The organism is Streptococcus sp. 2020WUSS089 (assembly GCF_044427405.1).
GTDB lineage: Bacteria > Bacillota > Bacilli > Lactobacillales > Streptococcaceae > Streptococcus > Streptococcus hashimotonensis.
In genome coordinates, this window is record NZ_JAOTGD010000001.1 from 416,746 (window position 1) to 509,697 (window position 92,952).

Genomic DNA, 92,952 nt, shown 5'->3' on the forward strand with positions numbered 1-92,952 from the left:
TTGAATCAACTTCCTGTTATTCATAACGAATCAAAATAGCCCAGGCATCCTCACCGGTATGAGTTTGAATAATGGAGCCTGTCTCTAAGACAGAAATTTCTTTTGAGACGTACTCTTGTAATTGACTCTTCATTTCATTTGCAAAATCTGCCGTTCCTGAATAGGAAATACCAATCTCGGCTACTTTTTTATCTGCTAGAGTTGCCGTGAACTCTTCCAGCCATTTTTTAAAGGTCTTATTGCCTCGTCCCTTGACAATCGGAGTTAGCTGATGGTCTTTCATTTCCATGATGACACGGATATTGAGTAGGCTACTCAACATCCCTTGAACACGTCCAATACGACCACCCTTGACTAGATTTTCTAGGGTTGATACACCGATGTATAATTCCGTTTTTTCTTTGACTGCTTCAATAGCTGCAAGGATTTCTTCTTTGCTGGCACCAGCTTGTGCCATGCGTGCTGCTTCTACAACTTGGAATTTTTCAGCCTGATCTGTAAAGCTTGAATCAAGTATTGTCACATCAGCACCAGAAAGGGTTGCACCTTGTCTAGCAGCTTCTACTGTCCCTGATAAGGCATGCGACAAGAGAATGGCAATAATCTGACTGCCGTCTTTAGCCAATTCAGCAAAAGTTTCCGCAAAGAGTCCTACTGGGGGCTGACTTGTTTTTGGCAAGTTTTTTGACCCACGCATGAGCTCCAAGAATTCTCCTTCTTTTAAATCGTTGTCAGAGTATACGACTCCGTCAACCATTACAGATAATGGAACAACTGTTATATTCAATTCTTCGACCAAACTGGGTTCGATAGTCGTACTTGAATCCGTAACAATCTTAATCTTTGACATATTTCATCCTACAATTCTCTTCAATTTTGCCATCTATTATAACAAATTTTGACTAAAAAATAAACTTTGGACATAAGCAAAAAGGCTAGTCACCTAACCTTTTTCTACTAATTCTTTTGCTTGATTACGGGCTGCATCTGTGATTTTGTCACCGGCTAACATCTTGGCAATTTCCTCAATACGCTCTTCTTTGGTCAAGAGACGGACACGAGAAACGGTTGAATGTTCGTCGGATATTTTCTCAATAAAGAACTGATAATCTGCAATAGCAATGACTTGTGGTAGATGGGAAATCGCCAATACTTGTCCATATTGTCCGATTTTGTAAATTTTCTGGGCAATTGCCTGGGCCACACGTCCAGATACCCCTGTATCCACCTCATCAAAGACAATAGAAGTTTTACCTTCTTTACGGGCAAAGGCTGACTTAATGGCCAACATCAACCGAGACAATTCTCCTCCAGAAGCCACCTTAACCAGAGGCTTGAAGTCTTCACCTGGGTTGGTGGAGATGTAAAATTCTACCGTTTCATTTCCTTCTCGATTAAATTTTCCTTTGGTAAATCGAACTTGGAAACGAGCTTTCTCCATATACAAGTCTTGCAATTCTTGGCGGATAATATCTTCTAAAACAACAGCCAATTCATGGCGTGATTGGCTGAGCTGACCTGCTCGTTCAACCAATTCTTTCTCTAAGTTTTTAAGCTGAACTTCCAAATCATCTCCAGATAAATCATTCCCTGTCAATAGATTGTATTCTTCGCTGATTTTACTAAAATAGTCCAAAACATCATCGACAGTTCCACCATATTTCTTCGTAATGGTATTGAGCAAATCCAGACGACTTTCCAATTGCAAGAGACGATTGCCATCAAAGTCTAGATTGTCCACCACATCACTGAGACGCTTGGTCACATCTTCAACGACATAATAAGCTTCTGTCAGGCTAGAAGAGAGCTGTTTGTAGTCTGGATCAAATTCTTCCAGACTTTGCAAGTCACTCATAGCTGAGCGTAGGTTGTTCAAGCTTGAAAAATCTTCATTGTCTAATAGTGCATAGGCATTGGTCAGTGTATCTGCAATTTGTTTGTGGTTGAGCAGTTTATCGCGTTCTTGATTGAGTTGAATATCTTCGCCAGACTTCAAATCTGCTGCTTCGATTTCAGCAATTTGGTATTCCAACATCTCAATCCGCGCCTTGTGTTCTTGCTCATTTTTTTGCTTTTCAAGAACTCGTTTACGAAGACTACGATAGGCATCAAAGGTTGTCTGATAACGGTCTTTAAGACTCCAAAATTCATCTTCTCCGAAACTGTCCAAAAGACGGATATGGTGCTGGGATTTCATCAATTCTTCCTGGTCATGTTGACCATGAATATCTACTAAATATTGCCCAATCTGTTTCAAGACAGATAAATTGACCATTTGTCCATTGACACGGCTGACCGAACGGCCATTTTGTAGGATTTCACGACGGATAATGAGTTCGTCAGCTACTTCAATCCCCTGTTCAAGTAAAATCTGCTCAAGAGCTCTGCTATTTTCAAAGGAAAAAAGCCCTTCAATCTCAGCCTTGGCGGCCCCATGTCTGATAACATCTGTCGTCGCACGCGCCCCTAGCATCAGGTTCATGGCATCAATGATAATGGATTTACCTGCACCTGTTTCACCAGATAGGATGGTCATCCCGTTTTCAAAATTCAGTGATACCTGCTCAATAATGGCGAAGTTTTTAATGGACACTTCTAGTAACATGGCTACCACCCTCTAACCGTCTGTTCGATTTGCGAAATAATACCTTCGTTTGTAACAATGAGCAGAATACTGTCATCATCAGCAATCACTGAAAAAACATGTTCTTGAAATTGTTCCAAAATCTGGCGTTTTACCACAGCAGAACTTCCGGGTACCAGACGGAGATTAATCATTTTATCCATCACTGAGACTTCAAAAACATTCTGCGATTTTACCTTAACAAGACCTGCCTTTGGTAAACCGTAAATATATCCCTTATCTGCTGATGGAACCTTAATAATGCCAAGTTCCTTGATATCACGTGAAACCGTTGCTTGTGTCGCATTGACACCCATTGCTTCTAGACGTTCAACAATTTCTTCCTGTGTATCAATAGGAAATCGGACTACCAAATCTTTAATGACTTCTAATCGTTCTCGTTTATTCATCCTTTTTAAATTCCTCATGTGCTTGATAGACTGTAGTTGTTATGACCTCTTTATCAATCTGGTTTGGTTGTGTTGATTTTTCTAAGTGCGCTAAAAATTCGATATTGCCATGACCGCCTTGAACAGGGGAAAAGCTAAGGGCTTTGACTGAGAATCCTGTTTCCACGGCCATTTTTGTCACATCTTCCAATACTTTCAAGTGAACAGATTTATCTTTGACAATGCCATTTTTCCCAATCTGTTCACGTCCAGCCTCGAATTGAGGTTTGACAAGGGCAACAACCTGGCCGCCCTCCGCTAAAATACGATGGAGTGCTGGTAAAATCAGACTCAATGAGATAAAGCTGACGTCAATGGACGCAAAACTTGGTTGACCAAGTTCGAAATCTCCCAACTCAGCATAGCGGAAATTGTACTGTTCCATGCTGATCACACGCTCATCCTGACGTAATTTCCAAGCGAGTTGATTGGTCCCTACATCCACTGCATAGACCTGCTTGGCACCAGCCTGCAACATAACATCCGTAAATCCGCCTGTCGAAGCCCCAATATCAATCGTTGTTTGCCCCTCAACTGATAATTGGAAAACCTGCAAGGCTTTCTCCAATTTGAGACCACCACGGCTGACATACTTGAGTTTTTCTCCCTTGAGTTTGAGTTCAATTCCCTCATCAATCTTCTCGCCGGGTTTATCATAGCGTTCGCCATTGATCACCGACACAACCAGTCCCGCCATAACACCGCGCTTGGCCTGCTCCCGCGTCTCGAAAAGCCCCTGTTTATAAGCTAGTACATCTACTCTTTCCTTAGCCATTGATTCGTAAACTTTCTATGATTTCTTTGATTTTTTCTGTTGAAAATGGGACTTGTTTAGCCACTTGATCTAGCTCGTTGATTGCTTGATTCAAGCTATCTTCTAGAAATACTTTTGAGGCTTCCAATCCCATCAGAGCAGGGTAGGTAGACTTCTCAGCCACTACATCTTTTTGGGGAGTTTTTCCGATTTCCTCAAAAGTGGCTGTCACATCTAAAATATCATCCCGAACTTGAAAGGCTAGACCAACTAATTGACCTGCTTGTCGCAAATGGTTGATTACCGCATTCGATTGTCCTGCAATCAAACCTGCTGCTACAAAGGGAAAGGTCAATAATTTCCCTGTCTTATTGGCATGAATGGCTTGTAATTGCTCTAAGGTCTGATTCTGCCCTTCACCAGCCATATCCAATACTTGACCAGCAACCATTCCAAAGGTCCCAGATGCCTGGGAAAGCTCTCTCACGAGAGCAAGGATGGTCTCAGCTGGTAAATCAACTTGGGCTAGGAAACCAAATGGATCTAGGAAAAGACTGTCTCCTGCTAAAATAGCTGTTGCTTCATCGTAGACCTTGTGGTTGGTCAAGCGACCACGACGGTAATCATCATTATCCATAGCAGGCAAATCGTCATGAATGAGACTGCCTGTATGAATGAACTCAAGACAGGCTGCCACTTGATAATGAGCTTGTTTTAATTCCACTCCAAAAGACTCCAAGAGAGTCAAGAGGAGCAAGGGGCGAATTCGTTTGCCACCAGCTTGGAGTGAATAGAGAACGGATTGGTTGAGGCGTTCTGCTACCTGAGGTTCATAAAAACCTGCCATGGTTTCCTCAAGTTGCTGCAATTTACTGGCTACCATTAGTCCATCTCCGCTTCACTGCCATCTGCCTGCATGACCTTGACCAAGGTCTTTTCAGCTTCTGTTAGTGTCTTTTGTAGGTCTTTCGATAGGACCATTCCCTTTTGAAACTCAGCAAGTGCTTCTTCCAGAGCCACATCGCCTCGCTCCAATTTGGTTACGATTCCTTCTAATTCAGCTAAGTTTTCTTCAAATGTTTTCGTCTGTTTGGACATGATTTACCTCCACATCAAGTTGACCATCTTTCATTTGAATGGTCAGTTGTTCTCCCTTTTGTATCTTTTCTACACTATCAATCACCCGACCATCTTGACGAATCATGGCGTAGCCACGGGCCACGATGCGACTGGTATCCAGCATAGTCAAGGCCTCAATCAGCTTATCTGCCTTGGCCATCTTATTATCATAGATATTGGCCATGTTGCTCTTCAAGAGTCGTTCCTGCTGGATAATTCTCTCTTGGAAACTCTCTACTTTACGACCTGGATGCACACCTTGTAATCGTTGCTGTAGTAGGAGACTAGCCTGTTTCTGCTGGCTATATAGTTCTTTCATCCGTGTCTGCAATTGATTGGTCAAGCGGTCTAATTTTTGTAAATAACCATCATACAGGCGTTCAGGCTGGCGGAACATGACTGACTGGCTAATCTTATCAAGCTGACCTCTCAGGAATTTCAAACGATTGGTCATGGCCTGATAGGCTCTATTTTCCTGCTGATTGAGGTAGCCCAGTAAGTCTGCCTTGGTCACAGGTGTTGCTAATTCTGCGGCAGCTGTTGGGGTAGCAGCTCGTTTATCTGCTACAAAATCAGCCAAGGTCGTATCGGTTTCATGCCCAACACTTGAGATAATAGGAATTCTGGATTCAAAAATTGCCCGAACCACAATTTCCTCATTGAATGCCCAAAGGTCTTCGATAGAACCACCACCACGACCAACAATCAGAACATCCAAGTCATCCCGTTCATTGGCTCTTTGAATATTGGCAACAACCTCCTGAGCAGCACCATCTCCTTGAACCTTGGTCGGATAGAGAATAATTTCTACCCCTGGAAAACGTCGGCTAACGGTTGTAATAATATCCTGAATAACAGCTCCACTCGGACTGGTAATGACACCGATTTTCTTGGTAAACCGTGGCAGTTCCTGCTTAAACTCCTGTTTAAATAAACCTTCCTGTGTCAGGGCTTGTTTGAGCTGTTCAAACTTGATAGCCAAGGCTCCAATACCATCTGGCTCAGCTTTTTCAATGACAATGGAATAAGAACCATTTGGTTCATAGAGCTGAATGCGCCCGATGACATTGATTTTCATTCCCTCTTCAAGCTCAAAGCCCAGATTCTTATAGACGCCTGCCCACATGGTGGCTTGGATGACAGCCTTGTCATCCTTAAGCGAAAAATATTGATGGCTAGGGCGTTTACGGAAGTTGGACACTTGACCTGTCAAATACACCTTTTCCAAATACGGATCGCGGTCAAACTTTAATTTTAAATACTTAGTTAGATGACTAACCGATAAATATTCAACCATGTCCACTCCTTCTATATTGTATCCCTACTATTATACCAAATTTTGCACTTTTATACAGAACTAGGCCTATTATTTCCGATAGCTTTCCTGTGTTTTTTTCAACAATTTGCTATATAATAGTTTGTAAGAATATAAGAACCTGGATTCACAGTCTAATGCGTAAAAACACTTTACTTGTGAATACGGGTTCTAAGAATCATTATGCAGATTCTAAGGAGATTTATATGAAAATTGATGATTTACGAAAAAGTTCTAATATTGAGGACCGCAGGGGACAATCCAGTTCTAACTCATCTTTCTCGTCTGGTTCATCTGGCGGAAATGTCCTATTGGGACTACTCTTTTCACGACTTGGTTGGAAAGGAAAACTACTTGTTCTTGTCCTTTTATTAGCCTTCGGAGGCATGTCAAACCTTGGTGGGTTGCTTTCCCCATCAACAGGGACTAATCCTTACCAATCGAGTCAAGTCACAACGACTGGTACAGATGTGTCTGATGCAGATGCTGAATTCATGAGTAAGGTGTTAGGATCGACAGAAGATTTTTGGGCCCAAGAATTTAAAGCCAATGGTTTAACCTACAATGCACCGACTATGGTTTTCTATACTAACCAGACCCAAACCGGGTGTGGAGTTGGTTCCGCCCAAGCCGGTCCATTCTATTGCTCTGCTGACCGCAAGATTTATATTGATACTTCTTTCTATCAAGAATTATCTAGCAAATATAAGGCTGCTGGTGACTTTGCCATGGCTTATGTCATCGCTCATGAAGTTGGTCACCATGTTCAAAATGAATTAGAAGTTCTTGGGGCTTACCATCAAAAACGGGCTCGACTATCCGATAAGGAAGGCAATGCGCTAAATGTTCGCCTAGAATTGCAAGCTGACTATTATGCAGGAGCCTGGGCCAAATATGTTGATGGACAAGGCATCTTGGATGCTGGTGATATTGACGAAGCTATGAATGCTGCCCATGCAGTTGGTGACGATACTCTTCAACAGGAAGCCTACGGCCGTACTGTTCCAGACAGTTTTACCCACGGCACTTCTGAGCAAAGGAAAAAATGGTTTAATCTCGGTTATACCTATGGTGACCTTGCTCACGCCGATACATTCTCCGTAGAGAACCCTTAACCTCTACGCTATCAATAAAAGCTCCTGTAAAATTGCAGGAGCTTTTATCAATACAGTCTACTCATACAGCCGAGATTGACTGCCGATCTATTTTTTACGTCCAGTTAATTCTCTGGTACGATGTTGTTTTTTATGCTCTTTGTGTGAGTGACGGTTCTTTTTCGAACGATCTTTCTTTCGTTCTTTGCCTTCTTTCTCTTTCTTCTCTTTAGGAACCTTATCTGTTCGTGGCGCTACTACTTCTAATCCCGCAGCAGAAGCAATTTGATCACCATAAATATAGTGAGTATACTTATTGAAATTCTTTATCACTGCGATGAGAGAGAAGGGCTTTTCTGATTGCTTTTCTATTTCTGTCTCTATTTTGTAAGTGACAGTCTGCACATCTCTGCGGTGGTCTCGAAAGAAAATTTTGGAGAAACGATTTTCGTCCTTCCATTTATTAAATATAGCATTACCCATAAGCCCTGCAGACCAGCCCCATTGTGCATCAAATTCTCCCTTTCCATTTTCAAATGCCCTATACTCATCCCCACCAGCACCTTCTGACTTATAGTGATTTAAAATATCCGCATTACTTTGATCCACTAACTTAGTTAGTTTTAAGCCATCTGGAAGGATAAAATAGTATCCGCCAATCGATTCATAGAATGCCCATTCTCCAGCTTTGAAAGTCACTTCCCACTCAATTTTTTTATCGGTTACGGAAGTTGTTTTTATCAAAACAGATTGCTGTAATTGAAATGGTTTACCTGGATAGTTCGTATCTTGAATATAGGCTGGTTGTTTCTCATTCGGCAATTCTGGAGTAACAGGAAGGGATTCCATATCCAAATTATGTTCAGCTGACCTTACAGCACGCGGTGTAAATTCAGAAAGGGTTGAATCCTCAGCCTTTGGTTCTGGGGTTGCTTCAGCCTTTGGCTCAGAAATGACATTCTCAACTTCCTCTAGGTTAGAAGACTGGTTTGGAACTTCATCATCTAGAATTTCTCCATTCTCAGCTTCTTTTGTGGCTTGCTCTTCAACCGTCAACGGCTGTTCTTCTAGCATTTGGTTAGAATCTATCGTCACAAGGCTTGCATCGGTTGATGCCTCCGTATCCGCCTTGATATGTGATACATTCGCAGTTATTGTAACACCTAATAGGGCACTGCTTACTAGTAATCCAGCTATCATTTTTGTTTTTTTCATAAAATACTTTAACCTCTCTTCATTAATTATTTTCGGCAATTTTCCTTCCAAAATCTATCCTGCTATTTGATACGACCGTTTCTTTTTCCAGCAGATTTTCTTCTCGTATTCGTCCATGCAGGATCCCCATATAGATTGGAAAGAGAAAAATTAAACTATACTTCGCATGGCATAGTAAGGCAAGCCCTACTAATTCTGGAATAATGATTAGAAAAATATTCGGATGTCTTACGGTTTGAAATAGCCAATGATGGATAGGATGGTAGGTTTCTCCGAATAGTTGCCCAACTGTCCACTTGTCTCCTAAAATTCTTCTCAGATAATATAAGGTTGCCATCGCAGAAAATAACATCACGAACCCCAATCCACTAAACCAGTCAAATAGGGGCTGTTTTATTAGTGCTTCACATAAGCATGAAAAGTAAAATACCATATGTGCAACTAACCGCCATTTGACATTGTGGATGCTGTCTTCTATTCCACCAGTAAGCACTGTTTTCTCTTCATTTTCAAGAGCTATTCGCAAACAATATAGCCTCAGCAAAACAACCAAACCGACTGAAAAAATAATCATGATAATCCCTCCTTCTACTATTGAATTACAGACTTAGTATATCAAGTCAATCCATTTTCACCCTGCCCATATTCTATTTTTTATTTATTTTTGTTGGTTGATTCGTGGAGTGACCCTAGCTGATGCCAAATCAAAAAAATTCCTGAGTCAGTACATTCAAACTCAGGAATTTTTTATGATTTTCATACTTGGTAGCTACGATTGCTAATTTAAAAGAAATTACTCTTCTTTCTTTTTGTTTTTAAATACATACACAAAAGTTGAAAGAGTGGCCAGGGCTGCTCCTAACCAAGTTAAGCTACCACCTGCTTCTCCAGTATTTGGCAAAGTCTCTTTGCTCTTCTGAGGTTTCTTACCATCTGACATTTCATCCATTGGCTGTTTGACCGCTGGTGATGTTGTTTTTGACCCTTGTGACTCGGGTTTCATCTTCTCAGAAGGATTATCCGTTTTTTGAGATTCTTTTGCCATCTGATCTTCTTGTTTTGGCTTAGCCATTTTCTGAATATCAGATTTTTCTTTTTCAGATTCTTTAGGAACCTCAATCTTAGGAGTTTCAGTTTGTGGAATCTCTTTTTTCGGAGCTTCTTCTTTCGGAGTCTCTACTTTTGGTTGTTCTAACTTTGGTGTATCCTGTTTTGGATTATCTACCTTAGGCATTTTCTCCTCAGGAATAACCATCTCTGGTTGTTCCTTCTTAGGAACTTCTGGCTGTGGCATGTCCATATGTGACTTCTCGTTAGTAACTTTAACATCTACCAGAGCAATATCATACGAATGATCATCATAGATGACCTTCACATTTACCCCATATTGCCCTTCTACTAGCGGAACTTCTCCAACAACTTCTTTTGTAATTGGACCAGCTTCTTGAGGAACTGTGACAGCATCTAAGATTTTTTTCTCCGCAACTTCTTTTGAGGTTCCTACTGGATACGCTACCCAGTCAACCATTGAAACAATCGGTTCATAAAGTTCATCCTTAGTCTTGTTGGGCACCATTTCTTCTTTCTTTGGACTTTCAGGTGCTGGACTTGGTGCTGGTGTGTCTGGCATTTCCGGTACACGTGGTTGCTCTGGTGCTGGAGTCGGTGGCACTACCTCTGGTGTTTCTGGTACACGAGGCATCTCTGGTCCCTCTGGAGATGAAGTCTCTGGTTTCATAGGAGCTTGCGGTTGCTCTGACTCTGACGTCGGTGGCACTACCTCTGGTTGTTCCATTTTAGGTGTTTCGCTCTTAGGAACTTCTGGCTGTGACATATCTGGTACTTCTGGAGTTTTAGGTTGTTCTGGTTCTGGAGCAGGAGATGGCATTTCTGGACTTTGTGGCATGACCTTCGGCTGCATTTCTTCTACTTTTGGTTCAACCTTTGGCATCTCAGACATACGAGGTTGCTCTGGACTTCGAGGCATATCTTCATTCGGTTTGTCAGTCTGGTTAGATGTCACATGAACATCAACTAAAGTGACATCGTACGACTTATCATCGTAAATGACCTTTACATTTACTCCGTATTGCCCTGCTGCCAATGGAACGTCCCCAACGATTTCTTTTTTAGTTTCTCCTGCTTCTTTAGGAACCATTACTGCATCAAGAATTTTCTTCTCTGCTTCTTCCTTCGAAGTTCCTACAGGATAAACCACCCATTTGTCTGTTTGGACAATTGGCTCATAGATCTCATCTTTGGTTTTATTTGGCGGCATGTCTTCTTTCTTAGGACTTTCAGGAGATGGACTTGGTGCTGGTACTTCTGGTTGTTCTGGTACAGAAGGCATCTTCGGTTGTTCTGGTGTTCCAGGCTTCTCTGTTTCCGATACCTTCGGATCAACCATCGGTTTTTCTGGAGTAGATGGTGATTTAGGTGTTTCGGGTTGTTGTTGTTTTGTCATAACCGGTACCAAAAGTAATGGCAGGTCATTGGAAATTTTTAACTCCAAATCAATGACTTCATCAGGATTTCTTGCAAAAGCCCAGCCAACAAAAGTATATCCTGGCGCTGGAATAACTCGTTCATTGGCTCCAACTCTCTTAAAAAATTCGCCAAATGTTTCTCCGGTAATGCCTTCTTCTGAAAATCTTCCTTTATCAATACGATGCGTAGCTCCTATATCAAGTGCACCATTTCCCCCCTCTTGAAAAATAAATTCAACTCTAGGCAACGCTGGCTTAGCTATAGTATTACTTTCAGACGTTTTTCCTGTTCCTTTAACATTGAATATCCGCCCTGCGGCAGTGACCGTATCGTATCTAAAACTTTTCATCACGGCAATAAAAGGAAAGGTTGATTGTGAATCTACAGTCACTTTAGCAGTAAACTGATAATTTATCTTACCAGTTCCTTTTATGTTATCAATAAAATAGATATCAGAAAAGTTTTCTTTCCATTTCTCCAATTCCATACTGCCTACTTTTCCAGCAGACCAGCCCCATTGAGAATTAAAACTACGCTCGAGATTCAAAGGTTCTTCTTTTTTACTAAATATACGAAAAGGGTTCCCCTCGCCGTTTTCTGGATAATTAACGTTCTTAGGAAATTGTTCCAATAAATTTTCACTCGGTTTCGTTCCCTCAACTATCTTTGTCAATTTTAAGCCTTGAGGTATAATAAAGTAAACCCCACCACTGTGATGATTAAAAGACCATTTCGCTGTATCAAACTCCACTTTCCATGTAATTTCAGCATTGTTAATTCCCTCAGAAACTTGATTTATCGATACAGATTTTTTGAAGTACTCCTGATCACCAAAAAAAGAACTTCTATTAGTTGCCTGAATCAACGGTCCATCTTCAACTTTTAAAGTAGAATCTTCCTTCTCCTCCCCCTCTACTACGTTTTTCGATTCTGATAATGAAACCAGCTCTTCATTTGAAACTAGTTCCAAATCTACATTTTCTTTTTTATCTTCCTCTTCTTTCAAAGAAGACTCAGCATTAGTTGAAGGATTATTATCTGCAACCATAACCGCTTCCTCCAATACTGGAGATGGACTATTTTCAGATGTCACGGAAATCTCTTCACTATTTGACTTTGGCGCTTCGGTCACAGCTACTTCTGTAAGCTCTGTCCCTTCTGCTTTGACCAATGATGTTGGATAAAGTAATAAACCACCCAATACCGTTGTACTTAATAATAAGCCTGATATTACTTTTTGCTTGCTCATAATTTGCTCCTTTTAAAAAAACGCATAATCTTTATAAAATACCTGTTTTCAAACTGGAAATTACCCTACTATTCTAAATGCACAGCCTTCCTTTGGTCAGTAGTAATTCCTAAAAAACGATATTTAAACTAAATTAATGTAACCACTAGAATGATTTCTCGTAAAGTTCTATCTTTGTCTCTCTCTGCACACTTCACTCCAACATTTCACCAGCAGACTCTACCTTACCATTAGGAATAATGACTTCCTTCAATAAGATATTTTCTTCATGGATACGTCTGTACAGTACAACCATATAGATTGGGAATAGGATGATAAAGCTGTACTTGGCGTGGCATAACAGAGATAAGCCTAGCAATTCGGGGATAATGTTTAAGAAATAATTTGGATGTTTTACTGTTCTAAAAAGCCAATGATCAATAAATCGATGGTTCTTTACCAACATCAATTTAACAGTCCAAATATCTCCTAAAATCCTTGTAACCCAGCATAGCATCATCATCGAAAAGAATAATACTGCTAGACCAAGTACACTCAAACCGTCAAAACTAGCTTGTTTTAACACTGCCTCACTCAAACATGATAAGTAAAAGACAATGTGGACGACTGTTAGTAATTTTGTATTTTGCACACCGTATTCAGAACCACCATTTGCTAAAATCTGCTGTTCATTTTTTAGCGAAATTTTCAAAAAATACAATCTCAGTACAAAAACACTAATAACCCAAAAGACAATCATAATGTCCTTCCCTTCTCTTTGCAAATTCACAGAGTTCTTACCCTGTGGCAAAAAAATTATATCAGCCCCAACTATTTTCACCCTGCCTTCGTTCTATCTTTTTTGTATTTTTTATATTTTTGCATGTCGTCTTTATCCATCGAACTTTCCGCTTCTCATCCCGTCTCATCCTCATCAAGATTCAAATAGAATATTCCAATATCCAATAAAAAAATTGCTCATGACTACTATCTCGTCACAAGCAATTGCTATCTATTTCTTACTGTCAAAATTTTTTTATATCATGGGATAAACTAGGAATCAAATTGAATAACAAAGCGCATTGTTTTTTCATCAGCAGCATAAAATGTATATCCAAATTGGTGTTTTTCAAGAATTTGTTGCACAATGAACAAACCAATCCCTGTTCCACCATCTTTTCTCTGCCGACTAAAATCTGGACGATAGAAAGGCTTGAAGATTTGCGACAATTCCTCCCCATCCAGTACAGCCTCGACTTCATTTTCAATAATTAATTGATGTTCAGTTAATTGTAGACGAATAGCACCTCCAATTTTTGTATAACGAAATGCATTGTCCAAAACATTTTTTATAGCCTTCAGTAGATAAACTGAATTTCCTTCAATAATAACTGGAGCTAAATCAACTGTAAACTGATAGGGACGAACTTCCGCTAAGCTAAAATAGCTCGTCAATGAATCCTTAATTAACTCATCTAATTGGATACTTCCCTTGCTATCTTTCAATGCCATATCGAGATTGGTTGCTTCTAAAATGGAATAAACCAAATTAGATTGTTCCTTCAGCAATTCTCTACATTTCTTCAAATAAGTATCATGATCCTGAAAGGGACCGACATTATGAATCATCCCCTCAATCAAACCTAGCGCACTAGCAATCGGAGTTTTTAATTCGTGAGATGTAATACGGAGAAAGTCAGATTTTTCCTTTTCACGGGCTAAAGTCCTCTCGTTCTCCGTTTTCAATTCCTTGATACTGGTCAAAAGTTTACTATAAAGACTATTGACATCTTGTGCTAGGGTTGCTACTTCATCCACACCAGATACAGAACAATTAATCCCTGGCTCCAAAGATTGCATTTTGCGGGTTGTTGCAGAAATGGCTGCGATTCTACGAGTGGCCAGTCGACTGTAGACAAAGGCCGAGGAAACTGCAAGCAAAATGATTAATACCAGAATGAAGGGATAGAAGGTAACCAGGATCTGACTGACATCCGAGAGAGAATGAAAACCGTAATTAAACAGCAAATAGTAGGTCGTCCCTTCAGCGGATTCAATGGCTACCGACCATGAGCCAAACTCATCAAAATTTCCTTTCTTTAAATACTCCTCCTCGTTCTTTTTAGCCTCTTCGTCATTGGGATCTGGATAGATAATTTTATTTGACTCGGAGAAGAGAGTAATGATGATATTCGGAGTTTTTTGATCATAATCATCAATTTCCTCTAGAATTTCAACTTCTGGCTTCCCGTCCAGCTGCATCGCAACTCTCATATAATCATCTTTGAGTTCTTGTTTCCGAACTTGATTATAATAGATCGGCATGGCATAATATAATAGTCCCAATAAGGTCAAAGAAATAAAGGTAATCATCACCGTAACAACGATGAAGTTTTTTCTAGCGATTCCCATTGTTAGAATTCCTCAACCTGATAACCTCGACCAATTACCGTTCGTAAAGGAAGAGATGGTAACTTCTTACGTAGATTCTTGATATGATTGTCCAAAACTCGGCTATCCAGTTCTGTATAGCCCCAAATTCCCAGCATTAGATGATCACGATTGACAATTTTTCCACGTCGTTTTGCCAAGTACAGTAAAATCTCGTATTCTTTTTTCGTTAATTGTACTTCTTCTTCTGCCATATAAACCGCTCCACTGGACGGATGGATTTGGATGTCGGCTGCTTCTATAATATCACCTTCACCACGCAAAATATTTTCAATGCGTTTCACAAGAATAATCGGCGAAAAAGGTTTTACAACGTAGTCACTAATCAGTTGATTGAAGCTAACCAATTGTGTGTATTCGTCATCCATTGCCGTTAACATAAGAATTGGAATTTTTGATGTCTTACGAATCTCCTGTAGGACTTCCAATCCTGTCATGGACGGTATCATAATGTCCAATACAATCAAATCAAATGATTCTTCTCGAAATGTTTCAAGTGCAATTTTTCCGTCGGAAATATGGGTCACTTCGTAGCCGTGATCCTTTAGAAATTCACAAACTACTTGACTGATAACAATATCATCTTCTACAACCATAATTTTCGCCATTATACTCTCCTTTAAAACATATAAATAAATTGGTATTCTTGTGTCTCTTGTTGTATATATCTACTATCTTGAAAAAACAGATAAAAAATACATCTCGAAGAGAACATGTATAGAATTGTTTGGTAGACTAAACTAAATTAAATTAATAAAGAAAGGACTACTAATGTTCAACTTGAATTCTGAAAAACTGACTGTTCTAAAGTGGTTTGATATTGTCATCCTGAGTCTGATTTTATTTGGTGAGGGAATTTTCAACTCCACACTCCAATACCTGGCACTACAAGATCAAACGAGAACCCTACAGGAAAATCTGACTTTTTCAGCATTAGATAACTGCAAGGCAGTGGCCATTCAAATTGTATGGTTAGCTCTTGCCCTCTTCTATTTACTACTGCGTAATTTTGACTTTTCACAGTGGAAAAAACAAATTCTCTTTACACCGTGGGTTCCACTACAAACCATCGTCATCTTCATTGTCGCAGCCCTCTGTATGGATGTTTTTCAGCTTGTGTCCCATCAAGTTATCGCACCTGCGACACCATCGATGTTCCACTTGGTACATAAAGCCAGCTATTCATTAATATTCTATGCCTTGCTAAATGGATTCTATGAAGAGATTTTCTTCCTTGGTATCTGTCTGATGGGCAATCCAAAACATGCTAAGTGGGCATTTCTCTACTCACTGATTATCCGTTGTAGCTTCCATACCTATCAGGGTCTAGTTGCTGGCATCGGACTAGGTTTAATCGTTGGAATTATTTTCCATCTACTCTACCAAAAAATAAAACCTCAAAACATGCTTCCGTTCTTCTTGGCTCATGCCATAGCAGATATTATCGGGCTAACAGTCCTGGGGCATATATACATATAATACGTACACATTGATGACTCACATAACCATCTAAAGGTGATGTGGGTTTTATTTATGCTTTCAGACTCGTTTGAAAGGCGGGGAATCAGAAGCCCTCCATTTCCTACCACTAAGATAGAACTCTATGGCATATCATGTCCTGTCAACAGCATATAAATAGTGGCTCAACACAGTCCTTATAGCAGACTTTTCTTTGAATCAATTATGTTTAGCTTATAAAAAGTTGCCCTCATAAAACAACTTCACATTACCTTCTCTGTAGATAACAACAATAGTATATCACAATAAAAAGATATATAGAAAAGTCACTCAAAAGAAACACAGAATACTTAGACAAAACATAGAACTATTTTAAATGAGCTAAAATCCTCCCGATTCAGCTGATGATTTTATCCAGTTTCTAAGCTTTCACAGTCCGTTTGTATCTATTCTGCATGGCAGTACAGACGCTCTTTAAATAAACAACAACCACCTCATCGTGCGCATTGAGGTGGTTGTTATCCAAATATAGTAATTGGATTCCTAAGGATGAGGATGAAAATTAGACATTGTATCATAATTCCTGTTAGGTAGTCCACGTATCTTCTTTATCATGTGACTACACCAACTACTATGTACCAACTTAGGTGCAAAACATACTATGGATGGCGATATGTTTGCATAATCTATTTTATCATGGAATCCTTGAATTCATTTATGTTTCATCTATTGTTTGTTTATGCTTACTCTATTATCGATAGAATTGTTCAAGCTTTCCCTAAAAATTGCTACAAACTGGACTTTATGCATTTTTTCCACTCTTTTTCCGTAGGAATGGGAAGACCAAAAGTAGCAGAAATCCTAGTAGGGTCGCGATTCCATTTTTCTCCCCAGTATTAGGCAGCATTTTTCTGTGATCCCGATTGTCTTTCTTCTCTGTTTTTTCAATAGTAGCAGAAGATTTTTTCGTATCCATCTTATTACTACTTGTTTCTTTACCTTTGTTGGAATCCATTTTTTCTGGCATGTTTTCCTTTTTACTGCTAGAATTTGGTTGAGTTTTTTCCCTGTCTGACAGAAATTTTTCCTTGATGAGGGCCTCTGTCTTTATCTGAGGTTTTTCCGCAGGTGATGGCTTGATAATTTCTTTGTTAGACAAGTAAATACTGCGTTCCATACCTGTCATGACTTCAGACATCACCTTACCATTGACCAGTACTGTATAGAAGGTACCATCAAGCAATCCCTCTTTAAAAATAGCCTTTCCATCTGCATTCGTCCGCTGCGTTCCAATTGAGCGACCTGTTTTGTCCACCAAGGTCACTTCTTGCCCGCTTACAGGATTAGCTCCTGCATTGCGAATAACCACTGTCAACGGTGTCATGCTGAATTCTGGATCAACAGTCCCCTCCCCCTCAGCAATAAAACTAGAGCCCAACTGACTCTCACTTCCATTAGCACGGAGGGTATAGCCCTGCGCAACCCCATCTACAACTACACTCAAATTAATATTTAAGGGAAGATGATTAAAAATAGCCTGTCCTTTGGCGTTTGTTCTATTGGTAGCGACTACCTTGTGTTCTCTTGTTGAGGTATCCACTATCTGGACTTCCTTATCTGCTAATACTTTTCCGTTTTTATTGATAATGGTTGCTGTAAAAGTAAATCCTTTTTCTTCAGTTTCTTCTTTCTTACTGCTATAAGATGAAGCCTCTTCCTTTACAATTTTATCTGAAGAAAGATAGGCAAAACGAGACTGTCCTGGGAATACCTCTCCAATTTTCTCTCCATTGACATAGTATTCATAGAAAGTACCTTCAACGATTTTGTCAGTAAAGCTGACCTTTCCGTTTTGATCAGATAAGCGACTTCCAAGGGATTCATTAGAAGAGATTTTTAATTCTACTAATTGAGAAGATAAGGGAGTTGCATCTTCATCCTGAACGGTAATCTCAATCGCCTTCCCACTCAAGTCCTCCTTATTAGTCGCAACATTGGTCTCCGATTCAGGCTTATTAGCTAAATCAGGCATGTTTCCTTCACCTGATGCCGTATTGTTTCCGTCAACTATGTTTGCTCTGAAATCCAATTCAGTCTTGTTGGTTGCTACATCTGTTTCCTCCGCTAAAATAGTAGGCATTGAGCCCAGTCCAGCAGTTAAAAGTGCTACAACAGATACAAATCGAATGGTGTGATGTTTTGAAAATAACATAATAGTCTCCTTCTAAAATATAAACTCTTTAATATACCCCCTCAAAAAAGAGCCTTTATTAGTTGTTCTAAATCAAGGCTCTCCTCATCAAAGGGATCTTTTCAGTGTAAAATGATTTTGTATTTTTTATACTCCTACCAGACCTTCAAACGCTCCTCAGGCTTAACATACATAGGATCGCCCTCTTTAACATTGAAGTCTGTATAGAATTGTTCAAGCTGATTCACAATATTATTCACACGGTATTTAGCAGGTGGATGTTCATCAGTAATATTGGCAATTGCAAATTCTTTCGTTGTCACTGCACGCCAAACTTTTCCGTAGGCTTCGAATACTTTCTTGGTATCATAGCCTTTTTTCTTGGCAATATCAATGGCAACTGTCATTCCTCCCAAATCAGCAATAATTTCTCCCGTTGAAATCTCCCCGTTGACATAGTATCCTGGGGCAACCTCCAATTTTGAATAAATATCTGCTGCTTGTTGAACCTTAGCCTTGAATTTTTCCAAGTCTTCTGGTTGCCACCAGTTCACTAAGTTCCCTTTTTCATCAAATTGTGAGCCCGCTCTATCAAAAGCATGGGAAATCTCATGTCCAATGACAGCACCAATTCCACCCAGATTTGCCTCTGGACTGGCAGATGGGTCATAGAAAGGTGCTTGTAAAATACCTGCTGGAAAAACAATCTCATTGTTTGATGGGCTGTAAAAAGCATTGACAGTGTGCGCAGGCATCCCAAAGTGAGTCTTATCAAAAGGCTTATTAAGCTCAGCAAACTCTTCTTTCAATTTGCTCATCCGAATCGTATCAATATTGGATAGCAAACTACCTCCATCCTCCTTGGCTTGGATGCTAAAATTAGTATAGTCTTTCCACTGATCTGGGTAACCAATTTTAACGCCCATACTGTCTATTTTTTTAAGGGCATGCGCTTTCGTCTCCTCAGACATCCACTGTACTGCTTGGATACGTTCGCGATAGGTTGACTTGATTTCTTCCACCATTTTGAGAACATCTGTTTTAGATTCTTCTGAAAAATGATTCTTCACATAAAGTTTGCCAATCAAGTCCGCAAAGTTTTCATCAACAGCAGATTCGACAACTTCATCATGACTTGGAATATTTACAGTCCCTTCCATTGCCCCCTCATAAGTTGCCTTAGCTTCAATAACATCTTCTGATAAATAATTGCTGTAGTGGGCAATCAAACGATATTGGAGCAGAGCTTTAAGAGCTGCAAGGTTCTTTTCTTGATACAATTCATTTAATTTCTTAAGAGCATCTGGTTCTGATACCACCATTGTTGCAGCATGCTCAAGCTCCAGTTCCGAAGCAAGTGCTGAAATTGGTAGATTGGGTGCTAATGCTTTCACCTCATCCCAGGTCTTTTGATTATACATCGCATCAAAATTATCTGCCTCTTTCTTTGGACGCTGCACTATAGCCATCTCTTTTTCCAAGTTAAATACAAGCTCTGCCTTTGCAGCGGCTTCCTTGGAATCATCCCCTATTAAATGAAAGATTTTTTGTAAATACTCTTTAAAAGCTTTCTGACTTTTCTGTGAAAAATCATCAGTCCCTTCATAGTTTTCTTTCGCAAAACTTAATTTATGAGGGTCAATATAGAGAGAATTTTTATTACTATCCTTTATATCCTGGGTGACACTCAAATTGATGAGTGTTCGGATATTTTTACCATACATAGAAACAAAAATCTTGCTCACTTCATCCATTGTAGAGGCTTTCTGTATCTCGTCTAGAAACGGTTTGAGCGGTTCAATTCCTAGTTTATTTCGCGTCTCAAAATCAGCCGCTAAACGATAAAAGTCAATCAGCTTTCTCTCCTCACTTCCGATTTTCAACTGCTGATAATTTTCATCCAACTGGTCAATCATTTCTCGGATTTTTTCTTGGGTTCTGTCTGTCATTTGAGCAAAGTTATCGATTTGAGCCTGACCTTCTCCCAGTTTTGTTTCCTTCAACCATTCAGCATTGATATAGGAATGAAAATCGGTTTGCGGTGTTGCTTGCGGAGTCGATTTCCCCACTCCACAGGCTACTAGAAATACCACAGAAAACATGGAAACTGCAGTTAACTTAAGCGTCTTATTCATCTTGATTACACATACCTTTCGTTAAATTTGAAATGAAGTCAATAATTTACTATTTCTTTAAAATAAATACTGTCTACTTATCTCCTCCTTATCAATAAATGCACAAATAAGTCAGACTATCCCTATTCGTCCATTTCGCCTCATCTCTAGATTTAGCTGAGCAGTCCCCATCCTGTAAGACACAAGATAAGTCTCGCGCATTTTCCAAAAGAGACCAATAGCCGTTTGTCCATGTCATCTTAGCAACTGCCGATAGGAGGTCTCAATCGAATCATGTGCTTGTTGCACAAAAATTCTCCTCAGCCTGATGTCAGCAGTCACTTCAGCATAGATTTCAGTGCCTGACTAAACCATCTAATGAGTCTCAATTTCCCTTAGAATCAGCCTCAGTATATCACACCAAACCCCTTCAAAACGGGAAAACTCAAAAGAAATACAAAAAGCTTATACAAATCTTATATTGCCTAAAAAAGAGATGGATTCATCCTTACTGACTCCCCTTTCCTTTCTTCTGCAACAGAAATACAGCCATATAAAAACCTGCCTCTAGGAAGGAAGAGACAGGTTTTTATATTATGAATTGAAAAAGATTTTAGAAGGCAATAGTAAATAAAGAAGTTTTTAGAGTTTATGCGAATCATTTACTGGACTACGATAGTTTAATGAATTAAAAAAGTTTGTGAAAGTTTTGTTTGATTATGAAATTTCAGTGTATAAGAAAGTTTTATTAAATTATGAAGGACAAAAATTATAAGATTGATAAGAATTACTCTCTAAGCTATGAGAAAGTTATTTCAATATTTCTTTCAACCAATGTCAGATTCATTAAAAGTCCTAGTCAATGTACTTTTTCTTGTATGCCGCATCTGAACGAGACTAGATTTGTACGGATGATTCCATTTGAGACTATCTCTAAAACTTCTTTTCGGTACTACGATCTATCTGATACATAGTACCTTTCCATTGTCATGGGCGCTAATTTAACCAAAGGTAAGCAAGAAATATTAAATTAGTTCCGACAATTATTTGAATAACTATGACGTATATGCAATATCACTTCAGATTACATTTCGCTTTGCTATGACTTATTCCATCATAACTCCTTTTCAATTTCATCATTCGCTATCTTAATCGATACCGTGAAGTTAGTATAGCATAAAAAAATGTCAAAAAAACAAAACATATACAAATATTACATAAAAACTAGGGCAGGGTTATATAACCTAAAAAACGGATATGTGTCATCTCTTACACAAACACCTTTGGCTATTCGGAAAAGATAATATGAACTTCGCTGAGTTTACTATTTATGGTAAAGTCATTTCTCAAACTTTTCTTCCCATCCAAATCAGATTGACATTTTTACAATATACTAGCCTACACTTATCATTCTATCCAGCTTTTTTGCATGATTATGTGGCTACTCTAATAACAGCCATTAACGTTAAACTTTGTAGACCTTCATTCTCCAGCTACATCGTACAACTATTGAATTTTTCGAATAAATCATCTTACAGATAAAGCGTATACAAATAATAGTCTGTCCCCACCTACGAATTTCTCGTTTATGATAAGATGAGTGTGTAGAGGAATGGCCATTCTTTTATATATTTTTTAGAAAGAGGTGCTTTATGAAGAATCAACTTAAAAGTAAAGCAGTAGCTATTTTACATGCACAAGCAATTCCTGCCCTAGCACTAATCACAATGATTGGAATGGCTGGGACAACTGCCACTATCCACGCCGACACCCAGGCAGCTAATATGCCTGTTGAATCGGCTCAATTTAATGGATATTACGATTTTCTCTTTCCACAAACAACAGAGACTCTAACATTGGCTCAGGAATTACGTGCCGATTTAGAAGACCGTATTAGCGAGGTGGAAAAACGAGCTTCTTACTCTCCCGAAATCACAAGCCAAGCTGATGAATTACGCGTAAAAGTCCAGCAGCTTGACTTTGTTTGGGGTTCCAAAGATGATTTGATTCAGATATACGAAATGATTCTTCAAGATATTGCGATTTGGAAGACACAAGTAGAGGACCACGGCTTAAATCCTATTGATGACTATCCATATCTAGACGATGACATCATTCCTCTTCGTCGCACTCCTGAGTTTTATGAATTACGAGACGAATTAAAAGCAGACTTGGAAAGCCGTATCACTGAAATCGAAAACTTGGAATCAAGAAAAGGCTATTGGACTCCAAAAGCTAATAATTTCCGCAACCAAGTTATGAAACTTGAATATCACCATATTGAGAAACCATTGATTCGCGAATATGAGAGAATCCTTCGCAATCTTGCAACCTGGCGAACACAGGTGAACGAATCCTAATCCTTTTACTACCATTTCACTTTTCATAGTTTATAAAATTACGTATAAATTCCTTTTATCATCAAACAATGTATAAACTAGAGAGAGCGACTGCTCTCTCTTTATTTCTTTATTTGAGACCAGTCTACAGTAACGCCAATCATTTCATACTCCACGCAATAAAACACTCCTGTGTCTAGTTTTATACTAGAATTCAACAGGAGTGTTTTTCTATATGTCATTTTAGGAAGTATTCAAACCAAGATGAGATTTCGGATGTAGATTACAGTTCAATCCTCCAACCGATTTCCCACTCGATAAAACTACCGTTGTTATAATCTACGCGTCCGTGCTCATATCCAAGTTCAACAAATGATGGCCAATCATCATTACTACTTTCGTCTGGGAGCTGGGTTTCACCACTTTCGCCGGGAAGTTGATGACCGCCATTATTACCGCTTAAGTTAGGCACGTGGCTTTCACCACTTTCGCCGGGAAGAGGACGATGACCATTGTTACCACTTAAGTTAGGCACTTGACTTTCACCACTTTCGCCGGGAAGTGGACGGTCGCCATTATTGCCGCTTAAGTTAGGCACGTGGCTTTCGCCACTAGCACCGGGAAGTTGATGGCCGCCATTATTACCACTTAAATTCGGCACGTGGCTTTCACCACTTTCGCCGGGAAGTTGATGACCGCCATTATTACCACTTAAATTTGGGAGCTGGCTTTCGCCACTAGCACCTGGAAGTTGACGATGACCATTGTTACCACTTAAATTCGGCAAGTGGTTTTCACCACTTTCGCCGGGAAGAGGACGATCGCCATTATTACCACTTAAATTCGGCACTTGACTTTCACCACTTTCGCCGGGAAGTTGATGGCCACCATTATTACCACTTAAATTCGGCAAGTGACTTTCACCGCTTTCGCCGGGAAGTTGAAGACCGCCATTATTGCCACTTAAATTTGGCACTTGGTTTTCACCACTTTCGCCGGGAAGTGGACGATGACTATTGTTACCGCTTAAGTTAGGCACGTGGCTTTCACCACTTTCACCTGGAAGTTGACGGTCACCATTATCACCGCTTAAGCCTGGGAGCTGGCTTTCACCACTTTCGCCTGGAAGTGGACGGTCACCATTATTACCGCTTAAGTTAGGCACGTGGCTTTCGCCGCTAGCACCTGGAAGTTGAAGACCGCCATTATTACCGCTTAAATTTGGCAAGTGGGTTTCATCACTTTCACCCGGAAGTGGACGGTCACCATTATTACCGCTTAAATTCGGCACTTGACTTTCACCACTTTCACTTGGAAGTTGATGGCCACCATTATTGCCACTTAAATTTGGCAAGTGACTTTCACCACTAGCACCTGGAAGTGGACGGTCACCATTATTACCACTTAAATTTGGCAAGTGGGTTTCACCACTAGCACCTGGAAGAGGACGATCGCCATTATTACCGCTTAAGTTAGGTACTTGGCTTTCGCCACTAGCACCTGGAAGTTGATGGTCCCCATTATTGCCACTTAAATTTGGCACTTGGTTTTCACCACTTTCACCCGGAAGTTGATGCTCGCCATTATTACCGCTTAAATTTGGCACTTGGCTTTCGCCACTTTCGCCGGGAAGTTGACGGTCCCCATTATCACCGCTTAAACCTGGGAGCTGGCTTTCGCCACTTTCGCCGGGAAGGTGATGACCGCCATTATTACCGATTAAGTCTGGGAGCTGGGATTCGCCACTAGCACCTGGAAGAGGACGATGACCATTATTACCGATTAAATTTGGCAAGTGACTTTCACCACTTTCGCCTGGAAGGGGACGGTCCCCATTATCACCGCTTAAGTTAGGCACTTGACTTTCGCCACTTTCACCGGGAAGTTGAATACCACCATTATTACCGATTAAGTCTGGGAGCTGGGATTCGCCACTAGCACCTGGAAGAGGACGTTGACCATTATTACCGCTTAAATTTGGCAAGTGACTTTCACCACTTTCGCCTGGAAGAGGACGTTGACCATTGTTACCACTTAAGTTAGGCACATGACTTTCACCACTTTCGCCTGGAAGTGGACGCTCCCAATTATTGCCACTTAAGTCTGGGAGCTGGCTTTCACCACTTTCGCCTGGAAGTTGAAGACCGCCATTATTACCACTTAAATTTGGCACTTGACTTTCACCACTTTCGCCTGGAAGAGGACGTTGACCATTATTGCCACTTAAGTTTGGCAAGTGGCTTTCACCACTAGCACCTGGAAGAGGACGGTCACCATTATCACCACTTAAGTTAGGCACTTGGCTTTCACCACTTTCGCCTGGAAGAGGACTTTGGTTGCGACCACCTAGACCAGAATCGCCGGGGACGACAGTCTCACCTTCCTTGCCGGGAAGTGGATGACTATTACGACCTTCTTGATGGGACTGTTTTCGTGCAAGTCGCCCTTCAAAGTAACCTCTCTCATAGTCCGGATCTGGAAGAGGAGCTTTTCCAAACCCTCTATAACCATCTAAATAACCTATTTCATAGCCTGTTTTCCATCCCTCTTCTGAACTAGAATCACTTAATTTTGGCCCACGATTGTCTCCCTCCGAACCTGGGAGAGGACGATCGCCATTATTGCCGCTTAAGTTAGGTACTTGGCTTTCGCCACTAGCACCTGGAAGTTGATGGTTCCCATTATTACCACTTAAATCTGGAAGCTGGCTTTCACCACTTTCGCCGGGAAGTTGAAGACCGCCATTATTACCACTTAAATTCGGCACTTGACTTTCACCACTAGCACCTGGAAGCGGCTTAGCTGTACGACCCCCTAAGCCAGAATCGCTGGAAAGTGGACCACTATTATCGCCACTACTACCTAATAAGCGATGCATTCCAGCATTGCCATTCTGTCCTAATTGCTGACTAGTTCCCCCTTCACCCGCTAATTGAGAATTTCTATTTTCACTTTCTTGATGATAAACGCTCGATTCTGAATTTTGAGGGCTTCGATTTCCTCCTTCTGAACCCGGTAATGTCCTAGTATTCCGACCACTTAATGCTGAATTTTCTCCCTCGGTTTGCTGCTCCATCCTGCTATTCTCAACAATAGACAATCGTTGCTCATTTGCATTTCCACCCGGTCTTAGGATTTTATTTCCGCCTACGATTAGACCCACCGAAGCTAACGTGACAATGGCACCTGCATATAGCCATCGTTTCCCTGATTTCCACATCCTAAAACGGCCTTGAAATTTGAAAAAATTATTTGACATCTGTGAATATACCTCTCTACTTATTTTTTCACATTCTTAAAAACGTACGTCATTCATTTGTACTGGATAATTTTATCAAAAAAAACATCCCGTAAAAATCCTCTTACAGCAAAAAATAGATAAAAAATATCCAAAAAATACGAACGTTTTACCTTGCGCCCTCAAACTTTGCACGATAAAAAAAGCCATCATTTTTGATGACTTTTCTCTTAATTGATCTGACTTAAATTATTATAAACCATACAAATAAAATAGAAGAACAGCCTCGTATCTTATTTGTAAATACTAAAATTTTACAGAATCTTAATTTGTCCGAATCCGTACTCATCTACTAAGCATGGATCTGACGTCTTAAATCCACTTGCTGGAGAGTGTTGCAATGTAAAATCTCCATTTTCAATCTGTTTTGCAAGCTCATTATTCACTTCACCTTCTGAGCCACGTCCACCTGGTCTATAGTGGTTGATAAATGTATAATTGCCCCAACTATTTTTTGTTTCTACTTCCTCACCTTCAAATCGATATGGATCTGATGTTTTAAAGCCAGTTGCTGGAGAGTGTTGCAATGTAAAATCTCCGTTTTCAATCTGTTTTGCGAGCTCATTATTCACTCGACCTTCTGAACCACGTCCACCTGGTCTATAGTGGTTAATAAACGTATAATTACCCCAGCTATTTTTGGTTTCTACTGCCTCCCCATCAAATCGACATGGATCTGATGTTTTAAATCCGGTTGCTTCAGATGATACAGCTGTAAATGTTTCTGCTTGAGCAGTAGCTCCTCCAAATAATGCAAGTCCTGCTAACAAGGTTACTGCTCCTAATTTTAATGTTGACATAAAAATACTCCTTTAAATTTTTCTTTTCCGTACCAATGTACGGTTTTATTATAACAAAAATACAATTTATGAAAATACGTTTTTTTCAAAAAATAGATAAAAAATAGCCTAAAAATACTAATAAGACGAACTCGATTTTAATACCTATTCGATAATCGAATTTAATCATTACGCTTCTTTAAGATGCTCATAATCAAAACTGTAAAGAATAAGCTGACAGCTCCCAGAATAGCTAAAAGCATCCCGTTTTTCTCACCTGTTTTTGGGAGGGAAACGCTCTGGCTTTGCTTAACAACAGCATGGAAATCCTCTTTTCTTTGCTTGTCTTCTTCCATGACTTCAGATTTTTTTGATGGAGCCACCTTCTCTTCCTTGGTCCCCATTTTTTCTTGATGCCCCTTTGACTCCAAGCTCACCTTCTCCTGAATAACATCCATTTGCTGTCCCATCTGCTGATTCTCTCGTGACAAACTCATTGATGGGGACTGAGAAGAATTTGCTTTCTTCATATCATTTGTCTTGACTTCATCTGTGATGGCATCATTTTTTCTGATAAGGGGCGCTGGTTTACTAATCCGCTTCCCTTTTCCTTTTTGCACTGTCACAACCTCCCAAGCCATCTGACTCCCATCTTGGTCAAAAGCCCTGAATGACAGAGTTTCTCCCTCTTTTAATACTCGATTTCCTAAATCAAATACAAACTGACCTGTAGCATCAGCGGTTGTCCGAGCAAGCATTTCTTCAGCCTTATGTGTCGATACCAGTTCTACTGTCACTCCTGGGGCAATTTTTCCACTAATATAGCCGTAATCAGTTGTCACTTCGTCCACTTGGAATGGCAAGTCACTCTCATCCTCATCTTCTAAATATTGACCAACAACTACCTCTTTTGAGGCCAACAAAATATTTGTCTTTGGATCTAAAATCTCAAAACGAATTTTCTCTCCTTTTTCAAAGGGGAGTTGTAAATCTTGAATTTGAAAACCGAAAAAACCTAATTCATCAACTTGGACAGGCGGGTATACCTTACCTTCAATTGATGAAACCATCCGAACATAGGCATGTGGAAACAGGGTTCTACCAACGATATAATCTTTCTTATTGTGCAAAGTAGGGACAACAATCGGATTTTCAAAAGTTGCCTCATCCATATCTACCTCTTGTAAATAAGTCACCAAGGGGGCAATAACAGCCTTATCTAATTGTTTGCTTGGACCATCTACCGTGTCAATATAAATTGATTCAACTTCTCCTTGCTGATTGTACACCAAGCGGTAATATTGCTCTCCTGGTTGCAATTTCGGTAAGGTAACCTTAAAGTTCCCTGTCTTATCAGCAATTGCTTCTTCCAAAAATTCAAAAGTAGCAACATTATATAATTGTACTTGACCAAACGGAACCGTCTGCCCCTCCAAAACGGAATTATCACTTGAAAGTGGCTTCACCATTATCTGTGAAGGGCTATCTGTTTTTTCCCACGGAATAACAATATGATTTGTAATAATTGGACGATTATCCTCAGAAATAAATGATAAAACCAGTTTGTCATTCGCCTTAAATTTCGAACCTGCTAAACTGTCAGAAAAAGTCACCTCAAATCGCCCATCTTCATTGATTGGCGTCTTATCCGATACAAAACTTCCATTTATAGACAGATAAACAAATCCCTTAACAGAGGTATGCCCAATGACCTTGTTGGCATGTTCCAAAATTGGTTCCACCAGAACTTGGTGCTGCCCATCTTCTGTCTTCTCTAGTCGTTCAGTCGGAATTTTATAGGCATCTGGATGACGCTCAGTTTTGACAGTCTCAATCAGTTCTTCACCTTCTCCTTCGTCCTCAGACTCTTCTTCAGATTCTTTCGGAAATGAACTAATCTCAACCACTTGGTTATAGCCCAATGGCTTCTCTAAAGAATGTTTAAACTTACCTTCTTCATCCGCTTCTAGACTATTATCAATGGAAGTAATCGCTTCACCATCCACAGAAATAAATACATATCCTCCAGGAATAGTCTGACCTGAAATTTGCTTGTCACCAGCATGAACAGGATCGATTTTCAAGATGCTCTCTTTAGCCTTTTTCTCGCTGTCAGGAAGACTAGCATCCGTCGGTTTCACTTCTACCTCAGTAGCTTCTTCCTTTTCTGTTTTTCTATCCGAATCTTCTACCAGCTCTTCCTCAATAGCAAGTGGCGTCTCCGTTACCTTGGCTTCGATTTCTGTACTCAGAATAGCTGTTTCATCAGCTTTTGCAACTGCTCCCACACCTGTTCCAAACCACATAAGCGCAATCATAACAGAAGCTAATCCAACCTTACTCTTTCTCAACGAAAAAATTTCAGTCTGTCTATTCATTTTTTCTCCTTGTTTTCTATCATTTAATACTCAACACACACAGTGCCTACTCTAATTATAGAAAACCAATCTCACATAGTATTATGTTTCGTTTGTTTTTTATCTAATCTGCACATGCTCATTCCCAAGAATAAACCTCAAAACTAAGCTTGGCTCAAGACCAGTACCACTTCTCTGATTTCGTCTTCCCACTCTCAAAATAAAAAATACCAGCTACACCACATAGCTGATATTTCAGATAATTATTTTGCACTTCTGACACAAGCTTCATAGGTCTGTTCCATCAACATGGTAATAGTCATCGGACCAACACCACCTGGAACTGGGGTAATATAACTTGCTACTTCTGATACTTCATCGTATTTGACATCACCGATTAGCTTGCCATTTTCATCACGATTCATACCAACATCAATCACCACGGCACCTGGCTTAACAAATTCCTTGGTCACAAAATGACCACGACCAATGGCAACAACAAGAATATCGGCCTGACGAGCAAGAACTGGCAAGTTTTTGGTACGAGAATGTGCAATCGTTACAGTAGCATTGGCATCCAATAGCAGCTGTGCCATCGGTTTACCAACAATATTAGAACGACCAATAACTAAAGCAGACTTCCCTTCCAGCTCAATCTGATATTCCTTGAACATTTCCATAATTCCTGCTGGAGTAGATGGAATCATGACAGGATGACCTGACCAGAATTTCCCCATGTTAGTCGGATGAAAACCATCCACATCCTTATCTGGGTCAATAGCCAACAAGACCTTCTCCTCGCTGATGTGGGCTGGTAAGGGCAATTGCACCAAAATACCATGCCATTCTTCATCCTGATTATAGCGCTCAATCAAATCCAACAAGTCTGACTCAGAAATCGTATCTGGAACACGAACAACCTCACTCTTGAATCCAGCAGCTAGAGCTGACCGCTCCTTATTCCGTACATAAACCTGACTAGCAGGATTTTCGCCAACTAAAATAACTACAAGACCTGGTACCAAACCCTTTTCTTCTTTTAATCGAGCAGTTTTCTCCGCCAAGGTAGCCTGCATTTTTACACCTAGTGCTTTCCCATCAATGACTGTCATACCTACACTCCTTTTGTTTTTTCTATTATACCCTAAAATTCTCCGACTGACTATACTTGTACAAAGTAGAATATAGCATATAGCAAAAAACTCCGAACAATATCGGAGTCGTACTTATTTGTTCATTTATAGTCTTTTAGTTTACTTTTAGTACTAGGCAACGAGCTGCAGACAGTACTGGAGTACGGCAAAGCGAGTTAACGAAGTAATAAAAGAAAAACTAAATGACTATATTACAAGACCTTAGACAAGAAATCCTTAGTCCGTTCTTCCTTGGTATGTTCAAAGACTTCTTCAGGCGTTCCATCCTCCACGATGACACCACCATCCATAAAGATAACCCTGTCAGCTACCTCACGTGCAAATCCCATCTCATGAGTCACGATAACCATGGTCATCCCTGACTTAGCCAAATCCTGCATAACAGCAAGAACTTCACCAACCATTTCAGGGTCTAGTGCAGAGGTCGGTTCATCAAAAAGTAGGACATCTGGGTCCATGGCCAGACCACGTGCAATAGCGATCCGCTGTTGCTGACCACCTGAAAGGCTTTGTGGATAGGCATTCGCCTTATCTGGCAATCCTACCTTTTCAAGTAATTCCTTAGCCTTCTTCTCAGCCTCATCCTTTGCAATTCCCTTTGTCTTAATAGGTGATAAAGTAATATTATCTAATACCGTCATATTCGGAAAAAGATTGAACTGTTGAAAAACCATTCCCATCTTTTCACGCATCTTGAAAATATCATTTGACTTGTCAGTAATATCAACACCTTCAAATGTAACAGTTCCCTTGGTCGGTACTTCTAAGAGGTTCATTGTACGTAAGAAAGTCGATTTCCCTGACCCTGATGGACCGATAATAACGACTACCTGACCTTGTTGAATATCTAAATCAATTCCTTTTAGAACCTCATTCTTTCCGAAGTATTTATGTAAATCCTTGATAGAAATAATCGCATTAGACATGGAACTGCCCTCCCTTGTTCAACTTTTTCTCAAACGACTGAATAATCACTGTTAGCACCGTTGTCATAATTAGATAATAGCTCGCTGCAAATACAAGTGGTGTTAAAGGAATATAAGAAGTGGATTGAACTGTCTGAGCACCGTTCCATAATTCCATCACACCGATGGTTGACAAAAGTGAACTATCCTTGACAATAGTCACAAATTCATTTCCCAAGGCTGGAAGGATATTCTTGATAGCCTGTGGCATGATAACGTAACGCATGGCCTGCTTTGGTCTAATACCAAGCGAATAAGCAGCTTCCAGCTGTCCTTTTGGCACAGCATTAATACCTGCACGAACAGTTTCAGATACATAGGCACCCGAGTTCATCGAAATAACAATGATACCTGGAATCAAGCGTGTCAAATCTACCGTCAAAATTCCTAGCTGAAAAGTGGGTGCTACAAAATGTGTCATCGCAAAAGCAATCATAATCTGAACAATCATCGGTGTCCCACGAAAAATCCAGACATAGATATTAGCAGTCCAAGCTAACACTTTATACTTACTACGCTGAGCAAAGGCAAGCAACACACCTAAAATACTACCAAAAAATACTGAGAAAAATGCAATAATGAGGGTAACAATTGCCCCATAATTAAAATAAGCCCAATACTCAGGCAAAAAAGAAAAATTCATTCATCTTACTCCAATTCTGTCATTTAGAGTCTATTATACCATTTTCGAATATTTATGCAATACTTTTGTTTATAATATTCATTTTACATAAGAAAAAAGCACCCTTAGGTGCCTCTCACTTCTTCTTAGTACAATAGCTCATAGATTTCCATTGCAATCAAGTCGATGCTATCAAACGCGTACGTTTCACGAGCAGCAACATCACGCAAGGTAAATACTGAACCATTTTCCTCGTCATAGCTATAAGCCACTTCTGCAACAACAATACCATCACGTTCGAAATTACGTTTCAACGTACCGCCGTCATTAGCCATAGCTTCCAGACGATTGATAATTCTCACCAAATGTGATTCCATATTCGTTCTCCTAATCCTTTTTATAGGAATATTTTACCACATATTGCCAAAAAAGTCTTATTTTTTCCCTATTTTCTTCCTATCGCCCTATTTTTCATAGAAAGTTTTTCCAAGCGTAGCAGTTTCTTGATTTTTCTATGAATCTTGTTATAATAAAGCTAGAACTGACCTTTTTTGACTATTCAACAATAGGTCATATTTTTCACAGAAAGAGGTAGAATTATGCTCTGCAAAAATTGTAATATCAACGACGCAACGATCCATCTCTACACCAACTTAAACGGTAAACAACAGCAGGTAGACCTCTGTCACAACTGCTACCAAATCATGAAAACAGACCCTAATAATGCTATCCTACGTGGGTTGGGAGATTTAACAAATCCTAACAATATGGATCCCTTTAGTGAATTCTTCAATCACCTAGGTGGCTATCCTGGCAATACCCCTGCTGGAAAAAATCGCGAACAGACTCCTCCCACTCAAGCCGGTGGTGGGCATAATGGACGTGGTGGACAGACCCCTCCTCCGCAACAACCCCAACAACCAAATGGGCTCCTTGAAGAATTTGGTATCAACGTTACCGAAATTGCCCGTCGTGGGGATATTGATCCAGTAATCGGTCGCGATCAAGAGATTACCCGTGTCATCGAAATTCTCAACCGTCGTACAAAAAATAACCCTGTTCTTATCGGTGAGCCTGGAGTAGGTAAAACAGCGGTTGTTGAAGGCTTGGCTCAAAAAATTGTCAATGGCGATGTCCCACAGAAATTACGAGACAAGGAAGTCATTCGTCTGGATGTTGTCAGCCTCGTACAAGGAACAGGTATCCGCGGACAATTTGAAGAACGTATGCAAAAACTCATGGAAGAAATCCGTAATCGTCGCGAAATCATTCTTTTTATTGACGAGATTCACGAAATTGTCGGTGCTGGTTCTGCAGGCGATGGCAACATGGATGCTGGCAATATCCTCAAACCAGCCCTCGCACGTGGTGAAATGCAACTAGTCGGTGCAACAACGCTCAACGAATACCGTATTATCGAAAAAGATGCCGCCCTAGAGCGCCGTATGCAACCTGTAAAAGTTGAAGAACCAAGTGTCGAAGAAACCATTACCATTCTCAAAGGTATCCAAAATAAATACCAGGATTACCATCATGTTAAATACTCCGATGCTGCTATCGAAGCTGCCGCAGTACTGTCCAACCGCTACATTCAAGACCGTTTCCTACCAGACAAGGCTATTGACCTTCTGGATGAAGCTGGTTCAAAAATGAATTTGACCCTCAACTTTATTGATCCAAAAGAAATTGACCAACGCCTGATTGATGCCGAAAAGCGTAAAGCACAAGCTACACGGGATGAGGACTATGAAAAAGCGGCCTATTTCCGTGACCAAATTGCTAAGTACAAGGAGATGCAAAAGGCAACTATCAGCGAGGAAGATATTCCACTCATTACTGAGAAAGAAATTGAGGCCATCGTTGAGCAAAAAACAAATATCCCAGTTGGCGATTTAAAAGAAAAGGAACAGTCCCAGCTTGTGAACCTCGCTAGTGACTTAAAAGCCCATGTTATCGGACAAGATGAAGCAGTTGACAAGATAGCTAAAGCCATCCGCCGTAATCGTGTCGGTCTCGGTGCTCCAAATCGTCCAATTGGATCCTTCCTCTTTGTCGGACCAACAGGTGTCGGTAAAACCGAATTGTCTAAGCAATTAGCTATCGAACTCTTCGGTTCGGCGGACAGCATGATCCGCTTCGACATGTCCGAATACATGGAAAAACACGCTGTCGCTAAACTCGTCGGAGCTCCTCCAGGCTATGTAGGCTATGAGGAGGCTGGACAATTGACTGAAAAAGTCCGTCGTAATCCTTATTCACTCATCCTCCTTGACGAAGTTGAAAAAGCCCACCCAGATGTCATGCACATGTTCCTTCAGGTCTTAGACGATGGGCGTCTGACAGATGGACAAGGTCGGACAGTCAGCTTCAAAGATACCATCATCATCATGACATCAAATGCTGGTACTGGAAAAGTTGAAGCAAGTGTCGGTTTTGGTGCGGCTATGGAAGGGCGGACTCAATCAGTCCTTGGCCAACTTAGCAATTTCTTCACACCTGAATTTATGAACCGATTTGACGGCATTATTGAGTTCCAACCACTGAGCAAGGAAAACCTACTTGAAATCGTCAGCCTCATGCTAGACGATGTAAACAAACGCCTTTCTCACAATGGCATCAGCCTCCATGTAACAGATAAAGTTAAGGAGAAATTAGTGGACCTTGGCTACGATCCAAAGATGGGAGCTCGTCCACTACGCAGAACCATCCAAGATCAGATTGAAGACGCTATCACCGACTTCTACTTAGAACATCCAGCAGAAAAAGACCTACGTGCTGTCATGTCAAGTAAAGGTACAATTCAAATCAAGGCACAAACAAAGACAAAATAAGAAAATAGAGCTGCTCCCTACGAGTAGCCTATTTTACTGTTTTGATATTCTATTTTTCTAAATTTTTCCCCATCTCCATCCTATAAAAAAACTTTACTTTGTAAAGCCTATCACAAGGAAAAATAATAAAAAAGTGGTATAATGTATACAACTCATTCCAATTATGAAAGAGGATAGAATTGCCTATGGAGAAAATCGCTGTATTTGGAGAAAAGAAGGCTGGCGTCAGCTACCAGAGTCGCTTTGGTGTTTACGCAGTTATCCCAGATGAAAAGAAAGAACAGATTATACTCGTTCAAGCACCAAACGGAGCTTGGTTTCTTCCTGGTGGAGAAATTGAAAAGGGAGAAAATCACCTCATTGCCTTGGAGCGCGAATTGATGGAAGAGCTTGGATTCACCGCTGAAATCGGAAAATACTTTGGTCAGGCTGACGAATACTTCTACTCTAGCCACCGCGATACCCATTTCTATAATCCAGCCTACATCTATGAAGTAACTAGCTACCATCAAATAGGGCAACCACTAGAAGATTTCAACCATATTGCCTGGTTCCCAGTCAATGAAGCCATCGATAAACTCAAACGTGGTAGTCACAAATGGGGCATTGAACAATGGAAATTGCAAGAAAATTCATTCAATAACTAGTAAAAACACTCTAATCGTGCTATAATGTAGCCAAAGAGATAGAGGAGGTTCCACATGAAAATCATTAACACGACAAATAGTCATCCCAATCTTGTCCAAAGCCAGTTGGCTAATACTGATGCTTTCCTAGTAGAGACTTATTCTGCAGGGAATACAGACGTTATTTTCACACAGGCACCCCGTCATTATGAACTCTTGATCAGTAATAAATACCGTGCAGTACAACAAAATGAAATCGAGCAAATTCGTGATTTCTTCCTTCATCGAAAAATTGATGAACGAACTATTAACAAGGCTGCCATTCAAACGATTCACACAGACCGTTTGATTGAAATGTCTATTCCCATTATCGCAGAAGTGTAGGAAGACATTTGGCTTCTTTCAGATTGAAGAAAAAGTCCATTTTGGACAATTTTCTTCAATCTTTTTTCTTTATGTTGAAAATAAAAAACTCTCAGATACGCCGAAATATCAATGTTTCTAAGAGTTTAATGACTTGCTATCTTTCGCAAACTTCTTCAATTTTTATATTTTTAGGAGTTTGTCTACGTTCTGAAGAGGCTGGGAAAAAAGTCCTGCCACACTTCTCAGAGTTCGTGTCAACATCACAGCGCAGTGGTTGATTGGTAGATTTGTTCGTGTTTTACACTCCAAATCTGACCTAATCAACTGTGCGGGGGTGGGAAGACGAACTCTTTTTTAGACCAGTCGAGTTCTTTCCCACTCCCTTTTCACTCATCAAGGCTCTTGACAACGGATAATTTTGATTTTCGAAGAGTATTACAAAAAAGCCTATCGCTAGATAGACTTTAACAAATGTATTGTGATTACTTAAGCTTCAAAACCTTGAGCTACTGCTTCAGCAAAGTTTTCTTCCACTACGCTTGCACAGTGGTCACAGATGGTTGCACCATAACTACGTTCTACAACGCTGGTATCAATACGGCGGCAACGGTCACATACTTCACCGCTTGCACGCTCTACAGTAAAGGCAACTTCTTCTACCAGAACAGCACTTTCAGGAGCTGCTTCCGTGGTTACTGTAAGGTTAGAAACGATGAGCAACTGAGCAAGGTCTGCATTCAAGCTCTCCAAGAAGGACTTGGTTTCAGCTGAGACATAGGCAGTCAAATGAGCTTCAAGTGATTTACCGATGACTTTGGCATTACGTGCTTCTTCCAAGGCTTTTTGTGCCTGAGTACGGAAGACCATAAAGTTTTCCCAATCAGCCAAAAGCTGCGCTTCATTGGCAAAGGTTTCCACCTCTGGCATTTCCGCCAATTGTACAAACTCTTCTGCTTCGTGTTCCAAGTATGACCAAATTTCTTCTGCTGTGTGTGGCAAGATTGGGGTCAAGAGCTTGGTAATTTTCACCAAGATGTCATAGAAAACTGTCTGCATCTGACGACGAGAGAGTGATTTAGCACCATCAATGTAGACAACATCTTTGGCAAAATCGAGGTAGAAGGCTGACAAATCAAGGGTTACAAAGTTTACTACAGATTTGTAGATGCCCATGAAATCATAATTGTCGTAGGCTTCACGGATTTGTGCAACCAATTTGTTAAATTTCACCAAGAGATATTGGTCAACAGAACGAAGCTCTTCGTAAGCCACTGCATCACTTGCAGGATTGAAATCAGAAGTGTTGGCAATCAAGAAGCGAAGGGTATTACGGATTTTACGATAGGTTTCAGAAACCTGTCCAAGAATATCCATAGACACACGTACGTCGTTTGAAGTATCAACGGATGTCACCCACAGACGCAAGATTTCTGCACCAAATTGTTTCTCAACATCACTTGGTAGAATGGTATTGCCTAGAGATTTAGACATCTTCATACCTTTGCCATCTAAGACAAAACCTTGTGACAAGACAGCCTTGTATGGTGCATGACCATTTACGGCTACAGAGGTAATCAAGGAGGAGTTAAACCAACCACGGTATTGGTCAGAACCTTCTAGGTAGAGGTCTGCTGGGTAGGCAAGATTTTCACGGGCATTCATGACACCATTCCAAGATGAACCAGAGTCAAACCATACGTCCATGATGTCTGTTTCTTTGGTAAATTCGCCATTTGGTGAACCTGGATGAGTGAAACCAGCTGGCAAAAGATCTTTTGCTTCTGATTTCCACCAGATGATAGAACCATGCTCTTCAAAAAGGGCAGCAACGTGGTCTGTCACTTCCTTGGTCATAATCGCTGTACCATCTTCTGCATAGAAGATTGGAAGCGGCACACCCCAAGCACGCTGACGAGAGATGACCCAGTCACCGCGGTCACGGATCATGTTGTAAAGACGTGTTTTACCCCAAGCAGGAATAAAGGTCGTTGCTTCGATTTGGTCCAAGATTTCCTGACGGAATTTAGAAACAGAGGCAAACCATTGCGGTACTGCACGCCAGATGATTGGCTTCTTGGTTCTCCAGTCAAATGGATAAGAGTGATTAATCACTTCACTAGCAAGGAGCAAGTCGCCCAATTTTTCCTTAACCGTTGGTACAACCTTATCATAGAATTGCCCTTCAAAATCAGGACCCGCAGCTTCATTCATCAAGCCGCGTTCGTTGACAGTTACCGCAACCTCCAAGTCATATTTGACACCGACATTATAGTCATCCTCACCAAAACCTGGAGCCGTATGGACGATACCAGTACCCGAGTCCGTTGTGACATGGTCACCTAAGATAACCAATTCATCAACTTCTCTATCCCATGGGTGTTCGGTCACGATGTATTCAAACTCAGCACCCTTGTGTTTTGAAATCACTTCGAAGGATTCCCAACCGAATTTGGCTGCCAAGTTGTCAACCAAGGCTTCTGCCAAGACATACTTACGGTCAGAACCAGCTGGTTGAACCAAGACATAGTCAATGTCTGCTCCCATTGTCAAACCGCGAGAAGCCGTTACTGTAAATGGAGTTGTTGTCCAGACAACGATGTAGCTGTCTGTATCCAAGAGCCCCTTGCCATCTTTGACCTTGTTAGCATAATAAAGAGATGTTGAGTCAATGTCGTGGTATTCAATTTCAGCTTCTGCAAGGGCAGATTCAGATGACCATGACCAGTAGACAGGCTTGGCACCACGGTAAATATAGCCCTTGTCTGCCATAGCACCGAAGACACGGATTTGAGCTGCTTCATAGTCTTTCGTCAAGGTGATGTATGGATTTTCCCAGTCTGCAGAAACACCCAAGCGTTTGAAATCATCACGTTGCTTGTCAACTTGGCTAAGAGCGTAATCACGACACATTTCAAGGTATTCTACCAAGTCCATTTCCTTGCGCTTAACACCTTGTTTTGCCAAGACTTGCTCAATAGGAAGACCATGCGTATCCCAACCCGGTACAAATGGTGCACGGAAGCCAGACATTGACTTAGAGCGAACGATAATATCTTTAGAAATCTTGTTCAAAGCATGTCCAACGTGGATATTTCCGTTAGCGTAGGGAGGGCCATCGTGGAGGTGGAAGGCAGGTTTGCCTTCATTGAGTTCTTGGCGACGAGCATACAAGTTTGCTTCATCCCAAGCCTTTTGCCATTCTGGTTCGCGAGTTGGTAAGCCTGCACGCATAGGAAATGCTGTCTTACCTAAATTGAGTGTTTCTTTTAATTTCATCATAACTCCTTTATCTTATAATTAGTTCCATTTTCATTTCTTGGCCTTCTAAACCAACGGATTGAAAACCAAGTTTTTCTAAAATGTACCTCATTTTATGATTACCAATGACATAATTTATAGAAATTTTATGACAAAGCGGATCCGCCTTCGCCTTTCCAATCATTTGCTGGATGACTTCTTTTCCAAATCCACGATTTTGAAAATCCTTATCAATTAACAAGCGCCATAAATAATAACTATTATCTTTGGGTTCAATAGATAACATTGCAAAACCGACAACTTTTCTGCCAGATAGCACAGCATATGGTAGAATCATTCCCAAATCTTTATATAGCCAAGCTTGGGCTAAAGAATATTCAACCGATGCCACTCGGCGCTGGTCCTCAGGTGCAAGTTGAACTTGTAACACTGCTTCAAAGTTGTCCTTGTTTACTAATTCTAATCGTATCATAAAAATAAAAAAAACTCCCGCCAAATAAGGACGAAAGTTCGTGGTACCACCTTAGTTTAGATAGAGTTTCCCCTATCCCTCTATGTTCGTAACGTGAACGGGCCGTCTTTCCTTACTATTTTCAGGAAAAATCAAACAAAGTGATGATCCATAGAAAGAGATTGTAGGGCTTCCACCATCTCCTACTCGCTATAAATATTTCTACCGACCGTGTCTCTGCTTATGATCTTTATTATTCTTCTGTTGAAATTTCTACAGACTCTCCACTCTCAAAAGCTGCTGCCTGACGTGTTAATTCTGCAATTTCTTCTGGTGTCAATTGACGTGTATAATCCAAACTTTCTTCTTCAACAGGTAATTCTTCATCCAAAGCCTTATGAAGAACATCACGGAAAGCCTCGTCACTTGTTTGAATGTAACTTGCTGTTGGGCGAAGGATTTCCTCCCATTCAGATGAATTAACCAATGATAATTGGCTTTCTACTGTTGATTTCAGACGCTGATGGAAAATACGTGTCTTGTTTTTTAATTCTTCAGTCTCAATGACAACTTTTTTCGCGTTGTCAGTCGCATTACGAAGAATTTCATTTGCCTTATCTTTAGCTTCATGTAACAATGTTGCCGCATCATAGTCAGCTTGTTTAATAATATTTGCCGCTTGATCTTCGGCCGCAACCTTTACTTTCTCAGCTGTATCTTGAGCTAAAAGAACTGATTTACTCAATGATTCTTTCATCTCATCAAAATAAGCCAAACGTTCCCGCAAATTTTTCAATTCTAACTCTTGGTCATGGTTTTTACGAATTAAATCCTCATAATCACGCGTTACAATGTCCAAAAAGTCATCAACTTCATCTGCGTCGTATCCTCTAAATTTTGTAGCAAAGGTTTTATCTTTTAATTCTAATGCTGTAAGTGCCATCTTTCCTCCTAAGTTTTAACAATGTCTAACTTTAATTTTATCTTCCCTTGCTTAGAAAAACCTAAAAATTCATTTAGGCGAACTCTACCATATCTCCTAACACTAATTAATTGCCCTATTTCAACTAATTTACTGGTTTGTTCTGTCAGAACATAATCCAATTTCACATGTCCAGCCTCAATCAACTTATTTGCAGTTGCCCTTGAAAGATTAAATGCGACCGAAATCACTTTATCCAATCTCATACTGGAAACCAACACATCCTTTGAACGCCATTCCTGTCCAATCGGTAGTCGAACAGTCATCCATTCTTCTTCCTTTCCCTTAACAGGGACACGAGCAACTTTAGTGATAGATTGTAAGGCAATCTGCCCAAATTTCTGATCGATAAAGACAATCAATCGTTCCTCATCAATCAAAATATCACCCAAATACTCCCTTTTAATCCCTAGTTGATTGAGAAAAGTTCCAAGAACTTGTGAATGGGATAAGGTATGAAATTTTCTAGCATAGGACAAATGAAGAGCGGTTAACTCAAAGTCCTTGATGTCCAACTCATAATAAGCCGGGGCAATAATAACCCGCGAATGTTCAGTCGAAACAAAGTCCCGACTAGAAAACGTTTGTAACTGGTAGTAGTTAGCAATTTTGCATACAATTTCATCTTGTCTAGGATGTAAAAAGTGAGTTAATCTATATGAATACGTATCTTCAACTTGCTGACACATATCCATTATTTTCTCTACAAACTCTCTTTCTTCCCTAGAAAAATGTTGCAATAAGTTTTTGTCATTTTTCATAACTATGCTAACAGTAGCAATAATTGAACCAAGAAGCGAGTTCCCATATTAAGCGCAATCATGGCTGCCATTACGGTCCAATCCAACCCCATAAATTGCAGATTAAATCGCCTAAAGGGTTTTAAAATGGGTGCTACCAGCCATTGAATCAAACGTCCAATCGAGCTTGTATATAGGCTAGGAAACCAACTTAGCAAAGCGTATGCCAATAAGAGATAGGAATAAATTTCTACAATTTTTAATAGTAAAAAAATCAAAATTTGCATAGCGTTACCGTTTTATATCAAAGTCAAAATTTGAATCAGCCGCACCAGTAGTTGTACCAGCATTGCGCAATTCTTCAATATTGACTGTGACATTTACTGGAGTTAACAGCCACATGGTATTTGAGACCTTTTTCAAATTTCCAGATAATACTGAACGAGCACCATCCAAGTAGTCTAAGCAACGTCTTGCTTGTTGCTCCGACATATATTGAAAATCAATGAGAATACTCGCATTGTCTAATAAAAGATTTACCATCTCTGGTGCATCTTCATAACGTTTTGGAAACTTAATATCAATTGTAGTTTTGACAATCTCTTTTTCGTTATTATTCGTCATCAATTCTTGCTGCCTTTCATGTAGGCGTTGAAGTTGACTTTCTGAACGTGCTTCCCGACGCGTCTCTACTTTTGGCTGCTGTTCGCGCACAGGTGCAGCTGTAGTAGTATTGGCAACACGCATTTTAGGACGATCATTAGGCATTGAATAGGCATCTGCCTGTTCTTCAACTTCATTGACTTCGTCAACTTCAAAGTAATTAAATAAGTTCTTAAATGTATCTTTTAATGCCATATTTTCCTCCTCTCCATTATTCAAAGAATGCTGAGCCAATTCTCACATATGTAGCTCCGTGAGCAATGGCGCGTTCAAAGTCCCCACTCATTCCCATACTTAACTCTGTAAAGGGCATACGTGGTAAGTTCCTTGTAGCTAGTTCTTCTTGGATTTCCTGCATTTTAGAAAAAATCTCGTCTAATTCATCAGCTGTAGCATCAATCGGTGCCATCGTCATCAATCCAACAAGTTCAATGTTCTCCAATAAACTAATTTCAGCAAGTGCCGCATCAATCTCAGATACTGCAAAGCCATGCTTACTCTCCTCACCGGAAACGTTGACTTGGAGGAAACACTTGACTATTTTAGTCGCACGTTTATCTATTTCCTGAGCTAGTTTGACAGAGTCTAGGGCGTGGAAATAATCAACAAATGGAATAATGTCCTTGACCTTTCTTCTCTGTAAAGTCCCTATCAAATGCCATGTCAATTGTTTGTCTGCTAGGGCATTATACTTTTCCAAGAACTGATCGACTCGATTTTCTCCAATATGAGTAATTCCAGTATTCACTAGCTGATTAGCAATAGAGCTGTCAACATATTTGGTGACAGCTATTACCTTTACTGATTCACTCGGACGACCTGCCTTCTCAGCAGCTTTTGCAACTGCTGAAAAGATAGCATCCTTATTCTTTTGAAAATTCATTTTAGTTTAGCGATTACGGAAGAATGGTGGTGTATCCAATTCATCCTCATCTTGATCCATTGTAAATTTTTCGACGGAAACAGTGGATGTTGGTTCTGCGTCAGTTGGACGAATCAAGTTTTCACGACGCAAATCCCACTCTCCGAAGGCAGAAGCTTTCGGCGCTTCAGTTTGTTGTACAGCTCCACGAGTTGGTGCTGATGCTACTGAATGATCAAAGCGTTGAGAAGGGCGTGGTGAAACAGCTTCCGTGCGATGGCGGGCTGGTTTATCAGTAGTATCTTGACGAACACCTGTAGCCACAACAGTCACACGAATCTCATCTTTCATTGTTTCATCAATAGATGTACCCAACCAAATGTTAACACCTTGACCCGCAGCCTGATTAACGATTTCTGAAGCATCTTCTGCTTCTGTCAGAGTCATGTCATAACCACCTGTAACATTGACAATGACATCCTCTGCACCATCAATTGTTGTTTCAAGAAGAGGAGAATAAATCGCTTTACGAGCCGCCTCAATCACTCGGTCCTCACCAGTACCGATACCGATACCCATCAAGGCGTTTCCTTTGTTTTCCATAACTGTCTTCACATCTGCAAAGTCCAAGTTAATCAAACCAGGATTTGTAATCAAGTCTGTAATTCCTTGAACACCTTGACGAAGAACATTATCAGCTTCGCTTAGTGCTTCTAAAAGCGGTGTTTTCTTATCAACAATTTCAAGAAGGTTGTTGTTTGAAATAATTAAAAGTGTATCTACTTGTTCGCGAAGACCTTCAATTCCCTCAATCGCAAAGTTTCCACGTTTATTTCCTTCAAAACCAAACGGACGAGTCACAACTGCGACAGTCAAGGCACCCAAGTTTTTAGCAATACGTGCAATAACAGGAGCCGCACCAGTCCCTGAACCACCGCCCATACCAGCAGTGATGAAGACCATATCTGCACCAGTTAATACATTAGTCAATGCTTCTTCGCTTTCCTCAGCAGCTTTACGACCAACCTCAGGTTGACCTCCTGCACCCAAACCACGAGTCAATTTAGGACCTAGTTGGATAACTGTTTCAGCTTTAGAGCTACTTAGCGCTTGTACATCTGTGTTTGCTGCAATGAACTCAACCCCAGCAACACCTTCTTCAATCATACGGTTAATCGCGTTTCCGCCACCACCGCCGACACCGATTACTTTAATGACAGCACCATGACTAGCTGCTGCTTCAAATGAAAATGCCATAGTTTAAATCACCTTTTCTTTTCTCTTATTCAAACATGCTGCCAAACAAACCACGAATGCGATCTGTGATGTTTCCCTTAGCAGCTGGACGAACTTCTTCTTCCTCATCATGGTAAGTAGGAGCAACTTGTTCCTCTACCTGATCGACTGTGTTCAATTCGTTCACGATTTCTCTTTGAATTGGCTGACTAATTCGAGGACGAGCAACAGGAATTTCAACTGGCTTATGTCTCAAGGTAGTCTCGCCATTTACTGCATGTTGGGCAATATTTTCAACATCTTCTAACTCACCAACATACTCAACAAAGCTAATCACACTTGCAAATGCTGGATTGCGGATACCAATTTGATTTGGAACAAAAAGTTTAGTATTAACACCAAACACTTCTTGGGCCAATTCTGTAATTCCTGGTAAGATAGCACCACCACCTACAAGAACAATGCCACCTGGTAAATCTAGAGCACGTGTACGCTCCAAATCTTGTTTTACACGGTCAAAAATCTGACGCAAACGTGCCGCAATCACTTCTGAAAGGTAGCGCTCGGTCACTTCAACTGGAGCGTTTTCTCCAATCACTTCGACAGTGAACTTTTCCTTATCACTTGCATCTTGCGGATAGGCAATGCCGTAGTTGTATTTCAAGTTTTCAGCAATACTCTTTGAAGTTGTCAATACTTTTGAAATATCGTTTGTGATATAATCTCCACCTTCTTGGTAGATGTTTGTGTATTGCAACTCTTGACCACGCATAACAGCCACAGTCGTTTGACCGCCACCAAGATCAATGACAGTCGCACCAAACTCACGTTCACCTTCATTCAATACAGAGCGAGTTAGTGCCAACGGAGAAATTACAATATTTTCAACTTGGACACCTACACGCTCCACCGTTTTACGAAGATTGTGAAGAATGGTACGTGGTCCTGTGTACAGCATACCACGCATTTCCAAGCGAATTCCCATCATTCCACGAGGGTCCTTAATGCCTTGGAATCCATCGACAGTGAACTCTTCTGGAATAAATGAAATCACTTCGCGTTCCGGAGTCATACTCTTCGTCAATGCTGATTTTACAACATTCTCAACATCCAAGTCTGTAATTTCTTGTGAATCTGTTGTAACAGGAATCATCCCTTGAGTCGGTTCAATCTGAAGAAGGTTGGCAGGTAATCCAACATTTACCTTTTCAATGCGGATACCTGACTTTTCTTCTGCCTGCTCGATCGCTTTTTTAATCGCTCCAGCAGCCACCTCAATATTTACAATAATTCCATCTTTGACGCCAGCACTTTTTACATTGCTGACCCCAATCACATTCATTTCGTTATCAATATATTCTGCAACCAAGACTTTAACGGAGCTTGTACCAATATCTAATCCCGTAAAAAAGCCGTTTCTAGCCATTCTATCAGTCCTCTCTTACTTCCAACTTTAACAAATCATCTTCCATTTTGAAAAATAGTATAATTAGTCATCATTCATTATACCATATTATATCGAATTATGGTGTTTTTAAAGGATTTTTTTATTACTTTTTCTTTACAAAATTATCTATTTTAGCTTGCATATCTATAAATACCAACTTCCATATCAATTGTCGTTGGAACTGTCACTTCTGCCGCTATTTTTGCATAGTAAGGCAACTTCTGACCAATCTCACTCAATGGAACTAAAACCGTGTTCCCATCTGCCATATTGAGTGTCAGCAAATCCGCGGTCACTTTACTTGGCGTTAAATTTATTGTCTGAATAGCAGAACGAATTCCTGTATCTATTTTCCCTAATTCAATGGCCAGTTCCTTGATTAATTCCTTGTCGGATAAATTAATCGTTGGGTAGCCTTCTGGCAAGGAATCCTGTGAAATCGACTCTCCACCAACCTCTCCACTAGACAATACTGGATACCACTGACTTTGTTGCTGAATGTAGCCTATTATAGCGTATTCTTTAATTTGAATCGTAAAGGTAGCTGGAAACTGGAACTTGATTGTTGCTGTCTCTACAGACGAACTATTCTTCTTAATATTCTTTGCGTAAGCATCTGCATGCAAAGCTATGGTTACAATGTAATCATCTGGAGAGATAAGGCTATAATTTTCTACTTGCTCAGCAGTTAGTCGCTCATTTCCAACGACCTCTATCTGTTTTTTCTTGCTGGTTGGAGAAATAAAATACAGAGCCAAGGCTGCCAATAACAAGCTCGCCACAAGAACTGGAACGGCTTTCCACACTACCTTGGAAGGAATAGCAGTTTGTAAAGGGTGAATCTTTTTCTCTGTTTCCTTTTTGGATTCCCGACTCTCTTGTCTTCTGTTTATTCCCTGAAAAAGGACTCTTTTACTCTTTCTAGCTTTTGGGCTCTTCTGTTCTGTCTGCCCTTCGTCATCTGCCTGAACATCTGCATCATCTTTATGAGCAAGGTAGGCTTGGTGGCGTGCTTTCCATTGTTCGAAAAAGGCACTTTTTTCATCATCCGGAGCAGTCATCTCAGGTATGTCTACATCCGTAGAAAGTCCTTTTTCTTCGGCTAATACAGATCCTTTCTCCGCTGGTGAAATTTGTTCTGAATCCAATTCTACTTGGGACGCCTGTTCCACTTCTAGCACTGATTCTTCTACATTTGAATCTTTTTCCGTCATAGAACCTACCTTCCCATATCTTCTCTAAGCAAATTGTAAAAACTATCTACTGACTGAATTTCATTAGAATTTGCCATGTTTTGGATATAAAATTCCTTATTTTTCAATAGCTCATCAACTTCTACTAACAGACTGGCAAATGTCAATTGACTTTCATCAATCTGCTTAGAATATCCCTTTTTCTCTGCATAGAGAGCATTTTCAATCTGGTCCCCTCGACTGGCCTGCCGTCCCAGTGGCACAATCAAATGGAGTTGTTGCATGGCAATCAACTCAAACAGAGTATTGGAACCACCACGGGTAATAACGACATCCGCTAAATCCATCAAGGGTTGATAAAGTTCTGTCACATAGTCAACTCTATATAGGTTTTTATCTAATTGGTTGAGACTACTGTCCCCTGTCAAGTTGATAATATTGAATCGTTCAGTCAGAGCAGCACTATTCTGACTGATTAAATCATTAAAGACCTTAGCACCGCCCGAACCACCTACAAACAGTAGGGTCGGCAGACTTTTATCGAAGTGACTGAGAATTTCTGGCAACTGAATTGGTGTAACTTTGTCATTCGTTTGCCCCACTTTTGTAACCGCACCAACATGTTTTACTTTAGTCAAGCTGGCAGGTTGCTCAAAAGTACTATACATGGTTGTCGCAAATTTATAGGCTATTTTATTGGCCAGTCCCATTGTTAAGTCTGATTCATGGATAAAGACCGGAACCCGCAGCAAATTAGCCGCAATAACTGGCGGAACCGATACAAACCCACCTTTTGAAAAAAGAGCTTGCGGACGAATTTTAGCAATAATGGCCAAGGATTGAAGAACACCAAAACCAACTTTAAACACGTCCAACATATTTTGGAAAGAGAAATAACGGCGCAATTTCCCAGTCGAAATAGAATGAAAATGGACATCTAAACCTGATTTCACAACCTGCTCATGTTCAATACCGTTCCCATCACCAATATAGTGGACTTCCCAGCCTTCTTCCAAAAATCGCGGAATCAAAAGGAGATTGAGCGTCACGTGCCCAACAGTCCCTCCGCCTGTAAAAACAATTTTTTTCATGATTATTTCAACTCCTCAAAGGTCTGTAAGAAGACGTCACCACGCACTTCAAAATTGGCATACATATCCCAGCTTGCATTGGCTGGACTCAAAAGGACGATATCTCCTTTTTCTGCAATGGCAAAGGCTTTTCTAGTCGCATCCGCAATATCAAGAGCTTCTATCGTTTCCACTTCTGCCTTATCTGCTGCACGGTGAACACGGGGAGCTGATTGACCAAGGATCACCATTTTCTTTAGTCCGACTAAATCAGGGACTAATTCATCAAATTCATTGCCACGGTCCAAGCCTCCTGCAATCAAAATGACCTTGCTATTGTCAAACCCTGAAAGAGCTTTTTGAGTCGCCAAAATATTGGTAGACTTGCTATCATTATAGAAGGAAACCCCATTGATCTCGCCTACAAATTGCAAGCGGTGTTTGACACCTCCAAAGGCAGACAAACTTTCCTGAATCGCTTGGTGGTCTACTCCCAACAATTTTGCAACCACAATGGTTGCCAAGGCATTTTCAACATTGTGTGAACCTGGAACACCAATTTGGTCCGCATCCATGATGTATTCACCCTTGAAATAGAGTTTTCCATCTGCCAAATAAGCTCCATCAACCACTTCCAGCGTAGAAAAAGGAACTACAGTTGCTTTGGTCTGTCCAGCCAGTTCCTTGGCTTCTTTCTGGTTGAAGTTGAGCACTACAAAATCCTCAGCCGTCATCTGACGCTGAATCATCCATTTTGCTGCTACATAGTCTTCAAAAGTCCCATGATAATCAATATGACTGGCAATAAGATTAGTCACAACGGCGATATGCGGGCGGAAAGATTCTGTCCCCATTAACTGGAAAGACGATAATTCCATGACCAAGGTATCCTCTGCAGTCGCAGTTTGAGCGACCGAAGATGCTGGGTAACCAATATTTCCACATAATTTTGCAGGTTTATTTCCAGCATTCAAGACTTCTGCAATCATGGTCGTTGTCGTTGTCTTACCGTTCGAACCTGTAATCCCCACAATTGGAGCATCTGATACCAAGTAGGCCAACTCAACCTCTGTCCATACTGGAATTCCTCTTCCAATTGCTTTTTCAACCATCGGATTATCATAACGAATTCCTGGATTTTTTACCATCAAAGCGAAATCTTCATCCAACAATTCCAAGGGATGGCTCCCGCAAATAACACGGATACCATCTTCCAACAAAGATTGAGCAGTCGGATTTTCTTCAAAAGGCTTCCCATCGTTAACAGTGACGATAGCACCCAATTTATCCAGGAGACGGGCTGCGGATTCCCCTGATTTAGCTAAACCTAGCACTAACACTTTCTTATTTTTTACAATATCAATCATCTTCATCTCAATTACCTTTACTTTCTAACACCTTATTTTACCCTTTACGAAGACCTTTTTCAAGCCAGAGGACAGAAAAACCGACGCAAAGCGTCGGTTAATTTCATCTATATCTATAAGGATCAGGTCGCTCTGTTCTCCTCTGCCTGTCTTTAGGTTCTTTATCGAGATAATAAATATCCCGCATCGCCCAAAAACCAATCAGAATCATTAGTAGACCAACCCAAATTTCCTTTGGAAATTGCATGATTCTTAAAAATCCAAGTACCAAGGCAATCGCTAATGCTACCAGTAAAAATACTGCCGCAATCAAATTCATAGTCCCCTTAATATTGCGAGGTGCAATAAAAATATAAAAAAGTACTAACATGATGGCGAGGATTAAATAAAACATGCTTCTTCTCCTAGAAATTATTCCTCAGTCGCTAATTTTTTCTTTTTCGCAGCCTTATCACGCTCTGCCTTGTTCAAGATTTGCTTACGAAGACGGATAGATTCTGGCGTTACTTCCATGTATTCATCATCGTTCAAGAATTCTAGTGATTCTTCAAGAGTCAAGATACGTGGTGTCTTAATTACAGACGTTTGGTCTTTGGTAGCTGAACGAACGTTGGTCATTTGTTTTGCAGTTGTGATGTTAACTGTCAAGTCATTTTCACGTGAGTTTTCACCGATAATCATTCCTTCGTACACTTCAGTACCTGGGTTTACAAAGATGGTACCACGCTCTTCAATACGCATGATAGAGTATGTCGTTGCCTTACCTTGGTCGATAGAGACAAGGGCACCACGGTGACGACCACCGATTTCACCTTGAACAACAGGCAAGTATTGGTCGAAAGTATGGTTCATGATACCATAACCACGAGTCATTGAAAGGAATTCTGTTGAATAACCAATCAAACCACGCGCAGGCACTAGGAAAACAAGACGAGTTTGACCATTACCTGTCGCAACCATATCCAACATATCACCCTTACGCTCAGATAGGGATTGGATAACAGAACCTTGGTATTCTTCTGGAGTATCGATTTGCACGCGCTCGAATGGCTCCATTTTCACGCCGTCAATTTCCTTGATGATAACTTCTGGACGTGATACTTGAAGCTCATATCCCTCACGACGCATGGTTTCAATCAAGATAGACAAGTGCAATTCACCACGACCTGAAACAGTCCATTTATCTGGAGAGTCAGTAGGGTCAACACGGAGAGAAACGTCTGTTTGCAACTCAGCCAAAAGGCGCTCTTCAATCTTACGAGATGTCACCCATTTACCTTCACGACCTGCAAACGGTGAGTTGTTCACCAAGAAAGTCATTTGAAGGGTTGGTTCATCGATACGAAGAACTGGAAGTGCCTCAACTGCATCTGTCGGAGTCACAGTTTCACCAACGAAGATGTCTTCCATACCAGAAACGGCAATCAAATCACCAGCTTTTGCTTCTTGGATTTCTTTACGCTCAAGACCGAAGAAACCAAAGAGTTTTGTAACGCGGAAGTTTTTCGTTGTGCCATCTAGTTTAGAAAGGGTAACTTGGTCTCCTACTTTAACAGTACCACGGAAGACACGACCGATACCGATACGACCTACGAAGTCGTTATAGTCCAAAAGGGATACTTGGAACTGCAAAGGCTCATCTGAGTTATCCACTGGTGCAGGGATATGTTCGATGATGGTATCAAATATTGGTGCCATTGTTTCTTCTTGGTCTGCTGGATTGTCAGACAAAGATGAAGTACCGTTGATAGCTGATGCATAAACCACGGGGAACTCCAACTGGTCATCATCTGCACCCAATTCGATGAAGAGTTCAAGCACTTCATCTACAACTTCTTCTGGACGAGCAGATGGTTTGTCAATCTTGTTAACAACGACGATTGGTGTCAAGTTTTGCTCAAGGGCTTTTTTCAATACGAAACGAGTCTGTGGCATAGTCCCTTCGTAAGCATCCACGACAAGCACAACACCGTCAACCATTTTCATAATACGCTCAACCTCACCACCGAAGTCTGCATGTCCTGGTGTGTCCATGATGTTGATACGAGTACCGTTATAAGCTACGGCAGTGTTCTTAGCAAGAATAGTGATACCACGCTCTTTTTCGATATCGTTTGAGTCCATGGCACGCTCATCCAATTGCGTACGCTCATCAAGCGTTTGGGATTGTTTCAATAATTCATCAACGAGGGTTGTTTTTCCGTGGTCAACGTGGGCAATAATGGCTACGTTACGGATGTCTTCTCTAAGTTTTGTCATAATATCCTCTGTATATTTTAATTTAACTAAAAAAGTATATCATAGATTGGCGTAAAAATCACAGATAATCTTGTTGTAAATGTTTTCAGATAGCAGATTGAAAGCAGAAGAAAAGAGATTGAAGCCAATCTCTTATAAAATGTTCTCAAAATTATCACGCACTTCTTGTGGCCAAACGCTTGACTGCACTTCACCGATATGTTTCTTACGAAGCAAGAACATGGCCAAACGGGATTGACCAATACCACCACCGATAGACAGCGGGAAGAGTCCATTCAAAAGGGCACGATGCCAATCAAATTCTAAACGGTCCTCGTCACCTGTAATAGCAACCTGGCGCTTCAGCGCTTCTTCATCCACACGAATCCCCATTGAGGACAACTCAAATGCTGAACCAAGTGCTTCGTTCCAAACCAAGATGTCTCCATTGAGTCCTTTATAGCCTGCTTCTGATGGGCTTGTCCAGTCATCATAGTCTGGGGCGCGTCCATCATGTGGTTTACCGTCTGCCAGTTCACCACCAATACCGATTAGGAAAACTGCGCCGTATTCTTTGGCAACCACATTCTCACGCTCTTTTGGTGTCAAGTCTGGGAAGTTCTTGACCAAATCCTCCGTGTGGATAAAGGTGATTTTCTTAGGCAAAACAGACTCAATATCATAACGAGCTTCAACTGCAAGCTCAGTCAATCGAATGGCCTTATAGATTTGTTCGACCGTTTCCTTCAAATAAGCCAAGTTGCGACGGCCATCAGGAATAACCTTCTCCCAGTCCCATTGATCCACATATACTGAGTGAATAGGGTCCAAGGAATCCTCGTCAGGACGAAGAGCCTTCATGTGAACAAAGAGCCCTTCTCCCTCATTAAAACCGAAACGAGCCAAGGTATGACGCTTCCACTTAGCAAGTGAGTGAACCACTTCATAGGTCGCATCTGGGATCAACTTCACATTAACAGTGACCGCATTCTCCACACCGGACAAATTATCCTGCATACCATCCCCGACACGACTCAAAATCGGTCCTTGCACTTCTACGATTTCTAGCTTGTCTTTCAAATACTGGGTGAATGTATTTTTGACGAAAGAAATCTCCTCTTGCTGATGAATGAAGCTTTTCTTCATACCTTACCTCCTTAAATTTATACACCCTATTATACTCTTTTTTACCTACTTGTAAAGTCTTTTTATTAAATATTCTGATAATTTAATGGAGGTTTTTCACTTCGGATGTCAGTACTTCTATCACGCCCTCTGTCAAGCGTCTTGGCCCACGCACCGCCTTGACTCCCAAGTCCATCATGCGCGCTCTAGGAAGTACATCATCGGACAGCTGAGCGAGCAATTCGACCTGCATGACTTTCTTTTCTGTAGGAATGTCTGATTGTCCATGATTTTCCAAGTTCGCCCCCAAGACACGGCAGACATAGCGAATAGCCTGTACAGGTGCCGTCACGTAGATGGCTACGAAGTCCCCAGCTTGAATGGTTGATTTTTGCGGCCAATAGACTACCTTATTTTCCGCAAACTCGGTATCAATATCATAGACCTTTGGATTGGCTGGAATAACCCAGTAATCAGGCCCTTGCTCCGCCTTGTAGGATTTTGGTCCTACCAGATAGCGGCTCTTCTCAAGAAGGGCAAAAACCATCTGGTCCTCCACAGTCTCATCCAGCAAGACCGACACCCAGGCCTTCTTTGACATATGATAAGCTGGGAAGATGCCCGACTGGCTCAGCAGCTCTGCTATTTCCCGACCATCGACCTTTAGATTGACAATCTCCACCAGCTCTTGGTCAGCGCTCCCATCCAGCTGTCCCCGCTTGACCTGAGTCACCAAAGCGTACCACTTATTATTGGCAGGATGACGAAAAGCCCCCGTCTCTAGCGACTTGGCAAAGGGATAATCAGGTAGGTCACCCCACTGCTCCTTGATGAGCTGGGCTATGCGGTTACTTTGGTCTTTGGAAAATGGCAGAGCGACACAACAAGCCTCCTCTACCCGATCCAAAATAGACTGATAAGCCTCACGCACCTGCCCCACAAAAGCCCCAGCTGGCGCAGTCACCAGATGGGCAGTATAGACCTCCTCCATCTCACAATCCCAGACATAGGACGACAGCTGACCAGCCTCATCAACCTCTACCACCGCCTCAAACTGCCCCTCCATGAACACCTCACGGTAGGTGTACCGATTGTCGGAGAGGATAAAACCGAAAGGGATGAGGGAGGGGAGGTGTGCAATTAGTCTAGACATTTTGAATCCTTTAAAGTAATATATATACAAAGTATAACAAAATCTGTTAAAGAGTTTATCGTGGAGGTCAAATCTTGTCAAAAAAAATTATTAATGTCGTAGCAGCGGCAATCGAAAAAGATGGAAAAATCTTTTGTGCCCAGCGTCCTGAAGGAAAGAACCTAGGGGGCTATTGGGAATTTCCTGGAGGAAAGCTTGAGCAAGGTGAGACTCCTGAAGAGGCTTTAGTTCGCGAAATCAAAGAAGAATTTGATTCTGAAATCGAAATCATTTCTTTCCTAAATGAAGCATCCTACGAATATGAATTTGGCATTGTTACAATGAAAACATACCGTTCAAAATTAGTAGCTGGAAATTTAACATTGTTAGAACACCAGGATTCTAAATGGCTTCCAATCGAACAATTAGATGACTTAGAATGGGCACCAGTAGATATTCCAGCTGTTAACTGTTTACAAAAAAGATAGAGATTCGCAAGAATCTCTATCTTTTTATTTATCCGTCAGGTATTTATACAAGTTCGTCTCCACTGGTGAATCCAGCTTAAATAACATTTGAACGACGGAGTCTCCATTTTTCATCATTTCACTTGCACTATTTTCAATGTATCTTAGTGGACCAAGATAATAAAATTCTCCACCTTCTGAATCATCTTTTATGACAAAAAGTTCTAACCTCAATTCATTTTCATTAGATTGAGTAATCGTCGATACATCATTAGAATCTAATGTACGTTTGTTCTTTGAAAACCACTTCAAAGTCGACTCATTCAGAAGTTCGTCCTCGTATTTTATGGTGTCACTAATATCTTCACTTTTATGGTAAGTGATGAAAATCGGGCAAGAATTGGTTTCCTTGTCTATTTTATATCCACCAATATTTAAAGGCGGCTCGTCTTTTGAGACATTCATTAATTTAAGTACATCACGTCGGGTATACTTTTGACCAAGTGTGAAAATTTCAGGGTAATCTTTCGATTTTAGAATCCCTGTTTCAATAACATCCAAAAATAATTGAATGAATTTGGTATTATTCACCAAAGATTCTTGGATTTCTTCATTTAACCGATACAGTTCACCGCCAAAAGTAACCAGTGCATCCGTATCATATTTCTTCTGCTCTTGTGCTTTTAAAAACGATAAATTCAACACCCTTGTTACAGAGTCCAGAACTTCTGTTCTGAAATCCAAGTCGTGCTCAATAATCGTTTCAAACCATTTATCTGATGAAACTATGCCATCATTTTCGACAAGTAATTTCAACAAATACAGTTCATGTTTTCGTTTTCCATTCAAAATTTCAAAGGTAATAAAATTCAAAAATCGCTTTTCAACTTCTGATAGAAGAATTGTTTCTTCTGAAAATTTATTGATGACATCTCCATAATTTTGAAAACTGGAATTTTCAAAAAAGACAAGCGGATCAATGCTTTTCAATTTTACAAAATCTGATAGATATGGAATTCTACCCAACTTGTTCTCTAAGTCTTTAAAAGCATCTCGTAAAATTTTAATTGATGAAAGTGTCGTGTTTGTGATAGATGAAAAAATTTGTTCTTTGGCAACCTTCTCAAAGTTAATTGTCGTCAATCCTTTTAATATATTGGGCTCTCTGACTTCACGACGATAATTGTCCTTGTTCATAGACTGGTCGCCAAAAAGTGCCACTGGAATTAGATAGTTGTTTTGATAGTTTCCAATAAAATCAATAATCGTAACATATTCTTTGGAATCGTGCTTTCGTAAACCTCGACCTAATTGTTGAATAAAAATGATACTCGATTGGGTATTACGAAGCATAACAACCTGGTTGACACTCGGAATATCAATTCCCTCATTAAAAATATCAACCGTTAAAATATAGTCCAGATACCCATTTTCTAAGTCTTGAACAACTCGCTGTCGCTCTTCTTGACTATTTTCTCCAGAAAGAGCGCGTGTACGAAGTCCTCTATTATTGAACTGGCTTTCAAATTCCTTCGCCTCTTTAACAGACGAACAGAAAATCAATCCTTTTACCGCCTCACCACTTACTCCATAATAAGAAACTTTTTCTAAAATATGATTGACACGTTGTTCTGAGACTAGATTAGAAAAGCTAGCTTTCTCATCTATTAACTGGCCATCAACCTTAATGTCTGAAACGCCGTAGTATATAAATGGACAGAGCATATCGTTATCAAGTGCCTCTTGTAAACGAATCTCATAGGCAATGTTATAGTCAAAAAGCTCATAAATATTTTGTCCATCTGTTCGCTCCGGTGTTGCTGTCATCCCTAAATAAAAATCTGGCTGAAAATAACTCATCACTTTTTTATAGGTGTCTGCACCAGCTTTATGAACCTCATCAATCAAAATATAGTTAAAGAAAGTTGGGTCAAATGCTTGAAGGTTATCTGCTCTCGAAATGGTCTGAATGGTCGCAAAGATATACCTCTTCTGTGATATATCCGTCCCACTCTTATAAATGCACCCTTCATCATCTTCAAATCCTAACACTTTTTGAAAATCTTTTAATGATTTTTGAAGAATTTGTTCTCGATGGACAATAAACAACATTTTCTCTGGATTATATTGTTTGACATCAAAGGCAGAAAGATAGGTTTTACCTGTTCCAGTTGCACTAATGACCAGAGCTTTTTGTGCACCATTTTTCCTTACGGTTGCGAGACCTTCCAAAGCCTGCTCTTGCATCTTGTTGGGACGTATGGATTCTTGGTAAGATGCTATCGTCTCATCCTGAATCGTTGCTGTACGTATCACTGTACTACGACGAGATGCATAAGCATTGATTGCTTCTATATCTAAAACGATTGATTTTTCCCAAATACGCTCAAACTCTTCTTTTGCGTTCTGAATAAAATCACCATTATGTGTAGATGTTAACTTCACATTCCACTCATAGTTCACTTTTAAAGCCGTATGCGTTAAATTGGAACTACCAGAAATGATAACTTGTTTATCTTTTTGCTCAAACAGATAAAACTTAGCATGCATTTGCATATTGACTGGTGTTATCCGTACTTGGACATTTTTCAGTTTAAGCAATTCTTTCATCACTATGGGATCGTTGAAATCCAGATACGGAGAAATTAAAATTCTCCCCCGAACTCCCTCATCTGCCAAATCTGATAATTGACTTTTAATCAGGGCTAGTCCAGACTGAGTAATAAAAGCCACACTGAAAGCAAAGGATTTAGCCTTGCTTAATTCTTCTTGAATATCATTTAAAACATAACGATGAGTTTCTGTATCATTAATTAAAATTTTAGGCGAATAGCCTCCTTCTTGAAAAATCTCTCTATCGATAAAACCATATTGCAAAGAGTGAAGAAGATGGTCTTGGAATAAGTTGTTGTTGGGCATTATAGATTTCCTTTTTTAAACATGTTTATTTTCTAAGTGTTACAAACATCCCAAGTAAGCGCTGCTAACACTCTATCCAGAATTATCCTCCACATTGTCAAATCGTTCAAGAAGGGTACTTATAATTAGATTCGACTTTTCCTTATCCGCTTGAATTAGTTTTAAACAGTTAACGATATTTCTAGATAGTTGGTTCGTTAGAAACTCACAATCAATCTTAAATTGGTTTTGAACTTCTCTATTTTTACATATCTCTTTTAATAACAGTAAACTTAAGGCATTGATAATTATACTTGCAACTAATGACTGATTTAACTCATCATAAGGATCATTACATTTAAAGTAACTCTTAGCACTCAAAATATCAACATGTACAAATTGGCATGCTGTTTGATAAAAAATATAATAAAGTTCTCTATCTCGTGGATCTTTCAATTTATTTTTTAGATCACTTAACAAAACTTTTGTATTATGAATCTCACCAGTTTTTAAATTAATTACTCTATTATAATTAGTTCTCCCATCTGAGTATTTTTCAAATTCAAAAGCATTGCTATCGATTTTAGGATACATTTTTTCTTTAAAAAAATCCTTATCTTGATGAATGGCACATAAATATAAATAGTTTTCAAATATACTTCGACCTAAAGCATAAATTGATTCTGCAACGAACTCTGACTTTAATACAGAAACACTCTCGAGAGTTTTTATAGTTTTTAAAGCAGAAAACATACAATAGTCCAGTTCGTTTTCTAATTGAAAATCGGTAATCACTTCACCATAGGTGTGTCTATAAATAAAATCCGTCAAACACATAATGATTTGATTGCTTACCAGATTCAATGTTGCTTCCATGACTTCATTCACGATAGCAACATACTGTATTGCATTGATACTATCTTCTGACTCCGACGACATCGCTTCCTCATATTCAGAAACAAAATCGTTAAATTCCTGCAAATAACCATCAGGTATTTTTTCAACATTAAGCTCCTCTATTGGTAACAGACCATCTGTTTTAAAATATGCATAAATAATTTCCTCTGAAATATTTGCCATACGCATTGTTTCCATAATACGCAAAATTGACTCATTCCTAAAATTAGGAACAAAATTAAAAATATAGTCTTCACCTTTTACCTCACGACCATATAGCTCTTTAAAGTTCCTTTGTATCTCATCTAAGATTTCTATTGAATCTGAATCAAGCAGTTGCGTTCGTGTTATGGTTGTGTCCGAAATCGTCCATTTAATATTCTTTAATTTACAACACCTCTCATAACTCTTACCACTTCTACAAGGACAGTAATCTGTAAAGCCTATCTCTTTTTCCATTTTTCCCTCACATACTTACTTCACTATTTCATTTAGCCAAAACAAGTTCGTCTAACAATGGTACTATATTATTTATTCTCTAGCCGTAATTTTTCATACATCTTCTCACTCGATAAATCATTCTGACCATTCAAGAGGAGATTTTCAAAGAAGGCGGTTAAAAAGTCTGAGCGTTTATTGACTAACTTAGCATTGTCAAGTACAAGGGCATCTCGAAAGTATTTGGCATGTTTTTGAAAAGGCTCGTTGTCAATGTCGAATCCAAGTGAGCGAAGGTATTTGATAAGAAATACGGTGATTGTTCGAGTGTTTCCTTCACGGAATGGGTGGATTTGCCAAACACCTGAAATAAAGGATTGGGTATGAGCAACAATGGTTTGTTTATCTAACCCAATATAAGAAAAATCTCTTTCTTGCTGGAAATCATAATCCAAAGTGGCGGCGATCAATGGAAAATCCGAATAAATCACAGTGTCCCCCTTTAAAACTGGCTCATTTTTTGTAATGTTAACCGTTCGATACTCACCTACTGGAATACTGCTGTCAAAAATATCCTGAAAGAGTTCTTTGTGGATATGTAAGAGAGTGGTTGGTCGGAGGCTAAAACCGTTTTGAGAAAGCATTTCAACAATTCGGAGAGAGACAATATCTGCCTCTTGCGTACTGGCGTCAGTTGACTGGTGGTATTTCGTAATTTCCTCGTACACCTGCTCATAGGTGTACTCTCCTCGAGCCTGCCTATCAGCCAACTTTTTCATATAAACAGACGGAGTCAACCCATCCACTTTTTGAAGACCAAAACCCGTTTCCCAGAGTTCTTGCTTGGCTTCGTAGGAAAGATTGGGATTATCAATGTTGTAAGTTGGTTGCATAGACTCCTCCTGTTTGAATTTCTAGCCTTATTATACCACAAAACCCAGCCTTTTTAGGCTGGGGATTTGTTTATATAGCATTTCATCAAGTACGGCTACTTCAACTAATCAATAGGTCTGGCATAGTTATCAAATTCATTGCATACACCACTCTGAACTCGTTGGTCTGCTCATCAATTCACCATGAGAAGAATTCTGCAATGGCAAACTTCCCCTGCTGGCGTGAACTTACAGAATTTGTCATGTAAACACCTGTTTTCTAGAAGATATCTAATCAGCATAATCTAAATATATTTATAACCCCAAATCAACCGATATAATATTGTTGTAACAATATTCGGACAGTTCTTTTGCTCTCTCTTTAATCGTTTCTTTATCAAAGGTATCTGGATATTTTTCTAACAACTCTTCAACTAATATATTTTTCGCTTTTTTGTAAGTATCCCTCTTAATTAAATATTCACTGTCTCCGGCTTCATTATTAAGTTTTTGTGTCAATAAAATTAAGTTACCTATGTTAAGTGTATAATCCTTATCTAGATCTTCTCCCATAATATGCTCGATTGTCATCCCCTGTTCAAAAATTGGAACGTCTTCTTTAGTTTGATTAATACGCTTAATAATATATTTAGTTGCTAAATTTGTAGAAATATTCCTTTTAGCTGAATATTCAAGATTTAAAAAAGCACTTTCAAATTCATCATATTTTGGTACTTTTTTCCTAAAGTTCGTGTATAATTGGTTCTCAAGAACATCGTGTACCTCTTCCTTAGTTTTACATTTTCTAAGAGATATAGCTAATTTAGAAAAATTACTTTCAAACATATTAGCTTGTTTTTTCAACAAAATTGAGTATGTAAAAATAAAACTTTCAACAAACTTGATCGCTTTAATAAGCTGCTCCAACTTTATTAAATTTCGGGACTTAACATCCAATAAAGCTAAAAATACTATTCTACTCTGAACATTACCAAACGTTTGACTTATTTCTGAAAGTGACTGAACCAAGGGAATATACTCTTGTCTATTTGAATAATCTTCAAGTCTTGGCGAAATTATTTTAGAATAGCTTTTCGCTTCATCTCTTAATTCTTTTATAAAAGCTAAATAATTTTCTGATGTTTTCGGTTTAAATTCCGTCTTAAATGAATCATAAAGCTTAATATTTGTTACTTTTTTATATTTGGAAATCCAAAAATGTCTATAAAAAGTAGCTAAGCCAATACCATTCCTTCTATCCCTCAAAGCAACCTTCATTTCTTCCCAATATTTTTCAGCAGTATCTCGCATAGAATTTTCGTTATTGTGAAAAGATTCAAATATAATATTCTTAACAAGATCAATGCTTTCTAAACTCTTACCTTTGGCGTTTAAGATTTCAAAAATCATATACGCACTCTCTTTTTCGTCAGTTGTTATAGCAATCAGCTTAGATTTTAAAATTTGATCCCTAATCGCAATCAATATATCCTTGTATGCAATGTCGTTAAATATATTAAAAGATTTCCTAAGATTTTCTTCAACTAAATAGTCACTAAAAAAATCATAAGTTTTCTTTATTGTTTCTTCTTCTTCATTGGAAACTTCAGGAGCATGAGATTTGTCTAAAGATTGTACATATGCATCAAAGTAAGGAAAAGAGCTAGCGCTTGTTAATCGAGTAATAGACTCCCCATAATCATCCTTACTCTTAATATAGTTAAAAGTTGCACCAACTAGGCTATCTTCAGAGATCTCTTTGAATTTTTGAGAAATTGCAGATAGTAATATTGTTATGACTGTGAGCCTCTGTTGACCATCTACAACATCTAATGTATTATCAGTAAGTTGACCAGTGAAAACCATTGTTCCAATAAAATAATCATCAATATTCAGTACACTACTATCATTTTTTATATTAGTTATCAGATCATCTATGAATTTTTTATAAAAATTCTTATCCCAAGAATAATCTCTTTGAAAGGGTGGAATAACAAATCTCGGATACGAATTCAATAGTCTCCTAACATCAATATCTTCAGGTACAAATTTCATATTTATCTCCTATTCCTAAATTTTTCTTCATTATACCAAAAAACGTTAGCATTTGCTAACGTTTTCATAATTATTAAAACCTCACCCCACCAACTTCTTCATCTCTTCAATCCGCGTTACTGTCGCATCATATTTTGCTTGGTAGTCGGCTTGTTTTTCTTTTTCTTTTTCAACGACTTCTGGTTTGGCGTTGGCGACGAAGCGTTCGTTGCTGAGTTTTTTGCCGACCATGTCTAGTTCTTTTTGCCATTTGGCTAGTTCTTTGTCTAGTCGAGCCAACTCTTCTTCGACGTTGAGTAGGTCGGCTAGTGGCAAGAAGATTTCAGCACCGGTGATAACAGCTGACATGGCTAATTCTGGTGCAACGATACCTGAGCTGATTTCCAGATGTTCTGGGTTTGTAAAGCGTCGGATGTAGTTTTCGTTAGCCTTGAAGAAGGTTTCAAGCTCAGCATCCGCCGTCTTAATCAAAATGGTAATCGGCTTAGAAGGAGCGACATTCACTTCTGCTCTGCTATTTCGCACCGAACGAATCAAATCCTTGAGGCTTTCCACTCCCTTATGTGCTTCCGCATTTTCAAATGCTGGGTTGACAACAGGGTAGGCCGCCACCACGATAGAGCCCTCTGCGTACTGGGCGAAGATCTCTTCCGTCACAAATGGCATGATTGGGTGGAGGAGGCGAAGGATTTGGTCCAGCGTGTAGAGAAGGACAGAGCGGGTCATGACTTTTTCAGCCTCGTTATCGCTGTAGAGCACCTCCTTGGTCAGCTCGACATACCAGTTGGCGAACTCTTCCCAGATGAAGTTGTAGAGGATGTGACCAGCCACACCAAACTCGAACTTGTCGAAGTTTTCAGTGACCTTGGCAATGGTTTCATTGAGGTTGTGGAGAATCCAGCGGTCCGTCACGTTACCAGCCTCGCCAGCTGCAACTTTTGCAACATTCTCACGCGCTGCATCCAAGGTCAAACCTTCATTGTTCATAAGGATATAGCGGGAAATGTTCCAAATCTTGTTGATGAAGTTCCAAGACGCGTCCATCTTCTCGTAAGAGAAGCGAACATCTTGACCAGGGGCAGAGCCGTTTGACAGGAACCAACGCAAAGCGTCCGCACCGTATTTCTCGATGACATCCATTGGGTCAATCCCGTTTCCGAGCGACTTGGACATCTTGCGACCTTCTTCGTCACGGATCAAACCGTGGATTAGCACGTTCTTGAATGGCTGACGGCCTGTGAACTCAAGCGATTGGAAAATCATCCGCGACACCCAGAAGAAGATGATGTCGTAGCCCGTTACCAAGGTTGAAGTTGGGAAGTAACGCTGGAAGTCCGCCGCATTTTCGTCAGGCCAGCCCATGGTTGAGAATGGCCAAAGGGCAGAGCTGAACCAGGTATCTAGGACATCCTCATCCTGTACCCAACCGTCACCTGCTGGAGCCTCTTCTCCGACGTACATTTCGCCAGATTCGTTATACCATGCTGGAATCTGATGCCCCCACCAAAGCTGACGCGAGATAACCCAGTCATGTACATTTTCCATCCATTGTAGGAAGGTATCGTTGAAACGTGGTGGGTAAAATTCTACCTTGTCAGCGGTGTCTTGGTTGGCAATGGCATTCTTAGCCAGTTGGTCCATTTTAACAAACCACTGGGTTGACAAGCGTGGCTCAACTACCACACCTGTACGCTCAGAGTGTCCAACGGAATGCACTCGGTTTTCGATTTCAACAAGGGCACCCAGTTCTTGCAACTTCGCAACTGTTGCCTTCCGGGCTTCAAAGCGGTCCATACCAGCAAATTCGCCTGCCAACTCGTTCATAGTACCGTCGTCGTTCATAACGTTGACTTGTGGCAGATTGTGGCGTTGACCTACGAGGAAGTCATTTGGATCGTGGGCAGGAGTGATTTTCACAACCCCCGTACCGAATTCTGGGTCTGCGTGTTCATCCGCAACGATTGGGATTGGCTTGTTAACGATTGGCAGGATAACGTTTTTGCCACTCAAGTCCTTGTAACGTGGGTCTTCCGGGTTAACCGCCACCGCAACGTCACCGAACATGGTTTCAGGACGGGTTGTCGCAACTTGAAGGGCACGAGAGCCGTCTTCCAACATGTAATTCATGTGGTAGAAGGCACCTTCTACGTCCTTGTGAATAACTTCAATATCTGAAAGAGCTGTGCGAGCCGCTGGGTCCCAGTTGATGATAAATTCGCCACGGTAGATCCAGCCTTTTTTATAGAGTTCTACAAAGACCTTGCGAACAGCTTTCGACAAGCCTTCGTCCAGCGTGAAGCGGTCACGTTGGTAGTCCAAAGACAGACCCAACTTACCCCATTGCTCACGAATGGTCGCTGCGTACTCATCCTTCCATTCCCAGACTTTGTCGAGGAATTTTTCACGACCAAGATCATAACGGGTCACGCCTTGCTCACGCAAGCGTTCCTCAACCTTAGCCTGAGTGGCAATCCCCGCGTGGTCCATACCTGGAAGCCAGAGAGTGTCAAAGCCCTGCATGCGTTTTTGACGGATGATGATGTCTTGAAGGGTGGTATCCCAAGCGTGTCCCAAGTGCAACTTACCAGTTACGTTTGGCGGCGGAATGACGATAGAATAAGGCTTTGCCGCCGCATCGCCTGACGGCTTAAAGACATCTTGGTCCAACCAAGTTTGGTAACGACCAGCCTCAACCTCGGCTGGATTGTATTTTGGTGATAATTCTTTTGACATAGTATTGTCCTTTCTAACTTTATCTTATTAAATATATTTACTAAACACTTCTCTTAAATCATTCCTAATTTGTGTTTTAACATACTCGACTTCGTTTGAATACCCTATTATAGCTTTAGAAACGGTCACATAACGTTTTAAATAAACTTCAACAATCCTAAGTGGAAAATCAACCATTTGTTTCTCTCTCTTCAGATACACTATCAAATCATCAATGTACTTAGTAATTGTTTCTCGATCAATCGGCTCATTACGAAATATCTCTATATATTTTCCTATCTCTGTTTCCCGATAGTTCACTATATTTCCTATAAAGTACTCTCGCTCTTTTGGAGCCTCCTCACAATTCGTAGAAAAAACATCTTTCAAATACTTATTGATCACTGTCAATAAGTCAGTAAATATCTCTGGAGTTTGTTTATAATTTTGCTTACTATCTAGACCAATTGATTGGCTCAGGGCTGCTTCAATGTTATCTTCCCCTAGTATTACAGATAATTTAAATAATTTATCTTCTCCCGCTGTTCTCCAATACTGCTTGTGAGTTGAGAAAAAATCTATAAACTTATTGAAAAAAATCGATTCATGCAGTGAATGTTGTAACTGAATATGATATATTTCAATTACATGGTTCAAACTATTTTCAACAATGTTATTTAAAATGCGTCTTTTTAGCACTCCGCTAATATAGCTTAAATCTTCTCCGTCAACCACCCTATAGTGAATTAGGTTATTTCCAACATGATATTGAAAATAAATCTGTTCCTCTAGGTATGTTCTACACTCAATAATCGCTGACTCAAGTTTATCGGAGTCAAATCTAAAAATACAGTCTCCAGAAACAGCATTTCCAACAAACTCCTCTTGAAAACTTTCATTTTCTACATTTTGATAGTATACCGTAATATTAGTTAGAGGGGCACTTTCTCTGAGGAATAATTTAATTACTGAATTTTTTCCTTGTAATTCCACCAAGAACAAAGGTCGCACAACTGCATGTTCTCGCTCTCTTTGTTCTAAGTAAAGTTGTTCCTGCTTTTCTTTTTCTTGTTTTATTTCTTTATTTTTATTATTTATCTCTATTTGATTCTGCCAATAAAAGACCAGAAAAGTTGTCAATACTGTAATTACCGACAACATCACTTCAAAATAACTCTTATTACCATCTGATGAAAAATATAACTTTATATCTCCCAAAAAGGAAAACTCATTTAGAGAATGTTCTAACAACGGCAAGGCAATCAGAAAAATAATCACAATAAAAATAATAAAACTAATTATTCTGTTTAAATTCTTTTTCATATAATCTCCTAGAAATAGTCAGTCCTTCGGGCTGGCTATTTCGTTTGTTCTTGCTCAAGCTCCTCCATTTTTTGGATAATCAGTTGAGCAACTTCATTAGCAGAAAGATGGGTATTATTAATTTTGAGATAATTCTGAATGCCCTCTGGAATGCCTAATGAGGTATATTGACATGTATCAGCTGTGGAAAGAATCTCAGCCTCTGAAACTTCAATGTTTCGTTTCAAAGGTTTATGGGTCAGTCTATTTTCTGTCCGATTACGCCGCAGACGTTCTTCTAAAGCAGTTTCCAATTCAACAAATAAAATTTCCTGACCATGATGATGAAAAATCGTCTGAACTGTTGTAAGGAATTGAACATCTATGAGATTTTTAAAATTAATCAAGGCAGTTCCAATCAGTGGGCGACCTGAACTAGCAAACACATCATAAACAGCAAATGTAATACGTGTATTGAGGTCGAACATATCCTCAGAAAATTCTGGAATAAAACGTAAGCTAAAATCAATCGAATCGTGATTATGAAAGAGGGTCATCCCTGTCAATTTCGCAACTTCCTGCCCAACGGTCATCTTGCCAGAAGCTTGTGCTCCAATAATAATTAGATTCATACAGCCTCCCCTACCAACTCTATCTTTATCCCATCTGGGTCTTCCAAATAGAGGGCATAGTGGTCTGGTCCTCCTGCATGTGGATAGCGGTCGTCGTAGAGCAACTTGACTCGTCTGGTCAAAAATTCCTTCCGCCATTGGTCAATTTCATCTGGTGTTCCCGCATGAAAAGCTAGATGATTGAGACCTGTACGGCACCGGTGATAACCTGCCTCTAGGAAGTCCTTTGACGTTTGGACAAAGACCAGGTACTGCTCTGCTTTTTTATAAGACAGCCCTTTATCCCACTCCTGATAGAGCGAGTAGCCCAGCTTGGTCAGAAGAAAATCGTAAAATGCACGTGAGGTTGCCAAGTCTGAAACATATATTTCAACATGATGTAGCATATTTCTCCTTTCCAAATGAAAATCCCTGCCTAGACTTGCTAGACAGGGACGAAGTTATTCCGCGGTACCACCCTTGTTCAGATAAACTATCTGCACTTTGCTTATTCGATTCACATCATCAGCAACCAGTTTTGACATTTGTGCGGATTTCTCAGTACCACCGCTTCCTGTGACAAATGGGGCTCAAAACACCTCTGAATGGCTTTATTGTAACAAATTGCACCTTGAAAAGCAAGAGATTTAAGCTTTCAACTCAATCCCTTTTTCTTTCAATTGCTTGATAGTTGCAGGACCAATGCCTTTAAGAGCCAAGAGCTCTTTTTCTGTGTGGCTTGCAAAATCAGCCACAGATTGAATACCTGCTTCGTAGAAGGTTTCCAAACGTGCTGCCGCAATACCTTCCAACTCAGGAAGTGCCAAGAAGTCTTCCAATGAAGTCGCTGAAGAAGCCACCTCTGCTACAACTTCTTTCACTTGTTCCACAGCATGCTCTACTACAGCCTCAGTCTTGTGAGCAACTGTCTCTACTACCTCTGCTGCTCTTTCAAGACCTACACGACCTGCACGTTTCAAGTCTGCTAATTGTTTTTTCAATTGTTTTTTTCGATTTACTTTTTTCTTTGCCATGTTAACTCCTTTCTCCTTAGAACCTGTACTCACAAGTAAAGTGCCTATATATAAGAAATAGTTTTTCACTAATCAAGGCCGTTTTTTGAGGAAATACTGACTGTATTTTGAAAAAAACAACGATGAATAGCTGAAGAACTAGCCTTAGATAGAAATGCTGAACTGTGAATATAGTTTCTTAATAATGCCTCTGACCAAACAACTCATCTGGTAAATCATGAAAACCTTTGCCAGCGTGGTAGTTGGCAAATTTCCCTTGAATGAATCGATAGGCATCCAACTTGCTCTCATAACGAATATAAGCATCCGCTGCACGCTCATCTTTGTCTTCTTCCAAGACACGACGACTTTCTTCAACCGCCATTTCGTTTACCATGACCTGAGTGTTGACCCAAGCTTCAAATTCTTTTAAAAATTCTTGTTCTTTTGTCATTATTTTCCTCTTTCGCCTGCTTCAATTGAAACACACCGGTTTATTATACCATATTTTCTAGAAAACACAAGAAAACCCTAACTGTAACACAGTTAGAGTCCTCATTTTTTTACCAAGTAAAACGATAGGTCGTTTTAGACAAAAATTCTTCTCCTTGTTCTAACAAAATCGAACCAAATCCATCGACATTGCACGCATTCGGCAAGGCCTGACACTCTAAACTAAAGACACCGTGGTAACAGGCCAAAGCTTCAACAGGAAAATTATATGTATAAATAACGACCGCAGGCTGGTTGGTTTTGACACTGAGTCCAATTTTCCCATCTGGACTCAAAACTTCTACCGGAATATCCACCTCTTCCAATACCCATGGGTGGTCATAGCCTTTTACCAACACATTTTGAGGATATTGGCTATCAAATCCCTGAGTAAAAGGCGCAAAATCTCTAAAATCAAACGGCGTCCCTGTCACATCTTCTAAGACACCCGTTGGCAGGTTATCCTCCCCAAGCGGAGCATAGTGATTCGCAGCAATTTTAATACGGTGCTCGGCAACTGACCGTTGAAAATCACCAGTCAAGTTGAAATAGATATGGTTGGTCGGATTAAAAATCGTATCCTTATCCGATACAGCCTGGTAGTCAACCGTCAATTCATTTTTATCCGTCAAACAATAAATAGCCTTGACCCTCACATCACCAGGAAAGCCATTAAAACCATCTTTTAGGACCATACCAAAGGTCACTTGATTTCTCTCATGGTCTAGCTCAACGTCCCAGTACTGCTCATTTGCCGTGTCAACCCCACCGTGTAGAGTCCTACCAGGTTCATTTTCTGTGAAATGGTAGCTTGTTCCCTTTATCTCAGCTTGGGCTCCTGAAATACGCCCCGCTACTGGGATAATTGTTGAACCAGGATACAAATCTGTCTTGCGGTAATCTTCATCCGACTTAGCCGCCAAACTGACATTTCGTAAACCGCCATTCTCTTCTACTGGCAGAAGCACTTCTACCACTCTAGCTCCAAAATCCGTCAAGGTTACCTGCATCCCATTCTTGTTTTCCAAGCAATACAGTTTTGCTTTTTCACCAAATGTTTTTACTTCAATCATTTCTTTTCCTCATAAGCCAAATGGGAGTGGGAAAGAACTCGACCAGTCTAAAAAGAGTTCGTCTTCCCACCCCCGCACAGTTGATTAGGTCAGATTGGGAGTGGGAAACACGAACAAATCTGCCAATCAACCACTGCGCTGAGATGTTGACACGAACTCTGAGAAGCGAGGCTGGACTTTCTGCCCAGCCTCAGGATACTTAAAGCCTATCAACTATAGAACATTTTATAATTAACGAAAATCAAATCCGTCTGTAACAATCGGCTGAGTTAGCTCACTCTCCCGTTTCTAGGCTCAGGCTTTCTGTGGTCACTTTCTTATTTCAAGGTGACCAGCTGAAACAGTTCACCGAACTGTTTCACTCATCGTCATCCTCATCACTTGTTAATAGGCTATTGACGTGGACAAGGTTGCTTGTACCAAATTCGACATAGTCTACGGCTTCACCAAGCAGGACGCCGTTCAAGAAGCCGATAACCATTGGCATGTTCATACCTGCATAGAGGTCAAACTGCCCACCTTCAATCAATTTTCGTGATACGACGTTGGCTGGTGTACCGCCCAACAAGTCTGCGAAGACAACGAAATCTTCCAATCTTGCAATTGTTTCTTCAAATTTTTTCTGGAAGTCTTCTGGACCTTCTTCTGGTAATAAAGCTACTGTATAGATGTCCTCTTGAGGACCCATAATCATTTCAGTAGATTTTTTCAACTCCTCGCAGAAGATACCATGACTTACTAATACTAAACTTCTAGTCATTATGCCATACCAAATGCGAAATGACCGATTGCTGACAAGCAAAGAGCAAGCGCAATGATGATCAAGATAGCCTTGGTAGAGGTCATACCTTTACGACCGAGCAACCAGAATACAAAACCTGTAAAGACAGCTGGAACAAGGCGAGGGAAGATTGTGTTGAGCAAGTCTTGAATGTCAATCACTTTCTCACCTACAGTTGGAGCCCAAGTCACTTCAAAGTTAATCATAGTTGCAATCAAGGCACCCATCATGAAGACACCCATGACTGAAGCAGCATCAACAAGAGCTGTCAAGCGATCGCGCATGGTTGTAATCAACTTAGTACCTTCTTTGTAGGCAACTTCCAACTGTTTCCAACGGAAGATGTCATAAACCACTGCTACTGCTACCCAAAGGAAGATACCCCAAGGCTGACCTTGAGCCGCCATAGTCGCTGCAACAGTACCCATGATAGCTGGTACCAATGAACCAAAGATTGAGTCACCAATTGGGGCAAATGGTCCCATCAAACCAGTCTTGATACCGTTAACCGCATCTTTAGAAGCCACACCGTCACTTTCTTCAAGTGCCAAGTCAATACCTGTGATGATGGTATGGAAAAATGGTGAAGTATTGAAGAACTGAGTATGCAATTTCATCATTTCCTTCAACTCAGGAGTACCATCTCCATACATTTTACGCAATTGTGGCAAAATCATGTAGAGGTAGCCAGATGCCTGCATCCGCTCATAGTTCCAACCAAGTTGGAAAGTGAACAAGCTACGTTTGTTGATTTGATTAAAATCTTCTTTTGTTAATTTGTAATTAGATTTCGTCATCTTCAATTTCCCCACTTTCTGAATTTGATGGAGCAACCACAGTTACTTTTTGGCTATTTTTGAAGTGAATCACTGAAAGGAATGCCCCCACAATAGCGATACCAATCATTGACAAACCTTTGAAGTTATTGACAAAGCTTACGCCTGCATCTTCAGGAAGAGTGCCAACGATACCAGCAACTGCACCACCCAAAGCTGATACGTTACCGTAAAGAACAGTCAACATAGCTGTAAGAGCGAAACCTACCGCCAAGTAGTGAAGGTTACGTTTAAGTGGAAGATAGTGAAGCAAGATTGCAAAACCAAGACCTGGAAGCATACGAGCTGCAAGCGTCAAACCGTTGGCAATCCATTGGTATTGTTCAATAGTTTTAACCATTGCATCTACAAACTCACCACCAAAAGCAAGGGCAAGGAAAACTGGAAGTGCACGAGAAAGTGCCCAAGGAATTGCACCAAGCAGATAGTTGCGTTCGATACCAGCGTAGTCAAAGCGTTCAATCGCCGCATCTACACGGTGTGCAAAGAAAGTAGTTGAGAAACGACCAGCAATATCTGTATAAACAAGAAGTGCTGCTACTGGAACTGCGATAGTAGCTACTGCAAGTTCAGGGTCAATACCTTGTGATACAGAGAAGGCTGTCGCCAATACCGCACCAGATGTTGCATCAATACGTGACGCACCACCAAAAGTACCTACACCAAGCACCATCAACTGCAAGCTGGCACCAATTGCCAAACCTGTTGTCATATCGCCCATGATTAAACCAGTGATAAACCCTGCAAAGACTGGTGAACCTGCTGACGATACAATTGTCAGCTCGTCACAAATCTGGTAAGCAGAGTAGAGCGTTAGAAGTAATATTTGCCACCATTGCATAATAGTGATCCTCCTTTAAATTTTTCAAAAATATCCGAATGTTATCTAACCTTATCCAATAATGGCATAAAGTCTTTTGGTAAATCGCCAGGTACCATTTGTGCAAATAATTTTACACCCTTAGCCACCAAGGCATCAAAATCTGCAATATCCTTATCTACAACGTTAATAGAACGAGTTACAGAACGAGTTTCCGGAGTTTGAGACATATTCCCTACGTTCAACTCAGGGAGCTCAACCCCATACTCTACCAAGCGAAGGAAGTTTTCTGGACGACGAGCAACAATCAAGAGACGTTGACTATCATACTTGCCCTCCTTAATATTATTAGCAGCCTTTTCAATCGGTAAAATCGATAATTTTACGCCTGGAGGACATGCTAATTTCAGTCCTTGTTTTTCAATGTCATTTTGAGCAACAGCATCATCGATAACCATGATACGACCGATGTTCAATTTCGTCGTCCATAAGTTAGCAACCTGACCGTGGATCAAACGACCATCAATACGCGTAGCAATAATTGCCATACAGTGTTCTCCTTTTCTTCATAAATCTTTTAGGCAGAAACCGATTAAAATTTCTACAAGTCTTTTATAACGGGTCTTTGTGAAAAATGAATCTTCTCTCTATATTTTCCTTCTGTCTCGAAGACAATTATTTCATTCGCTCCTTTCTTTAAGTATCCTTTTGGAATATAGAGATAGAGGATTGGCCCTTTTTCCCAAAAACGTCCAATATTTACATTATTAACGAAAACAACTCCCTTACCAAAACCTGTCATGTCTAAGTAAGTATCCGCAAGTTCATCCAGTTCAAACTGATAACGATAGAAAGCAACTTGACCTTCCTCCCAGCCCTTACTAAAATCCAAGTCCTCAACTGACTCAAGATGCAAAGGATAGGTTTCCCAATGACCAATAAAATGTAAATCAGCCATCGCACCTCGACCAAGCCCTTTAGACTGGGTAGGAGCCGTTAGTTTGTGCCCATAGTTGACACGTCCCATATTTTCTACCAAAATATCTAATTTTAGCTTGTCATCTTTAAAATCCAATTCAACATCATCACCAATCTCAGTCTGATACTGAGTTGCAACGAATTTTCCATCTGCATAAATTTGGATACGGTCACGCGCATCAACCACTCGGAAACGTTCCGCTTCTGTCTTATCCCGCTCCAACTCTGTTCTATATAAAATATAACCTGTTGACTGATCAAGTTCTTCCATATTCTTAGGATAAAACCCTTTTACGCAATCGCTTACATTTTCTAGAGTAGCAAATAAACTCACCTTATCATGAAGCGACACATCTGAAAAAGCTTTTGCCTCTTTTACAAGCGGTTCTGCATACTCTAATTCAGGATAGACTTCTTTCAAACGTTGTTGCAAAAGGTAAAACTTCTTAGTAGGATTTCCAGCTTCATCCAATATAGCATCATAATCATAAGAAGTTACCTGAGGCAAATCAATTTGACCACGAGCAGAGCAACCATTCATGAAACCAAAATTTGTTCCACCATGGAACATGTACAGATTCAAGGAGCCCAATTCGATACATTCCATAACCGAATCAACCATTTCCTCCGGCTCTCTACGAATAATTTCATCGCCCCAACGATTGAACCAACCATCCCAAAATTCCATACACATGAGTGGCCAATTCTTCTGATATTCATTAAAGAATGCCGTCATATTTGCAAAATTCTCTCTAGCTTTAGAACCAAAGTTTCCTGTTACAAATACATCGTCCTCTATCAGTGTTCCTGCACGTAATGTTGCTCGCCAAGAACCGTCCGAGGTAAACAAGGGAGCAGTTAGACCATGTTTACGCATCAAGCCAGCCACCGATCTTAGATACTCCTTCTCCTCACCATAAGAGCCATACTCATTTTCCACTTGGAACATAAGTACATTTCCACCCTGTGCGAGTTGGAGCTTGGCCAATTTAGGAATAAGAGAAGCGTAATATTCATCTAAGTGCTGCAAGTACACCGAATCACTCGAACGTACTCTAAGCTCTTCCTTCATCAACCAAGCAGGGAGGCCACCCCATTCCCACTCCGCACAAATATAAGGGGAAGGACGTACAATTGCATAAAGCCCTAATTCTTGAGCCAATTTCAAAAATCGCTCAATATCCAATATACCCTCGTAACAAAACTCACCCTTTCGAGGTTCATGCATATTCCAAGGGACATAGGTTTCAACCGTATTAAAACCAAGGGCCTTTAAGTTATACAAAGAATGGTACCAATCATCAGGATGGACACGAAAATAATGAATCGCGCCTGATAAAATCTTAAAGGGTTCACCGTCCAAATAAAATTGGTCTCCAATATAAAATTCTTTCATTTCTTCCTCCGATGCAACCGCTTACCTTTCTATTAATATACTAACACTTCTTTGTGGTTATGTCCAGTACTTTTTAAAATTTTTTTACTTTTTTTTACAAACACCTCTATTTCCTCACTCCGAAAGGGATTACATCTATTTTTTTTGTGGATTCCAGCTATATTTTTTGATTTCCATCAATTAATTTAGTATAATGAGCCATGGAAAGGAAGGAAATAAGTATGAAAGTACCTAAGTACCAGCTTATACAAAACGACTTACGCCAGCAAATTATCTCTGGCAAATTTGAAAATGGCGACAAATTTTACACAGAATCTGAATTAACAAAACTATTTAACGTTAGCTCTATTACCGTTATTCGTGCAGTAAACGAACTAGTTAAAGACGGCTACCTCGTTCGTCAACAAGGTAAAGGAACCTTTGTATCCCGTTCACGCAAAGGACGTCTTGTAGAATTTTCTGATATTGAGATTTTTCCTATGGATAAGGATAAGGTTACTGTTCTCTCGTGCGAAAAAGGCAATAAACCCGACATCCTTGAAAAACTAAATCTTGATAAGAATGAGTTTTATTATAAAATTGTACGCGTCCGCGCAGCAGAAGACACTCCATACATCTTCCACAATTCATACATCCCTCAACGATATATCCAGAATCCAGATGCTCCACTCGAGCACTATCAATCAATCTATCAACGCTTCAAACTGGACTACAATATCCACATGTCCGAGGAACCATTTGTAGAAACGAATGAAATTGTCAGCCCATGTCCAAAAGAGGTTGCCACTCATTTGAAATTAAAAGCGACTGAACCAGCTGTACTACAAAACAAAACAACTACTAACAGTACTAGCGGTGAAGTGATGGAATATACTGAAACTTACAAACACTGGAAGTATTACAAATTTGAAATTACAGCCAATCATCGCTAAAAAAAAAACGCAGACTAACGTCCGCGTTTTTTTCATATCCAATAACAATCAAAAGTAGCCTAGGAAACGAAACCGAAGATAGAACTGGATTTCATCAAGGCTCTTGACAACGAATAATCTTGATTTTCGAAGAGTATTAATTCTAATATCCCCGTTGATGGGTAATCTTGTAACGAAACTGGTCCGCTCTAGCAATACTAAACGTAAACTCGATAATTCTATTCTTATCATTATAGGTTTTTCTTACCAAATGAAGTACTGGACTATTGCTTGGAATTCCGAGTATCTTAGCTTCATTATCCAAAGCAATACTTGCATAGAACTCTTCTTCTGCCAAACGAATCACCTGATGATAATCCTCTGAAAAAATTTCATACAAGGGAGTTGACTTCATTCGCTGAGCAGCTAATCCAGGAAATAGCGAGGCAGGAACATATGTCCTTTCCAACATCATCGGAACCTCATCTGCAAGTCTCAAACGTTCAACTTCAAACACTTCCTCACCCTGACTAAGTTGTAGATGCTGCGCAATATAGTCCGACGCCTTAACCAATTCAAAGGATAAAATCGATGTCCTTGGTACTTTCCCAATTTTTTTCATTTGCTCAGTAAAACTATAGGCCTGAGACAAATCAACTGCAGTATCTGAAATCTCAGATACATAGGTTCCCTTACCATGCTTCTTATAGACTAAGCCACGTTTTTCCAATTCTTGCAAAGCCAAACGAACTGTAATACGACTGACACCATAAACCTGTGTCAACTCACGCTCTGAAAATAACTTGTCATTCGGAGCCATCCTCTCACGAATTGCAACTTCCAATTCATCAACCAACTGCAAATAGAGAGGTTTTTCAACAGTTTGACTAACCATAGACTCCTCCTTTCTAACCCACATAAGCTTACAAATCTATTTTACACCAAATTTCATATATTAACAATATCTTATGTGATAAAATACCAGCTCTTCAAGCTAAAGCAAGGTCACCTCATCTGGCAAAGTAATGGTCTCTTTTCCCTGCTTGTCCATTACCAAGATTGTTGAGGGATAAAAAGGATCAAAACGACTACCTAAATCTACAGCCAGTACATTTTTATAACCTTCCTGCGAAAAGACCAGCGTAATCTTACCACGACGATTTTTGATAGAAAAACGGATTACATTTTTCAAAGGAATAACTCCTTTTAAGTAGTGATCAATAACATACCAGAAACTATCAATCACTTCCCCAGGAAGCGAGGTCACAACTCCAAAACTTGCATAGCGCCCATTTGTTTGTTCAAAGGCCATAAGCCCCTCCTTTACAATAAGAAAAAAGCCTGTAAAACAGGATTTTCTTTTCTAACTTTATCTACTTCTCAGTTCTAAATAGCGTTTGTACCAGATATTAACGTAGGCTGGAGAGAATGGTCCGCGCTGGTTATTAATCCAATCAACCAGTATCTTGACATTTTCCTTCAAAATAAAATCAATATCATCCGAATACTTCATCGCCTTACGATGACGCTCATATTCATCCACGTCCAGCAGTCTCTTTTCACCATCAGCAAAGACCTTAACATCTAGGTCATAATCAATGTATTTGAGTGCCTCATTGTCGAGAACATATGGACTAGCAAGGTTACAATAATAGGAAACTCCGTTTTCACGAATCATTGCAATGATATTGAACCAGTATTTTTTATGAAAATAAACGATTGCTGGCTCTCTTGTTACCCAACGCCTACCATCATTTTCAGTCACTAAGGTATGATTATTGACTCCAATAATAGCATTTTCCGTTGTTTTTAATACCATGGTGTCACGCCAAGTGCGATGAATTTCACCGTCATGCTTATAACTTTGAATTGTAATAAAGTCGCCTTCCTTTGGTAATTTCACTTTGTTACCAACTTTCTACAATTACAATTTATCTTGACTATTATATCATATTTTTCTAACCTAGGCTAAATTTTTTCACAGATAATCACGAAGGACAGTCTGAATCCGATCAAAGTCATAACCCTTTCGAGCTAAAGCCTGTATCAACCTTTGCTTCAATTCATAGCCTTCATATTTACGACTATATTTTCTATACTGCTTATCCAATTCCTTGGCGATTAAATCATCTTCATTTTCCTCATCAGCCACAAGTTCCAACTGACCCAGGCTTTGTTTGGCCGTCTCATAAGAAAACCCCTTACCCATCAATCCCTGTACAACTTTATCTTGCAAAGCTCGAAGAGGCAACTTTCTTTGGTATCTACCCACCAATTTCTCCCCAATCTTCCAAGCAAGCTCTGAAAAATCTTCCTCAGCCAGCCTTTTATCAATCAGCGGTTTAGGAATTCCTTTCTGCATCAACTTCTGACGAATCATAGCTGGTCCCTTATCTCCATTTAGAGCATTCTGACGAACATAGCTATCAACATAATTCCCATCGTCCAGCCATTTTTCCTCTTCTAATACCGTCACAATCTTGACAATATTGTTTTCTTCAATTTCATATTTTTTTAGATAATCACTAACTTCTTTTTTGGTACGTTGCTTGAAGGAAAGGTAATAAAGTGCTAGATTTTTCCCATAAGAAAACTGAGCAAAATCGCGAAGCTCACAAAACTCCTGCTCCGTGATTTCCTTTCCCTTACTAAGCATGAAGCGAACAATTGTGTCTTCCGTAATATACAAACTATCCTGACCATCCACTTCAAGTAAATAAAGACGTTTCTTCTTTTCAATTTTTCTAATTCTCATTCTTTCATTATACAGGATTTTTCGGTAAAATAATAATATGAATCTACAAGTAAACCAACGAATCCCCTTAAAAATCAAACGAATGGGCATCAACGGAGAAGGTATCGGATTTTATCAAAAAACGCTAGTCTTTGTCCCTGGTGCCCTTAAGGGGGAAGAAATTTTTTGTCAAATTACCTCAGTCAAACGAAATTTCGTTGAAGCAAAATTGTTAAAAATCAACAAGGAATCAAAATTCCGTGTCAAGCCTGCCTGTGACATCTATCAAGCCTGTGGTGGTTGTCAAATCATGCACCTCCGCTATGATAAACAATTAGACTTCAAACAAGATCTCTTGCAGCAGGCCCTAAAAAAGTTCAAACCAGCTGGCTACGAAAACTACACTATTTATCCAACAATTGGTATGGATAAGCCAAGCCACTATCGTGCCAAATTACAGTTCCAGACTCGATCTTTCAAAGATCAAGTCAAGGCCGGTCTCTATGCAGAAAATTCCCATCGCTTGATTGGAATTACGAATTGTTACGTCCAAGATGCCGAAACACAAGAGATTATCAACGGAATCGCAAAGCTACTCACCAAGCACCGTATCCCTATTTACAATGAGCGCAAGCAACATGGAATCCGCACGGTTATGGTCCGCAAGGCTCGAAAAACAGGCCAAGTTCAAGTGATCTTTATCACCTCTTGTCAGGTTAATCTTACTAAATTAATTGATGAACTCACCAGTCAATTTCCAAGTATAATCACTATTGCTCTAAACTGGAATAGACAGAAAACGAGTGATATTTATGGTGAAAAAACAGAAATTTTATGGGGAGAACAAGCTATCGATGAGGCTGTTTTAGATTACGAATTCTCACTATCTCCACGGGCATTTTACCAACTAAATCCCCAACAAACAGAAATTCTCTACGGCGAGGCTGTCAAGGCTTTGGACATTTCAGGAGATGAAAACTTGATTGATGCCTACTGTGGCGTGGGCACAATCGGCTTCGCCTTTGCTAAAAAGGTCAAATCTGTTCGCGGTATGGACATTATTCCAGAAGCCATCGAGGATGCTAAAGCAAACGCTAAGCGAATGGGACTATCCAATACCCACTATGAGGCAGGTAAAGCAGAAGAAATCATTCCAAAGTGGTACCAAGAAGGCTACAGGGCCGATGCCTTGGTAGTTGATCCTCCACGAACTGGACTCGATGAAAAGCTCCTCAAAACCATTTTGGATTACAAACCAGCTAAAATGGTTTACGTATCCTGCAACGTCTCCACTCTTGCAAGGGACCTTGTTGAGCTAAGCAAAGCCTACAAGGTAGAATACATTCAATCTGTCGACATGTTTCCCCACACAGCACGGACCGAGGCGGTTGTGAAATTGTCCAAACGAGATATCAACCATCATATTGATCTTGAAATCAATGAAGAAGATCTCAAAGATATTTCTGTCAAGAAGGATGCCACTTATTCAGAAATCAAAGATTATGTCTTTAGAAAATTTGAATTAAAAGTATCTACCCTTAACATTGCACAAGTAAAAAGGAAACTTGGGATAATCGAGCGAGAGAACTATAATCACTCTAAGAAAGAAAATCAAAGAGTTCCAAATTGTCCACCCAAAAAAGAACAAGCTATCATCGATGCGTTAACTTGGTTTGGAATGATTGAGTAATTAAATAAATTAAAAAGTGCAGAATTGATCTGCACTTTTTAACGTTCATAATCATTTGTATTGCGATTTTTACTTATTTGTTTTTGGTGTAATTTTTTGTGTTTTTCGATGCGTTCAAATACTTTTTTCTTATCATTTTCAGTGAGATAGTTTTGAAAATCTTCGTATAGGTTCATTGCAGGCTGCACTTCCTTCAATAGCGAATCCATTTTTTTCTCCGCTTCTTTTTGTTCAGCAATGCGTACTGACCTCTCATGTTGAAGTTGTACTCTAGCTCTTTTCAATTCACCAGTCAATTGGCTAATTTTCTTTTTTAATCCTTTGACAATACTATTGTTAAAGACTTTATCAATAAAATCGTCTAAAATTTGTTTCATAGGTTTGGTATTTACTTGGTATAACATTTTTTCAAAAATTTTTAAAGGTACAACTGCAAATTTTTCTTTTTTTCCAATTAGTCCACGTTCCTCTACTTTAAAGTCCTTGGTAAATAGGTAATTCTTATCCTCTTTAATTCCAATATCCTTTAATAATTGTTCGTTGATAGCATTTATAGCTTTTTCTTGAGCTAATAGTAATTCTAGTTTATCAGCTTTAGCTTCAAACTTTTCATCTAACTTATTAACAGACTCTTGCTTTGAATGGATGACATTATCATATTGTTCAATTGATTGTGTTTTTCTATCAATCTCTTTTTCAAGTGTATTCAACTTCTCTTTCTTTTTTGCAAATTCTTTTTCTACTTTTGAGACCTCAGAAGTGATTTCAGCTTTAATCTCATTCAGTTTCTTTCCTTTTTCCTCCTCAAGTTCAGCCATCATTTCTTTATATTCACGCATGTCTTTAATCTTGTTCGTACCTACTTTTTTACGTTCGACTGCCATTTCTTTCAACATTGTCTCAAGGACTTTAATTTCGTTGTTGCGAAAAGCCATAAGTTGAAATTTTCCTTTTTCTGTAAATCCCTCTTGCTTCAATGCTTTTGAAAAGCTGGGCTGTTTAGAGAGACCATTTTTATAACCGTCTGCGATGGGAACTACATTTAAATGTAAATGCGGAGCACCTTTTTCATCCAGATGCACTACTGCATTATAAACACGGAAATGTGGATGACGTTTTTCGAAATCTTGTGCATATTTAGCTAAATATATCCCTATGTTGAGTTTATATCCTTCTGGTAATTCATCCCAATCCGCTTTTGATCCAATACCAATGATAAACTCTCTTTGTTGATCTAAGGTATCAAGTTTACCAACATGTTTATAATAATCCTTGATTTTTCGATCATTTCTTATCTGCTTTTCATTGTATTCCTGCAAAGAAGGTCCAAATTCCTTTTCATATAGCTCTCGAATATCTAATTGTTTAACTACAATATTTTGATGACTTTTATCTCTAAGAATATGTGAATGTTCTGGGCTCTTCCATTCTTTTTCTGTTAAATCTCTATTATTATGTCGAATGTTTGTCATTCTCGGATTTGTTTTAAATGAAATAGTTAATTTTGGCATCACGTATACTCCTTAAAAATTTTTCTTTAATACAGTATGCCTTAAAAACTCATTTTAAAAATTTGAGAATGAATTTATTGGGAACTATCCCTGAACCAAGTAATTAATTACTGATGTTTTATTCTTTAGGACTGAAATCTATGGAGACCAATCTCTTACTATTAGAATGAAATTGACACCTTAACGAGTCCATTATAGAAAAATGTATTGACTATTTAAGTAATCCATATTTAAGCGATTAATGGTTTTGTATAGTTGACCATTTTGGCTGTAATAATGGATTCATAAATTACTCCATGATTGAAAAACATTGGCTAATAAAGTAATCCATGTTTGTAAAATAAAAGGCCAAGTAAAGTAGTCCATAATTGTATAATATATGGCTGAATAAACTAGTCCATATTCTCTAAATTAATGGACTAATTAAAGAAGCCCATATTTTCAAAAATAGCGGACCAATAAAGTAATCCATTCTTTAACAGATAATGGTTTTATAAAGTTACCCATTATGACTTAAAAAATGGATAGATAAATGACCCCATTATTTTTGTAGAAAAGTGATTATTTAAGATTGGTATCTTAATTTCTAAATTATCAATATCTTAAAATTTTGTGTTATGATTGCTCGAATAGCGAACAACGGCGAGGCGCTCCGCTATTCCTCGCCAAATAAATTAGACTCAATGATTTTCATTAAAAAATTTGAGAAGCAAGTAACAGAGGTTTTTGTTACTTTTTGTCAAAAAGTAACGTTTTTGTAGTTTTGACAACCCTACGGTTCATCAAAACTACAAACGCTCTGCCGAGGGCTATGGGTTGCACCCCTTTTTTGACCCTCACGGTTCAAAAAATTCACTGCTTTTTCGGCCCACAAAAGTGGCCTCGAAAAAATCGGCGCGAACTACGCACCGAAAAAATTGCTTCACGCAATTTTTGCTTGCCCATCTTTTGCTAACAAAATAATTTCAGCTGCGCTAAAATTATCAGCAAAAAATGGTCTTCGCCCGTCGCACGAATCAACGTGCGATTTGTCCGCGAACAGCGCAGACAAAAAAGAGAGAGCTTATAACTCCCTCCCATGCTTATTAACTAGGCTATTACTCTAGTTAATGTTTGCAATTAGACATATATTCATCATACGAGATTTCCAATGGCTCATAAATCGAAATAGTTTTAAGCTCAATCAACGGTCGTGGGACTGACCCCAAAAAAGTGAGAATTTAATAAAAACACCCTAGGGCTACCGTCTCCGGTATTCAACCGGAGACAGGTAGTCCAATTTTTGTTGGATTCTTTTTTCATTATAATATTTGATGTAATTTTCTACAATTTGAATTACAATATATTTCTGAAACTACACAATACAAATATTGATATGCAATTATTAATTGGTGGATTTTAAGTTGACATCTATAAAGTTTAATGTTAGAATACATTCAAAAATATATTTGAATGAGGTGTTTTATGATTCAAAATATTGTTACTTCAATAATCCTGTATTCTGGGACAGCCGTAGACTTACTTATTATCCTAATGTTATTTTTTGCCAAAAGAAAAAGCAGAAAAGACATCATTAACATCTATTTAGGACAATTTCTAGGCTCTGTTAGTCTAATATTGCTAAGTTTGCTTTTTGCATTTGTCTTAGATTATATTCCTAGTAAAGAGATTTTAGGTTTGCTCGGTTTGATTCCAATTTTCCTAGGCCTCAAAGTTTTGCTTTTAGGAGATTCTGATGGAGAAGCTATTGCCAAAGAAGGTTTGAGCAAAGATAATAAAAACCTGATTTTTCTAGTCGCTATGATTACTTTTGCAAGTTGTGGTGCTGACAATATTGGTGTCTTTGTCCCATATTTTACTACCTTAAATTTAGCGAATTTGATAGTGGCTTTACTTACCTTTCTAGTCATGATTTATCTCTTGGTTTTTTCTGCCCAAAAATTGGCACAAGTCCCTTCTGTCGGAGAAACTTTGGAAAAATATAGTAGATGGTTTATTGCCGTTGTCTATTTAGGATTGGGGATGTATATCCTGATTGAAAACAACAGCTTTGACATGCTATGGGCTGTGTTAGGCTAGGAGAAAAAATTATGAAAAAAGATAGTATCTGTCAAGTGGATGTTATAAATCAACAAAATGTTACAACCGCAACGAACTACCTTGAAAAGGAAAAAGTCCAAAAATCACTTCGTATTTTATCAAAATTTACCGATAATAAACAGATAAATATCATCTTTTATCTCCTTGCCGTCGAAGAACTCTGTGTCTGCGATATAGCCTGTTTATTAAATCTCAGTATGGCATCTGCCTCCCACCATCTTCGTAAACTAGCCAATCAAAACATCTTGGACACTAGAAGAGAGGGGAAAATTATATATTATTTTATAAAAGATGAGGAAATCAGAGATTTTTTTAATCAACTAGGATAACAACTATTTTTACTACTTTCTACTTTTCCATGATCATAGGAAGATTATATATGAAATTTTTGATGAAAATTACTCACAAGAAATACCTACTCGTATCAAATGTTTAAGAAAAAAGTATAATTTAAAGCAAAGCGACCTACGATTATATCAGCGTTTACAGACATTCAAGAGAAATCTCTTGGATGTCTTTTTTGGGCTAAAGCAAGGCTATGATTAGCCTTGGCAAATTTGCCTAACAGCTCCAAACCTGTCATCAAATGAAATCGATGACTTATCAGAATGAGTCGTAGCCTTCATCTCACAGTATAGGTAGATGGCTAATTTCATTTTAAAACTTTCAGTTTTAAGGGACTGACCCCAAAAAGTGAGAATTTAATAAAAAGACTTGACAAATTTCGTTTACAATAGTAGACTTATTTTGAACATATTCGTTTACATTTGTAAATGACAAGGAGGAAAGGAAAATGAGCACAATAGAACTTAATACTTCTATCACAGATGCTGAATGGGAAGTAATGCGTGTAGTTTGGGCAAATGATCGAGTAACTAGTAAAATAGTCATCTCTGTATTGAAAGAAAAAATGGACTGGACAGAATCCACTATCAAAACGATCTTAGGTCGATTAGTTGAAAAAGGCGTACTAAATACAGAGCAAGAAGGTAGAAAGTTTATTTACACTGCCAATATTGTAGAGAAAGAAGCCGTAAGGGATTATGCAGAAGATATTTTTAACCGTATTTGCAATAAGAAAGTTGGAAATGTAATAGGAAGCATCATTGAAAATCATGTCTTAAGCTTCGATGATATAGATCGACTAGAGAAAATATTAGAGATAAAAAAATCTTTCGCAGTAGAAGAAGTGGCTTGCAATTGTCCAGAAGGACAATGCGAGTGTCATTTACATCATCATTAACATAAGGAGGAATAAAAATGAGTAAGAATAAACATATGTTATTAGGTATTGGACTTACAGTCGTATTAACTGCAGTTGGATATATTACACTTTTAGAACCAATGATTAGTTATTTTAAAATAAACCAGAGTGCAGTTAATATAGATATTCAAACAAGTAAAACAAAAAGTACACTTCCTATACCACCACTATTAGAGGATAAAAATCCAGATCCTAATATTGCGGATTTTACTTTAGAACCTCAAGAAAGAGAAACTTCATTTTTACCAAATACCAAGACACGAACTATGGGGTACAACGGAAGTTTCTTAGGCCCTGTCATCAGAGTAAGTAAAGGTGAGCAAGTAAATGTGCACGTAAATAACAAGCTAAAAGAAGCAACTACAGTTCACTGGCATGGACTAGAGGTAGAAGGAGAAAAGGATGGGGGCCCTCATCAAGGAATTGAACCAGGAACAACTTGGGAGCCTAGTTTTACAGTAAATCAACAGGCTGCAACATTGTGGTATCATCCGCACTTTGGAGGAAATACTGCTACCCAAGTTTATAAAGGTTTAGCAGGACTATTCTATGTGGATGATGAAGTATCAAAAAGCTTAAATATTCCTAAGGAATATGGAGTAAATGATATACCTTTAGTAATTCAAGATAGAAGCTTTGGCAAGGACGGCAGTTTTATTTATAATACAAATATGATGGATGGAGCAACAGGGGATACTATCATAGTTAACGGAGCTATTAAACCTAATTTAGAGGTTAATAGAGTCAAGATGAGATTTAGAATAGTTAATGGTGCTAATGCAAGTAACTTTAATTTGAAGTTAGATAATAGAGATGGATTCTATCAAATAGCATCTGATGGTGGATTTTTAGAAAAACCGGTTAGCCAGAGAAATATTATGTTATCACCTGGGGAAAGAGCAGAGATAATAGTGGACTTTTCAAAGTATGAAAAGGGAACGCAGCTATCACTTATGAGTAATAAGGAAGCCATTATGACCTTTAATGTTAAAGGCGATGGGAAAGATGATACTGAAGTACCTAGCACTTTAACGAATATAGAAAGAATGTCAGAAGCACAAGCTACTAAGATAAGAAGCTTTGAGCTTCAAGGTATGGGTCAAATGGTATCAATAAACGGTATAAAGTTTGATATGAATAGAATTGATGAAACAGTGAAGCTTGGAGATACAGAGATTTGGGAAATTACAAACCCAGGATCTATGATGCATGAAATGGGGCACCCATTCCATATTCATGGCACACAGGTTCAAATTCTATCAAGAAACGGTAATGCGCCTTCTCCAGAGGAGAGCGGATGGAAAGATACTGTATATATTGAGCCTAACGAAAAAGTAAGACTTATAGTTAAGTTTAATAAGAAGGGTACTTATATGTACCACTGTCACATTCTTGAACATGAAGAAGCAGGTATGATGGGACAAATTAAAGTAGAATAATAAATAATATTGAAGATCATGTCTTAAGCTTCGATGATATAGATCGACTAGAAAAAATATTAGAGATAAAAAAATCTTTCGCAGTAGAAGAAGTGGATTGCAATTGTCCAGAAAGACAATGCGAGTGTCATTTACATCATCATTAAGAATAAGGAGGAATTTAAAATGAACAATAATAACAAACATTTATCCCACTGTCACCATAATCATGGCGACATGGATCATTCAAAACATGAGTACGTAAGCACGGAAGAACATGGAGACCATAAGAATCAACATCAAGAACATCATGCTGAGCATGATCACAGCGGGCACAGTGGGCATGACCACAGTGGGCACGGAGGGCATGAACACCATCATCACGGTAACTTTAAGGAACTTTTCTTAAAATCATTGCCACTAGGAATCATTATTATGCTCTTATCTCCTATGTATGGATTTGAACTACCATTCCAGTTTACTTTTCCATATTCTGATATTGTAGTAGCTATTTTATCTACTATATTAATTATTTATGGTGGACGTCCATTCTATCAAGGCGCAGTTGATGAATTTAAACAAAAAGAACCTGGAATGATGGCTCTAGTTTCTTTAGGTATAAGTGTTTCATATTTATACAGTATTTATGCTGTTATCATTACCTACGTAACGGGTGGACACGTGATGGACTTTTTCTTTGAATTTGCTTCATTATTATTAATCATGTTATTAGGTCACTGGATTGAGATGAAAGCTATTGGAGAAGCAGGAGACGCACAAGCAGCATTGGCTAAGTTGGTACCAAAAGATGCTCACGTTGTGTTAGAAGATGATTCAATTGAAATACGTCCAGTTGCTGACTTACAGGTAGGAGATTTAATTCGTGTTCAAGCCGGAGAAAATGTGCCAGCAGACGGAACTATCGAGCGTGGCGAATCACGTGTGAATGAAGCTCTTTTGACTGGAGAATCAAAAGCAGTTAAAAAAGGTCCTGGCGATGAAGTAATCGGAGGCTCAACAAATGGAGAAGGGGTTCTTTATATTAAAGTGAATGAGACAGGTGATCAATCCTTTATCTCTCAAGTACAGACTTTAATTAGCCAAGCTCAAAGTCAGCCTTCCAGGGCAGAAAATATTGCGCAAAAGGTTGCAGGGTGGCTCTTCTATATTGCTGTTATTGTCGCGCTAATTGCTTTTGTAGTGTGGATGATTATTGGAGATATCCCAACGGCAGTTATATTTACTATTACTACATTAGTTATTGCTTGTCCGCACGCATTGGGTCTGGCTATTCCATTGGTAACCGCCCGAAGCACAAGCTTAGGGGCTAGCCGTGGCTTACTAGTAAAAGACCGCCAAGCCTTAGAAATAGCTCAAGATGCAGATGTGATAATTTTAGATAAAACGGGTACTTTAACAACTGGTGAATTTAAAGTATTAGATGTAAAACTTCTTAATGACAAATATACAAAAGAGGAAATCATTGCCTTATTGGCAGGTATTGAAGGAGGATCTAGCCACCCAATTGCTCAATCAATTATAAGGTTCGCCGAGCAGCAAGATATACGTCCAGCATCTTTTGATTCGATTGATGTGATTTCCGGTTCTGGAGTAGAGGGTAAAGCAGGTGGGCACCGTTACCAATTAATCAGTCAAAAAGCCTATGGACGTAATCTTGATATGGATATTCCAAAAGGAGCAACTCTTAGTGTCTTAGTAGAAAACGATGATGCCATTGGTGCTGTAGCTTTAGGGGACGAATTAAAACCAACGAGTAAAGAGTTAATTAAAGCTCTTAAAAAGAACAATATTCAACCAATTATGGCAACAGGTGATAATGAAAAAGCGGCTCAAGGCGCGGCAGAAGTTTTAGGGATTGAGTATAGATCAAATCAATCTCCACAAGACAAATATGAGTTAGTTAAAACACTTAAAGATGAAGGAAAGAAAGTTATCATGGTAGGTGATGGTGTAAATGATGCTCCTTCTCTTGCCTTAGCAGATGTTGGTATAGCTGTAGGTGCTGGAACTCAAGTTGCATTGGATTCAGCTGATGTCATATTGACTCAATCCGATCCAGGAGATATTGAATCATTCATTGAATTAGCACACAAAACAACTCGTAAAATGAAACAAAACCTATTTTGGGGAGCTGGTTATAACTTTATAGCTATCCCTCTAGCTGCAGGAATTTTGGCTCCTATTGGTATCACATTAAGCCCTGCATTAGGAGGAATCCTAATGTCTGTGTCAACAGTCATCGTCGCCATTAATGCTATGTTATTAAGTTTAGATCCAAAAAATAACGGTTAACAGATCGAATGATTGAAACTCCTTAAAGTATCAAGATACAATAGTTTTACAGGAGAAAAAGAGATGTAAGTACTGGCTCTTTGTAAAATCGTGTTGGTAGAAGTAGACGATTTTTCTACCAACACGATTTTTAATTTATTATAGAACTGATTATTTTTAGGATATAAGTACCTGAAGCATAGAGATGAGTATGGCTATAGTCAAAATAAAGCAGTAACAGCCTTGAAATTTATAAATCTATCATTCAAAGAATTGATTTATGAACAATACGATTACTATGTTAAAAAAAATAAGAAAGATCCTTTGGATCGGGCTATCGATTATATGCTGAAATTTCAGAGAACTGATGCAAATTTTGAGATTCCCAAGCTTCTTGCTGTTGTTGATTCTATTCAAAGATATGTTTTTAGCCAATCAAAAATGAAGTGCGGGGACTATAGCGTGTTTGCTTCTTTATTAGAAAATGAACAAGTTGATGAAAGATTACAATTCTTAATTGATTATGGGGTACCTTGTTCAGCAGTCAAGAAAGTAAAATTACCAGAGGAGTTAACTGGTTATCCTAATATTATCCAATATCTAAAGGATAATATTTCGCAAATAAGTTCAAAGCTAATTCCTTATGAAATGAAGTTGATGAATGAGGCAATTTTTTAAGTGGATAATAATTTTTAAAATGTTGACAAGAGTTGTGTTTAATCGTACTGTATATATACTTCTAGTACACATCTAACAATGTTTTAAAACTAAAATCTTCTTACCTTCTGTAAGAAGATTTCAGATTGAAGACAAAGTCGTTAGAATTTAATTTCTAACGGCTTTTTCATGTATAAAGTAGTATAATAGTGATAGGAATACTAGCTAATAAGTAGAGGGAGAATCGCTATGTTACACAAAGAAAACCCAGACTACAATCGCGGTCAATTTGGTTTCTACAGTTTAGATGACCTTGTTCCTCAAGATCATCTCCTTCGTCAAATAGAGGAAGCTATTGACTTTTCCTTTATCTATGACTTAGTCGCAGATAGCTATAGCGATGAAACAGGGCGTCCTAGTCTTGACCCTGTTCTGCTCATTAAAATTCCAATCCTGCAGTGTCTCTTCGGCATTCGTTCCATGCGCCAAACCATTAAGGAAATTGAAGTCAACACGGCTTACCGTTGGTTTCTTGGTCTTCGACTGGATGATAAGGTACCTCATTTCACTACCTACGGAAAGAACTATGTCCGTCGTTTTCAAGATAGACAGGTCATTGAAGGCATTTTTACCCATATCTTAGGGCTCTGTGTCAATGCAGGATTCATAGATCCGACAGAAATTTTTATTGACGGTACCCATATTAAGGCTGCGGCGAATAACCGCAAATTCATCAATCGTGAAGTTGAAAAGCAAGCCAAGTTTATGAGTGAGCAGTTAGAGATTGAAATCAATAGAGATAGAGGAAAGCATGCAAAAAAGCCGCTAGGGCCCGCAAAAGAGGAGGGGCCCGTCGCTAAGAAAATTTCTACAACTGATCCTGAAAGTGGCTGGTTTCACAAGGGAGATCATAAAGAAATATTTGCCTACACAGCTCAGGTTGCGTGTGATAAGTATGGTTGGGCTCTGGCTTATAGCGTTGAGGCTGGCAATGTCCATGACAGTCAGGCCTTTCCTGCAATCTTCGCCAAGCTCCAACCCTTTCAGCCTAACTTTCTCATTGCCGATTCAGGCTATAAGACCCCAAGTATCGCTCACTTCCTCCTGGAACAAGAGATTACGCCAGTTTTTCCTTACACACGACCGAAAGGGAAGAAGGGAAAACTACGCTCGAAGGATTTTGTTTACGATGAATACTATGACTGTTATATCTGTCCTGAGAATCAGGTCTTAACCTATCGTACTACACCAGGGAAGGTTATCGGGAATATAAGAGTGATCCAGCTATCTGTGCTTCCTGTCCACTTCTATCCATTTGTACAGAAAGCAAGAACAAGCAGAAAGTGGTGACGCGACACATTTGGAAAGAGGCTTTAGAAACCTGTGAAGAGATTCGGCACAGGAAAGGTATGAAGGAACTTTACCAGAAGCGGAAAGAAACCATTGAACGCCTCTTTGGGACAGCCAAAGAGTACCACAATCTCCGTTATACAAGAGAGAAAGGCAAGTCCAAAATGGCAGATAAGGTTGGACTGACTTTGGCGTGTTTAAATCTCAAGAAATTGGTAAAAATGAGGGCGGGGAAGCCTTTTTATATTGTACAAACAGCCACTATTCTGGCAAAAAGACAAAATTTTAGGCTAGAAAATAGAAAAAGACAAACACCAGTTGAGATGTTTGTCTTCATTCTGAAATCTTCTTACCTTCTGTAAGAAGATTTTTGCATGGAATTAAAACTAATATCAAATTCATTAACGGTTTTTTTATAATTTCCAAAAAATGGCAGAATATAGTTGAGTTATAGAAGGAGTTTATCATGAACTTACATGATTTACATTTCTACAAGCAACTACTTCTGCCTTTTGTAATGAGGAATCAGAGTCAAATAATTTCACTTGGAGGTCATCTATGGATGAACTAGTGAGATTTTTGGAAGAAATGCTTCTGAAATATGGAGACAACATTGATTGCTCAAATTTACCAATCAAGGAAGAAAACCTGTATACTGATGAGTAGTTGCTTGTATTCTTTTCTAAAAAGAGTTAAAATACCCTTAAGATTATAAGGGTATTTTTTGGTCAAACTTTTCAAGGAGAAATTAAATGAAGCGAAAGAAAGCCTATATCTATACAAGGGTATCTACGACTATGCAGGTTGAAGGATTTTCATTAGATGCTCAAGAAGCAAAAATTCAGCAATATGCCAATGCTTTTGATATTGAGATTGTGAAAACCTATCAAGACGCTGGGAAATCTGGTAAAACCATGCTAGGACGAACGGAATTTATGAACATGATATCAGACATCGAAGCAGAGAAAGATAAGGTGGACTATGTACTTGTATTCAAATTATCACGTTTTGGTCGGAATGCTGCGGATACTTTAAAATCTCTAGCTATTATGGAATCTCATGGTGTAAATCTGATTTGCGTTGATGATGGACTGGATAGTTCAAAGGATTCAGGAAAGTTAGTTATTACGATCTTGTCGGCAGTTGCTGAAATGGAAAGAGAGAATATTATTTCTCAAGCTATGGAAGGTCGTAGACAAAAAGCGAGAGCTGGTCAATGGAATGGTGGATTTGCGCCTGTAGGATATTCCCTTGTTAATGGTCAATTACAAGTAAATCATGAAGAAGCTGAATCCGTAAAGATGATTTTTGATTTATTTGCCAACAGTGATATGGGCACTATAGCTATTGCCAAGCATTTAGCCAACCTAGATATAAAGAAACCAATTCGACACAATAGTACGCTTCCATATTTTTCATCAAGTGGCATTGCAAGAATCTTAGACAATCCAGTTTACAATGGAAAAATTGCTTTTGGACGGCGTGAAAGCACTCGAGATAAAATTTCTGGTGAAACGAAAGTCACGCAGTCTGAAAATTATATTCTAACAGACGGAATCCATGAAGCAATTATTGACGATGAGACTTGGAAAAAAGTGAGGAAAAAACGAGAAGCTAATGCCCATAAGTATAAACGTGAGAATCCAAACAAGGGCGATTCTATCTATATACTTTCAGGGTTGATAAAATGTCCATTATGCAATGCTGGGCTTTATGGAAATAAAAGTATCAAGCGAAATAAAAATAAGAAAGATGAATACTATAAAAACTATTACTACTATGCTTGTAAACATAGAAAACATGTAGATGGTCATAAGTGCACATTTAATAAACAGCTTAAAACAGGAAATTTAGACCATGAAGTATTATCAATCATTAGTAAGTTAGTTTCAAGACCTGATTTTGCACGAAAACTGCAAGAGAAAATAAATATTCAGGTTGATACAAGTAGGATAGACAGTGAAATTGAACAATATAAAAGTCTCTTTCGCCAATTAAGTGCAACTAAAATGAATTTAATCCAACAGATTGACTCCTTAAATTTTGAAGATCCTCATTTTCAGCAAAAGTCAATTGATTTAGATATGAGATTAAATACTATTTATGATAAATTAGCAGATGTAGAAATGCTAATTGAGACAAGTGAATCTAAACGAGAGGTAATCCTAAAAGATAAAATGACCGCTGATAATATTTATAAAATATTAGTTAACTTTGCATCATTTATGGACGTCATGGAAGATATCGACAAGAAGCGATTGTGTCAGATGTTGATTGAAAAAGTCGAAATTTATGATGACAAAAATAAAGCAGGACGTTGGGTAAAAGCCATTCATTTCAAGCTTCCAATCATTGAGGAAGACTTAGAAATTAGTTTGGACAATAGTACACCGGGTGAGGCGGTTGTTAAACTAAGCAAAAAATAAAAGGCACTATAAGACTATGAGGGGTAAACCCACTATGGTCATATAGTGCCTTTTTGAGTGTCGAAAAAAGTCCCATATGACCTACACTGAAAAACAACAAAACTCACATTTTCCAACGCCAAACTGGAAGCTACCAATAATCTCATCAAAGTCATTAAGAGAAATGCCTTTGGTTTCAGGAAGATGAAAACTAGAAAAATCGATTTTGATGCTTTGAACAGTGAAAAGGGCTGGGAATAGCCCTTTTCAGCTTATCTCCTGAAAAAATAGGAAAGAGATAAAAAAAAGAGAGAACGAAGTTCGTCCTCTCTAGGTGTTAGCTTTTCATCTACCCACTATAGTTGACAAAGAGCCCAATAATCGGGAAGACAGGATTCGAACCTGCGACACCTTGGTCCCAAACCAAGTACTCTACCAAGCTGAGCTACTTCCCGATACTATTAAAAATAAAGCTCCCCTAACGTCTCCATTAAGCGAGTGATGCACCCTAGAGGATTCGAACCTCTAACCGCCTGATTCGTAGTCAGGTACTCTATCCAGTTGAGCTAAGGGTGCTAACTATTATAATCTTCATGCCGAGGACCGGAATCGAACCGGTACGATGTTGCCATCGCAGGATTTTAAGTCCTGTGCGTCTGCCAGTTCCGCCACCCCGGCCTCTCAAAGCGAACGACGGGATTCGAACCCGCGACCCCCACCTTGGCAAGGTGGTGTTCTACCACTGAACTACGTTCGCAATCTTTCCTAATGCCGGCTACATGACTTGAACACGCGACCCTCTGATTACAAATCAGATGCTCTACCAACTGAGCTAAGCCGGCCTATTTCTATTCTATGCGGGTTAAGGGACTTGAACCCCCACGCCCGAAAGCGCCAGATCCTAAATCTGGTGCGTCTGCCAATTCCGCCAAACCCGCATATGACTCGTGCTGGGCTCGAACCAGCGACCCATTGATTAAAAGTCAATTGCTCTACCAACTGAGCTAACGAGTCTTTAAATTATAGAACTAATAATTATGTAGAAAGACTCCCGTCTTTCCTTAGCTATATTACTTGAAACATCACACTGTGATGTTTCAACGGTCCCGACGGGAATCGAACCCGCGATCTTCGCCGTGACAGGGCGACGTGATAACCGCTACACTACGGGACCTATGGGAGTTAACGGGATCGAACCGCTGACCCTCTGCTTGTAAGGCAGATGCTCTCCCAGCTGAGCTAAACTCCCAATTTGCTAAGCGACTACCGTATCTAACAGGGGGCAACCCCCAACTACTTCAGGCGTTCTAGGGCTTAACTGCTGTGTTCGGCATGGGTACAGGTGTATCTCCTAGGCTATCGTCACTTAACTGTTGAGTC

The 92,952-nt window shown here is 39.5% G+C and carries 74 protein-coding genes, 9 tRNA genes, 1 rRNA gene and 5 pseudogenes; 19 read left to right on the forward strand and 70 right to left on the reverse strand.

Annotated features, from left to right (window positions below; translation table 11 throughout):
* Positions 1-16: 16 nt before the first annotated feature.
* The 7 genes from ODU46_RS01975 to xseA form a co-directional block, all read right to left on the reverse strand.
* Positions 17-850 carry a DegV family protein gene (locus ODU46_RS01975; RefSeq protein ID WP_044756727.1) on the reverse strand — a complete coding sequence of 278 codons (834 nt, stop codon included), beginning with the start codon at positions 848-850 and terminating at the stop codon, positions 17-19.
* 93 nt (positions 851-943) lie between these two features.
* Positions 944-2,605, reverse strand: coding sequence for a DNA repair protein RecN (gene recN / locus ODU46_RS01980; protein ID WP_002942943.1), 1,662 nt, complete (start codon positions 2,603-2,605; stop codon positions 944-946).
* A gap of 2 nt (positions 2,606-2,607) precedes the next feature.
* The gene (locus ODU46_RS01985; RefSeq protein WP_002936261.1) at positions 2,608-3,033 is read right to left on the reverse strand and encodes an arginine repressor; all 426 of its coding nucleotides are present in this window, start codon (positions 3,031-3,033) and stop codon (positions 2,608-2,610) included.
* The gene (locus ODU46_RS01990; protein ID WP_044683494.1) at positions 3,026-3,847 is read right to left on the reverse strand and encodes a TlyA family RNA methyltransferase; all 822 of its coding nucleotides are present in this window, start codon (positions 3,845-3,847) and stop codon (positions 3,026-3,028) included. Before ODU46_RS01990 ends, ODU46_RS01985 begins: the two co-directional genes overlap by 8 nt.
* Entirely contained in the window at positions 3,840-4,709 is an 870-nt protein-coding gene (locus ODU46_RS01995; RefSeq protein ID WP_398579162.1) for a polyprenyl synthetase family protein, read from the reverse strand. Before ODU46_RS01995 ends, ODU46_RS01990 begins: the two co-directional genes overlap by 8 nt.
* Complete coding sequence (locus ODU46_RS02000; protein ID WP_205013756.1) at positions 4,709-4,924, reverse strand: exodeoxyribonuclease VII small subunit; 216 nt, start codon at positions 4,922-4,924, stop codon at positions 4,709-4,711. The genes ODU46_RS01995 and ODU46_RS02000 overlap by 1 nt, the downstream gene beginning before the upstream one ends.
* Positions 4,899-6,242, reverse strand: coding sequence for an exodeoxyribonuclease VII large subunit (gene xseA / locus ODU46_RS02005; protein WP_336372710.1), 1,344 nt, complete (start codon positions 6,240-6,242; stop codon positions 4,899-4,901). Before xseA ends, ODU46_RS02000 begins: the two co-directional genes overlap by 26 nt.
* Before the next feature lie 224 nt (positions 6,243-6,466).
* Between xseA and ODU46_RS02010 the strand changes: the two genes are divergently transcribed.
* Positions 6,467-7,375, forward strand: coding sequence for a neutral zinc metallopeptidase (locus tag ODU46_RS02010; RefSeq protein WP_105154390.1), 909 nt, complete (start codon positions 6,467-6,469; stop codon positions 7,373-7,375).
* A gap of 87 nt (positions 7,376-7,462) precedes the next feature.
* Here the strand turns inward: ODU46_RS02010 and ODU46_RS02015 are convergent, their stop codons facing one another.
* The 6 genes from ODU46_RS02015 to ODU46_RS02040 all read right to left on the reverse strand — a co-directional run bounded on the left by ODU46_RS02015 (position 7,463) and on the right by ODU46_RS02040 (position 15,343).
* The gene (locus tag ODU46_RS02015) at positions 7,463-8,620 is read right to left on the reverse strand and encodes a hypothetical protein (RefSeq protein WP_398579163.1); all 1,158 of its coding nucleotides are present in this window, start codon (positions 8,618-8,620) and stop codon (positions 7,463-7,465) included.
* The gene (locus tag ODU46_RS02020; RefSeq protein ID WP_253214744.1) at positions 8,592-9,143 is read right to left on the reverse strand and encodes an isoprenylcysteine carboxylmethyltransferase family protein; all 552 of its coding nucleotides are present in this window, start codon (positions 9,141-9,143) and stop codon (positions 8,592-8,594) included. Before ODU46_RS02020 ends, ODU46_RS02015 begins: the two co-directional genes overlap by 29 nt.
* 219 nt (positions 9,144-9,362) lie before the next feature.
* The gene (locus ODU46_RS02025; RefSeq protein WP_398579164.1) at positions 9,363-12,305 is read right to left on the reverse strand and encodes an LPXTG cell wall anchor domain-containing protein; all 2,943 of its coding nucleotides are present in this window, start codon (positions 12,303-12,305) and stop codon (positions 9,363-9,365) included.
* A 193-nt stretch (positions 12,306-12,498) separates the two neighbouring features.
* Entirely contained in the window at positions 12,499-13,044 is a 546-nt protein-coding gene (locus ODU46_RS02030) for an isoprenylcysteine carboxyl methyltransferase family protein (protein WP_024385029.1), read from the reverse strand.
* Between the two features lie 293 nt (positions 13,045-13,337).
* Positions 13,338-14,696 carry an ATP-binding protein gene (locus ODU46_RS02035; RefSeq protein ID WP_398579165.1) on the reverse strand — a complete coding sequence of 453 codons (1,359 nt, stop codon included), beginning with the start codon at positions 14,694-14,696 and terminating at the stop codon, positions 13,338-13,340.
* 2 nt (positions 14,697-14,698) lie between these two features.
* Complete coding sequence (locus ODU46_RS02040; protein WP_024385031.1) at positions 14,699-15,343, reverse strand: response regulator transcription factor; 645 nt, start codon at positions 15,341-15,343, stop codon at positions 14,699-14,701.
* A 163-nt stretch (positions 15,344-15,506) separates the two neighbouring features.
* Between ODU46_RS02040 and ODU46_RS02045 the strand changes: the two genes are divergently transcribed.
* Positions 15,507-16,214 (forward strand): CPBP family intramembrane glutamic endopeptidase, encoded by a 708-nt coding sequence (locus ODU46_RS02045; protein ID WP_202848402.1) that lies wholly within the window; start codon positions 15,507-15,509, stop codon positions 16,212-16,214.
* Between the two features lie 781 nt (positions 16,215-16,995).
* On the opposite strand, the gene ODU46_RS02050 is transcribed toward ODU46_RS02045, so the two are convergent.
* Entirely contained in the window at positions 16,996-18,405 is a 1,410-nt protein-coding gene (locus tag ODU46_RS02050; RefSeq protein ID WP_398579166.1) for a collagen binding domain-containing protein, read from the reverse strand.
* Between the two features lie 134 nt (positions 18,406-18,539).
* Positions 18,540-20,519, reverse strand: coding sequence for a M13 family metallopeptidase (locus ODU46_RS02055; RefSeq protein WP_336372716.1), 1,980 nt, complete (start codon positions 20,517-20,519; stop codon positions 18,540-18,542).
* Positions 20,520-22,150: 1,631 nt separating this feature from the next.
* On the opposite strand from ODU46_RS02055, the gene ODU46_RS02060 reads away from it, so the two are divergent.
* Complete coding sequence (locus ODU46_RS02060; protein WP_172115791.1) at positions 22,151-22,858, forward strand: hypothetical protein; 708 nt, start codon at positions 22,151-22,153, stop codon at positions 22,856-22,858.
* 262 nt (positions 22,859-23,120) lie between these two features.
* Here ODU46_RS02060 and ODU46_RS02065 read toward each other — a convergent pair whose 3' ends face one another.
* The 7 genes from ODU46_RS02065 to ODU46_RS02095 form a co-directional block, all read right to left on the reverse strand.
* Entirely contained in the window at positions 23,121-26,096 is a 2,976-nt protein-coding gene (locus tag ODU46_RS02065; RefSeq protein WP_398579167.1) for a KxYKxGKxW signal peptide domain-containing protein, read from the reverse strand.
* 293 nt (positions 26,097-26,389) lie between these two features.
* Positions 26,390-26,935: a hypothetical protein gene (locus ODU46_RS02070; RefSeq protein WP_336385355.1), complete on the reverse strand. Its 546-nt coding sequence runs from the start codon at positions 26,933-26,935 to the stop codon at positions 26,390-26,392.
* A 161-nt stretch (positions 26,936-27,096) separates the two neighbouring features.
* Positions 27,097-29,292, reverse strand: coding sequence for a YSIRK-type signal peptide-containing protein (locus ODU46_RS02075; protein ID WP_170241369.1), 2,196 nt, complete (start codon positions 29,290-29,292; stop codon positions 27,097-27,099).
* 242 nt (positions 29,293-29,534) lie between these two features.
* Positions 29,535-30,383 carry a bifunctional methylenetetrahydrofolate dehydrogenase/methenyltetrahydrofolate cyclohydrolase gene (locus ODU46_RS02080; protein WP_336385353.1) on the reverse strand — a complete coding sequence of 283 codons (849 nt, stop codon included), beginning with the start codon at positions 30,381-30,383 and terminating at the stop codon, positions 29,535-29,537.
* Between the two features lie 233 nt (positions 30,384-30,616).
* On the reverse strand, positions 30,617-31,351 hold the full coding sequence (locus ODU46_RS02085; RefSeq protein WP_002943067.1) for an amino acid ABC transporter ATP-binding protein: 735 nt from the start codon (positions 31,349-31,351) through the stop codon (positions 30,617-30,619).
* Complete coding sequence (locus ODU46_RS02090) at positions 31,344-32,033, reverse strand: amino acid ABC transporter permease (RefSeq protein WP_002938702.1); 690 nt, start codon at positions 32,031-32,033, stop codon at positions 31,344-31,346. Before ODU46_RS02090 ends, ODU46_RS02085 begins: the two co-directional genes overlap by 8 nt.
* A gap of 125 nt (positions 32,034-32,158) precedes the next feature.
* Positions 32,159-32,389, reverse strand: a complete 231-nt coding sequence (locus ODU46_RS02095) for a DUF1797 family protein (protein ID WP_002938704.1) — start codon at positions 32,387-32,389, stop codon at positions 32,159-32,161.
* A 222-nt stretch (positions 32,390-32,611) separates the two neighbouring features.
* Here ODU46_RS02095 and ODU46_RS02100 point away from each other — a divergent pair, with 222 nt between their 5' ends.
* From ODU46_RS02100 to ODU46_RS02110, 3 genes are all read left to right on the forward strand, one after another.
* On the forward strand, positions 32,612-34,843 hold the full coding sequence (locus ODU46_RS02100) for an ATP-dependent Clp protease ATP-binding subunit (RefSeq protein ID WP_336384335.1): 2,232 nt from the start codon (positions 32,612-32,614) through the stop codon (positions 34,841-34,843).
* A gap of 185 nt (positions 34,844-35,028) precedes the next feature.
* Positions 35,029-35,490: an NUDIX hydrolase gene (locus ODU46_RS02105; protein ID WP_002938708.1), complete on the forward strand. Its 462-nt coding sequence runs from the start codon at positions 35,029-35,031 to the stop codon at positions 35,488-35,490.
* A gap of 54 nt (positions 35,491-35,544) precedes the next feature.
* Entirely contained in the window at positions 35,545-35,853 is a 309-nt protein-coding gene (locus ODU46_RS02110) for a DUF1827 family protein (RefSeq protein ID WP_002938710.1), read from the forward strand.
* A 468-nt stretch (positions 35,854-36,321) separates the two neighbouring features.
* On the opposite strand, the gene ileS is transcribed toward ODU46_RS02110, so the two are convergent.
* The 16 genes from ileS to ODU46_RS02190 all read right to left on the reverse strand — a co-directional run bounded on the left by ileS (position 36,322) and on the right by ODU46_RS02190 (position 53,620).
* Complete coding sequence (ileS, locus tag ODU46_RS02115; protein WP_105135798.1) at positions 36,322-39,111, reverse strand: isoleucine--tRNA ligase; 2,790 nt, start codon at positions 39,109-39,111, stop codon at positions 36,322-36,324.
* Between the two features lie 10 nt (positions 39,112-39,121).
* On the reverse strand, positions 39,122-39,565 hold the full coding sequence (locus ODU46_RS02120) for a GNAT family N-acetyltransferase (RefSeq protein WP_024401975.1): 444 nt from the start codon (positions 39,563-39,565) through the stop codon (positions 39,122-39,124).
* Positions 39,566-39,797: 232 nt separating this feature from the next.
* Entirely contained in the window at positions 39,798-40,487 is a 690-nt protein-coding gene (locus tag ODU46_RS02125; protein ID WP_024385043.1) for a DivIVA domain-containing protein, read from the reverse strand.
* An 8-nt stretch (positions 40,488-40,495) separates the two neighbouring features.
* Complete coding sequence (locus ODU46_RS02130; protein WP_398579168.1) at positions 40,496-41,287, reverse strand: RNA-binding protein; 792 nt, start codon at positions 41,285-41,287, stop codon at positions 40,496-40,498.
* Between the two features lie 2 nt (positions 41,288-41,289).
* The gene (locus ODU46_RS02135; protein ID WP_002943042.1) at positions 41,290-41,553 is read right to left on the reverse strand and encodes a YggT family protein; all 264 of its coding nucleotides are present in this window, start codon (positions 41,551-41,553) and stop codon (positions 41,290-41,292) included.
* Between the two features lie 4 nt (positions 41,554-41,557).
* Positions 41,558-42,124: a cell division protein SepF gene (locus tag ODU46_RS02140; RefSeq protein WP_024406976.1), complete on the reverse strand. Its 567-nt coding sequence runs from the start codon at positions 42,122-42,124 to the stop codon at positions 41,558-41,560.
* A gap of 16 nt (positions 42,125-42,140) precedes the next feature.
* Positions 42,141-42,812: a YggS family pyridoxal phosphate-dependent enzyme gene (locus tag ODU46_RS02145; protein ID WP_230333336.1), complete on the reverse strand. Its 672-nt coding sequence runs from the start codon at positions 42,810-42,812 to the stop codon at positions 42,141-42,143.
* A 6-nt stretch (positions 42,813-42,818) separates the two neighbouring features.
* The gene (ftsZ, locus tag ODU46_RS02150) at positions 42,819-44,048 is read right to left on the reverse strand and encodes a cell division protein FtsZ (RefSeq protein ID WP_230333337.1); all 1,230 of its coding nucleotides are present in this window, start codon (positions 44,046-44,048) and stop codon (positions 42,819-42,821) included.
* A gap of 25 nt (positions 44,049-44,073) precedes the next feature.
* Positions 44,074-45,453, reverse strand: a complete 1,380-nt coding sequence (gene ftsA, locus ODU46_RS02155) for a cell division protein FtsA (protein ID WP_114866259.1) — start codon at positions 45,451-45,453, stop codon at positions 44,074-44,076.
* A 152-nt stretch (positions 45,454-45,605) separates the two neighbouring features.
* Positions 45,606-46,688 carry a cell division protein FtsQ/DivIB gene (locus ODU46_RS02160; protein WP_222759876.1) on the reverse strand — a complete coding sequence of 361 codons (1,083 nt, stop codon included), beginning with the start codon at positions 46,686-46,688 and terminating at the stop codon, positions 45,606-45,608.
* Between the two features lie 5 nt (positions 46,689-46,693).
* Complete coding sequence (locus ODU46_RS02165; protein WP_032500041.1) at positions 46,694-47,758, reverse strand: UDP-N-acetylglucosamine--N-acetylmuramyl-(pentapeptide) pyrophosphoryl-undecaprenol N-acetylglucosamine transferase; 1,065 nt, start codon at positions 47,756-47,758, stop codon at positions 46,694-46,696.
* 2 nt (positions 47,759-47,760) lie between these two features.
* Positions 47,761-49,110, reverse strand: coding sequence for a UDP-N-acetylmuramoyl-L-alanine--D-glutamate ligase (gene murD, locus ODU46_RS02170; RefSeq protein WP_398579170.1), 1,350 nt, complete (start codon positions 49,108-49,110; stop codon positions 47,761-47,763).
* Positions 49,111-49,207: 97 nt separating this feature from the next.
* Positions 49,208-49,498, reverse strand: a complete 291-nt coding sequence (locus ODU46_RS02175) for a DUF3165 family protein (protein WP_099832401.1) — start codon at positions 49,496-49,498, stop codon at positions 49,208-49,210.
* A 17-nt stretch (positions 49,499-49,515) separates the two neighbouring features.
* The gene (gene typA, locus ODU46_RS02180; RefSeq protein WP_009909450.1) at positions 49,516-51,363 is read right to left on the reverse strand and encodes a translational GTPase TypA; all 1,848 of its coding nucleotides are present in this window, start codon (positions 51,361-51,363) and stop codon (positions 49,516-49,518) included.
* 132 nt (positions 51,364-51,495) lie between these two features.
* Complete coding sequence (gene asnA / locus ODU46_RS02185; protein ID WP_014637558.1) at positions 51,496-52,488, reverse strand: aspartate--ammonia ligase; 993 nt, start codon at positions 52,486-52,488, stop codon at positions 51,496-51,498.
* Between the two features lie 82 nt (positions 52,489-52,570).
* On the reverse strand, positions 52,571-53,620 hold the full coding sequence (locus ODU46_RS02190) for an MmcQ/YjbR family DNA-binding protein (RefSeq protein ID WP_398579171.1): 1,050 nt from the start codon (positions 53,618-53,620) through the stop codon (positions 52,571-52,573).
* 74 nt (positions 53,621-53,694) lie between these two features.
* On the opposite strand from ODU46_RS02190, the gene ODU46_RS02195 reads away from it, so the two are divergent.
* On the forward strand, positions 53,695-54,087 hold the full coding sequence (locus tag ODU46_RS02195) for a (deoxy)nucleoside triphosphate pyrophosphohydrolase (RefSeq protein ID WP_205028590.1): 393 nt from the start codon (positions 53,695-53,697) through the stop codon (positions 54,085-54,087).
* Between the two features lie 24 nt (positions 54,088-54,111).
* Here the strand turns inward: ODU46_RS02195 and ODU46_RS02200 are convergent, their stop codons facing one another.
* From ODU46_RS02200 to ODU46_RS02275, 16 genes are all read right to left on the reverse strand, one after another.
* Entirely contained in the window at positions 54,112-56,985 is a 2,874-nt protein-coding gene (locus ODU46_RS02200) for a DUF3427 domain-containing protein (protein ID WP_398579172.1), read from the reverse strand.
* Positions 56,986-57,057: 72 nt separating this feature from the next.
* On the reverse strand, positions 57,058-58,320 hold the full coding sequence (locus tag ODU46_RS02205) for a DUF5677 domain-containing protein (RefSeq protein WP_395381837.1): 1,263 nt from the start codon (positions 58,318-58,320) through the stop codon (positions 57,058-57,060).
* A gap of 68 nt (positions 58,321-58,388) precedes the next feature.
* Complete coding sequence (locus ODU46_RS02210) at positions 58,389-59,192, reverse strand: Fic family protein (protein ID WP_395381835.1); 804 nt, start codon at positions 59,190-59,192, stop codon at positions 58,389-58,391.
* Positions 59,193-59,486: 294 nt separating this feature from the next.
* Positions 59,487-61,226 carry a DUF262 domain-containing protein gene (locus ODU46_RS02215; RefSeq protein ID WP_395381834.1) on the reverse strand — a complete coding sequence of 580 codons (1,740 nt, stop codon included), beginning with the start codon at positions 61,224-61,226 and terminating at the stop codon, positions 59,487-59,489.
* Between the two features lie 81 nt (positions 61,227-61,307).
* Positions 61,308-63,959, reverse strand: a complete 2,652-nt coding sequence (locus ODU46_RS02220) for a valine--tRNA ligase (RefSeq protein ID WP_398579173.1) — start codon at positions 63,957-63,959, stop codon at positions 61,308-61,310.
* Between the two features lie 27 nt (positions 63,960-63,986).
* On the reverse strand, positions 63,987-65,261 hold the full coding sequence (locus ODU46_RS02225; protein WP_221864611.1) for a hypothetical protein: 1,275 nt from the start codon (positions 65,259-65,261) through the stop codon (positions 63,987-63,989).
* A 35-nt stretch (positions 65,262-65,296) separates the two neighbouring features.
* A complete protein-coding gene (locus ODU46_RS02230) occupies positions 65,297-65,872 on the reverse strand; it encodes an AAA family ATPase (RefSeq protein WP_253214751.1) in 576 nt (191 codons plus the stop codon).
* On the reverse strand, positions 65,869-66,258 hold the full coding sequence (locus tag ODU46_RS02235; RefSeq protein ID WP_221864613.1) for a VOC family protein: 390 nt from the start codon (positions 66,256-66,258) through the stop codon (positions 65,869-65,871). Before ODU46_RS02235 ends, ODU46_RS02230 begins: the two co-directional genes overlap by 4 nt.
* Positions 66,259-66,498: 240 nt before the next feature.
* On the reverse strand, positions 66,499-66,885 hold the full coding sequence (locus tag ODU46_RS02240) for a helix-hairpin-helix domain-containing protein (protein WP_398579174.1): 387 nt from the start codon (positions 66,883-66,885) through the stop codon (positions 66,499-66,501).
* 178 nt (positions 66,886-67,063) lie between these two features.
* Complete coding sequence (locus ODU46_RS02245; RefSeq protein ID WP_002943432.1) at positions 67,064-67,318, reverse strand: DUF1912 family protein; 255 nt, start codon at positions 67,316-67,318, stop codon at positions 67,064-67,066.
* A gap of 109 nt (positions 67,319-67,427) precedes the next feature.
* A complete protein-coding gene (locus ODU46_RS02250; protein ID WP_074391579.1) occupies positions 67,428-68,429 on the reverse strand; it encodes an aldose epimerase family protein in 1,002 nt (333 codons plus the stop codon).
* A 358-nt stretch (positions 68,430-68,787) separates the two neighbouring features.
* A complete protein-coding gene (locus tag ODU46_RS02255) occupies positions 68,788-69,189 on the reverse strand; it encodes a PTS sugar transporter subunit IIA (protein ID WP_029171419.1) in 402 nt (133 codons plus the stop codon).
* Entirely contained in the window at positions 69,189-70,007 is an 819-nt protein-coding gene (locus ODU46_RS02260; protein ID WP_024384351.1) for a PTS system mannose/fructose/sorbose family transporter subunit IID, read from the reverse strand. Before ODU46_RS02260 ends, ODU46_RS02255 begins: the two co-directional genes overlap by 1 nt.
* On the reverse strand, positions 69,994-70,890 hold the full coding sequence (locus ODU46_RS02265; RefSeq protein ID WP_024384350.1) for a PTS mannose/fructose/sorbose/N-acetylgalactosamine transporter subunit IIC: 897 nt from the start codon (positions 70,888-70,890) through the stop codon (positions 69,994-69,996). The genes ODU46_RS02260 and ODU46_RS02265 overlap by 14 nt, the downstream gene beginning before the upstream one ends.
* 38 nt (positions 70,891-70,928) lie before the next feature.
* The gene (locus ODU46_RS02270; RefSeq protein WP_205027067.1) at positions 70,929-71,414 is read right to left on the reverse strand and encodes a PTS sugar transporter subunit IIB; all 486 of its coding nucleotides are present in this window, start codon (positions 71,412-71,414) and stop codon (positions 70,929-70,931) included.
* A gap of 53 nt (positions 71,415-71,467) precedes the next feature.
* A complete protein-coding gene (locus tag ODU46_RS02275) occupies positions 71,468-73,240 on the reverse strand; it encodes a beta-galactosidase family protein (protein ID WP_205027066.1) in 1,773 nt (590 codons plus the stop codon).
* A 221-nt stretch (positions 73,241-73,461) separates the two neighbouring features.
* Here ODU46_RS02275 and ODU46_RS02280 point away from each other — a divergent pair, with 221 nt between their 5' ends.
* Positions 73,462-74,172 (forward strand): GntR family transcriptional regulator, encoded by a 711-nt coding sequence (locus ODU46_RS02280; protein ID WP_015646515.1) that lies wholly within the window; start codon positions 73,462-73,464, stop codon positions 74,170-74,172.
* A 142-nt stretch (positions 74,173-74,314) separates the two neighbouring features.
* Here the strand turns inward: ODU46_RS02280 and ODU46_RS02285 are convergent, their stop codons facing one another.
* From ODU46_RS02285 to recX, 4 genes are all read right to left on the reverse strand, one after another.
* Positions 74,315-75,046, reverse strand: a complete 732-nt coding sequence (locus tag ODU46_RS02285) for a GntR family transcriptional regulator (protein WP_004194101.1) — start codon at positions 75,044-75,046, stop codon at positions 74,315-74,317.
* 99 nt (positions 75,047-75,145) lie between these two features.
* Positions 75,146-75,463: a DUF960 domain-containing protein gene (locus tag ODU46_RS02290; RefSeq protein WP_029186355.1), complete on the reverse strand. Its 318-nt coding sequence runs from the start codon at positions 75,461-75,463 to the stop codon at positions 75,146-75,148.
* Between the two features lie 57 nt (positions 75,464-75,520).
* Positions 75,521-76,054 (reverse strand): DUF402 domain-containing protein, encoded by a 534-nt coding sequence (locus ODU46_RS02295; protein ID WP_004194106.1) that lies wholly within the window; start codon positions 76,052-76,054, stop codon positions 75,521-75,523.
* Positions 76,055-76,129: 75 nt separating this feature from the next.
* Positions 76,130-76,906, reverse strand: coding sequence for a recombination regulator RecX (recX, locus tag ODU46_RS02300; RefSeq protein WP_398579175.1), 777 nt, complete (start codon positions 76,904-76,906; stop codon positions 76,130-76,132).
* Positions 76,907-76,943: 37 nt separating this feature from the next.
* On the opposite strand from recX, the pseudogene rlmD reads away from it, so the two are divergent.
* Positions 76,944-78,293, forward strand: a pseudogene (gene rlmD, locus ODU46_RS02305) (23S rRNA (uracil(1939)-C(5))-methyltransferase RlmD); the annotation flags it as partial.
* Positions 78,294-78,613: 320 nt separating this feature from the next.
* Here the strand turns inward: rlmD and ODU46_RS02310 are convergent.
* Both ODU46_RS02310 and ODU46_RS02315 read right to left on the reverse strand, forming a co-directional pair.
* Complete coding sequence (locus ODU46_RS02310; protein ID WP_024378623.1) at positions 78,614-80,086, reverse strand: plasmid recombination protein; 1,473 nt, start codon at positions 80,084-80,086, stop codon at positions 78,614-78,616.
* A 1,240-nt stretch (positions 80,087-81,326) separates the two neighbouring features.
* Positions 81,327-81,428, reverse strand: a pseudogene (locus ODU46_RS02315) (IS3 family transposase); the annotation flags it as partial.
* Between the two features lie 122 nt (positions 81,429-81,550).
* Between ODU46_RS02315 and ODU46_RS02320 the strand changes: the two are divergent.
* The 10 genes and pseudogenes from ODU46_RS02320 to ODU46_RS02365 all read left to right on the forward strand — a co-directional run.
* Complete coding sequence (locus ODU46_RS02320) at positions 81,551-82,165, forward strand: CadD family cadmium resistance transporter (RefSeq protein WP_024411951.1); 615 nt, start codon at positions 81,551-81,553, stop codon at positions 82,163-82,165.
* Between the two features lie 11 nt (positions 82,166-82,176).
* On the forward strand, positions 82,177-82,515 hold the full coding sequence (gene cadX, locus ODU46_RS02325) for a Cd(II)/Zn(II)-sensing metalloregulatory transcriptional regulator CadX (RefSeq protein WP_000711078.1): 339 nt from the start codon (positions 82,177-82,179) through the stop codon (positions 82,513-82,515).
* 464 nt (positions 82,516-82,979) lie between these two features.
* On the forward strand, positions 82,980-83,429 hold the full coding sequence (locus ODU46_RS02330; protein ID WP_024378136.1) for a CopY/TcrY family copper transport repressor: 450 nt from the start codon (positions 82,980-82,982) through the stop codon (positions 83,427-83,429).
* A gap of 17 nt (positions 83,430-83,446) precedes the next feature.
* Positions 83,447-84,889: a multicopper oxidase family protein gene (locus tag ODU46_RS02335; RefSeq protein WP_024378135.1), complete on the forward strand. Its 1,443-nt coding sequence runs from the start codon at positions 83,447-83,449 to the stop codon at positions 84,887-84,889.
* An 8-nt stretch (positions 84,890-84,897) separates the two neighbouring features.
* A pseudogene (locus ODU46_RS02340) lies at positions 84,898-85,035 on the forward strand (CopY/TcrY family copper transport repressor); the annotation flags it as partial.
* A 19-nt stretch (positions 85,036-85,054) separates the two neighbouring features.
* The gene (locus ODU46_RS02345; RefSeq protein WP_105116190.1) at positions 85,055-87,181 is read left to right on the forward strand and encodes a heavy metal translocating P-type ATPase; all 2,127 of its coding nucleotides are present in this window, start codon (positions 85,055-85,057) and stop codon (positions 87,179-87,181) included.
* 222 nt (positions 87,182-87,403) lie between these two features.
* A complete protein-coding gene (locus ODU46_RS02350) occupies positions 87,404-87,838 on the forward strand; it encodes a hypothetical protein (protein WP_398579176.1) in 435 nt (144 codons plus the stop codon).
* Between the two features lie 228 nt (positions 87,839-88,066).
* A pseudogene (locus tag ODU46_RS02355) lies at positions 88,067-89,529 on the forward strand (IS1182 family transposase).
* Between the two features lie 390 nt (positions 89,530-89,919).
* Positions 89,920-91,593, forward strand: a complete 1,674-nt coding sequence (locus tag ODU46_RS02360; RefSeq protein ID WP_398579177.1) for a recombinase family protein — start codon at positions 89,920-89,922, stop codon at positions 91,591-91,593.
* 102 nt (positions 91,594-91,695) lie between these two features.
* A pseudogene (locus ODU46_RS02365) lies at positions 91,696-91,833 on the forward strand (transposase); the annotation flags it as partial.
* Positions 91,834-91,953: 120 nt separating this feature from the next.
* Here ODU46_RS02365 and ODU46_RS02370 read toward each other — a convergent pair.
* The 10 genes from ODU46_RS02370 to rrf form a co-directional block, all read right to left on the reverse strand.
* Positions 91,954-92,027 (reverse strand) — tRNA-Pro (locus ODU46_RS02370).
* A gap of 47 nt (positions 92,028-92,074) precedes the next feature.
* Positions 92,075-92,148: transfer RNA gene (locus tag ODU46_RS02375), tRNA-Arg, on the reverse strand.
* Positions 92,149-92,166: 18 nt separating this feature from the next.
* Positions 92,167-92,250, reverse strand: a tRNA-Leu gene (locus tag ODU46_RS02380).
* A 7-nt stretch (positions 92,251-92,257) separates the two neighbouring features.
* Positions 92,258-92,329 (reverse strand) — tRNA-Gly (locus ODU46_RS02385).
* 12 nt (positions 92,330-92,341) lie between these two features.
* Positions 92,342-92,414 (reverse strand) — tRNA-Thr (locus ODU46_RS02390).
* Positions 92,415-92,428: 14 nt separating this feature from the next.
* A tRNA-Leu gene (locus tag ODU46_RS02395) sits at positions 92,429-92,510 on the reverse strand.
* 3 nt (positions 92,511-92,513) lie between these two features.
* Positions 92,514-92,586, reverse strand: a tRNA-Lys gene (locus ODU46_RS02400).
* A gap of 87 nt (positions 92,587-92,673) precedes the next feature.
* Positions 92,674-92,746, reverse strand: a tRNA-Asp gene (locus tag ODU46_RS02405).
* 2 nt (positions 92,747-92,748) lie between these two features.
* Positions 92,749-92,821: transfer RNA gene (locus ODU46_RS02410), tRNA-Val, on the reverse strand.
* A gap of 5 nt (positions 92,822-92,826) precedes the next feature.
* Positions 92,827-92,942 (reverse strand): 5S ribosomal RNA (gene rrf, locus ODU46_RS02415).
* Between the last annotated feature and the right edge of the window lie 10 nt (positions 92,943-92,952).

What these genes read in the sequence shown, in the direction of transcription:
- ODU46_RS01975 (WP_044756727.1), bottom strand. Translation starts at nt 850, where the DNA reads ATGTCAAAGATTAAGATTGTTACGGATTCAAGTACGACTATCGAACCC.
- recN (WP_002942943.1), bottom strand. Translation starts at nt 2,605, where the DNA reads ATGTTACTAGAAGTGTCCATTAAAAACTTCGCCATTATTGAGCAGGTA.
- ODU46_RS01985 (WP_002936261.1), bottom strand. Translation starts at nt 3,033, where the DNA reads ATGAATAAACGAGAACGATTAGAAGTCATTAAAGATTTGGTAGTCCGA.
- ODU46_RS01990 (WP_044683494.1), bottom strand. Translation starts at nt 3,847, where the DNA reads ATGGCTAAGGAAAGAGTAGATGTACTAGCTTATAAACAGGGGCTTTTC.
- ODU46_RS01995 (WP_398579162.1), bottom strand. Translation starts at nt 4,709, where the DNA reads ATGGTAGCCAGTAAATTGCAGCAACTTGAGGAAACCATGGCAGGTTTT.
- ODU46_RS02000 (WP_205013756.1), bottom strand. Translation starts at nt 4,924, where the DNA reads ATGTCCAAACAGACGAAAACATTTGAAGAAAACTTAGCTGAATTAGAA.
- xseA (WP_336372710.1), bottom strand. Translation starts at nt 6,242, where the DNA reads ATGGTTGAATATTTATCGGTTAGTCATCTAACTAAGTATTTAAAATTA.
- ODU46_RS02010 (WP_105154390.1), top strand. Translation starts at nt 6,467, where the DNA reads ATGAAAATTGATGATTTACGAAAAAGTTCTAATATTGAGGACCGCAGG.
- ODU46_RS02020 (WP_253214744.1), bottom strand. Translation starts at nt 9,143, where the DNA reads ATGATTATTTTTTCAGTCGGTTTGGTTGTTTTGCTGAGGCTATATTGT.
- ODU46_RS02025 (WP_398579164.1), bottom strand. Translation starts at nt 12,305, where the DNA reads ATGAGCAAGCAAAAAGTAATATCAGGCTTATTATTAAGTACAACGGTA.
- ODU46_RS02030 (WP_024385029.1), bottom strand. Translation starts at nt 13,044, where the DNA reads ATGATTGTCTTTTGGGTTATTAGTGTTTTTGTACTGAGATTGTATTTT.
- ODU46_RS02035 (WP_398579165.1), bottom strand. Translation starts at nt 14,696, where the DNA reads ATGGGAATCGCTAGAAAAAACTTCATCGTTGTTACGGTGATGATTACC.
- ODU46_RS02040 (WP_024385031.1), bottom strand. Translation starts at nt 15,343, where the DNA reads ATGGCGAAAATTATGGTTGTAGAAGATGATATTGTTATCAGTCAAGTA.
- ODU46_RS02045 (WP_202848402.1), top strand. Translation starts at nt 15,507, where the DNA reads ATGTTCAACTTGAATTCTGAAAAACTGACTGTTCTAAAGTGGTTTGAT.
- ODU46_RS02050 (WP_398579166.1), bottom strand. Translation starts at nt 18,405, where the DNA reads ATGTTATTTTCAAAACATCACACCATTCGATTTGTATCTGTTGTAGCA.
- ODU46_RS02055 (WP_336372716.1), bottom strand. Translation starts at nt 20,519, where the DNA reads ATGAATAAGACGCTTAAGTTAACTGCAGTTTCCATGTTTTCTGTGGTA.
- ODU46_RS02060 (WP_172115791.1), top strand. Translation starts at nt 22,151, where the DNA reads ATGAAGAATCAACTTAAAAGTAAAGCAGTAGCTATTTTACATGCACAA.
- ODU46_RS02065 (WP_398579167.1), bottom strand. Translation starts at nt 26,096, where the DNA reads ATGTCAAATAATTTTTTCAAATTTCAAGGCCGTTTTAGGATGTGGAAA.
- ODU46_RS02070 (WP_336385355.1), bottom strand. Translation starts at nt 26,935, where the DNA reads ATGTCAACATTAAAATTAGGAGCAGTAACCTTGTTAGCAGGACTTGCA.
- ODU46_RS02075 (WP_170241369.1), bottom strand. Translation starts at nt 29,292, where the DNA reads ATGAATAGACAGACTGAAATTTTTTCGTTGAGAAAGAGTAAGGTTGGA.
- ODU46_RS02080 (WP_336385353.1), bottom strand. Translation starts at nt 30,383, where the DNA reads ATGACAGTCATTGATGGGAAAGCACTAGGTGTAAAAATGCAGGCTACC.
- ODU46_RS02085 (WP_002943067.1), bottom strand. Translation starts at nt 31,351, where the DNA reads ATGTCTAATGCGATTATTTCTATCAAGGATTTACATAAATACTTCGGA.
- ODU46_RS02090 (WP_002938702.1), bottom strand. Translation starts at nt 32,033, where the DNA reads ATGAATTTTTCTTTTTTGCCTGAGTATTGGGCTTATTTTAATTATGGG.
- ODU46_RS02095 (WP_002938704.1), bottom strand. Translation starts at nt 32,389, where the DNA reads ATGGAATCACATTTGGTGAGAATTATCAATCGTCTGGAAGCTATGGCT.
- ODU46_RS02100 (WP_336384335.1), top strand. Translation starts at nt 32,612, where the DNA reads ATGCTCTGCAAAAATTGTAATATCAACGACGCAACGATCCATCTCTAC.
- ODU46_RS02105 (WP_002938708.1), top strand. Translation starts at nt 35,029, where the DNA reads ATGGAGAAAATCGCTGTATTTGGAGAAAAGAAGGCTGGCGTCAGCTAC.
- ODU46_RS02110 (WP_002938710.1), top strand. Translation starts at nt 35,545, where the DNA reads ATGAAAATCATTAACACGACAAATAGTCATCCCAATCTTGTCCAAAGC.
- ileS (WP_105135798.1), bottom strand. Translation starts at nt 39,111, where the DNA reads ATGAAATTAAAAGAAACACTCAATTTAGGTAAGACAGCATTTCCTATG.
- ODU46_RS02120 (WP_024401975.1), bottom strand. Translation starts at nt 39,565, where the DNA reads ATGATACGATTAGAATTAGTAAACAAGGACAACTTTGAAGCAGTGTTA.
- ODU46_RS02125 (WP_024385043.1), bottom strand. Translation starts at nt 40,487, where the DNA reads ATGGCACTTACAGCATTAGAATTAAAAGATAAAACCTTTGCTACAAAA.
- ODU46_RS02130 (WP_398579168.1), bottom strand. Translation starts at nt 41,287, where the DNA reads ATGAAAAATGACAAAAACTTATTGCAACATTTTTCTAGGGAAGAAAGA.
- ODU46_RS02135 (WP_002943042.1), bottom strand. Translation starts at nt 41,553, where the DNA reads ATGCAAATTTTGATTTTTTTACTATTAAAAATTGTAGAAATTTATTCC.
- ODU46_RS02140 (WP_024406976.1), bottom strand. Translation starts at nt 42,124, where the DNA reads ATGGCATTAAAAGATACATTTAAGAACTTATTTAATTACTTTGAAGTT.
- ODU46_RS02145 (WP_230333336.1), bottom strand. Translation starts at nt 42,812, where the DNA reads ATGAATTTTCAAAAGAATAAGGATGCTATCTTTTCAGCAGTTGCAAAA.
- ftsZ (WP_230333337.1), bottom strand. Translation starts at nt 44,048, where the DNA reads ATGGCATTTTCATTTGAAGCAGCAGCTAGTCATGGTGCTGTCATTAAA.
- ftsA (WP_114866259.1), bottom strand. Translation starts at nt 45,453, where the DNA reads ATGGCTAGAAACGGCTTTTTTACGGGATTAGATATTGGTACAAGCTCC.
- ODU46_RS02160 (WP_222759876.1), bottom strand. Translation starts at nt 46,688, where the DNA reads ATGACGGAAAAAGATTCAAATGTAGAAGAATCAGTGCTAGAAGTGGAA.
- ODU46_RS02165 (WP_032500041.1), bottom strand. Translation starts at nt 47,758, where the DNA reads ATGAAAAAAATTGTTTTTACAGGCGGAGGGACTGTTGGGCACGTGACG.
- murD (WP_398579170.1), bottom strand. Translation starts at nt 49,110, where the DNA reads ATGAAGATGATTGATATTGTAAAAAATAAGAAAGTGTTAGTGCTAGGT.
- ODU46_RS02175 (WP_099832401.1), bottom strand. Translation starts at nt 49,498, where the DNA reads ATGTTTTATTTAATCCTCGCCATCATGTTAGTACTTTTTTATATTTTT.
- typA (WP_009909450.1), bottom strand. Translation starts at nt 51,363, where the DNA reads ATGACAAAACTTAGAGAAGACATCCGTAACGTAGCCATTATTGCCCAC.
- asnA (WP_014637558.1), bottom strand. Translation starts at nt 52,488, where the DNA reads ATGAAGAAAAGCTTCATTCATCAGCAAGAGGAGATTTCTTTCGTCAAA.
- ODU46_RS02190 (WP_398579171.1), bottom strand. Translation starts at nt 53,620, where the DNA reads ATGTCTAGACTAATTGCACACCTCCCCTCCCTCATCCCTTTCGGTTTT.
- ODU46_RS02200 (WP_398579172.1), bottom strand. Translation starts at nt 56,985, where the DNA reads ATGCCCAACAACAACTTATTCCAAGACCATCTTCTTCACTCTTTGCAA.
- ODU46_RS02205 (WP_395381837.1), bottom strand. Translation starts at nt 58,320, where the DNA reads ATGGAAAAAGAGATAGGCTTTACAGATTACTGTCCTTGTAGAAGTGGT.
- ODU46_RS02210 (WP_395381835.1), bottom strand. Translation starts at nt 59,192, where the DNA reads ATGCAACCAACTTACAACATTGATAATCCCAATCTTTCCTACGAAGCC.
- ODU46_RS02215 (WP_395381834.1), bottom strand. Translation starts at nt 61,226, where the DNA reads ATGAAATTTGTACCTGAAGATATTGATGTTAGGAGACTATTGAATTCG.
- ODU46_RS02220 (WP_398579173.1), bottom strand. Translation starts at nt 63,959, where the DNA reads ATGTCAAAAGAATTATCACCAAAATACAATCCAGCCGAGGTTGAGGCT.
- ODU46_RS02225 (WP_221864611.1), bottom strand. Translation starts at nt 65,261, where the DNA reads ATGAAAAAGAATTTAAACAGAATAATTAGTTTTATTATTTTTATTGTG.
- ODU46_RS02230 (WP_253214751.1), bottom strand. Translation starts at nt 65,872, where the DNA reads ATGAATCTAATTATTATTGGAGCACAAGCTTCTGGCAAGATGACCGTT.
- ODU46_RS02235 (WP_221864613.1), bottom strand. Translation starts at nt 66,258, where the DNA reads ATGCTACATCATGTTGAAATATATGTTTCAGACTTGGCAACCTCACGT.
- ODU46_RS02240 (WP_398579174.1), bottom strand. Translation starts at nt 66,885, where the DNA reads ATGGCAAAGAAAAAAGTAAATCGAAAAAAACAATTGAAAAAACAATTA.
- ODU46_RS02245 (WP_002943432.1), bottom strand. Translation starts at nt 67,318, where the DNA reads ATGACAAAAGAACAAGAATTTTTAAAAGAATTTGAAGCTTGGGTCAAC.
- ODU46_RS02250 (WP_074391579.1), bottom strand. Translation starts at nt 68,429, where the DNA reads ATGATTGAAGTAAAAACATTTGGTGAAAAAGCAAAACTGTATTGCTTG.
- ODU46_RS02255 (WP_029171419.1), bottom strand. Translation starts at nt 69,189, where the DNA reads ATGACTAGAAGTTTAGTATTAGTAAGTCATGGTATCTTCTGCGAGGAG.
- ODU46_RS02260 (WP_024384351.1), bottom strand. Translation starts at nt 70,007, where the DNA reads ATGACGAAATCTAATTACAAATTAACAAAAGAAGATTTTAATCAAATC.
- ODU46_RS02270 (WP_205027067.1), bottom strand. Translation starts at nt 71,414, where the DNA reads ATGGCAATTATTGCTACGCGTATTGATGGTCGTTTGATCCACGGTCAG.
- ODU46_RS02275 (WP_205027066.1), bottom strand. Translation starts at nt 73,240, where the DNA reads ATGAAAGAATTTTATATTGGAGACCAATTTTATTTGGACGGTGAACCC.
- ODU46_RS02280 (WP_015646515.1), top strand. Translation starts at nt 73,462, where the DNA reads ATGAAAGTACCTAAGTACCAGCTTATACAAAACGACTTACGCCAGCAA.
- ODU46_RS02285 (WP_004194101.1), bottom strand. Translation starts at nt 75,046, where the DNA reads ATGGTTAGTCAAACTGTTGAAAAACCTCTCTATTTGCAGTTGGTTGAT.
- ODU46_RS02290 (WP_029186355.1), bottom strand. Translation starts at nt 75,463, where the DNA reads ATGGCCTTTGAACAAACAAATGGGCGCTATGCAAGTTTTGGAGTTGTG.
- recX (WP_398579175.1), bottom strand. Translation starts at nt 76,906, where the DNA reads ATGAGAATTAGAAAAATTGAAAAGAAGAAACGTCTTTATTTACTTGAA.
- ODU46_RS02310 (WP_024378623.1), bottom strand. Translation starts at nt 80,086, where the DNA reads ATGCCAAAATTAACTATTTCATTTAAAACAAATCCGAGAATGACAAAC.
- ODU46_RS02320 (WP_024411951.1), top strand. Translation starts at nt 81,551, where the DNA reads ATGATTCAAAATATTGTTACTTCAATAATCCTGTATTCTGGGACAGCC.
- cadX (WP_000711078.1), top strand. Translation starts at nt 82,177, where the DNA reads ATGAAAAAAGATAGTATCTGTCAAGTGGATGTTATAAATCAACAAAAT.
- ODU46_RS02330 (WP_024378136.1), top strand. Translation starts at nt 82,980, where the DNA reads ATGAGCACAATAGAACTTAATACTTCTATCACAGATGCTGAATGGGAA.
- ODU46_RS02335 (WP_024378135.1), top strand. Translation starts at nt 83,447, where the DNA reads ATGAGTAAGAATAAACATATGTTATTAGGTATTGGACTTACAGTCGTA.
- ODU46_RS02345 (WP_105116190.1), top strand. Translation starts at nt 85,055, where the DNA reads ATGAACAATAATAACAAACATTTATCCCACTGTCACCATAATCATGGC.
- ODU46_RS02360 (WP_398579177.1), top strand. Translation starts at nt 89,920, where the DNA reads ATGAAGCGAAAGAAAGCCTATATCTATACAAGGGTATCTACGACTATG.